General features: G+C 73.3%; 95 protein-coding genes, 1 other RNA gene and 2 pseudogenes (1 of these 98 only partly in view). 47 read left to right on the forward strand and 51 right to left on the reverse strand.

What is annotated here, in order from left to right:
* Window positions 1–244: 244 nt before the first annotated feature.
* Window positions 245–1,384 carry an RNA-guided endonuclease InsQ/TnpB family protein gene (locus tag SLAV_RS25745; RefSeq protein WP_051841354.1) on the forward strand — a complete coding sequence of 380 codons (1,140 nt, stop codon included), beginning with the start codon at window positions 245–247 and terminating at the stop codon, window positions 1,382–1,384.
* On the forward strand, window positions 1,381–2,007 hold the full coding sequence (locus SLAV_RS25750) for a DUF4352 domain-containing protein (RefSeq protein WP_037688489.1): 627 nt from the start codon (window positions 1,381–1,383) through the stop codon (window positions 2,005–2,007). Before SLAV_RS25745 ends, SLAV_RS25750 begins: the two co-directional genes overlap by 4 nt.
* Window positions 2,008–2,043: 36 nt before the next feature.
* On the opposite strand, the gene rnpB is transcribed toward SLAV_RS25750, so the two are convergent.
* An RNA gene (gene rnpB, locus SLAV_RS25755) (RNase P RNA component class A) lies at window positions 2,044–2,446 on the reverse strand.
* A 78-nt stretch (window positions 2,447–2,524) separates the two neighbouring features.
* Between rnpB and SLAV_RS25760 the strand changes: the two genes are divergently transcribed.
* On the forward strand, window positions 2,525–3,259 hold the full coding sequence (locus SLAV_RS25760; protein WP_030238557.1) for a MerR family transcriptional regulator: 735 nt from the start codon (window positions 2,525–2,527) through the stop codon (window positions 3,257–3,259).
* A pseudogene (locus SLAV_RS25765) lies at window positions 3,256–4,091 on the forward strand (hypothetical protein). The gene SLAV_RS25760 and the pseudogene SLAV_RS25765 overlap by 4 nt, the downstream one beginning before the upstream one ends.
* A gap of 7 nt (window positions 4,092–4,098) precedes the next feature.
* Here the strand turns inward: SLAV_RS25765 and SLAV_RS25770 are convergent.
* A complete protein-coding gene (locus SLAV_RS25770) occupies window positions 4,099–5,547 on the reverse strand; it encodes an RNB domain-containing ribonuclease (protein WP_037688492.1) in 1,449 nt (482 codons plus the stop codon).
* Window positions 5,548–5,649: 102 nt separating this feature from the next.
* Between SLAV_RS25770 and yaaA the strand changes: the two genes are divergently transcribed.
* Window positions 5,650–6,450 (forward strand): peroxide stress protein YaaA, encoded by an 801-nt coding sequence (yaaA, locus tag SLAV_RS25775; RefSeq protein ID WP_030238562.1) that lies wholly within the window; start codon window positions 5,650–5,652, stop codon window positions 6,448–6,450.
* Between the two features lie 100 nt (window positions 6,451–6,550).
* Here yaaA and SLAV_RS25780 read toward each other — a convergent pair whose 3' ends face one another.
* Together SLAV_RS25780 and SLAV_RS25785 are read right to left on the reverse strand one after the other, a co-directional pair.
* Window positions 6,551–7,303 carry a bifunctional DNA primase/polymerase gene (locus SLAV_RS25780; protein WP_030238565.1) on the reverse strand — a complete coding sequence of 251 codons (753 nt, stop codon included), beginning with the start codon at window positions 7,301–7,303 and terminating at the stop codon, window positions 6,551–6,553.
* A 133-nt stretch (window positions 7,304–7,436) separates the two neighbouring features.
* Entirely contained in the window at window positions 7,437–8,066 is a 630-nt protein-coding gene (locus SLAV_RS25785; protein ID WP_030238567.1) for a TetR/AcrR family transcriptional regulator, read from the reverse strand.
* Between the two features lie 145 nt (window positions 8,067–8,211).
* Between SLAV_RS25785 and ddaH the strand changes: the two genes are divergently transcribed.
* A complete protein-coding gene (gene ddaH, locus SLAV_RS25790; protein ID WP_030238570.1) occupies window positions 8,212–9,030 on the forward strand; it encodes a dimethylargininase in 819 nt (272 codons plus the stop codon).
* A 40-nt stretch (window positions 9,031–9,070) separates the two neighbouring features.
* Here ddaH and SLAV_RS25795 read toward each other — a convergent pair whose 3' ends face one another.
* Both SLAV_RS25795 and SLAV_RS25800 read right to left on the reverse strand, forming a co-directional pair.
* Window positions 9,071–10,084, reverse strand: coding sequence for a small ribosomal subunit Rsm22 family protein (locus SLAV_RS25795; RefSeq protein ID WP_030238573.1), 1,014 nt, complete (start codon window positions 10,082–10,084; stop codon window positions 9,071–9,073).
* 55 nt (window positions 10,085–10,139) lie between these two features.
* On the reverse strand, window positions 10,140–11,444 hold the full coding sequence (locus SLAV_RS25800; RefSeq protein WP_037688495.1) for a multidrug effflux MFS transporter: 1,305 nt from the start codon (window positions 11,442–11,444) through the stop codon (window positions 10,140–10,142).
* Between the two features lie 108 nt (window positions 11,445–11,552).
* Here SLAV_RS25800 and SLAV_RS25805 point away from each other — a divergent pair, with 108 nt between their 5' ends.
* Window positions 11,553–12,314, forward strand: coding sequence for an SDR family oxidoreductase (locus SLAV_RS25805; RefSeq protein WP_030238578.1), 762 nt, complete (start codon window positions 11,553–11,555; stop codon window positions 12,312–12,314).
* Window positions 12,315–12,388: 74 nt separating this feature from the next.
* On the opposite strand, the gene SLAV_RS25810 is transcribed toward SLAV_RS25805, so the two are convergent.
* Window positions 12,389–14,869, reverse strand: coding sequence for a dolichyl-phosphate beta-glucosyltransferase (locus SLAV_RS25810; protein ID WP_391385212.1), 2,481 nt, complete (start codon window positions 14,867–14,869; stop codon window positions 12,389–12,391).
* Between the two features lie 394 nt (window positions 14,870–15,263).
* Here SLAV_RS25810 and SLAV_RS25815 point away from each other — a divergent pair, with 394 nt between their 5' ends.
* The gene (locus tag SLAV_RS25815) at window positions 15,264–15,884 is read left to right on the forward strand and encodes a GNAT family N-acetyltransferase (RefSeq protein ID WP_234333844.1); all 621 of its coding nucleotides are present in this window, start codon (window positions 15,264–15,266) and stop codon (window positions 15,882–15,884) included.
* 61 nt (window positions 15,885–15,945) lie between these two features.
* On the opposite strand, the gene efeU is transcribed toward SLAV_RS25815, so the two are convergent.
* The 6 genes from efeU to SLAV_RS25845 all read right to left on the reverse strand — a co-directional run bounded on the left by efeU (window position 15,946) and on the right by SLAV_RS25845 (window position 22,495).
* Complete coding sequence (gene efeU / locus SLAV_RS25820; RefSeq protein ID WP_030238586.1) at window positions 15,946–16,791, reverse strand: iron uptake transporter permease EfeU; 846 nt, start codon at window positions 16,789–16,791, stop codon at window positions 15,946–15,948.
* A 22-nt stretch (window positions 16,792–16,813) separates the two neighbouring features.
* The gene (gene efeB / locus SLAV_RS25825) at window positions 16,814–18,076 is read right to left on the reverse strand and encodes an iron uptake transporter deferrochelatase/peroxidase subunit (RefSeq protein WP_030238588.1); all 1,263 of its coding nucleotides are present in this window, start codon (window positions 18,074–18,076) and stop codon (window positions 16,814–16,816) included.
* A gap of 33 nt (window positions 18,077–18,109) precedes the next feature.
* Window positions 18,110–19,249 (reverse strand): iron uptake system protein EfeO, encoded by a 1,140-nt coding sequence (gene efeO / locus SLAV_RS25830; RefSeq protein ID WP_030238591.1) that lies wholly within the window; start codon window positions 19,247–19,249, stop codon window positions 18,110–18,112.
* Between the two features lie 174 nt (window positions 19,250–19,423).
* Window positions 19,424–20,341 carry a heme ABC transporter ATP-binding protein gene (locus SLAV_RS25835; protein WP_078950602.1) on the reverse strand — a complete coding sequence of 306 codons (918 nt, stop codon included), beginning with the start codon at window positions 20,339–20,341 and terminating at the stop codon, window positions 19,424–19,426.
* Complete coding sequence (locus tag SLAV_RS25840; protein WP_051841355.1) at window positions 20,338–21,471, reverse strand: FecCD family ABC transporter permease; 1,134 nt, start codon at window positions 21,469–21,471, stop codon at window positions 20,338–20,340. Before SLAV_RS25840 ends, SLAV_RS25835 begins: the two co-directional genes overlap by 4 nt.
* A gap of 1 nt (window position 21,472) precedes the next feature.
* Window positions 21,473–22,495, reverse strand: a complete 1,023-nt coding sequence (locus SLAV_RS25845) for a heme/hemin ABC transporter substrate-binding protein (RefSeq protein WP_030238599.1) — start codon at window positions 22,493–22,495, stop codon at window positions 21,473–21,475.
* Between the two features lie 128 nt (window positions 22,496–22,623).
* On the opposite strand from SLAV_RS25845, the gene SLAV_RS25850 reads away from it, so the two are divergent.
* The 3 genes from SLAV_RS25850 to SLAV_RS25860 all read left to right on the forward strand — a co-directional run bounded on the left by SLAV_RS25850 (window position 22,624) and on the right by SLAV_RS25860 (window position 26,332).
* Window positions 22,624–24,078 carry an HtaA domain-containing protein gene (locus tag SLAV_RS25850; protein WP_100660962.1) on the forward strand — a complete coding sequence of 485 codons (1,455 nt, stop codon included), beginning with the start codon at window positions 22,624–22,626 and terminating at the stop codon, window positions 24,076–24,078.
* Between the two features lie 78 nt (window positions 24,079–24,156).
* Complete coding sequence (locus SLAV_RS25855) at window positions 24,157–25,644, forward strand: HtaA domain-containing protein (protein WP_030238604.1); 1,488 nt, start codon at window positions 24,157–24,159, stop codon at window positions 25,642–25,644.
* Window positions 25,645–25,663: 19 nt separating this feature from the next.
* On the forward strand, window positions 25,664–26,332 hold the full coding sequence (locus SLAV_RS25860; protein WP_037688498.1) for a PhzF family phenazine biosynthesis protein: 669 nt from the start codon (window positions 25,664–25,666) through the stop codon (window positions 26,330–26,332).
* Window positions 26,333–26,386: 54 nt separating this feature from the next.
* On the opposite strand, the gene SLAV_RS25865 is transcribed toward SLAV_RS25860, so the two are convergent.
* Together SLAV_RS25865 and map are read right to left on the reverse strand one after the other, a co-directional pair.
* Window positions 26,387–27,034 (reverse strand): biliverdin-producing heme oxygenase, encoded by a 648-nt coding sequence (locus tag SLAV_RS25865; protein WP_030238607.1) that lies wholly within the window; start codon window positions 27,032–27,034, stop codon window positions 26,387–26,389.
* A gap of 138 nt (window positions 27,035–27,172) precedes the next feature.
* A complete protein-coding gene (gene map, locus SLAV_RS25870) occupies window positions 27,173–28,030 on the reverse strand; it encodes a type I methionyl aminopeptidase (protein WP_030238608.1) in 858 nt (285 codons plus the stop codon).
* Window positions 28,031–28,089: 59 nt separating this feature from the next.
* On the opposite strand from map, the gene SLAV_RS25875 reads away from it, so the two are divergent.
* On the forward strand, window positions 28,090–28,326 hold the full coding sequence (locus SLAV_RS25875) for a hypothetical protein (protein ID WP_030238610.1): 237 nt from the start codon (window positions 28,090–28,092) through the stop codon (window positions 28,324–28,326).
* A 19-nt stretch (window positions 28,327–28,345) separates the two neighbouring features.
* On the opposite strand, the gene SLAV_RS25880 is transcribed toward SLAV_RS25875, so the two are convergent.
* Window positions 28,346–28,951: a hypothetical protein gene (locus SLAV_RS25880; RefSeq protein ID WP_030238611.1), complete on the reverse strand. Its 606-nt coding sequence runs from the start codon at window positions 28,949–28,951 to the stop codon at window positions 28,346–28,348.
* Window positions 28,952–29,044: 93 nt separating this feature from the next.
* On the opposite strand from SLAV_RS25880, the gene npdG reads away from it, so the two are divergent.
* The 3 genes from npdG to SLAV_RS25895 all read left to right on the forward strand — a co-directional run bounded on the left by npdG (window position 29,045) and on the right by SLAV_RS25895 (window position 31,241).
* Window positions 29,045–29,749 (forward strand): NADPH-dependent F420 reductase, encoded by a 705-nt coding sequence (gene npdG / locus SLAV_RS25885; RefSeq protein WP_030238613.1) that lies wholly within the window; start codon window positions 29,045–29,047, stop codon window positions 29,747–29,749.
* Between the two features lie 126 nt (window positions 29,750–29,875).
* Window positions 29,876–30,067, forward strand: a complete 192-nt coding sequence (locus SLAV_RS25890; RefSeq protein WP_030238615.1) for a hypothetical protein — start codon at window positions 29,876–29,878, stop codon at window positions 30,065–30,067.
* Window positions 30,068–30,125: 58 nt separating this feature from the next.
* Window positions 30,126–31,241: a MerR family transcriptional regulator gene (locus SLAV_RS25895; protein WP_030238618.1), complete on the forward strand. Its 1,116-nt coding sequence runs from the start codon at window positions 30,126–30,128 to the stop codon at window positions 31,239–31,241.
* A gap of 38 nt (window positions 31,242–31,279) precedes the next feature.
* Here the strand turns inward: SLAV_RS25895 and SLAV_RS25900 are convergent, their stop codons facing one another.
* Window positions 31,280–32,083 carry a site-2 protease family protein gene (locus SLAV_RS25900; protein ID WP_030238620.1) on the reverse strand — a complete coding sequence of 268 codons (804 nt, stop codon included), beginning with the start codon at window positions 32,081–32,083 and terminating at the stop codon, window positions 31,280–31,282.
* On the opposite strand from SLAV_RS25900, the gene SLAV_RS25905 reads away from it, so the two are divergent.
* Window positions 32,082–35,555 carry an AfsR/SARP family transcriptional regulator gene (locus SLAV_RS25905; RefSeq protein WP_208754737.1) on the forward strand — a complete coding sequence of 1,158 codons (3,474 nt, stop codon included), beginning with the start codon at window positions 32,082–32,084 and terminating at the stop codon, window positions 35,553–35,555. The two genes, SLAV_RS25900 and SLAV_RS25905, sit on opposite strands and share 2 nt — an antisense overlap.
* A 63-nt stretch (window positions 35,556–35,618) precedes the next feature.
* Here the strand turns inward: SLAV_RS25905 and SLAV_RS25910 are convergent, their stop codons facing one another.
* From SLAV_RS25910 to panB, 3 genes are all read right to left on the reverse strand, one after another.
* Window positions 35,619–36,470 (reverse strand): ABC transporter permease, encoded by an 852-nt coding sequence (locus SLAV_RS25910; RefSeq protein WP_030238626.1) that lies wholly within the window; start codon window positions 36,468–36,470, stop codon window positions 35,619–35,621.
* Window positions 36,467–37,486: an ATP-binding cassette domain-containing protein gene (locus tag SLAV_RS25915; RefSeq protein WP_388097634.1), complete on the reverse strand. Its 1,020-nt coding sequence runs from the start codon at window positions 37,484–37,486 to the stop codon at window positions 36,467–36,469. Before SLAV_RS25915 ends, SLAV_RS25910 begins: the two co-directional genes overlap by 4 nt.
* Before the next feature lie 151 nt (window positions 37,487–37,637).
* Window positions 37,638–38,498, reverse strand: a complete 861-nt coding sequence (gene panB, locus SLAV_RS25920; RefSeq protein ID WP_100660964.1) for a 3-methyl-2-oxobutanoate hydroxymethyltransferase — start codon at window positions 38,496–38,498, stop codon at window positions 37,638–37,640.
* Window positions 38,499–38,804: 306 nt separating this feature from the next.
* Here panB and SLAV_RS25925 point away from each other — a divergent pair, with 306 nt between their 5' ends.
* Entirely contained in the window at window positions 38,805–39,833 is a 1,029-nt protein-coding gene (locus SLAV_RS25925; protein ID WP_030238634.1) for an endonuclease/exonuclease/phosphatase family protein, read from the forward strand.
* Window positions 39,834–39,917: 84 nt separating this feature from the next.
* Here the strand turns inward: SLAV_RS25925 and SLAV_RS25930 are convergent, their stop codons facing one another.
* Window positions 39,918–41,672 carry an NAD+ synthase gene (locus tag SLAV_RS25930; RefSeq protein ID WP_030238637.1) on the reverse strand — a complete coding sequence of 585 codons (1,755 nt, stop codon included), beginning with the start codon at window positions 41,670–41,672 and terminating at the stop codon, window positions 39,918–39,920.
* A gap of 68 nt (window positions 41,673–41,740) precedes the next feature.
* Window positions 41,741–43,534: a DUF4352 domain-containing protein gene (locus tag SLAV_RS43215; RefSeq protein ID WP_100660965.1), complete on the reverse strand. Its 1,794-nt coding sequence runs from the start codon at window positions 43,532–43,534 to the stop codon at window positions 41,741–41,743.
* A gap of 253 nt (window positions 43,535–43,787) precedes the next feature.
* On the opposite strand from SLAV_RS43215, the gene SLAV_RS25940 reads away from it, so the two are divergent.
* Entirely contained in the window at window positions 43,788–44,525 is a 738-nt protein-coding gene (locus SLAV_RS25940; protein WP_078950604.1) for a DUF998 domain-containing protein, read from the forward strand.
* Window positions 44,522–45,418, forward strand: coding sequence for an alpha/beta fold hydrolase (locus SLAV_RS25945; protein WP_030238646.1), 897 nt, complete (start codon window positions 44,522–44,524; stop codon window positions 45,416–45,418). The genes SLAV_RS25940 and SLAV_RS25945 overlap by 4 nt, the downstream gene beginning before the upstream one ends.
* Before the next feature lie 16 nt (window positions 45,419–45,434).
* On the opposite strand, the gene SLAV_RS25950 is transcribed toward SLAV_RS25945, so the two are convergent.
* The 3 genes from SLAV_RS25950 to SLAV_RS25960 all read right to left on the reverse strand — a co-directional run bounded on the left by SLAV_RS25950 (window position 45,435) and on the right by SLAV_RS25960 (window position 47,216).
* Window positions 45,435–46,106 (reverse strand): DUF305 domain-containing protein, encoded by a 672-nt coding sequence (locus SLAV_RS25950; RefSeq protein ID WP_030238648.1) that lies wholly within the window; start codon window positions 46,104–46,106, stop codon window positions 45,435–45,437.
* The gene (locus SLAV_RS25955; RefSeq protein ID WP_030238651.1) at window positions 46,103–46,753 is read right to left on the reverse strand and encodes a thioredoxin-like domain-containing protein; all 651 of its coding nucleotides are present in this window, start codon (window positions 46,751–46,753) and stop codon (window positions 46,103–46,105) included. Before SLAV_RS25955 ends, SLAV_RS25950 begins: the two co-directional genes overlap by 4 nt.
* Before the next feature lie 70 nt (window positions 46,754–46,823).
* Complete coding sequence (locus SLAV_RS25960; protein ID WP_158740856.1) at window positions 46,824–47,216, reverse strand: hypothetical protein; 393 nt, start codon at window positions 47,214–47,216, stop codon at window positions 46,824–46,826.
* 176 nt (window positions 47,217–47,392) lie between these two features.
* On the opposite strand from SLAV_RS25960, the gene SLAV_RS25965 reads away from it, so the two are divergent.
* Entirely contained in the window at window positions 47,393–48,754 is a 1,362-nt protein-coding gene (locus SLAV_RS25965; RefSeq protein ID WP_030238655.1) for a gamma-glutamylpolyamine synthetase GlnA2, read from the forward strand.
* Between the two features lie 149 nt (window positions 48,755–48,903).
* Here SLAV_RS25965 and SLAV_RS43220 read toward each other — a convergent pair whose 3' ends face one another.
* On the reverse strand, window positions 48,904–50,988 hold the full coding sequence (locus SLAV_RS43220; RefSeq protein WP_030238657.1) for a PIG-L family deacetylase: 2,085 nt from the start codon (window positions 50,986–50,988) through the stop codon (window positions 48,904–48,906).
* A gap of 283 nt (window positions 50,989–51,271) precedes the next feature.
* Complete coding sequence (locus tag SLAV_RS25975; protein ID WP_051841356.1) at window positions 51,272–53,602, reverse strand: PIG-L family deacetylase; 2,331 nt, start codon at window positions 53,600–53,602, stop codon at window positions 51,272–51,274.
* A 208-nt stretch (window positions 53,603–53,810) separates the two neighbouring features.
* On the opposite strand from SLAV_RS25975, the gene SLAV_RS25980 reads away from it, so the two are divergent.
* Window positions 53,811–56,798 (forward strand): bifunctional [glutamine synthetase] adenylyltransferase/[glutamine synthetase]-adenylyl-L-tyrosine phosphorylase, encoded by a 2,988-nt coding sequence (locus SLAV_RS25980; RefSeq protein ID WP_030238664.1) that lies wholly within the window; start codon window positions 53,811–53,813, stop codon window positions 56,796–56,798.
* 13 nt (window positions 56,799–56,811) lie between these two features.
* On the opposite strand, the gene SLAV_RS25985 is transcribed toward SLAV_RS25980, so the two are convergent.
* Together SLAV_RS25985 and SLAV_RS25990 are read right to left on the reverse strand one after the other, a co-directional pair.
* Window positions 56,812–58,263, reverse strand: coding sequence for a hypothetical protein (locus SLAV_RS25985; protein ID WP_158740858.1), 1,452 nt, complete (start codon window positions 58,261–58,263; stop codon window positions 56,812–56,814).
* Window positions 58,264–58,304: 41 nt separating this feature from the next.
* On the reverse strand, window positions 58,305–58,904 hold the full coding sequence (locus tag SLAV_RS25990) for a TetR/AcrR family transcriptional regulator (protein WP_030238668.1): 600 nt from the start codon (window positions 58,902–58,904) through the stop codon (window positions 58,305–58,307).
* A 122-nt stretch (window positions 58,905–59,026) separates the two neighbouring features.
* On the opposite strand from SLAV_RS25990, the gene SLAV_RS25995 reads away from it, so the two are divergent.
* Together SLAV_RS25995 and SLAV_RS26000 are read left to right on the forward strand one after the other, a co-directional pair.
* Window positions 59,027–60,532 (forward strand): APC family permease, encoded by a 1,506-nt coding sequence (locus tag SLAV_RS25995; RefSeq protein ID WP_037688502.1) that lies wholly within the window; start codon window positions 59,027–59,029, stop codon window positions 60,530–60,532.
* The gene (locus tag SLAV_RS26000) at window positions 60,508–62,088 is read left to right on the forward strand and encodes an amidohydrolase (RefSeq protein WP_030238673.1); all 1,581 of its coding nucleotides are present in this window, start codon (window positions 60,508–60,510) and stop codon (window positions 62,086–62,088) included. Before SLAV_RS25995 ends, SLAV_RS26000 begins: the two co-directional genes overlap by 25 nt.
* A gap of 34 nt (window positions 62,089–62,122) precedes the next feature.
* On the opposite strand, the gene SLAV_RS26005 is transcribed toward SLAV_RS26000, so the two are convergent.
* The 3 genes from SLAV_RS26005 to SLAV_RS26015 all read right to left on the reverse strand — a co-directional run bounded on the left by SLAV_RS26005 (window position 62,123) and on the right by SLAV_RS26015 (window position 65,793).
* Entirely contained in the window at window positions 62,123–63,010 is an 888-nt protein-coding gene (locus SLAV_RS26005; RefSeq protein ID WP_051841358.1) for a phosphatase PAP2 family protein, read from the reverse strand.
* A 102-nt stretch (window positions 63,011–63,112) separates the two neighbouring features.
* On the reverse strand, window positions 63,113–64,144 hold the full coding sequence (locus tag SLAV_RS26010; protein ID WP_030238678.1) for a LacI family DNA-binding transcriptional regulator: 1,032 nt from the start codon (window positions 64,142–64,144) through the stop codon (window positions 63,113–63,115).
* Window positions 64,145–64,170: 26 nt separating this feature from the next.
* Window positions 64,171–65,793: a glycoside hydrolase family 13 protein gene (locus tag SLAV_RS26015; protein ID WP_030238680.1), complete on the reverse strand. Its 1,623-nt coding sequence runs from the start codon at window positions 65,791–65,793 to the stop codon at window positions 64,171–64,173.
* Between the two features lie 222 nt (window positions 65,794–66,015).
* On the opposite strand from SLAV_RS26015, the gene SLAV_RS26020 reads away from it, so the two are divergent.
* The 7 genes from SLAV_RS26020 (at window position 66,016) to pulA (ending at window position 80,324) form a co-directional block, all read left to right on the forward strand.
* Window positions 66,016–67,290: an extracellular solute-binding protein gene (locus tag SLAV_RS26020; protein ID WP_030238682.1), complete on the forward strand. Its 1,275-nt coding sequence runs from the start codon at window positions 66,016–66,018 to the stop codon at window positions 67,288–67,290.
* A gap of 8 nt (window positions 67,291–67,298) precedes the next feature.
* Window positions 67,299–68,339, forward strand: a complete 1,041-nt coding sequence (locus tag SLAV_RS26025) for a carbohydrate ABC transporter permease (RefSeq protein ID WP_030238685.1) — start codon at window positions 67,299–67,301, stop codon at window positions 68,337–68,339.
* Complete coding sequence (locus tag SLAV_RS26030; protein WP_030238688.1) at window positions 68,336–69,205, forward strand: sugar ABC transporter permease; 870 nt, start codon at window positions 68,336–68,338, stop codon at window positions 69,203–69,205. Before SLAV_RS26025 ends, SLAV_RS26030 begins: the two co-directional genes overlap by 4 nt.
* 77 nt (window positions 69,206–69,282) lie before the next feature.
* Window positions 69,283–70,893 (forward strand): glycoside hydrolase family 13 protein, encoded by a 1,611-nt coding sequence (locus SLAV_RS26035; RefSeq protein ID WP_030238690.1) that lies wholly within the window; start codon window positions 69,283–69,285, stop codon window positions 70,891–70,893.
* Window positions 70,881–71,900, forward strand: coding sequence for a LacI family DNA-binding transcriptional regulator (locus SLAV_RS26040; RefSeq protein WP_234333846.1), 1,020 nt, complete (start codon window positions 70,881–70,883; stop codon window positions 71,898–71,900). Before SLAV_RS26035 ends, SLAV_RS26040 begins: the two co-directional genes overlap by 13 nt.
* A gap of 1,318 nt (window positions 71,901–73,218) precedes the next feature.
* Window positions 73,219–74,937 carry a carbohydrate-binding module family 20 domain-containing protein gene (locus SLAV_RS26055; protein WP_030226395.1) on the forward strand — a complete coding sequence of 573 codons (1,719 nt, stop codon included), beginning with the start codon at window positions 73,219–73,221 and terminating at the stop codon, window positions 74,935–74,937.
* 44 nt (window positions 74,938–74,981) lie between these two features.
* Window positions 74,982–80,324 carry a pullulanase-type alpha-1,6-glucosidase gene (gene pulA / locus SLAV_RS26060; protein ID WP_100660967.1) on the forward strand — a complete coding sequence of 1,781 codons (5,343 nt, stop codon included), beginning with the start codon at window positions 74,982–74,984 and terminating at the stop codon, window positions 80,322–80,324.
* Window positions 80,325–80,388: 64 nt separating this feature from the next.
* Here pulA and SLAV_RS26065 read toward each other — a convergent pair whose 3' ends face one another.
* From SLAV_RS26065 to SLAV_RS26100, 8 genes are all read right to left on the reverse strand, one after another.
* A complete protein-coding gene (locus SLAV_RS26065) occupies window positions 80,389–81,000 on the reverse strand; it encodes a hypothetical protein (RefSeq protein ID WP_158740473.1) in 612 nt (203 codons plus the stop codon).
* A 144-nt stretch (window positions 81,001–81,144) separates the two neighbouring features.
* A complete protein-coding gene (locus SLAV_RS26070; protein ID WP_030226392.1) occupies window positions 81,145–81,669 on the reverse strand; it encodes a GNAT family N-acetyltransferase in 525 nt (174 codons plus the stop codon).
* Between the two features lie 30 nt (window positions 81,670–81,699).
* Window positions 81,700–82,407, reverse strand: coding sequence for a TetR/AcrR family transcriptional regulator (locus SLAV_RS26075; protein WP_030226390.1), 708 nt, complete (start codon window positions 82,405–82,407; stop codon window positions 81,700–81,702).
* A 49-nt stretch (window positions 82,408–82,456) separates the two neighbouring features.
* Window positions 82,457–83,512 (reverse strand): PDR/VanB family oxidoreductase, encoded by a 1,056-nt coding sequence (locus SLAV_RS26080; protein WP_030226389.1) that lies wholly within the window; start codon window positions 83,510–83,512, stop codon window positions 82,457–82,459.
* Window positions 83,509–84,405, reverse strand: a complete 897-nt coding sequence (locus SLAV_RS26085; protein WP_030226388.1) for a metal-dependent hydrolase — start codon at window positions 84,403–84,405, stop codon at window positions 83,509–83,511. Before SLAV_RS26085 ends, SLAV_RS26080 begins: the two co-directional genes overlap by 4 nt.
* Window positions 84,406–84,591: 186 nt before the next feature.
* Window positions 84,592–86,514 carry a hypothetical protein gene (locus SLAV_RS26090; RefSeq protein ID WP_234333411.1) on the reverse strand — a complete coding sequence of 641 codons (1,923 nt, stop codon included), beginning with the start codon at window positions 86,512–86,514 and terminating at the stop codon, window positions 84,592–84,594.
* 86 nt (window positions 86,515–86,600) lie between these two features.
* On the reverse strand, window positions 86,601–87,395 hold the full coding sequence (locus SLAV_RS26095; RefSeq protein ID WP_030226386.1) for a tyrosine-protein phosphatase: 795 nt from the start codon (window positions 87,393–87,395) through the stop codon (window positions 86,601–86,603).
* A gap of 138 nt (window positions 87,396–87,533) precedes the next feature.
* Window positions 87,534–88,151, reverse strand: coding sequence for a rhomboid-like protein (locus SLAV_RS26100; protein ID WP_234333410.1), 618 nt, complete (start codon window positions 88,149–88,151; stop codon window positions 87,534–87,536).
* Window positions 88,152–88,357: 206 nt separating this feature from the next.
* Here SLAV_RS26100 and SLAV_RS26105 point away from each other — a divergent pair, with 206 nt between their 5' ends.
* Window positions 88,358–89,086 (forward strand): hypothetical protein, encoded by a 729-nt coding sequence (locus SLAV_RS26105; RefSeq protein ID WP_037686331.1) that lies wholly within the window; start codon window positions 88,358–88,360, stop codon window positions 89,084–89,086.
* 78 nt (window positions 89,087–89,164) lie between these two features.
* Complete coding sequence (locus SLAV_RS26110; protein ID WP_078950122.1) at window positions 89,165–90,820, forward strand: PepSY-associated TM helix domain-containing protein; 1,656 nt, start codon at window positions 89,165–89,167, stop codon at window positions 90,818–90,820.
* A gap of 117 nt (window positions 90,821–90,937) precedes the next feature.
* On the opposite strand, the gene SLAV_RS26115 is transcribed toward SLAV_RS26110, so the two are convergent.
* The 3 genes from SLAV_RS26115 to glnII form a co-directional block, all read right to left on the reverse strand.
* Window positions 90,938–91,540 carry a winged helix-turn-helix domain-containing protein gene (locus SLAV_RS26115; protein WP_030226378.1) on the reverse strand — a complete coding sequence of 201 codons (603 nt, stop codon included), beginning with the start codon at window positions 91,538–91,540 and terminating at the stop codon, window positions 90,938–90,940.
* A gap of 357 nt (window positions 91,541–91,897) precedes the next feature.
* Window positions 91,898–92,824 carry a DUF6891 domain-containing protein gene (locus SLAV_RS26120; protein ID WP_030226377.1) on the reverse strand — a complete coding sequence of 309 codons (927 nt, stop codon included), beginning with the start codon at window positions 92,822–92,824 and terminating at the stop codon, window positions 91,898–91,900.
* Window positions 92,825–92,941: 117 nt separating this feature from the next.
* Window positions 92,942–93,961 carry a glutamine synthetase gene (gene glnII / locus SLAV_RS26125; protein ID WP_030226375.1) on the reverse strand — a complete coding sequence of 340 codons (1,020 nt, stop codon included), beginning with the start codon at window positions 93,959–93,961 and terminating at the stop codon, window positions 92,942–92,944.
* A gap of 199 nt (window positions 93,962–94,160) precedes the next feature.
* Here glnII and SLAV_RS26130 point away from each other — a divergent pair, with 199 nt between their 5' ends.
* Both SLAV_RS26130 and SLAV_RS26135 read left to right on the forward strand, forming a co-directional pair.
* Window positions 94,161–95,087 (forward strand): Gfo/Idh/MocA family protein, encoded by a 927-nt coding sequence (locus tag SLAV_RS26130; protein WP_030226374.1) that lies wholly within the window; start codon window positions 94,161–94,163, stop codon window positions 95,085–95,087.
* A gap of 46 nt (window positions 95,088–95,133) precedes the next feature.
* Window positions 95,134–95,868, forward strand: coding sequence for a YwqG family protein (locus SLAV_RS26135; RefSeq protein ID WP_030226371.1), 735 nt, complete (start codon window positions 95,134–95,136; stop codon window positions 95,866–95,868).
* Window positions 95,869–95,881: 13 nt separating this feature from the next.
* Here the strand turns inward: SLAV_RS26135 and SLAV_RS26140 are convergent, their stop codons facing one another.
* Together SLAV_RS26140 and SLAV_RS26150 are read right to left on the reverse strand one after the other, a co-directional pair.
* On the reverse strand, window positions 95,882–96,454 hold the full coding sequence (locus SLAV_RS26140) for a hypothetical protein (protein ID WP_234333409.1): 573 nt from the start codon (window positions 96,452–96,454) through the stop codon (window positions 95,882–95,884).
* Between the two features lie 1,170 nt (window positions 96,455–97,624).
* Window positions 97,625–97,996, reverse strand: a complete 372-nt coding sequence (locus SLAV_RS26150) for an ArsC/Spx/MgsR family protein (RefSeq protein ID WP_030233038.1) — start codon at window positions 97,994–97,996, stop codon at window positions 97,625–97,627.
* Window positions 97,997–98,114: 118 nt separating this feature from the next.
* Between SLAV_RS26150 and SLAV_RS26155 the strand changes: the two genes are divergently transcribed.
* On the forward strand, window positions 98,115–98,369 hold the full coding sequence (locus SLAV_RS26155; protein WP_030233041.1) for a hypothetical protein: 255 nt from the start codon (window positions 98,115–98,117) through the stop codon (window positions 98,367–98,369).
* Window positions 98,370–98,460: 91 nt separating this feature from the next.
* On the opposite strand, the gene SLAV_RS26160 is transcribed toward SLAV_RS26155, so the two are convergent.
* Both SLAV_RS26160 and SLAV_RS26165 read right to left on the reverse strand, forming a co-directional pair.
* A complete protein-coding gene (locus SLAV_RS26160) occupies window positions 98,461–99,351 on the reverse strand; it encodes a hypothetical protein (protein ID WP_030233044.1) in 891 nt (296 codons plus the stop codon).
* A 76-nt stretch (window positions 99,352–99,427) separates the two neighbouring features.
* On the reverse strand, window positions 99,428–100,534 hold the full coding sequence (locus tag SLAV_RS26165; protein WP_037687714.1) for a PP2C family protein-serine/threonine phosphatase: 1,107 nt from the start codon (window positions 100,532–100,534) through the stop codon (window positions 99,428–99,430).
* Window positions 100,535–100,610: 76 nt separating this feature from the next.
* Between SLAV_RS26165 and SLAV_RS26170 the strand changes: the two genes are divergently transcribed.
* The 3 genes from SLAV_RS26170 to SLAV_RS26180 all read left to right on the forward strand — a co-directional run bounded on the left by SLAV_RS26170 (window position 100,611) and on the right by SLAV_RS26180 (window position 103,787).
* Window positions 100,611–101,300 (forward strand): VIT1/CCC1 transporter family protein, encoded by a 690-nt coding sequence (locus tag SLAV_RS26170; RefSeq protein WP_030233049.1) that lies wholly within the window; start codon window positions 100,611–100,613, stop codon window positions 101,298–101,300.
* A 155-nt stretch (window positions 101,301–101,455) separates the two neighbouring features.
* On the forward strand, window positions 101,456–102,346 hold the full coding sequence (locus tag SLAV_RS26175) for a TIGR01777 family oxidoreductase (RefSeq protein WP_030233052.1): 891 nt from the start codon (window positions 101,456–101,458) through the stop codon (window positions 102,344–102,346).
* A 154-nt stretch (window positions 102,347–102,500) separates the two neighbouring features.
* Entirely contained in the window at window positions 102,501–103,787 is a 1,287-nt protein-coding gene (locus SLAV_RS26180; RefSeq protein ID WP_037687716.1) for an FAD-dependent oxidoreductase, read from the forward strand.
* A 50-nt stretch (window positions 103,788–103,837) separates the two neighbouring features.
* On the opposite strand, the gene SLAV_RS26185 is transcribed toward SLAV_RS26180, so the two are convergent.
* Window positions 103,838–105,280, reverse strand: a complete 1,443-nt coding sequence (locus SLAV_RS26185) for an NsdA family TPR-like regulatory protein (RefSeq protein ID WP_030233057.1) — start codon at window positions 105,278–105,280, stop codon at window positions 103,838–103,840.
* Window positions 105,281–105,452: 172 nt separating this feature from the next.
* Here SLAV_RS26185 and SLAV_RS26190 point away from each other — a divergent pair, with 172 nt between their 5' ends.
* The 5 genes from SLAV_RS26190 (at window position 105,453) to SLAV_RS26210 (ending at window position 108,824) form a co-directional block, all read left to right on the forward strand.
* A complete protein-coding gene (locus SLAV_RS26190) occupies window positions 105,453–105,740 on the forward strand; it encodes a hypothetical protein (protein ID WP_030233060.1) in 288 nt (95 codons plus the stop codon).
* 78 nt (window positions 105,741–105,818) lie between these two features.
* Window positions 105,819–106,616: a lipoyl(octanoyl) transferase LipB gene (lipB, locus tag SLAV_RS26195; protein WP_030233064.1), complete on the forward strand. Its 798-nt coding sequence runs from the start codon at window positions 105,819–105,821 to the stop codon at window positions 106,614–106,616.
* A 111-nt stretch (window positions 106,617–106,727) separates the two neighbouring features.
* Window positions 106,728–107,675 carry a lipoyl synthase gene (lipA, locus tag SLAV_RS26200; protein ID WP_030233070.1) on the forward strand — a complete coding sequence of 316 codons (948 nt, stop codon included), beginning with the start codon at window positions 106,728–106,730 and terminating at the stop codon, window positions 107,673–107,675.
* 242 nt (window positions 107,676–107,917) lie between these two features.
* Window positions 107,918–108,115 (forward strand): SCO2195 family GlnR-regulated protein, encoded by a 198-nt coding sequence (locus SLAV_RS26205; protein WP_030233071.1) that lies wholly within the window; start codon window positions 107,918–107,920, stop codon window positions 108,113–108,115.
* Between the two features lie 10 nt (window positions 108,116–108,125).
* A complete protein-coding gene (locus tag SLAV_RS26210; RefSeq protein WP_030233075.1) occupies window positions 108,126–108,824 on the forward strand; it encodes a DUF4191 domain-containing protein in 699 nt (232 codons plus the stop codon).
* A 156-nt stretch (window positions 108,825–108,980) separates the two neighbouring features.
* On the opposite strand, the gene SLAV_RS26215 is transcribed toward SLAV_RS26210, so the two are convergent.
* Window positions 108,981–109,448 (reverse strand): RDD family protein, encoded by a 468-nt coding sequence (locus tag SLAV_RS26215; RefSeq protein WP_030233077.1) that lies wholly within the window; start codon window positions 109,446–109,448, stop codon window positions 108,981–108,983.
* A gap of 187 nt (window positions 109,449–109,635) precedes the next feature.
* Here SLAV_RS26215 and glnA point away from each other — a divergent pair, with 187 nt between their 5' ends.
* Together glnA and SLAV_RS41115 are read left to right on the forward strand one after the other, a co-directional pair.
* A complete protein-coding gene (gene glnA, locus SLAV_RS26220) occupies window positions 109,636–111,045 on the forward strand; it encodes a type I glutamate--ammonia ligase (RefSeq protein ID WP_030233079.1) in 1,410 nt (469 codons plus the stop codon).
* A 177-nt stretch (window positions 111,046–111,222) separates the two neighbouring features.
* Window positions 111,223–111,489, forward strand: a complete 267-nt coding sequence (locus tag SLAV_RS41115; protein ID WP_030233081.1) for a hypothetical protein — start codon at window positions 111,223–111,225, stop codon at window positions 111,487–111,489.
* A gap of 41 nt (window positions 111,490–111,530) precedes the next feature.
* On the opposite strand, the gene SLAV_RS26230 is transcribed toward SLAV_RS41115, so the two are convergent.
* The gene (locus tag SLAV_RS26230) at window positions 111,531–112,184 is read right to left on the reverse strand and encodes a TetR/AcrR family transcriptional regulator (protein WP_030233084.1); all 654 of its coding nucleotides are present in this window, start codon (window positions 112,182–112,184) and stop codon (window positions 111,531–111,533) included.
* A gap of 86 nt (window positions 112,185–112,270) precedes the next feature.
* Between SLAV_RS26230 and SLAV_RS26235 the strand changes: the two genes are divergently transcribed.
* Entirely contained in the window at window positions 112,271–113,041 is a 771-nt protein-coding gene (locus tag SLAV_RS26235) for an SDR family NAD(P)-dependent oxidoreductase (protein WP_030233088.1), read from the forward strand.
* A gap of 16 nt (window positions 113,042–113,057) precedes the next feature.
* Here the strand turns inward: SLAV_RS26235 and SLAV_RS26240 are convergent, their stop codons facing one another.
* Window positions 113,058–113,576 carry a DUF4240 domain-containing protein gene (locus tag SLAV_RS26240; protein ID WP_030233090.1) on the reverse strand — a complete coding sequence of 173 codons (519 nt, stop codon included), beginning with the start codon at window positions 113,574–113,576 and terminating at the stop codon, window positions 113,058–113,060.
* A 127-nt stretch (window positions 113,577–113,703) separates the two neighbouring features.
* Between SLAV_RS26240 and SLAV_RS42585 the strand changes: the two are divergent.
* A pseudogene (locus tag SLAV_RS42585) lies at window positions 113,704–113,770 on the forward strand (serine/threonine-protein kinase); its annotated part runs 716 nt beyond the window's last position; the annotation flags it as partial.

Consider the following 113,770-nt stretch of genomic DNA (forward strand, 5'->3'; position numbering starts at 1 on the left):
CCCGTGCCGAGACGGCCGATGATCCGGTAGGGGCCGATCGTCGCCGGATCACCGGGATGGGCGGGGGCGACCCGCCCGCCGGGGCCATGGGTGCTCACCTGATTTCTCCCAGGAGACTCCGCCCTTCAGGGCGGGGAGGAATGGGTCCTTGGCTCGGAGTCGCGTAGCGGCGAAGTTCCCTGCGCGTCTGTTCTGAACTGTGCTCTCTTACGTTGTCAGTGGGGGCTGTTAGGTTCGGATCGTGATGATCGCAGCGGCAGCCGACGGCGCCGTGCATGCCCGGTACACGTACCGTCTGCGCGTGTCGTCCACCGCCCTGGCACGTCTGGAAGGCGAGTGGGCGCGGTGCCGGTGGGTGTGGAACGAGTGCGTGGCGATGTCCCGCAAGGTCCACGGCCTGAACAAGAACGCCAGACAGAAGACGACGTGTGGTCCGGCGCAGTTGGACAGGATGCTGACCGGGGCCCGGCGGGGCATGGCGTGGCTGCGTGAGGGCAGCTCGGTGCCGCAGCAGCAGGTCATCCGGGACTTCGCGAAGTCGCGTTCGAAGGCGCTGGGGGACATCAAGGCGAAGCTGCCGATGCGGCAGCGGGCCGGGATGCCCCGCGTCAAACGGAAGCGGGAGGCGGCGCCGTCGCTGAACTACACCCGGCGCGGCTTCCGCCTGCGGGACGGCCGCCTGCACCTGGCCGGCGGGATCGTGCTGAGTGTGGTGTGGTCTCGGGACCTCCCCACAGGCCCGTCGAGCGTGCGCGTGTACCGGGACGGCCTCGGCCACTGGTACGCCTCGTTCGTCGTCGCCACCGAGCACCAGCCGCTTCCCCCGGCCGGGGCCGTGATCGGTATTGACTGGGGTGTGAAGGAGACCGCGACCACCACGTCCGGAGCCCACGACCTGCCGCATGCCGAACACGGGAAGACAGCCGCGCAGCGCCTGGCCCGCTATCAGCGGATGATGGCCCGGCGGAAGACCCCGAAGAACCGTCCCGACACCGCCGGCTACCGCAAGGCCCGCCGGGCTGCGGCGAAGACGCACAAGAAGATCGCCCGGCAGCGGCAGGACACCGGCCGCAAGTGGGCCAAAGCCGTCGTCCGGGACTTCGACCACCTCGCCGTGGAGGACTTCCGGCCGCGCTTCCTCGCGAAGACGACCATGGCCCGCAAGGCGGCCGACGCCGCGATCGGCGCCACCAAGACGGCCCTGATCGAGATGGCCCACAAGCACGGCCGGACCGTGCACCTGGTCCACCCCGCGCACACCACCATGGACTGCGCACAGTGCGGAGCGAGAGCCAAGCACGCACTCCCCCTCTCCGAGAGAACGCGGCATGCCCGCTCACGGCTTCGAGTCCGCCGTCGGTCACCGAACAGGAAGTCACCATGAGCAACCCCTACCCCGGCCAGACGCCGCCCCCGCCCTACGGCTACCCGGTCCCGCCGCAGCCCCCGAAGAAGAACAACGTCGGCAAGATCATCGGGATCGGCTGCGGCGGACTGATCGGGCTGTCGCTGCTCCTCGCGGCCTGCGGGGCGATCATCGGAGGCAACGACGCGTTCAAGAAGGGTGCCAAGGACGGCGCGAAGTCGGTCTCGATGCCCGCTGTCTCGGCGCCCGCCGCGGCCCCGCCGGGATCCGCCCCCGCGGCGTCCGGGACGCCCGCGTCGAAGCCCGTGGCGAAGCAGGACGTGGAGCTGACCGCGACCCCGGCCGAGTTCAACGCCAGCGTGCTCGCCCAGGGCGACGACTACACCTCGGTGCAGGTGACCGTCGTCAACAACGGCGACAAGGAGGTCAGCGTCAACATCCTCTACTTCGAGGTCACGGCCGCGGACGGCACGCGCAAGACGGCCGAACTCGGGGCCGCCGGAGACCAGATCGACACGGTCACGCTCGCCAAGGGCGAGAAGGTCACCGGGGCCGTCACCGTCAAGGGGAAGATCACCGCGAAGACGGTCTACTTCAAGAACGGGCTGCTCGGGAAGAGCTACAGCACCTCGGTGAAGTAGCCGCGGCCCTGCCCCGGAAGCCGGGGAGGGGTACGGCAGACGAGCCGGCCTGTACGCCGGGTTCTGTCGCCCGGAGACCTCGCGGTCGCCGGGGAGACGGCCATCCATCTAGGACCGGCGTTGCCGCCGGTCTCGTGCGGTCTACCCGCGAACATCGGGCGGGCAGCCCTCAAGCGTTCGCGCAGACCCGTCCGGGGACGGATCCTCTTGACCTTGCTCCAGGTGGGGTTTACCTAGCCGCCTGAGTCACCTCAGGCGCTGGTGGTCTCTTACACCACCGTTTCACCCTTACCGGGGACCGAAGTCCCCGGCGGTCTGTTTTCTGTGGCACTGTCCCGCGGGTCACCCCGGGTGGGCGTTACCCACCACCCTGCCCTGTGGAGCCCGGACGTTCCTCGGCGGGATCCGGGGACCCCGACGCGGCCGCCCGGCCGACTCGTCTGTCGTGGCCACCATGTTACCGGCTGTGCCGTCACCGCTTGACCTTGACGCAACGGCAGGGTTTCTACTGGACCCCATGCGGATCGGAGAGATCGCCGCGCTCGTCGGGCTCACCACCCGGGCGATCCGGCACTACCACCATGTCGGGCTGCTCCCGGAACCGGAGCGGCGCCCCAACGGATACCGGACCTACACCGTGCGCGACGCCGTCCTGCTCGCACGGGTGCGCCGGCTCACCGAGCTCGGCCTCGGCCTCGACGAGGTGCGCGACGTGCTCGCCGACGACGCGGGGCGCGAGCTGGCCGAGGTGCTCGCCGAACTCGACGCCGACCTCGCCCGCCAGCAGGCCGAACTCGGCGCCCGCCGCCGCAGGCTCGCGGAGCTGCTCGCGGCCGGGCCCGCAGAGGGGGAGCCCGTCTCGCCCGGCCTCGCCGCACTGCTCGCACGGGCCCCGGTCACCACCTCCCCGTCCGCCGCCAAGGACCGCGAGCACCTCACCCTGCTCGACGCCACCGGAGCGGCCGGCGAGCAGATGTACGCCGCGCTCGCCCCGCTGGTCACCGACCCGGGCGTCCTCGCCCTCTACGAGCGGCTCGACGAGCTGGCCGGGGCCCCCGTCGACGACCCCCGCATCGGCCCCCTCGCCGACGCGCTCGTCGCGGCCGTCCCCGCCGGGCTGCTGGACGCGGTCCCGGCCGACGGGCCGGTCGCGCCCGGCTTCCAGGAGGCCCTGCTCGCCGAGTACGCGCCCGCCCAGGCGGAGGTCGTCCGCCGCGTGATGGCGGCGTTCGTGGAAGGGGGCCGCACGTGAGCGCCCTGCGCGCGGCCCGGATCGCGGCCGCCGCCGTGATCCCGGGCGAGCTGCTCCTCGCCGTCTGCCCGGCCGCCGGGGTGCGGCTCCCCGGCGGGCTCCCGCCCGCCGCCGAGCTGCTGGTGTGCGCCGTACTGCTGCTCCAGGCGTGGGTGCTGCGGTCGCTGTACGCGGCCGCCCGCGCGCGGGGCCTGACCCCCCGCGAGGCCCGCCGGGACGCGGTCCGCGCCGCGGTCCCCGAGTCCGTGCGCCGCCTGCTGCTGCACGAGCTGCGGGCCATCGCCTCCCTCGGCCGCTGGACGGTGCGCCGCACCCACGGGGTGCGCCCCGGGGACCTCGCCGCCGCGTACACCGGACCGCAGACGGCGATGATGTACGGACTGCTCTTCGTGTCGGTGATCGAGACCGTGGGGCTGGCCGTGCTGATCCCCTGGCCCGCCGTCCACCGGGTGCTGCTCGTCCTCGACGTGTACGGGGTGCTGCTGGTGCTCGCCCTGCACGCCGCCTGCGTGACCCGGCCGCACGGGTGCGGCCCGACGGGTCCCTGCGGATCCGCTACGGAGCCCTGTTCGACCTGGCCGTCCCGCCGGACGCGGTGGCCTCGGTACGGGTGGAGCGGCGCTACCCCGAGGGCCGGCTCGTCACCCTCTCCGAGGACGGGGTGCTCGACCTGATCGTGGGCAGCCAGACCACGGTGACCCTGGAGCTGAACCGGCCGCTGGAGTTCCGCAGGCCGCTCGGTGCCCGCGCGTCGGCCCGTACGATCCGCTTCCACGCGGACGACCCGCGGGCCCTGGTCGGCGCGCTGCGGCGGCTGCCCGCACCCCCGTGAAGGGCGCTCACCGCGCCGGGGTGAAGAGGATCTTGGCGGTGCCCGGGTCGGCCCGGGTGAGGCGGACGCGGATGCGGTCGCCGAGGGGCAGCTGTGCCGTCGGGGACTCGACGCGGCCCACCACCGCCGGGTCCTCCAGGTGGACGGTGCCCACCCGCGGCTCCTGCTCCTTGACGTCGATCACCGTCGCCTCGAAGGTCTCCCCGACCCGGTCCTTGAGCAGGGCCGCCTCCACCAGGTCCACGGACTCCCGCTCCACGGAGTTCGCCAGCCGGCCGCCCTCCGCCATCTCGTGCGGCAGCGCCTCCAGCGCCTCGACGGCCCACCCCGCCGGGTCGGTCCCGGCCGACGCGGCCAGGCACAGCTCGCCGGTGTACCGGTCGACCAGGCGGCGCAGCGGGGCGGTGCAGTGCGCGTACGGGGCCGCGACCGCGGAGTGCAGGGCCGGGTCCGGGGTCCGCCCGCCGGTGAACACCGTGTACCCGGCGCCGCGCAGCAGGGCCGTGCACTCCTGGAGGAAGGCGGCGTGCGCGGGCAGGTGCGGGTCGAGGGAGCGGACGAGCGCCGCGTACGGGACGTGGTGCGGCCAGTCGATCCGCAGGGCCTTCGCCGCCCGCCGCAGCCGGCCGACCGCGCCGTCGGGGGCGGCGGGGAGGGTGCGCAGGATGCCGGTGCCGGTGGCGAGCATCAGGTCGGCCGCGGCCATGCCGGTCATCAGGGAGATCTGCGCGTTCCAGCCGTCGGCGGGCAGCGGGGCGCGGTAGGACAGGGCGTACGAGCCGTCGGGCCGTTCGGTGACCTCCTGCTCGGGGACGTTCAGGGAGATCCCGCCGCGCTCCGTCTCCAGGGCCTCCCGCAGCGTTCCGACGACCTTCAGCAGGGCCAGGGCGGGTTCCGCGGTGCCGGAGTCGACGGCCTTCTGGACGCCCTCGTAGTCGAGCCGGGCCCGGCTGCGGACCAGGGCCCGGCGCACCCCGGTGGTCTCGACGCGGCCGTCGGCGTCCAGGTCGAGGCGCCACAGCAGGGCCGGGCGGGTCCGGCCGGGCAGCAGACTGGCCGCGTCCTCCGAGAGGACGGCCGGGTGCAGCGGGATCCGCTCGTCGGGGAAGTAGAGGGTGGTGACCCGGCGGTGGGCCTCGGCGTCGAGGGCGCCGCCCGGGGTGACGAAGGCGGCCACGTCCGCGATGGCGTAGTGCACGCGGTAGCCGCCGGCCGGCCGCAGGGCCAGGTGCATGGCCTGGTCGAGGTCGACCGAGCCCGGGGGGTCGATGGTGAACAGCGGCAGGTCGGTGGCGTCCTCGGACGGCAGCCGCGGGGCGGCGGCGGCCCGTTCGGCCTCGGCGAGCACCCCGTCCGGGAAGGCGGCGGGCACGCCCAGCCGCGTGCGCAGGTCGCGCAGCGCGGCCCGCAGGGCAGCACCCTCTGCGCCGGTCATGTGCAGGTGACGGCGTGGCATGGGTCGAGCGTAGGGCCGACGGGCCGGGGCGGCGCGGTGAGCGGTCTACCCTGGCTCGGGGGCCGCATCCCCTGCGCCGCGTCTTGTCGAAGGAGAACCACCGTGCTCGTGCTGCTGCCGCCCTCCGAGGGAAAGGCCGCCGGCGGCTCCGGCGCACCGCTGGAGCCGGGCTCCCTGTCGCTGCCGGGGCTCGCGGAGGCGCGCGCGGCCGTCCTGGAGGAGCTCGTCGGACTGTGCTGCGGGGACGAGCTCAAGGCGCGCGAGGTGCTGGGGCTGAGCGAGGGGCTGCGCGGCGAGGTGGCGAAGAATGCCGGGCTGCTCGACGCCCCGGCCCGGCCGGCCGGGGAGATCTACACCGGGGTGCTCTACGACGCGCTCGGCCTGGCCGCCCTGCCCGCGCCCGCCCGGGAGCTCGCGGAGCGGTCGCTGCTGGTGTTCTCCGGGCTGTGGGGCGCCGTGCGGGTGACCGACCGGATCCCCTCCTACCGCTGCTCGATGGGGGTCAAGCTGCCCGCGCTGGGCGCGCTGGGGGCGTACTGGCGCACCCCGATGGCCTCGGTGATGCCGGAGGCGGCGGGCGACGGGCTGGTGCTGGACCTGCGGTCCTCGGCCTACGGGGCGGCGTGGAAGCCGAAGGGGGAGACGGCGGGGCGCACGGCCACCGTACGGGTGCTGCACGCGCAGGTCGTGGACGGGGTGGAGAAGCGGTCGGTGGTGAGCCACTTCAACAAGGCCACCAAGGGGCGCCTGGTACGGGACCTGCTGCTGACCGGGGCCGTCCCCGCGTCCCCGGCGGAACTCGTCACCGCCCTGCGGGACCTGGGGTACACGGTCGAGGCGCAGGCTCCGGCGAAGCCGCTGAAGCCGTGGTCCCTCGACGTGGTCGTGAGCCAGATCCACTGAGCCCGGGGGCCGGGGGCCGGGGCCAGGCCGCCGGCCCGAGCCCGGCCCCGTCGGCCGGCCGGGCGTGCGGCGAACGGGGCCGGCGCCGGGCCGTCCGGGGTCAGCGCCCCAGGGGCCAGGCGACGGTGGCGGGGGTCTGGGCGGCGGTGCCCGCGTACTGGGCGCAGGCGTCCGTGAGGGTTTCCAGCAGCGTCAGGGGGTCCGGGAGCGGGTGGCGCATGTCGCGCAGCCAGCTCACCGAGAAGTCCCCGGGGAGGGTGGCCGGGGGGAGGAGGACGTAGCTGCCGCGGCAGTGCCAGCGCAGGCCGGGGTGTTCGTCCATCGTCTCGGGGTGGCAGTCCAGTTCGCAGGGCCACCATTCGTCCTCGTCCTCCGGCGTCCCGCGGGTCGCCGTGAAGAAGAGCATCCGGGCCTGGTCCCCCGTGCCGCCCGATTCGGCGACCGGTCCGACCTCGATGCCCGCGGCCAGCAGGCGTTCCAGCGCGTCACGTCCGGCTTCCAGCGGGACGTCGAGGACGTCGTGGACCATGCCGGTGGCGGTGATGAAGTTGGCCTGCGGCTGGTTGCGGGCCCAGCGTTCGATCTGCGCGCGGTCGGTGGTCGACTGGGTCTGCCAGGCGAAGGAGACCGGGTGCCGCGCGGGGGTGGGGCAGCCGATGCGGTCGCACGAACATCGGTAGCCGGCGGGATGCGCGGCCGGGGCGAGCGGCAGTCCGGCGGCGGCGACGGCCAGGAGGAGGGCCTCGCGGGCGGCTGCGGGGTCTTCGGGAGGGGCGGGTTTGCGGCGCCGGCGCAGCCACTGGGACATCCTGCTCTGCTCGCCGCGTTTGACGCGGCCGGACTCGGACCCCATCTATCCCCTCACCTCAACGTTGCCCCGGAAGACCGTCCCATGGTCCCACCATCCTGAGTCCCGGGTGACCGCACCCCCCGATCGGGGCCCTCCCATAACCATAGAATTCGGCCATATGTTCTCGGCCGCCGGGTCAGGCCCCGGCGGCGGCCGGGCGGGTGGTGACGTATCCCACCCCGCGCAGCACCACGTCCACCAGCGCGTCCGTGTGCGCGTGGGCGAGCGGCGCGGTCCGCATCAGCCACCGGTACGTCAGCGGTCCCACCAGCATCTCCACCATCAGGCGCAGGTCGGTGTCCGCAGGAAGCTGCCCCGCGTCCACGGCCGTGCGCAACCGCGCCTCGTAGAGGGCGAGCTGGGGTTCGAGGAGCTGTTCGGTGAAACGGGTCCCCAGGTCGGGGTCGGTCGCCCCGGCGGCGGTGAGGGCGCGGGTGGGGGCGTCGTACCGCTCGTCGAGGAACTGGTCCACCGTGATCCGCAGGACCGTCTTGAGGTCGGCCGCCAGGTCCCCGGTGTCGGGGAAGCCGGTCCAGCCGCCCTCCTCCACCGCCTCCCCGGACAGCGACAGCGAGGCGTCCAGCAGGACGGCGGCCTTCGAGGGCCACCAGCGGTAGATGGTCTGCTTGCCGACGCCCGCCCGGGCGGCGATGGCCTCGATGGTCAGCTTGTTGTAGCCGACCTCGCCCACCAGCGTGAGTGCGGCGTCGAGGATGGCGCGCCGCGAGCGCTCGCTGCGGCGGGTGGCGTCGGGGGACTTGCTCATGACGCCCAACGTATCAATGCGAGACGTCTCGTCTTTCATCCATTCCGTAAACCACCCAATCAGTTCACTGCGCGGTCCCCCTTGAGGAGAGACGATTCTTTCCACAGACGCACGCACGTGAGTCCGCAGTCGTGAGGAGCCTTCTTTGCGCAGAGACGCCACACCCCGGCGCTACCTGATGTGCCCACCCGCACACTTCAAGGTCACGTACTCCATCAACCCGTGGATGGACCCCACGAAACCGGTGGACCTGCCCCTCGCACACGCCCAGTGGGAAGACCTGAGGGACCGCTACCGCTCCCTCGGCCACACCGTCGAGATCCTCGAACCGCAGCCCGGCCTGCCCGACATGGTCTACGCCGCGAACGGCGCCCTCGTCGTCGACGGCCGGGTGCTCGGCGCCCGGTTCGCCTACCCCGAGCGCGCCGCCGAGGCGGAGATCCACCTCGACTGGTTCCGGGCGAACGGATTCACCGACGTCCACGAGCCGTCCCACGTCAACGAGGGCGAGGGCGACTTCGCCGTCACCGCCACGTACATCCTGGCGGGCCGCGGCTTCCGCTCCAGCCCGCTCTCGCACGACGAGGCCCAGGAGTTCTTCGGCCGCCCCGTCATCGGACTCGACCTGGTGGACCCGCGCTACTACCACCTGGACACCGCGCTCTGCGTCCTCGACGGCGACGAGATCATGTACCACCCGCCGGCGTTCTCCCCGGGCAGCCGGGCCGTCCTGCGGCGCCTCTTCCCGGACGCCCTGATCGTGGACTCCGAGGACGCGGCGGCCTTCGGCCTGAACTCGGTCTCCGACGGGCGCCACGTGCTGCTCCCGCAGGCCGCGACCGGGCTGCTCGCGCCGCTGCGCGAGCGCGGCTTCGAGCCGGTGCCGATGGACCTGGGCGAGCTGCTCAAGGGCGGCGGCAGCGTGAAGTGCTGCACCCAGGAGCTGAGGCCCCGGGAGCAGTGACCCCGGCGGCCCCGGCTCCACCGGCCGGGGCCCCGGCGGCCTACGCGTCGGCGGGCGGCGGCCACTCCTGGCCCCAGTCGGCGTCGCGCGCCGCCTTGTAGAGGTCGCCGTGGCGCTTGGTGACGGTGGCCCGGCTCAGGCCGGCCCCCTCGCCGCTCTGCGGGCCGCACAGCTCCAGCAGGACGAGCCCCTTCCTGATCTGCGGCCTCCGCGTGATCCGGAAGGGGACCGGCGCCACCGGGAAGCGGGTCGCGGCGACGTAGCTGAACTTCTCGTCCTCGTACGGGAGGGAGCCGCCCTTGATCTTGCGGTGCAGGGAGGAGCGGCTGACCCGCGCCGAGAAGTGGCACCAGTCCTGGCCCACCTCGATCGGGCAGGCCCCGTCGTGCGGGCAGGGCGCGGCGACCTTCAGCCCGGCCTCGATCAGCTGCTCGCGGGCCTCGCGGATGCGCAGGTAACCCTCGGGGGTGCCCGGCTCGATCAGCACCACGGCCCGCCCCGCGCGGGCCGCCTCGGCGACGACCGCCCGGCGGGCCTGCGGGGTGAGTTCGCCGAGCACGTACGACACCGTCACCAGGTCCGCGTCGGGCAGCGCGATGCCGCTGCCGATGACGGCCCGGCGCCACTCGGCACCGCGCAGCGCCTCGGAGGAGGAGCGGCCGGCCAGCTCCCGGCCGAGGGCGAGCGCGGGCTCCGCCCAGTCCAGCACCGCGGTGGTGCGGGGACCGTCCCAGGTGGCGTCGACCGCCCAGGCCGCGGCGCCCGTGCCGCCGCCGACGTCCACGTGCGAGCCCGGGACCCACTCGGGCGCGGCCTCGGCCAGCCCGTCCAGGGCGGCCCGTACGGCCTCGAAGGTGGCCGGCATCCGGTAGGCCGCGTACGCCGCCACGTCGGAGCGGTCGCGCAGGACGGGCGCGTCGGTGGGGGTGGTGCCCCGGTAGTTGGCGATCAGCCGCTCGACGGCGGCCGCGGCCTGCTTCGGCGGGAGCCCGTCGAGCAGCCCGGCGAGGGCGCTGCGGAGGGTCTCGGCGGTGGTGGGGGCGGAGGCGTTCACCAGCGAAGTTTACGGCGCCGGGCCGGGCGCCCGGTGACGCGGGCAGCGGCCGCCGTCACGCGGCCAGCGGCTCCCGCGGCCGCCAGGGGCGGCACATGCCGAGGAAGCAGCCCACCGCCAGCAGCGAGCAGCTCAGCTGGACCAGCGCCATCGGCACCGCCGTGTGCTCGCCCGCGATCCCGACCAGCGGGGAGGCGACCGCGCCGACGAGGAAGGAGGAGGTGCCCAGCAGCGCGGACGCCGAGCCGGCGGCGTGCGGGGTGCGCATCAGCGCCTGCGCGTTGGTGTTCGGCAGCACCAGGCCCATCGCCGACATCAGCACGAACAGCGCGGCGGCGACGGGCACCAGCCCGACCTCCCCGAACGCTCCCGTGGACATGAGCAGAAGCGCCACCGAGGCCACGGTGATGGTCGCGATCCCGGCACCCAGGGCCTTGTCCAGGCTGACCCGGCCGACCAGCAGCTTGCCGTTGATCTGGCCGACGACGATCAGCCCGACGGAGTTGAGGCCGAACAGCAGGCTGAAGGCCTGCGGGGAGGCCCCGTAGATCTCCTGTACCACGAAGGGCGAGGCGGATATGTAGGAGAAGAGCACCGCGAAGGCGAAGCCGCCCGTCAGGGTGTACCCGGCGAAGACCCGGTCGCCGAGCAGCCCGCGCATGGTCCGCAGCGCGGAACCCACGCCGCCGGTCTGGCGGCGCTCGGGCGGGAGCGTCTCCCCGAGGCTGCGCCAGACCACCACGGTGAGGGCGAGACCGACGACGGCGAGGACGACGAAGACCCCGCGCCAGTCGGCGAGCCGCAGCACCTGGCCGCCGATGAGCGGCGCGACGATCGGGGCGGCCCCGGATATGAGCATCAGGGTGGAGAAGAAGCGGGCCATCTCGACGCCGTCGTACAGGTCGCGCACGACGGCGCGGGCGATGACGACCCCGGCGGCGCCGGCCAGGCCCTGGACCAGGCGGAAGCCGATCAGCAGCTCGGCGGTCGGGGCGAGGGCGCAGACCGCGGTGGCGAGGACGTAGAGGACCATGCCCGCGAGCAGCGGCCGGCGGCGGCCCCACTTGTCGCTCATCGGGCCGATGACCAGCTGGCCCAGCGCCATCCCCGCGAGGCAGGCGGTGAGGGTGAGCTGGACGGTCGCGGCCGGGCTGTGCAGGGCGTCGGTCACCTCCGGCAGCGCCGGCAGGTACATGTCCATGGACAGCGGGGGGAGCGCGGTGAGCCCGCCCAGCACGAAGGTCACCAGCAGACCGGTGCGGCGCGCGGCCGCCAGGGGGACGGCCGCGGCGGGCGAGGGGGACGGGGATCCGGGCGTGCCGCCCTGCGCGGGGGCCGCCGACGGGCCTCTCTCCGACATGCCGAACTCCAGTCTTCTCATCCGATGTACGCACCCCTGACCGACCCATGCTCTCAGCTGTCGGAACGTCCCGAGCCGGACGTGCGGTGTGACGTACCCTGCGGCCCCATGAACCCACCGCTGAAGAAGATCGCCGTCGTGACGGGTGCCGGTACCGGGATCGGCCGCTCCGTCGCCCTCGCCCTGGCCGGGGCGGGCTGGTCGGTGGCCGTGGCCGGACGCCGGACCGGACCCCTGGAGGAGACGGCCGCGGCCGCCGGGCCGGACGCGGACGTCCTGCCCGTACGGGCGGACGTGAGCGATCCGGCCGACGTGGCCGCGCTCTTCGCCACCGTCCGCGAGCACTACGGGCGCCTCGACCTGCTCTTCAACAACGCCGGCACCTTCGGCCCGGCCGGGGTCGCGCTGGAGGACATCTCCTACGAGGCCTGGCGGCAGGTCGTCGACGTCAACCTCACCGGCTCCTTCCTCTGCGCCCAGGCCGCCTTCCGGGCGATGAAGGAGCAGGACCCGCAGGGCGGCCGGATCATCAACAACGGCTCCATCTCCGCCCACGTGCCCCGCCCGAACTCCGTCGCCTACACCGCGACCAAGCACGCCATGACGGGCCTGACCAAGTCCCTGTCCCTGGACGGGCGCCCGTACCGGATCGCCTGCGGCCAGATCGACATCGGCAACGCGGCCACCGAGATGACCGAGCGCATGCAGACCGGCATCCTCCAGGCGGACGGCCGGCTGGCCGTGGAACCGGTGATGGACGCCGCCGACGTGGCCCGCACGGTCCTGCACATGGCGGAGCTGCCGCTGGAGGCCAACGTCCAGTTCGCGACGGTGATGGCGACGGCGATGCCGTACATCGGCCGCGGCTGACGGCCGGGAACGGCGGCGGGGCCACGGCCGGTGACGGCCGTGACCCCGCGCCTCCCGCCCGCGCCCTTGCGGGATCAGACGGGGTCGACCTGCCAGATGAAGCAGTCGGCCGCCTTCTGCGGCTCCTTGCCGAGCAGCGAGGTGAGGGTGCCGCGCAGCTCGGGGGTGCGCTCCTGCGCCACGGGCAGGACGATCAGACCGGCCTTCCAGTGGGCGAGGTCCCCACGGGCCTCCTCGCGCATCTCCGGGGTGACGTCCGGCGGCGGGACGGTACCCCAGCGCATGTCGCGCAGCAGGTCGGACAGCATCCGGGGCTTGGCGCCGTAGATCCCGACGCGGTCGGGCCCGTCGGGCCCGTTGAAGTAGCCGCCGGCCAGCTTGAACCCGAAGCCGGTGTTGCTCTGCCAGCGCAGGGAGGCCGCGTACCGGGGGTCGGGCAGCGGCACCGGGACCAGGGACCGGCCGTCCTTGAGGTAGTCCTCGTACAGGCCCCGGGCGATGAAGGCCGGTACGGGTTCGCGCTCCTCGACGACCAGCGGCAGCGGCAGGATCGGCACCAGCGCGGCGGCCACGGCCAGGTACCCCACGAAGCGGTGCTCGCGGGCGCGGAAGCCCACGATCCGGTCGAGCGCGAGGGCCAGCAGGATGCCGAAGACGGGCGCGCACACCATGGCGACCCGGCTCTCGATGACCGATTCGAGCAGCGGCAGGTGCCGCAGGACCCGCCAGGGCGCGGGAACCGTGATGCCGAACTTGTCGATCTCCACCCGGGGTCCCAGGGAGAGCACGGCGGTGGCCAGCGCGGTGATGCCGAGGGCGCGCACCACGGGCCGCCGCCACAGCCACAGGGTGATGCCGGTGGCCAGGGCGAGCAGGGGCCAGCCGTAGAAGGCGTTCTGCTCGGTGGTGTTCAGCGAGAGCCTGCCCGCGGTCTCGGCGTTGCCGAACAGCGAGCGGGCCGAGTACTCGGTCAGGGCGCGCAGCGGGTTGCCGGCGCCGCCCTCGCCGTGGAGCACCGAGTGGTAGCTCTGCGGGCCGAAGAACTGCCAGTACAGGGGGAAGGCGACCAGCGGCAGGGAGACGGCCGCCGTGATCGCCAGGCCCTTGGCCAGCGGCCGCACCGCCGCGCGGGCGGTCTCGCGGTCGACGTACGCGTGGACGAGGGCGAAGATCAGCATGCCCATCGCGGCCAGCAGGAACGGCTCTTCGCCGAGGAAGATCTGGTAGGCGGAGAACAGCCCCAGCAGCACGCCGTCGCGGACGACGTTCCTGCCCTCGCACAGCCGCAGGGCCCGGTCGATGATGACCGGGATCATGAAGAGCACGACGAAGTTCGGGTGGGCGTTGGCGTGCGAGACCATCGGCGGCGCGAAGGCGGCCAGGGCCCCGCCCGCGGCGGCCGCCCACCGGCTCTCGGTGAACCGGCGGTGGATCAGCCAGTACCAGGACCAGGCGGTCGCGGCGATGCCGAGGGTGAACACCAGGGCCAGCGTGACGGTCGGGCCGAAGAGCAGGGTGACCGGGGTGAAGGGGACCGAAAGCCCGAGCATCACCGTGTTCCCCATCAGATTCACGCCGTCCGGCATGTTCTGGAAGTCGGTGAACAGTGGGTTCCGCAGGTGCGCGACGTTGTCGGCGGTGACCCCGAAGAACCATTCCCACTGGTTCTGGTCCTGGAGGGAATGGGCGAGGATCGATCCGTCCAGGTCCCCCCACCACCCCTTGTAGAGGTAGAGGGAGGCCAGCAGGTACAGCGCGGCCACGGCGATGCCGCCGGCGTTCAGGCGCATCAGTTCGCCGAGCGTGCGCAGGTAGTCCAGGAGCTGGACCTTGGAGCCGTCCTGGTGCGCCCAGCGGACCGGAACCTCGGCGACCGGCCACCCCTTGCGCCGGAAGTACTGGAGGATCTCCACGTCGATGGCCCAGCCGTCGAGCCTGGCGGCCCCGAAGGCCGCGCGGGCCTGATCCCCGTCGAACAGCTTGAACCCGCACTGGGTGTCGCGGATCCCGCGGACGGCGACCAGCCGGATGACCCGGTTGCCGACCCAGCCGAGCACCTCGCGCAGCGCGCTCTGCTGGCGTTCCACGGCGGAGTCGCGGTGGGCGCGCGAGCCGATGGCGGCGTCCAGGGTCGGGTCGTCGGCCAGGGCCTTCTCCAGCCGGGCCAGCTCCTCCATGGGGGTCGCCAGGTCCGCGTCCATGATGAGCACGCGCCGCCCCAGCGAGGCCGCGACGCCGAGCCGCAGCGCGCTGCCCTTGCCGCGGTTCTGCTCGGACTGCACCAGCCGGATCCGGTGTTCGTCGACACCGGCCTTCAGGGCGACGGCGGCGGTCCGGTCGGGGGAGCCGTCGTCGACGACGATGACCTCCCAGTCCTCCGTACCGGTGCCGACGTGGGAGTCCAGGTAGGACCGGACGACGTCCAGGGTGGGCCCGAGGCGGTCTTCCTCCCGGTAGGCGGGGATGACCACGGACAGGCCTACGGCCCCCGGTCCCTGGTCGGCGGGTTCGCCCGTGGCGGTGGCACCGCGGGACCTGAGTATGCCGTTCTGCACGTACAAGCCATTCGTCGAGTTGTCCGGTCCGGCCGGGAGACGCACCGCGAACGAACGGCCGGCCCGGCCTCGTCACCGCCGCGGAAGCGTCCGCGGGGGAGAGGCGGCGGGGAAAGACTCGGAGACCCGGTCCGAGAACACCTTGTGCGACGGCAGTTACGGACGGGCGAATCGAATTCGGCCATGTTTTTTCGCGGGGATAACGGTTCTACCCCGTGTGACCACGCATCGTTACCCCCCTCGGCGCGGCTCCAACTGCCTCTTTTTGTGGTCGAAAGGACAGAGGGCCCGGACCAATATAGATCAGCCTTCAACGGACGACCCACCGATCCGCCCGGAACGGCGGGCCGTTCTCGCGGGAAATGCGTAGGGAGATATTCCGGTTGGGACCCTCATGACGACTGAAAACAGGGACGCACGGGGTGGCGGGCCGCCCGGTTCCGTACTGCGGCTGGCCGCGTACCCGGAGGCGGAGCTGCCCGGGGAGCTGGCGCGGCAGGTGGCCGGGATCGAGGCCCGGGTGTGGCCCGGGAGCCGCTTCGGGCACGACCCGCTGCTGAGGCCGCGGGTGCTGGTGCTGCTCGACGGGGACGGGGTGGTCGGGGCTTCCCTGACCCTGCTGTACAAGGAGGTTCCGTGCGGCGGGCGGGTGCGGCGGGCCGCCGGGCTGAGCGGTGTGGTGACCCGGCCCGAGTGGTGCGGGCGGGGGCTCGGGGGCCGGCTGGTGGCCGGGGCGCGGGCGGTGCTGGAGGCCGATCCGGCCGTGGACCTGGCCCTGTTCAGCTGTGACCGGCCGCTCGCGGCGTTCTACGAGAGGGCCGGCTTCGAGCGGCTGCCCGGGACCGTCCTCGTCGGCGGGACCCCCGACGAGCCGCTGGCCACCGACGCGCCGGGCTTCGACAAGGAGGTGCTCGGCGCCTTCTTCGCCGCCGGGGCGGACGGGGGAGCGGACCGGGCCGCCCTGAGCGGGAGCAGGGTGGCGCTCCACCCGGGCACCGTCGACCGGCTCTGGTAGCGCCGGGAAACGCGGGACGCCCGGCCGGGGGCCGGGCGTCGGGCGGGGTGCCGGGCGGGGGTCAGCCGCGGGCGGGGGTCGGTTCCTTCGGGGCCGGGGCCGCCTTGGGGCGGGCCGGGAGGAGGAACAGCGCCAGGACGACGACCAGGTACAGGGACCACACCGCCAGCTGGTAAGCCGTCGGGTCCGGCTGGAAGTTGAAGACGCCCTTGAGCAGGACCCCGTACCAGCTGTCCGGCGGGATCGCCGAGCTGATGTCGAAGGCCTTGTCGTGCAGGCCGTCCAGGAAGCCGGCCTCCTGGAGGTCGTGGACGCCGTACGCGAGGACGCCCGCGGCCACGATCACCAGCATGCCGCCGGTCCACTTGAAGAACTTCGCCAGGTTGATCTTCAGCGCGCCCCGGTAGAACAGCCAGCCCAGGAAGATCGCCGTCGCGATGCCCAGCAGCACGCCGATCAGCGGGGCCGAGGAGCCCTCGCCGCTCGCGCGGACCGAGGCCCACACGAACAGCGCCGTCTCCAGGCCCTCGCGGCCCACCGCCAGGAAGGCGGTGGCCACCAGGGCGCCCGTGCCCATCGCGAGGGCGGCGTCCAGCTTGCCCTCCAGTTCGCCCTTCAGGTGCCGCGCGGTCTTCTTCATCCAGAAGACCATCCACGTGACCAGGCCCACCGAGATGATCGAGAGGCTGCCGCCCAGGAGCTCCTGGGCCTCGAAGGTGAGTTCCTGGGTGCCGAAGGTCAGCAGAGCGCCGAACGCCAGCGAGATCGTGCAGGCGATCCCGATGCCGAGCCACACCGGACGCAGCGCGCCCCGGTTCTCCGTCTTCACCAGGTAGGCGACCAGGATGCAGACGACCAGGCTGGCCTCAAGGCCTTCGCGCAGGCCGATCAGATAGTTGCCGAACACGGCGTTTCCTCTCCGGCGGGGACTACGCGAACAGCGTCCGGCCCCACCAGTCGTCCTTGTCGCGGACGCCCGGCGGGACGGCGAAGACGGCCGAACCCACGTGCTGGATGTATTCGTTGAGCGCGTCGTTCTTCGCCAGCTGCCGCTGGATCGGGATGAAGCCCTTGCGGACGTCGCGCTGGTAGGCGAGGAAGAACAGGCCCGCGTCGAGGCGGCCCAGTCCGTCCGTGCCGTCGGTGAAGGAGTAGCCGCGGCGCAGGATCGTCGCCCCGTCGTTGGAGTCCGGGTGCGCCAGGCGCACGTGCGCCTGCGGCTTCATCGCCTTCAGGAACGGCTCGTCGCGCTCCTTGGACTTGCCGACCGGCGCGCCCTCGCCCTTGTCGCGGCCGAAGACGTCCTCCTGCTCCTGCAGGGAGGTCCGGTCCCAGGTCTCGATGTGCATCCGGATGCGGCGGGCGACCAGGTACGAGCCACCGGTCAGCCAGGCGCTGCCGTCGTTCGCGCCGACCCACACGTGCTTGTCGAGGGCCGCGGTGTCGGTGCCCGAGACGTTACGGGTGCCGTCCTTGAAGCCCATCATGTTGCGCGGGGTCTGCGCGTCCGGGGTGGTCGAGGAGGTCTTGCCGAAGCCGAGCTGCGACCAGCGGACGGCGACCTTGCCGAAGCCGATGCGGGCGAGCTGGCGGATGGCGTGCACGGCGACCTGCGGGTCGTCCGCGCAGGCCTGGACGCACAGGTCGCCGCCGGAGCGGGCCTGGTCCAGGTTGTCGCCGGGGAAGGCCTCCAGGTCCACCAGGGCCTCCGGGCGCTTGCCCTCCAGGCCGAAGCGGTCCTTGGCGAACAGGCCCGGACCGAAGCCGATGGTCAGGGTGAGGCGGGAGGGCTTGAGGCCGAGGGCCTCGCCGGTGTCGGTCGGCGGGGCCTCGGGCAGGCCCTCGTACGCGTCGCCGACCGGCAGGCCGGCCGTCATCAGACGGGCCGCGGCGGTCCACTCCTTGAGGAGCCGGACCAGCTCGTCGCGGTTCTTGGTCTTCACGTCGAAGGCCGCGAAGTGCAGCCGGTCCTGGACGGCGCTGGCGATCCCGGACTGGTGCTCGCCGTGGAACGGCACCGCCGCCCCGGCGGAGGCCGCCGGAGCCATGTCCGAGCCGCCGCCCAGCGCGGCGACCGTGCCGCCGGCGGCGGCGGCGCCGATCGCGAGACCGGCTCCGCCCCAGCCGAGCACCGAACGCCGCGAGGGGGCACCCGCGCCGGTGGAGGACTCCTGCGACACCTGGTCGGTCATGCTGTTTCTCCCGCCTCTGCCTTGATCCCGGTACTACTTGGCGACCGCTGCGGCGAGCTTGGAGAGCGGCTCGGCGAGGGAGTTGACCCCGTCCGAGAGCTCCTTGCGCTCCGCGTCCCCGACCTTGTCGTAGGAGGTGAACTCGTAGCCGTTCTTGTCGGCGCGGTACTTGTCCAGCAGGGTGTTCAGGGCCGCGAACTGGGTGTCGAGCTGCTTGACGAGCTCGGCGTCGTTCTTCTGGGCGGTCGGCTTGAGCAGCTCGTACGCCTTCTCCGCGCCCTCGACGTTGCCCTTGAAGTCGATCAGGTCGGTGTGGGAGTAGCGCTCCTCCTCACCCGTCACCTTGCCGGTGGCGACCTCGTCGAGCAGTTCCTTGGCGCCGTTGGCCATCGAGGTCGGGGTGATCTCCGCCGTGCCGATCTTCTTGTGCCATTCGGTCACGTCGGTCATCAGGGTGTCGGCGAGCTTCTTCTCGTCGTCGCCGATCTTGTTGTCGGCCCACAGGGCCTTCTCCAGGCGGTGCCAGCCGGTCCACGTCTGACCGGCCTCCAGGCCGTCCTCGCGGACGTCGACCTTCGGGTCGATGTCACCGAAGGACTCGGCGACCGGCTCGGTGCGCTCCCAGCCCAGGCGCGAGGGCGCGTACGCCTTCTTCGCGGCCTCGACGTCGCCCGCCTTGACCGCGTCCACGAAGGTCTTGGTCGTGGGGAGGGAGGCCTCGGCCTGCTCGACGACGTACTTGCGGTACGAGGCGACCGCGGCGTCCAGCTCGGGGCTGCGCTTCTCGCCGCTGCCCTGGCCGGTGGCCTTGACCTTGGTGCGGATGCCGTCGCCCTTCATGCCGGGCTTGCAGGCGAACGCGTAGTCGCCCGCCTTGATCTCGGCGGTGATGGTGGCCTTGGTGCCGGGGCCGATGTTCTCGCGCTCGGCGACGATGCGGTCGTCCGGGAAGAGCACGTAGAGCTCGGTGACCTTGGAGCCCTTGTTCTCGACCTCGATGGAGACCTTGCCGGCCGGGAACTCGGTCTTGGAGACCTCGCAGCCGCTGTCCGTCGCGTTGACCTTGATGGCGCCCGAGCCGCTGTCGTCGCCCTTGTCCGCGCAGCCGGTGACGGCGGTGAGCGCGACGACGACGGCGGCCGCGGAGAGGACGGTGAGACGGGCGGGGCGCATGCGGGCTCCTGGCGGGGGTGGAGGCTGGGTGAGGCTCGGTGGGGCTTGGTGAGGCGGACCTAACTTAACCGAGGCTTACCTGACCGATGCCCGCTCGTCCAGTGATTCAGCTCTCACCTTCCGGCCCCGGACACGACCCCGTCACGGCCCCTCCATGACTGACTCAAGCGGAGGTCAAGCGCTGGTCAAGTCCCCGTCGGCGTTCCGCGGGCCGCAAGGGTTACCGGCCGGTTCTCCCTTGGCCTCCGCCCGTACGGGGACCACCAGCGGGGCCCCGGTGCGGGGGTGCGGGAAGACCTCCACCGGCTGCCGGTAGACCCGGCTCAGCAGCCCGTCCCCGAAGACCTCCGAGGGGGGTCCGGCGGCGGCGATCCGCCCGTCGTGCAGCACGGCGACCCGGTCCGCGTACGCGGCCGCCAGCCCGAGGTCGTGCAGGACGACGACCACCGCGTCCCCGGCCGCGGCCCGCTCCCGGCAGACCCGCAGCACCAGCTCCTGGTGGCGCAGGTCCAGGGCGGCCGTGGGCTCGTCGAGCAGCATCAGCGGAGCCCGCTGGGCCAGTACGCGGGCCAGCGCGACCCGGGCCCGTTCGCCGCCGGAGAGGGCCGAGAAGGGGCGTCCGGCGAAACCGGTCACCTCGGCGGCGGCCATCGCGGCGGCCACCGACTCCTCGTCGGCGTCGGCCAGGGCGGTGCCCGCCCAGGGGGCGCGGCCCATCCGGACCACGTCCGCCACCGGGAACGGGAAGGACAGCGCGGCCGACTGGGGCAGCACCGAGCGGCGCAGGGCCAGTTCGGGCGCCGTCCACCCGGACACCGGGCGCCCGTCGACGTACACGGTCCCGGAGTCCGCGGGCAGATCGGCGGCCAGCGCCCCCAACAGGGTCGACTTCCCGGCGCCGTTGGGGCCGACCAGGGCCAGCACCTCGCCCGCGTACGCGCTCAGCCCGATCCCGGCGAGCACCTCGCGCTCCCCGAGCCGCACGTGCAGGTCCTCCGCCCGGACCAGGACCTCGCCGGGGGCGGGGCGGGCGGGCACGGTGCGCGGGCGGCGGCCGAAGAGGGCGGCCCGGCCGCGGCGGAGGGCGCTCATGCCCAGCCTCCTTGCCTGCGCCGGGTGCGGCGCAGCAGCCAGAAGAAGAACGGACTGCCGATCAGGGCGGTGAGCACGCCGAGGGGCAGCTCGGCGGGCGCGGCGACGGTACGGGCGGCCAGGTCGCCGCCGGCCAGGACCACGGCGCCGGCGAGCGCGCTGCCGGGTACCAGGAAGCGGTGTCCGGGGCCGTTCGCCATCCGCAGCAGGTGCGGGACGAGCAGGCCCACGAAGGTGATGACCCCGGCCACGGCGACGGCGGCCGCCGTCAGCAGGGCCACGACCAGGATCAGGGCCAGGCGCAGCCGCTCCACGTCGATCCCCAGGTGACGGGCCGGGCGTTCGCCGAGCGCGAGGAGGTCGAGGCGGCGGGCGTACAGGGGGGCGGCGATCAGTCCGGCGAGGGCGCAGGGCAGGACGGCGAGCACCTTGGGCCAGGTGGCCTGGGCGAGGGAGCCGAGCTGCCAGAAGGTGATCTGGTTGACCTGGCCGCTGTCGGCGAAGAAGACGAACAGGCCGATCAGGGCGCCCGCGAAGGCGTTGACGGCGATGCCGGTGAGGATCAGGGTGACGACTTCGGTGCGGCCGCCGTTGCGCGAGAGCAGGTAGACGGCGCCGACCGTGAACAGGCCCGCGACGAAGGCGCAGGCGGTGACGGTCCAGTTCCCGAGGAAGCCGAGGCCCAGTCCGATCGCGGCGACCGCGCCCACGGCGGAGCCCGCCGAGATGCCGATCACGCCGGGTTCGGCGAGCGGATTGCCGAACACCCCCTGCATCAGGGCGCCCGCGCAGCCGAGACTGGCGCCGACGAGCACCGCGAGCACGACGCGGGGGAGGCGTACGTTCCACAGGACGCTCTCCCCGACCCGGTCGAGGGGGGCACCGCCGAGGCCCAGGCGGTGCTGGACGGAGGCGAGCACGTCGGCGGTGGGGATGCGGTACGCGCCGACTCCGGCGGAGACCAGGGCGAGCACCAGCAGCACGGTCACCAGCGCGGCGGCGAGCCACAGGGCCCGGCGGGGCCGGCCCGGCCCGGCGGCCCCGCCGGGGGCTCGCGGGGAGGGCGGGGGCGCGGTCCCGGTGTCCCGCGCGGCTGCGCCGCCGCGCGGGGGATCGCAGGGGAGGGTCACGTCAGGCGCCCTTGCCGTAGAGCTGGGCGACCAGGGAGGAGAGCACCTGGTCGGTGCGGGGGCCGTAGTTGAGGAGAACCCCGTCGTCGACGGTGAGCACGCGGCGGTCCATCCCGGCCGGCGTCTGGGCCACGCCCGGGATCTTGACCAGGCCGTCGACGCCGCCGACGGATTCGAGGCCCTTGGTCATGACGAGGATCGCGTCGGGCGCGGCGGCGGCCAGCGCCTCGCTGGTGAGCGGGGTGAAGTCCTTGCCGAGCCCGGACTCCTTGCCGGTGTCCACCGCGCCCGCCGCCTCCAGCAGCGAGGCCGCGCCGGAGTCGGAGCCGCCGAGCAGGTAGACGGACGCGGTGCCGCGCAGGTAGAGGAAGGCCACCCGGGGCTTCTTCGCCGTTCCGGCGGGAACGCCCTTGCGGGCGGCGGCGATCCGGTCGGCGGTGCGGCCGCTGAGCTGCGTGCCCGCCTCCCGCACGCCGAGCGCGGCGGCCACCGCGCCGATCCGCTTCGGCACGTCCTCCAGCGATGTGGCGGCAGCGAGCACCAGGACCGGGATGCCGGCGTCGCGGATCTGCCGGACCGCTTCGGCGGGTCCGGTGGTGGTCTCGGCGAGCACCAGTGTCGGACGCAGCGACAGGACGCTCTCGGCGGAGACGTCGTGACCGCGTGTCACCACGGGCAGGGACGCGGCCTGTTCGAAGGTGGCGGTGATGTCCCGGGCGACGACCTGCCCGCCCAGGCCGAGGGTCTGGACGATCTCGTTGAGGCTGCCGGTCAGCGGGATGATCCGGTCAGCGGAGGTGACGGTGACCTGCGTCCCGTCGGCCGAGGGGACCGTCACCGGCAGCGCGGGGCGCGCGGTGCCGGCCAGCGGTTCCACCCGGTCCGGGAGGACGGCGGCGCCGGGCCGGGCGGGGGAGGAGCCCGCGGGGGCGTCCGTTCCCGCGCAGCCGGTCACGGCCAGTGCCAGGGCCACGACGACGGCGGCGAGGCGGGGGAAGCGCGGTGGCGTGGCGGGCGTGGGCACGAAGGCACCGTCCTGATCGTGCGGGTGGGGGCGGGGAGCGAGGTCGCGTCGACATCGGGGTTCCCCGCTCGACCGGGATAGCTTAGGTTAGCCTAACCTCACTTGCTAGACCCTGGAGGGGGACGTCCATGTCCGCACGACCCACCCGCGCGTTCACCGCGGCCCTGCTGGCGGCCCTGCTGGCGGCCCTGCTGGCGGCCCTGCTCGGGGCCCTGCTCCCGGCCTCCGCCGCCCACGCGGCGAGCCGCACCGTGCAGGGGGGCCGACTCGACTGGGGCGTCAAATCCTCCTTCCAGAGTTATGTCACGGGGCCGGTCGCGAAAGGCGGTTTCAAGCTGAAGGGCGGAGCCGCGACCGTGGGCGGCAGCCTGTTCCGCTTCCACTCGGCGGCCGGCTCCTACGACCCCGACTCCGGTGAGTTCAACGCCTCCTTCTCCGGCGGGGTGAGCTTCCAGGGGCACCAGAAGCCCGACGGCGCGTACGAGCTCGACATGACCGTCAGCCGGCCGACCGTCCGGATTTCCGGCGGTACCGGCACCCTCTACCTCGACGTGTCCAGCAAGGCCAAGGACACCGGCGTGGTCACCGAGGAGTTCCAGGTGCCCTTCGCCACGCTCGCCCTCGGCGGCATCGGCATGAAGGGCGGCGGCTCCCCGATAGCCCTGGCCAACGTGCCCACGACCCTCACGGCCCAGGGCGCCAAGGCCTTCGCCGGCTACTACCAGGCCGGCGCCCCGCTCGACCCCGTATCGCTCTCCGCCGACGTCGTCACCGCCCCGCAGGGCGCCCCGCCCGCCCAGGCCCCGGCGTCCCCGCAGACACCGGGCGCGCCGTCCGAAGCCCCGCAGGGGCAGGGCGCGTTCGCCGACGCCGCCGTGGACTGGGGCGTGCGCCGCACCTTCCGCGAGTACGTGACCGGCTCGATCGGCCAGGGCAAGTGGACGCTCGCCGACGGCGCCCAGGACGGCGGCGCGCTGTTCCGCTTCCCGCGGGGCAAGGGGTCGTACGACGGCCAGAAGGGGTCCCTCGACGCGGCGTTCGCCGGTACGGTCCACTTCACGGGCGCCCATCTCGACCTCACGCTCGGCAAGGTCGGCGTCAAGGTCGAGAACGGCAAGGGCGTCCTGACCGCCGACGTGACCACCGGCGGGGAGACGAAGGGTGCCGTGGCGCTCGTCGCGTTCGACGCCAAGGGCCTGAAGACCGAGGGGAAGCTCGCCACCTTGACCGAAGCCCCGGCCACCCTCACCGAGGGCGGCGCCCAGGCCTTCAACTCCATGTACCGGCCGGGCACCGAGATGGACCCCGTCTCGCTGTCCGTCGCGCTCGACGCGGGCGCCACCCTGCCCGCCCTGCCCGACCTGGGCTCCACGGCCGCCCCCTCGCCCGCACCGCCGGCCGCTTCGGCCTCCGCCCCCGCCTCCCCGGGTCCGGCCGCCGCGGCCGAGCGGTCCTCGTCGGCCGGTGCCTACCTCGGCCTCGCCGCCGCCGCGGTCCTGGTCCTGGCCGGCGCCGGAACGTTCCTGGTGCTGCGCAGGCGCCGCGCGGCAGCGGCCGGCGCGGGGCCCGCCGACACCCCGTAATGCCCCTCCCAGCCCTCCCAGCCCTCCCAGCCCTCCCAGCCCTTCCTTTCCCTCCATGCCTCCAGGGAGTTCCCACCCATGTCGTCCCACCGCCGCCCCGCCTTCCTCGCGGCCGCCGTCCTCACCGCCGCCACCCTCACCGCCGCCGCCTTCGTCATACCCGCCACGGCGGCGGACGCCGTGCCGGCCGCCGGGGCGCCGGCCGCCGCCGCGCCGGTCAAGGTCATCGGCGGCACCCTCGACTGGGGCCTGCTCGCCGACTACCGCGCGTACGTGACGGGCATGGCCAAGGGCACCATCACCGTGGCCGACGGCGCCAAGACCAACGCGGACGGCAGCCTGCAGTTCGGCGAAGCCACCGGCGCCTACGACGAGGCCGCCGGGAACGTGCTGAAGGCCGCCTTCAAGGGCAGCGTCACCTTCTCCTCGCCCGCCCCGCCCGTCGGCCACGGCTTCGAGATCAAGCTCTCGGACTTCCGCATCGACACGGGCACCAAGAAGGTCACCGCCGACGTCACCAAGGGCGGCAGCACCACCCAGGACGTCCCGCTCGCGGACGTCGCCTTCGGCCGGCCGCCGATGGACAGGCTGGCGACCGTCCTCACCAAGGAGACGGCCGACGCGCTGGGTGCGACCCGGTACAACAAGCTGGACGGAGACCCGCTCACCGTCAAGGTCCAGTTCGAGAGCCCCAGCCCCGGCACCTCCCCCAGCACCTCTCCGAAGCCCTCCACCACCGGCGGCACGCCCCCCGCCGACGGGGTGCAGAAGCTCCTCGCGGGCCGGCTGCGCTGGGGCGTGAAGGAGAGCTTGCGCTCGTACGTGACCAGCGTGACCCCGGCGGCCGGGGCCGTGAAGGACGGCGAGAGCTTCTCCTTCGCCTTCGGCAAGGGCGAGCTGGACACCAAGAAGCACAAGCTGAGCGCCTCCTTCGAGGGCAGCCTGCGCTTCCGGCACGCCGACCACGGCATCGACATGACCTTCGCCAACGTGCGCGTCGACACCGAGGGCGACAAGGGCACCCTGGTCCTCGACGTCATCACCCCCGAGGGCGCGAAGACGAACGTCCCCTTCGCCACCCTCAGCCTGCCGAAGGCGGACTACACGACGCAGAACAAGGTGCTGGCCCTGAACGGCGTCCGCGCCGCCCTCACCGCCGAGGGCGCGGCCGCCTTCACGTACAAGGGCGAGCCCATGTACAAGACCGGCGTGCGCATCGACGACGTCAACCTGTCGGTGGGCCTGGACAAGGACGTCCCCCTTCCCTCCACCGGCGGCACCGGAACCACGGGCGGCTCGAACACCACCGGGGGGTCGGGCACCACGGGAGGCAGCACGGGCACCACGACCGGCGGCACCACCACCGGCGGCACGGTCGGCGGCTCCTCCGGCACCGGCGGTTCCACCGGAACCACCGGCTCCTCCGGCGGTTCCGTGGGCGGGAAGCTCGCCTCCACCGGGGCCGAGGTCCCGGCCGGCGCCCTCCTCGGTGCCTCCGGCGCGGTCATCGCCGCCGGCGCCGGTGCCGTGTACGTCGCGCGCCGCCGCCGAACGGCCGGTCACTGACCCGTGCTTGAATGCCCGCGTGAACGATCTGGATGTGATCAAGGTCTTCTGCGCGGGTGACGGCCGGTTCGGCAACCTGCTCGGAGTCGTGCGCGACGGCCGGACCTGCCCCGAGGACGCGGACCGGCAGGCCCTCGCGGCCGAACTGGGCTACAGCGAGACGGTGTTCGTCGACGACCCCGAGCGCGGGGTCGTCGACATCCGCACGCCCGGCACCCGCATGTCCTTCGCGGGCCACCCGCTGGTCGGCGTCGCCTGGCTGCTGGACATCGAGGAACTCCAGCCGCCCGCCGGCTCCGTATGGGCCCGCGACGACGGGGAGTTCACCTGGATCACGGCCCGCCCCGAATGGGTCACGGGCAAGCGCACCGAGCAGTACGCGGACCCCGCCGAGGTCGACGCGCTGCCCGCACCGCCGCCCGGCGAGGGCTGGCTGTACGCGTGGGCCTGGGAGGACGAGGCCGCCGGCCGCATCCGGGCCCGGGGCTTCCCGCGCCGCCCCGACGGGGCCATCACCGAGGACGAGGCCACCGGCTCGGCGGCGATCCTGCTGACGGCCCAGCTCAACCGCGCCCTGAACATCACCCAGGGCGCGGGCTCCCAGATCCTCACCGCGCCGGGCCCCGACGGCACCGTCGAGATCGGCGGCCGCGTCCGCTTCGCGGAGCCCCGGCGGCCCTCCGCCTGACGCGGTGCCCGGCGGGTGCGCCGGGCACCCGCCGGGCACCCGCCGGGGTGCGGGTCAGGCGCTCAGCCGGAACTGCTCGCCCAGCTCCCGGAAGACCGCGCCGTTGAAGTCGAAGGCGCGCTTGCACTCGTCGATGATCCGCTGCTTCTCCAGGTCGTCCGCGGCGATCGCGTCGAGCAGCTCGCGGTAGGTCCGCTTGAAGGCGGCCGGGTTCGCGATGTCCGCGAAGACGTAGAACCGCACGCCGTCGCCCTTGCGCTCGAAGCCCCAGGTGCGCTCCGCCTTGTCCCGGATGATCTGGCCGCCCGAGAGGTCGCCCAGGTAGCGGGTGTAGTGGTGGGCGACGTACCCGCCCGGCCAGGAGGCCGCGCACTCGGCCACGCGGGCCGCGTAGGCCAGGGTCGCGGGCAGCGCCACGACCGACTCGCGCCAGCCGGGGCCCAGCAGGTGCGCCAGGTCCCGCTCGATCTCGGCGACGCGCATCAGCTCGGGCCGGATGAAGGGCCCGGCCACCGGGTCCTCGCGGAGCGCTCCGGCCGCGTCCTCCAGCGCCCGGTACACGAACCACAGCTGCTCGGTGTAGCGGGTGTACGCGTCCACGCCGAGCCGACCGCCGAGCAGGTCGCTCATGAACGTCGAGGTCTCGGCTTCGGTGTGCTGCTCGTGCGAGGCGACACGGATGACCGTGGAGAAGGCGTCCAAGGCGGACCTCCGGAAAGAGGAATCGGGCGCGACGGCACGGTGCCGCCACGCCCGATCTTCCTACTTAGGTTTGCCTAAGTCAATGTGTTCCCGACGCCTTGTCGGTAAAAAACGGCCCGGCCTCGGACCGTCCCCGCGCTAGGGAAGGGTCAGGATCTCCGCCCCCGAGTCCGTCACCACGAGCGTGTGCTCGAACTGCGCGGTGCGCTTGCGGTCCTTCGTGACGACCGTCCAGCCGTCCTCCCACATGTCGTACTCGTGGGTGCCCAGCGTCAGCATCGGCTCGATCGTGAAGGTCATGCCGGGCTCGATGACGGTGGTCGCGTGCGGGCTGTCGTAGTGCGGGACGATCAGGCCGGAGTGGAACGACGAGTTGATCCCGTGCCCGGTGAAGTCGCGGACCACGCCGTACCCGAAGCGCTTCGCGTACGACTCGATGACCCGGCCGATGACGTTGATCTGGCGGCCCGGCTTGACCGCCTTGATCGCCCGGTTCAGGGCCTCGCGGGTGCGCTCCACCAGCAGCCGGGACTCCTCGTCCACCTCGCCGCACAGGTAGGTGGCGTTGTTGTCGCCGTGCACCCCGCCGATGTACGCGGTCACGTCGAGGTTCACGATGTCGCCGTCCTTCAGGACGGTCGAGTCGGGGATCCCGTGGCAGATGACCTCGTTGAGCGAGGAACACAGGGACTTCGGGAAGCCCCGGTACCCCAGCGTCGACGGGTAGGCGCCGTGGTCGCACATGAACTCGTGCGCGACCCGGTCCAGCTCGTCGGTGGTCACCCCCGGGGCGATGTGCTTGGCGGCCTCCTCCATCGCCCTGGCGGCGATCCGGCCGGCGATGCGCATCGCCTCGATGGTCTCGGCCGACTGCACCTCCGGTCCGGTGTACGGAGTGGGCATCGGCTTGCCCACGTACTCGGGCCGGCGGATGTTACCGGGAACGGAACGGACGGGAGAGAGCTCGCCTGGTACGAGCAGCGACTGGCCAGACATGCAAGCGAGTGTATCCAGCGGGTATGGGGCAGCATGGCGGACAGAGGAAGGAGCCGACGATGGCCCTGTTCAAGAAGCGCCAGGTGGGAAAGCCCGGCGAGTGGTACTACTGCCTGGTCCACAAGAAGGTCGAAGAGGGCCCGGAATGTCCGGCCAAGGACCGCTTCGGCCCGTACGCCACGCCCGAGGAGGCGACGCACGCCATGGAGACGGCGCAGGAGCGCAACCTCGAATGGCAGAACGACCCCAAGTGGAACGACAGGACCCGCGAAGAGGAAGAGGGCACGGCCCCCTAGCCGCGGCCCGTTCGTCCCCTCACCAGCGGCTGGGCGGCGGCGCGGTCAGCTGGTCGGCCAGCCGCGCCAGCCGGTCCCGCAGCCGCTGCGGGCCGCGCCGCACCGGCAGGCCGTTCTCCCCGGCCGCGGCGCTGACCAGGTGCTGCACCGTGTCCAGGTCCAGCTCCGCGGTGGCGGCGGGCACCGACAGCGCGTCGTGCGCCAGCGTGCCCAGATCCGGATCCCCGCCGTCCAGGGACAGTACGGTCGCCCCCGCCCGGCGGGCGTCGTGGACCCGCTCCAGCAGCCCGGCGCCCGGCCGCTCCGGCGCCACCACCAGCAGCGTGTGCCCGCGCCGGGCCGCCTCCAGCCGGCCCAGCCCCACCGACAGGTGCGGCGGCGCGTCCGGCCGCACGTGGTGGCGCACCAGCGTCGGCGCCAGCTCCGGCAGCCCCGACCAGGCGGCCTCGTCCACCAGGTGCGCCGCAAGGTGCCAGGGCTCGTACTGCTCGGTGCCCACGAGCAGCAGCGGCCCGCCCGACGGCACCACGGACCGCCGCAGCGAACCGGCGAACCGCCGCGCCTCGCCGGGCCAGTGCGTCCCGGCGAGCACCTCGCGCAGCAGCGCGACCCTCACGGCATCCATGGCGGCATCCTGCACCACCCGGGCGGACACGGGGGGCGTACGGGCACTTCCCACCCCTTCGGACCTGGGGTACTCGGCAGTACCCTCGCCCCCATGACTTCCTCAGACAGCACGCAGAAGCCGCCGGCCAAGGACCCCTGGGACCTGCCGGACGTCTCCGGCCTGGTCGTCGGCGTCCTCGGCGGCACCGGCGACCAGGGCCGCGGCCTCGCCTACCGCCTCGCGCGGGCCGGCCAGAAGGTGATCATCGGCTCCCGCGCCGCCGACCGCGCACGGGCCGCCGCCGACGAGCTCGGACTCGGCGTGGAGGGCGCCGACAACGCCGAGTGCGCCCGCCGCAGCGACATCGTGATCATCGCGGTGCCGTGGGAGGGCCACGCCAAGACCCTCGAAGCCCTCCGCGAGGACCTCGCGGGCAAGCTCGTCGTCGACTGCGTCAACCCGCTCGGCTTCGACAAGCAGGGCGCCTACGCCCTCCGGGTCGAGGAGGGCAGCGCCGCCCAGCAGGCCGCCGCCCTGCTCCCGGACTCCCGCGTCACCGCAGCCTTCCACCACCTCTCCGCGGTCCTCCTCCAGGACGCCTCGGTGGAGGAGATCGACACCGACGTCATGGTCCTCGGCGAGTCCCGCGCCGACACCGACATCGTCCAGGCCCTCGCGGCCCGCATCCCGGGCATGCGCGGCGTCTTCGCGGGCCGGCTGCGCAACGCCCACCAGGTCGAGGCCATGGTCGCCAACCTGATCTCCACCAACCGCCGCTACAAGGCCCACGCGGGCCTGCGCCTCACGGACGTCTGATCCCCGTACCCGTGGCCGCGGCCCCTGCCCCGTCGTCGTCCCGCCCCGCCGGAGCGGGACCCCGACGGGGATGGGGGACACTGGAGGGGTTCGACCCCCTTCCCTGTCGCCGAGGAGCTGTTCCGGATGCCCCGCCTTGCCGTGTTCGCCGTTGTCGTCTGCCTCCTCGCCGTGGCCGCGGCCGTGGTCGCCTTCATGGAGGGCAGCTTCCTCGGGATCGTCTGGGTGCTGCTGGCCGGGCTGACGTCCAACATGGCCTGGTACTACGTGCGCAAGGACAGGGCGGACAAGCAGCGCCGGGCACAGCAGGCCGCCTAGGCCCCCGCCGTCCGGCGGGCTTGACCCTCACGTGGCGTGATGCCGCATCGTCGGGGGCGTGGAAGAGCATCTGACCGTGGGACGTGTCGCCGAGCTGGCCGACGTGAGCGTCCGCACGCTTCATCACTACGACGAGATCGGCCTCGTGCCGTCGTCCGCGCGGACCGCGGCCGGATACCGGGCCTACTCGGCGGGCGACGTGGAGCGGCTGCGGGAGGTGCTCGCCTACCGGCGGCTGGGCTTCGGGCTGCGCGAGATCGCGGATCTCGTCGACGACCCGACCACCGACGCCGTCGCGCACCTGCACCGGCTGCGAGGCCTGCTGCGGGAACAGCGCGACCGCGCCGCCGCCATGGTGACCGCCATAGACGGGGAACTGGAGGCACGGGCGATGGGGATCCGGACGACGCCGGAGGAACAGCTCAAGGTGTTCGGCGCACAGCTGTACGAGACGATCGGGTCCGCGTACCCGGCGACGCGGCGCACCGAGCCGCGGATCGCCGAGAAGATCTGGGAAGCGCTCGGGGACGCCCGGACGGTCCTGAACGTCGGGGCCGGTACCGGCTCCTACGAACCCACCGACCGCGAGGTCACGGCGGTGGAACCGTCGGCGGTCATGCGGGCACAGCGTCCCGCGGGCGCGGCGCCGTGCGTGGCCGCCACCGCGGAGCGGCTCCCCTTCGCGGACCGGTCCTTCGACGCCGCCATGGCCGTCAGCACCGTCCACCACTGGCCGGACCCGGTCGCCGGGCTGCGCGAGATGAAGCGCGTCGCCGACCGCGTGGTGGTGTTCACATACGACGCCGGTTCGCCCGGCTGGCTGGAGCGGTTCTGGCTGACCCGCGACTACCTGCCCGAATTCGGCGACCTCCTCGCCGGCTGGCCCTCGCTCGCCGACATGACCCGCGCGATCGGCGGCCGCGCGGAGCCGGTCCTCATCCCGTGGGACTGCGCCGACGGCTTCTTCGAGGCCCACTGGCGCCGGCCCGAGGCGTACCTGGAGGAACACGTGCGCCGCGCCGTATCGGTGTGGACCAGAGTCGGGCCGGAGGCCGAGGAGCGGGCGGTGAACGGGCTCCGCGAGGACCTCGCCTCCGGCCGCTGGGCCGAGCGCAACCGCGACCTCGTCGCCCTCGACACCGCCGAGTTGGGCCTGCGCCTCATCGTGGCCTGACACCGGCGGGCCGTGGCGGGAGCCGCCACCGGCTCCCGCTACTGCGCGCCGTCGACCGTGCAGAGGCCGTTCGGGTCCTGCCAGAAGCGGTACAGGTCGTGGCCGCAGTACGTCTCCAGCTCCGAGACGCCCAGACCGCGCAGGATCCCGTCCACCGCGCCGAAGAAGAAGGCGTTCACCTCCGGGATCCACAGCAGCGCGAACACCCCGATCAGCGCGAAGGGCGCCAGCGGCGCCAGTTCGCGGCGGGCCCGGTGCGAGAGCCAGGGCTCGATCACCCCGTAGCCGTCCAGCCCCGGGACCGGCAGGAAGTTCAGGATCGCCGCCGAGACCTGGAGCAGCGCCAGGAACGCCAGCGCGAAGCGGAACGTGAACGGGACCCCGTCGAGGGCGTCCAGCCAGAACGGCGCCGTGCAGACGGCCGCGAACAGCACGTTCGTCAGCGGCCCCGCGGCCGAGACCAGGCTGTGGTTCCAGCGGCCCCGGATCCGGTCCCGCTCGATGTACACCGCCCCGCCGGGCAGGCCCAGCCCGCCCAGGATCACGAACACCACCGGCAGCACGATGCTGAGCATCGCGTGCGTGTACTTCAGGGGGTTCAGCGTCAGGTAGCCCTTCGCGCCGACCGTGATGTCCCCGCCGTGCAGGGCGGTGCGGGCGTGCGCGTACTCGTGCAGGCACAGCGAGACGACCCACGCCGACGTCACGAACAGGAACACCGCCAGCCCCGGGCTGGCGGCGTACCCGGTCCACACCGCCCAGCCGGTGACCGCCATGACGGCGGCGATGCCGAGGAATACGGAACTGATCTGCCGCTCGCCGCGGCTCCCCTGGTGACCCATGCGGCGAAACCTATCCCGGCGACCGGACGGCCCGGGCCGCGGGGCCGGGGACAATGGGCCGGTGCGCTACGCGATCCTCGGTACCACCCAGGCCTCCCACGACGACGGGACCACCGTCGCCGTCGGCGGCGCGCGCCTGCGGGCGCTCCTGACCGCGCTCGCCCTGCGCCCGGGGCGGGCGGTACCGGCCGCGCTGCTCGTCGGCGAGGTCTGGGACGCCGACCCCCCGGCCGAGCCGGTGCCCGCGCTCCAGGCGCTGGTGGGCCGGCTGCGGCGGACGCTGGGGCACGCCGCCGTGCGCTCGGGCCCCGGCGGCTACCTGCTGGACGCGCAGCGCGAGGACGTCGACGCCTTCCGCTTCGAACGGCTCGTCCGGGCCGCCGCCGAGGCCCCGGACCCGGCCGGGGCGGCGGCCCTGTACGACGAGGCCCTCGCACTGTGGCGGGGCCCGGCGCTGGCCTCGCTGCCCGAGGCGGCGGCGGAGGCCGCGCGCTGGGAAGCCGTACGGATGGACGCGCGCCGGGGCCGCCTCGGCGCGGCCCTGGCGCTGGGCGAGGCGGAGGCGGCCCTGCCGGAGCTGGCCGAACTGTGCGCCCGGCAGCCCCTGGACGAGCCGTTGCAGGTGCTGCGGATCAGGGCCCTGCGGGCGGTGGGCCGGCCCGCGCAGGCACTGGCCGCCTACGAGGCCGTCCGCCGGGACCTGTCGGCCCGCCTGGGCACCGACCCGGGCCCCCAGCTCCGCGCCCTCCACGCGGAACTCCTCACCCCAGCCCCCGCACCCCCCGCGGCAGGCACCCCGGCCTGGGACCACCCGGCCCCGGACCCCGCCCGCGCGCCGGACCAGGTCGCGCCCCCGACCGCGGGCGCTCCCGCCCCGGTCCGGGTGCCGCAGGCCGCAGCTCCGGCCGCGGCCGCCGAGACCACCGGGGCCCCGGCCCCCGTCGGGAACCTGCGGGTGCGGCTCACCTCCTTCGTCGGGCGGGAGGGGGACATCCGGGTGCTCGGGGAGGATCTCGGGCGGGCCCGGCTCGTCACGCTCCTCGGGCCCGGCGGGGCCGGCAAGACGCGGCTGTCGCAGGAGGCCGCCGAATGGCACGCCCCCCGCTCCGGGGCCTGGCCCGACGGGGTGTGGCTCGTCGAACTGGCGCCCGTGGACGACCCCGAGGACGTCGCCGAAGCCGCCCTCGCCGCGCTCGGTGCACGCGAGACGAAGCTGCGCGGCGCCGCCGCCGAGGAACTGCGCGCGCTCACCGACCGCACCGGGGACGCCCCGCTCGACCGGCTCGCCGAACACTGCTCCCGCCGCCGGCTCCTGCTGCTCCTGGACAACTGCGAGCACGTCGTCGGCGCCGCCGCCGAACTCGCGGAACGCCTGCTGACCCACTGCCCCGGCGTGCAGATCCTCGCCACCAGCCGCGAACCCCTCGGCGTGCCCGGCGAGTTCCTGCGCCCCGTCGAACCACTGCCCGACCCCGTCGCCCTCTCGCTCCTCGACGACCGCGGCGCCGCCGTACGGCCGGGGTTCAGCGTCGCCGAGGACCCGGAGGCCGCGGCCGAGATCTGCCGGCGCCTCGACGGCCTGCCGCTGGCCATCGAACTGGCCGCGGCCCGGCTGCGGCTGCTCACCCCGCGCCAGATCGCCGACCGGCTCGACGACCGCTTCCGCCTCCTCACCGGCGGAGCCCGCACCGTCCTGCCCCGCCAGCAGACCCTGCGCGCGGTCGTCGACTGGTCCTGGGACCTCCTCGACGCCTCCGAACGGGCCGTCCTCGCCCGCCTGTCGGTCTTCGCCGGCGGCTGCGACCTGGCCGCCGCCGAAGCCGTCTGCGTCGAGCCGCAGGACCCCCTCGACGTCGCCGACGTCCTCGGTTCCCTCGTCGACAAGTCCCTCGTCGTCGCCGAACCCGACGAGGGGGCCGGCGGAATGCGCTACCGCCTCCTGGAGACCGTCGCCGAGTACGCCACCGAACGCCTCGACGCGTCCGACGACGACCGCCCCGCCACCGAGCGCCGTCACCTCGTCCACTACCGCGAACTCGCCCGCGCCGCCGAGCCCCTGCTCCGCGGCCACGGCCAGCGCGCCGCCACCGAGCGGATCGGCACCGAGTACGAGAACATCCGTACCGCCCTGCGTTGCGCCGTCGCCGCCCGCGACGCCGACGAGGTGCTCTGCCTCGTCCACTCCCTGAGCTGGTACTGGCACATGCACGACCTGCGCGCCGAGTCCCGCCACTGGGCCGAGGCCGCCGCCGCCCTGGGCCCCGACCCCTTCACGGCGCCCGTGACCCCCGCCGAGCCCGTCTACGAGCAGCTCGTCGCCTCGCCCCCGCCCTACTCCGGCGAGCTGCTCGCCGAGGCCTGGCGGGCCCTGCACCTGTTGCGGCTGGCCTCCTGGGACCAGACCAGCGCGGGCTGGGACACCCCCGAGACCCGCGCCCAGGTCGACGGGGTACTCGCCGCCTACCGGCCCGGACTCCCGCAGACCTGCCGCACCCCCGGCTCCCTGTGGATCTACGCCGTCATGATCGCGGGAGACCCGGCGCTGCTCCAGCGCGTCATCGACGAGACCGTCGCCACCGCCCGCGCGCTCGGCTACCGCTGGGAACTGGCCACCGCCCTCCAGCTCCGCGCCAACATCCTCGCCAACCGCGCCGACTGGGCGGGCGACGCCACCCGCGACGCCGAGGAGAGCCTGGTCCTCTTCCGGGAACTCGGCGACGCCTGGGGCTGCGCCGAGGCGCTCTCCGCGCGGGCCGAGGCCCTGGAGAAGCGCGGCGCGTACGCCCCGGCCGGGCAGTGCTACCGGGAGGCGGTCGCCTACGCCGAACGCCTCGGCGCCAAGGCGCAGGTGACGGTCCTGCGGGTGCGGATGGCCGGCGTGCTCGCCGAGGGCGGCCGGACCGAGGAGGCCGAGGAGATCCTCGGCGGGATCCTCGCCACGGCGCAGACCTACGGCAACGAGGCCATGCCCGCCGCCCGGATGTTCCTCGCCGGCATCCTCGGCCGCACGGGCCGGATCCCCGAGGCGCGGGCACAGCTGCAGTTCCTGCGGGAGGAGTTCGCCTTCGGGGCCTTCGCCGTCTTCGACGGGTTCCTGCTCGGCACCATGGCCTGGCTCGACAACCAGGAGGGCCAGCACGAGGAGGCCCTCGTACGGCTACGCCGGGCCATGGAGACGGTGGTGGACCCGATGGCCCGCCTGATGGCCCCGCAGATGCCGGCCGTGTACCTGCTGACGGCCGCCCTCGCCCGGGCCGCGCTCGGCGGCCCCGCGGGCGCGTACGACGCCGCGCGGCTGACCGGGGCCTACCGGGCGCTGCTGCCGCCCGAGCACTTCAGCGTCTCCACCGAACGCGAGGACGCCGCCCGCGTCGAGGAGCTGGCGCGGGCGGAGCTGGGGGACGCCGGGTACGAGGCCGCGTACGCCGAAGGCGGCGGCCTCACCCTGGAGGAGGCCACCGCCCTCATCTGATCCCCCGCCGTCCCCCGTGGGGTCCGTCCGGGACGCGATCCGGACGGACCGGCCGGGACAGGATCAGGTCTTCTGACGGAACTTGCGGACCGCCAGCGGCATGGTCACGGCGGTGAGGCCCACCGACCAGGCCAGGGTGATCCACACGGAGTTCCCGAGGGGGGTCCCGTTGATCAGCCCGCGGGCCGCGTCGGCCAGGTTCGACAGCGGGTTGACGTCCGTGAAGCTCTGCAGCCAGCCCGGCATCGTCGTCGGCGGGGCGAAGATCGAGCTGCCGAACTGGAGCGGCATCAGCACCAGCATCGCCATGCCCTGCACGGCCTGCGCGGTCTTCATGGTGAGACCCAGCAGGATGAAGATCCACATCAGGGAGGCGCCGAAGACGGCCGACAGCCCGATGGCGAGGAACAGGTCCAGCACCGAGGACTTGATCGACAGGCCGAGCAGGAAGCCCATCCCGAGCAGGATCGAGATGGCGACCATCATCCGGCCGAGCTCGACCACGATCTTGGCGATGAGCACGGAGGAGCGGGCGATCGGCATGGACCGGAACCGGTCCATCACACCCTTCTTGAAGTCGTCGTTGACCCCGGTCCCGACGCCCATCGCGATGTTCATGCCCATCATCGCCATCAGGCCCGGGACCACGTAGTTGACGTACTCGCCCTGGTTGCCCTTGCCGGAGATCGCACCGCCGAAGACGAACACGAACAGCAGCGTGAAGATGATCGGCATGAACAGGACGTCGAACATCGACTCGGGGTCCTGCTTGATCTGCAGGGCGTTGCGGCGGGCCAGGGCGCCGATGTGCCGCAGGTTGGCCCGCAGCCCGATCCGGTCCTCGGCCGGGGGCCGCGGACCGGCGGCCGGGGAGGCCGCCGGGGTGCTGGGCTTCGTCGTGGTTACGGTGCTCATGCCGCGACCTCCTCGGTCTGCTCGGTGGGAACGGAGTCCTCGGCGGCGGGCTTCTGGCCGGTGATGGCCAGGAAGACCTCGTCGAGGCTGGGCAGGTAGGTGCCGATGTCGGAGATGGCGTACCCGCGGGCCGCCAGCAGCCCGACGACGGCCGTCAGCTGCTCGTCGGCCAGGATCGGCACCAGCAGCGTCCCCTCGTCCGGGACGGCCTGGGATCCGGCGACGCCGTCCAGCCCGGTCTCGGCGAGGGCGCGGGCCATGCCCGGCAGGTCGGCCGGGTCGGCCGGCCGGATGCGCAGGGTGCGGCCGCCGACGCGCGCCTTCAGCTCGTCGACCTTGCCGTTGGCGATGACCTTGCCGCGGTCGATGACCGTCAGCTCGCTCGCGAGCTGCTCGGCCTCCTCCATGTACTGGGTGGTGAGCAGCACGGTGGCGCCCTCGGCGACCAGCCGCTGCACCTCGTCCCACACCTCGTTGCGGGTACGGGGGTCCAGACCGGTGGTCGGCTCGTCCAGGTAGAGCACGGCCGGGTTGCCGATCAGCGAGGCGGCCAGGTCGAGACGCCGGCGCATGCCGCCGGAGTAGTTCATCACGGCCTTCTTCGCGGCCTCGGTCAGGGAGAACCGCTCCAGCATCTCGTCCGCCCGCTTCCGGGCGTCCTTGCGGGACAGGTCCAGCAGCCGGCCGATCATGTAGAGGTTCTCCCAGCCGGAGAGCTTCTCGTCGACCGAGGCGTACTGGCCGGTCAGGCCTATGGTGCGGCGCAGCTGCCGGGGCTGGCGGACCACGTCGTAGCCCGCGACCCGGGCGGTGCCGGAGTCCGGGACGATCAGGGTGGACAGGCAGCGGACCAGGGTGGTCTTGCCCGCCCCGTTGGGGCCGAGGACACCGAGGACGGTGCCTTCGCGCACGTCCAGGTCGACCCCGTCGAGGGCCTTGGTCTCGCCGTAGTGCTTGACCAGTCCCCGGACCTCCACGGCGTGGGGAGAGTTGTCGTTTCGCGTCATGTCCACCATGGGACCATCCGCCGCTGACAAAGCTCCGACAGCCGGCCGACAGCCGGCCGACGGGCCACCGACGGAAAGACGACGGGAAGGCGGCGGCCCGCCGACGTCGTGTCGGCGGGCCGTCGCCCACTCCCGGCGGGGCCGTGCGGCCCCGGCCCGATCAGTGGAAGGCGTGCTCCGGCTGGGGGAACGTTCCGCCGACCACGTCCTCGGCGAAGGCCTTCGCCGCGTCCGTCATCGTGCTCCGCAGGTTCGCGTACTGCTTCACGAACTTCGGCATCTTCCCGCCGGTCAGGCCCATCATGTCGGTCCACACCAGCACCTGCGCGTCGCACTCCGACCCGGCGCCGATGCCGACGGTCGGGATGTGCAGGGACCGGGTGACCTCGGCGGCGAGCTCGGCCGGGACCAATTCCAGGACCACCGCGAAGGCGCCCGCGTCCTGCGCGGCCTTGGCGTCGCGCAGCAGCTGGTGCGCGGCCTCGTCGCTGCGGCCCTGCACCCGGTAGCCCATGGCGTTCACGGACTGCGGGGTCAGGCCCAGGTGGGACATGACCGGGATGCCGGACTGCACGATCAGCTCGGTCTGCGCCAGCGACCGCTCGCCGCCCTCCAGCTTGACCGCGCCGACCCCGGCCTCCTTGACCAGCCGGGTCGCGCTGCGCAGCGCCTGCACGGCGCCTTCCTGGTAGGAGCCGAAGGGCAGGTCGCCGACGATCAGGGCCCGGCTGGTGCCCCGTACGACGGCCGCCGACAGCAGGGTCATCTCGTCCATCGTCACGGGGACGGTGGTCTCGTAGCCGAGGTGACAGTTGCCCATCGAGTCACCGACGAGCATCACCGGGATGCCGGCCTCGTCGAAGACGGACGCCGTCATGGCGTCGTAGGCGGTGAGCATGGGCCACTTCTCGCCGCGTTCCTTGGCGAGGGCGAGGTCGCGGACGGTGATGCGCCGGGTGCCCGCACCTCCGTACAGGGTGGGGGAGGCGGCTTCGCGGGCAGGCGAAACGGCGTGCGTCATTGCAACTGCTCCTTGTGTCATCTCGAGGCGCCCTCACGGCGTCCCCGGACTCACCCACCATGGTGGCACCCCCACCGCCGTGCGCGGAAGTGGCCGGGTTCCGACGCGCTGACCCGTACGTCACACTCCTGGCCCGCCTCCGGGCGCGCCCGAGCCAATGTGCGCGTTTCGTGACAAGCGGAACCCTTGCCGCACGGCCGTTCGTCCTCCCGGTCGTACGGCCGCGAGGACGGCACGGAAGGCCCCGTACATCGCCTAGGGTCAAGGGGCGGAGACGGAGCGCGAGCACGGCAGCGAGGACATGGCATGGCACAGGCGTACATGACGGAGACGGGGAACGGCGGCGCAGAGCCCGGGCCCTCCGGATCCGGTCTCCGACGCCGACTGGCCGAACTGCGCCACGACCGGGGCATCTGGCGGCGCGGGATCGTCACCGCGGCCCTCGCCGCGCTGGTCTCCCTCGTCATGATCTTCCACGCGGAGCTGCCGAACGACATCGGGAACCTCGGCAGCCTCACCGAGACCTTCCTGCCCTGGCTGGGCCTGTCCGTGCCGCTGCTGCTGGTCGCCGCCGTGGTCCGCAAGTCCGCCACCGCGCTGATCGCGATACTGCTGACCACGGCGGTGTGGGTGAACCTCTTCGGCGGGCTGATCACCGACAAGTCCGCCGGCGGCGGCAACCTGATGGTCGCCACCCACAACGTGGACGCCGACAACCCCGACCCGCGCGGCACCGCGGCCTCCGTCGCCAAGTCCGGGGCCGACGTGCTGGCCCTGACCGAGCTCGCAGGCGACGCCGTCCCGGTCTACGAGAAGGCCCTGGCGGACACGTACAAGTACCACGCGGTCGAGGGCACCGTCGGCGTGTGGAGCAAGTACCCGCTGACCTCCAGCAAGCCCGTCGACATCCGCCTCGGCTGGACCCGCGCCATGCGCACCACCGCCGCCACCCCCTTCGGCGAGATCGGGGTCTACGTGGCCCACCTGCCGTCGGTGCGCGTCAAGCTCAACGCCGGGTTCACGGCCAACCAGCGCGACAACAGCGCCGACGCGCTGGGCGCGGCCCTCGCCTCCGAGGGGCTGAAGAAGGTCGTCCTCCTCGGCGACCTCAACGGCACCATGAACGACCGCTCCCTGTCCGAGGTCACCTCCCAGATGCGCTCCACCCAGGGCGCAGCCGGCCACGGCTTCGGCTTCAGCTGGCCCGCGCAGTTCCCGATGGCCCGGATCGACCAGATCATGGTGCGCGGCATCAAGCCGGAGGCCTCCTGGACCCTGCCCCGCACCGGCAGCGACCACCTCCCGGTGGCGGCCCGGCTCACCGTCCGGCCGTAACGCCCCCGTCCACGCCGAAGGCCCCCGGACGCTCCCGCGAGGAGCGTCCGGGGCCTTCGGCGTGGCGTACGGCGGGCGGGGGAGCTACGCGTGCTCGCGCCAGCCGTTGGTGATGGGCAGGCGGCGGTCCTTGCCGAAGCCCTTCGCCGAGATCTTGGTGCCCGGCGGGTACTGGCGGCGCTTGTACTCCGCCGTGTCCACCATGCGCAGGGTCTTCGCGACCAGCTCGCGGTCGAAGCCGGCCGCGACGATCGCCTCCAGGCCCTGGTCGCGGTCCACGTACAGCTCCAGGATCGCGTCGAGCACCGGGTAGTCCGGCAGCGAGTCCGTGTCGACCTGTCCCGGGCGCAGCTCGGCGCTCGGCGGCTTCACGATCGAGTTCTCCGGGATCGGCGGGGTCTCGCCGCGTTCGGCGGCCGCCCGGTTGCGGTACTCGGCGAGCCGGAAGATGTCCGTCTTGTAGACGTCCTTGATCGGGCCGTAGGCGCCGACCGAGTCCCCGTAGAGGGTGGAGTAGCCGACGGCCAGCTCGGACTTGTTGCCCGGGGCCAGCACGATGTGGCCCTCCTGGTTGGAGACCGCCATCAGCATGGTGCCGCGCAGCCGGGACTGGAGGTTCTCCTCGGCGAGGCCGGTGAGGCCCAGCGAGCCCATGTACGCGTCGAACATCGGCTCGATCGGCACGGTCCGGAAGTTCAGGCCGGTCCGCTCGGCCAGGTCGGCCGCATCGCCCTTGGAATGGTCCGAGGAGTACTTCGAGGGCATCGAGATGCCGTACACGTTCTGCGCGCCGATCGCGTCGCAGGCGATGGCCGCGACGAGGGCCGAGTCGATGCCGCCGGAGAGGCCGATCAGGACGGAGCGGAAACCGTTCTTCTTCACGTACGCGCGCAGGCCCACGACGAGCGCGTCGTAGATCTCCTCGTCGTCATCCAGGCGGTCGGCGTAGCCGCCGGCCACCACCGCCTCGAACGGGGCCGCCGGTTCCTCGGAGAGGATCACGCGGTCGATCCGCAGGCCGTCGTCGACGACGCCCTCGGGGGCGTCGGGCCGGGCGGCCGGCAGGTCGAGGTCGACGAGGACGCAGCCCTCGGAGAACTGCGGGGCGCGGGCGATGACCTCGCCGTCGGCGTCCACGACGATCGAGTCGCCGTCGAAGACGAGCTCGTCCTGGCCGCCGATCATCGCCAGGTACGCCAGGGTGCAGCCGGCCTCCTGGGCGCGCTTGCGCACCAGTTCGAGGCGCAGGTCGTCCTTGTTGCGCTCGTACGGGGAGGCGTTGATCGAGACCAGCAGTCCGGCCCCGGCGGAGCGGGTGGCCGGCACCCGGCCGCCCTCCTGCCAGAGGTCCTCGCAGATGGCCAGCGCCACGTCGACGCCGTGCACCCGGATGACCGGCTGGGTGTCGCCCGGCACGAAGTAGCGGAACTCGTCGAAGACCCCGTAGTTGGGCAGGTGGTGCTTGGCGAAGCGCAGGACCACCTCGCCCCGGTGCAGCACGGCGGCGGCGTTCTCGGGGGAGCCGGCGGGCCGGCCCAGTCGGGGCGCGGCCTTCTCGGTGCGGTCGAGGTAGCCGACGACGACCGGCAGCTCGCCGAGGCCCTCCTCGGCGAGCCGCCGCGCGAGGTCGCGCAGCGCGGCGCGGGAGGCCTCGACGAAGGAGCCGCGCAGGGCGAGGTCCTCGACGGGGTACCCGGTCAGCACCATCTCCGGGAACGCCACCAGATGGGCGCCCTGCTCGGCGGAGTGCCGGGTCCAGTGGACGACCGAGTCGGCGTTCGCGGCGATGTTGCCGACGTGCGAGTCGATCTGATTCAGAGCGAGGCGTAGTTGAGGCACGGGGCCCAGTGTAATCGTCTTTCTGACGCGATGTCCTGGGCCCCCGTGCTTTCACGAGGTCGGATGCGTCACCCGACGGGCCCGGCGAACGTCGCGTCGGGCATCAGGAGGCCGGGGGAGAGCGTGGCGGAGACGCTGCGCGTGCCCTCGGGGACCTCGAAGGCGGCGGTGCCGGTGGCGGACTCGCCGGGCCGGATCGTGCCCTGGATCCGCTTGGGCAGCCGGCCGTCGAAGACGAGCTTGCCCTCGGCGCCCTTGTCGTCCGCGAGTTTGGGCATGGCGTAGATGACGTCGTGGGGCCGCTTCGAGGTGTTGGTGATGGTGAACGACACCTCCACCGCGTTGCCGACCGGCAGGTACTTGTTGGAGCTGGTGTACCGCTTCGGGGTGGAGAGGCTCACCTGGATCCCGTTCGGGTACGTGAACGTCTGGCCGAACGGGAGCGGCGTGCTGATGCCGGGGCCGGTGGACGGCATGTCGGGCGGCAGCGTGAAGCCGGACGGCGAGGGCAGGACGTCGGGGTCGTAGTCGGGGTCGTCGTACTCGGGGTCGTCGTACCAGTCCGTGCCCCGGTGCTGGTCGACGCGGTCCGGGAACTTGTCGACGACGGCCATGGTGAAGAGGAACCCGCCGGCGGTGGCAGCGAGACCCAGCAGGCCGAGGGCGATGCCGACGACGGACATCACCTTGCGCGGGGCGCCGCGGTTGGCGCGCACCAGACCGGCGATGGAGAGGCCGATGCCGGTGAGGGCGAGGGCGCCGCCGACCCAGAACACGAAGGGGATGAGGCCGATGCCGATGGCGAGGACGGAGAGGACGAGGCCCGCCACGGCCTGGCCGTTGGAGGGCGCGGGGGGTGCGAGGGGATAGCCGGGCGCCCCGTAGCCGGGGAATCCGGGCAGGCCCGGCCCTCCGTAGCCGGGCGCCCCGTAGCCGGGGTGGCCACCGGGGGGCGGCGGGGCCCAGGCGTTGGCCGGAGCCCCGTACGCCCCTGCGCCGGGCGCGGCCGGGGCGGGACCGACCGGCGCGAACCCCGCCGGGGCGGGAGCGGGCCCCGGGGCACCGGGCACCGGAGTCGCCCACGGATCCGCAGTCCCGGCGGGCCCGGCCGGGGGCGCGGCGTGACCGAACCCCTGCGCCGCGGCGGCGGGCGCCCCGAACACGGGGGCCGCCCCGGGGGCGGCGGGGGCCTGCTCCGGGGAGGGCCGGGTGGCCTCGGGGGCGGAGGGGGCCTTTTCCAGGGAGGGCTTGGCGGCCTCGGCGGAGGGGGCCTTCTCCAGGGAGGGCGCGGGGGTTGCCGCGGAGGGGGTGTCCTCCGGGGAGGGCCTGCCGGCCTCGGGGGCGGGCGCCACCTTGTCCAGGGAGGGCTTCGGGGCCTCGGCGGCGGCCGGGGTTTCCTCCGGAGACTGCGCGGGGGTCCCTGCGGCGGCGGGGGCCTGGTACGGAGAGGGCCTGCCGGCCTCGGGGGCGGGCGCCACCTTGTCCAGGGAGGGCTTCGGGGCCTCGGCGGCGGCCGGGGTTTCCTCCGGAGACTGCGCGGGGGTCCCTGCGGCGGCGGGGGCCTGGTACGGAGAGGGCCTGCCGGCCTCGGGGGCGGGCCGCGCCTTCTGCAGGGACGGCTTGGCGGTCTCCGGGGTGGCCGGGGCCTTGTCCAGGGACGGCTTCGGGGCCGCAGGGGCGGCCGGGGGCGCCTCGGGGGTCTGCGCGGTGGCCGGGGGTTCCGCCCGGGGCGCCTCGGGGGCCGGGGTTTCCTCTGGAGCTGTCGGAGGCGTCGGGGGCTTCGGCAGGGACGGGCCCGGCGGGGGTATCGGGGTTCCCTCGGGCTCGGTCGGGCTGTCGGGCGGGTTCGGGGGCGTGCTCATGCCTGGCGGAGTCCCTCGGAAGTGCGGTGTACGGCGTACAGGGGCCTGCGCCAGCCTGCCACGCGCCCCGCCCGCCTCCAACCGGATACCCCGTCCGGCCCCGGCACCCGGGGGAATTCGACCGAACTGCCGCGAGCGGGCCCGGCCCCCGGGGAACGCTCCCGTACCCCGGCACGTTTTCCGGGCGGGGAGTCCGGCGGTCCCGCGGGGAGCCCCCGCGTCCACCCCGGATCTGCTGAGGACCACTCACACCATGCGCAAGAACGCCGCCGAAGGCGCAGGAAGCACCGGCCGAGGCAAGGGCACCGGCAAGGGCAGTGCCCGGGCCGTCGCCGCCCTCATCGGGCTCGGCGCCGCCGCCTACACCGCCTGGGTGCTCGAAGTCGTCCTCTCCACCGGCGTCAACCCCATCGAGACGTACGTCAGCGAGCTCGCCGCCCAGGACCAGCCGCTCGGCGGCCTCTTCCGGGCCACCGACTTCACCGCCGGGCTGCTCGCCTTCCTCGGCGGCCTGCTCGCCCTGGCGCGCCTGCCGCGCCACCCCGAATCCCGCCGCCCCTGGGCCGTCGCCGGGTGGGCGGGCATCACCCTCTTCGGCGCCGCCACCGCCGCCGACGCCTGGCTGCCGCTGAGCTGCCAGCCGACCGTCGACCCCGTGTGCGCCGCCCGCGAGACCGCGGGCCTCGTCCCGGCCACCCACCAGGCGCACGCCGTCAGCAGCAGCCTCGCCATGACCGGCGCCCTCGTCGGGATAGTGGCCCTCACCGTCGCCGCCCGCCGCTACGGCCGCCTCGCGCCGCTCGCCCGCTTCGGCCCCGCCCTCGTCGCCCTGGAACTCCTCGCGACCGTCTGGACCCTGACCGCCATCGCCCTGTTCACCGCCGGGCACGGCACGTGGGCGCTCGGGGCCGGCCAGCGGCTCCAGGTGCTGCTGGTGGCGATCTGGCTCGGGGTGCTGGCCCGTTCCGTGCACCGTGAGGGCCGCACGTGACCGGGCCGGCCACCGGCACCTTCGTCCGGGTCGACGGGGTCCCCCTGCACGTGGTCGTCGAGGGCCGCGGCCCCGTCGTGGTACTCAGCGCCGGGCTCGCCCTGGCCTGGTTCGACTGGGACCCCGTCGCCGCGCCGCTCGCCGCCCGGGGCCGCACCGTGGTCCGCTTCGACCGCCCCGGACACGGGCTCAGCGCCCCCGCGCCCGGCCCGGCGGGAGCCGCCGACGAGGCGCACCGGATCGCCGCCCTGCTGGACGTGCTCGGTCTGACCGGCCCCGTCACCGTCGCCGGGCACTCCCTCGCCGGGTTCCACGCCGAGGCCTTCGCCCGTCTGCACCCCGGCCGCACCGCCGCGCTGGTCCTCGTCGACTCCAGCGTGGAGGAGGCCCCCCGTACGAGGCTGCCCGCCGCCTGGCGCACCGGCGCCGCCCGCGCCCTCGGCCGGGCCGTCACCGCGGCCGGGATCCCGGCCGCGCTGGGCCCCGCGGCCCGGCGCGGCGTCGTACGGGCCGGCCGGACGGGCGGGGCCGCGGACCCGGCCGCGCGGGACCTCGTACGCCGTTGCTACCGCACCGGCCGCGTCTGGCGCGGCGCGCTGCTGGAGAACGCCCGCTACCCCGACACCGCCGCCGAGCTGCTCGCCCTGCGCGCGGAGCACCCGCTGGCCGCGCCCGCCACCGTCCTGGCCGGCCACGACGGCGGCACCGGGCGCGCGGCCCTGCGCTGGCTGGCCCGCCAGGCGGACCTCGCCGACCGGATCGGCGCCCGCTTCGAGGTGGCGCAGCCGTCCGGCCACCTCGTCATGCTGGACCGCCCGGACCACGTGACCCGGGCGATCCTGCACGCGGCGGACCCGGCGGACCCGGCGGACGGGACGGACCCGGCGGGCTGATCCGTGCGGTCGCCCTTCACCCGCGCGGGGCCGCCCCGCGCTGCTTGAGCATGTCCGCCATCAGGGTGAGTTCCGACTGCTGCGCCTCGACCATGCCCTGGGCCAGCGCCCGCTCCGCCGGCGTCCGGCACTGCGCCGCGCAGCCCTGGGCCATCGCGACGCCCCCCTTGTGGTGGTCGGTCATCAGCTGGAGGTACAGCACCTCCGCGTCCCGCCCGTTCACCGTGCCGAGCCGGTCCAGCTCCTCCTTGGTCGCCATGCCGGGCATCAGCGCCCCCGGCTTGGCCGCGTGCCCCATGTGCGCCGCGTGCTCGCCGCCCCCCTCGGAGGCGGACATCCACGACATCGGCGGCTCGTCGGCCAGCACCTTCGGCAGCCCCCACAGGTCCAGCCAGCCCAGCAGCATGCCGCGCTGGTTGGCCTGGGTGTTGGCGATGTCGTAGGCGAGGCTGCGCACCGGCTCGTCCTGGGTGCGGTCGCGGACGATGAAGGACATCTCCACCGCCTGCTGGTGGTGCACCGCCATGTCCCGGGCGAAGCCGGCGTCCGGGGAATAGAGCGCCGGCGCGGAGGCGGAGGGGGCGGCCGAACCGCCCGCGCCGCCGTTCGCGGTGGCGACCGTGGCCCCCACCGCGAACAGCACCGCGAGGACCACGGCCGCGCCCGCGGCCCAGTACGTACGGGTCACTTGTCGGCCAGACCGTTGGTGCAGGCGGCGCCCGGCTCGGGCGTCTGCGGGCCCTGCACGTACTTGGTGAAGAACTGCGCCACGCGGGGATCGTCGGCCTTGTCCACCGTCAGCTGCTTGCCCCACGCGCTCAGCATGATCGTCCCGGCCTGCTCCTTGTCCGGGCTCATCAGCGTGTACGGGGTCTTGCCCACCTTCCCGGCGAGCGCCTCGACGTCGCCCGGGGCGGCCTTCTCGTTGTACGTCACCCACACCGCGCCGTGCTCCAGCGAGTGCACCGCGTTGACCTCGGGGATCGGGTTCTTGTAGACGTCGCCGTTGCAGTTCATCCAGCGGGGGTTGTGGTCGCCGCCGACCGGCGGGTTCATCTCGTACTTGACCGGGGTCTCGACGTGGTTGCGGCCGAGCTTCTTGACGTCCCACTCGCGCTCGCCGCTCACCGGCGCCTTGCGGGCGGCGGCCGTGTCCTTGTCCTTCTGCTTCTGCTCGATCAGCAGCCACGAACCGAAGCCGACGAGTCCGGCGACGATCACCGTGGAGATGCCGATGGCGAGGAACTTGTTGCGCCGGTCCCGTGCCTTCTCGGCGCGCCGCATCTCGGCTATGCGCTGCTGGCGGGAGTTGTTGTCTGACGTCCTGCTGGCCATGTGCCCTGGTTCCTTCTGCTGAGGGGGGTGTCGTGGTGGAGCCGTGGATGCGTTCGGGGCGCCGCGGCGCTCACGTCCGCAGCACTTGCAGGGCGTACCGGCCGGGTGCGCGCGCCAGGGTCCCGTCCGGCCGTACCGGCCCGGCCGCGGCGGCCGGGCGGACGGCGGCCGCCACCCGGTCCTGCGGCAGCGCCACGGCGGGCGGCGGGGCGGGCAGCACGGCCGGGGTCACGTGGGCCAGCGGGGAGCAGCCCGGCAGGTCGTACGGGGACACGCAGGCGGCGTGCGCGACGTGCGCGGAATGCGCCCCGGAGCCGCCCGGGTGCGGCGCGTGCGCGGCGGCGGGCCGCGCGCACAGGAAGGCGACGCAGGCGGCCACGCCGAAGGAGATCAGCAGCAGGAGGGCGGCGCGGCGCACGGGTCGCCCGTGGCTCCCGCTCCGCGTGTGCTCCCAGCCCCCCATGGGCGCAGATGGTAATGCTCATGACGGCCCGGTGGTCAGAGCGGGGGTGTCATCGGCTTTCGGGGGTGCGTAATGTGGCGGAAACCACCAATGGCGATACTGGGCGGGCCCGACCGTGCGCCCCCGGTCCCTCGGGTCGGTGGTGCACGGATCGTCTGAACTGCGAGGATGAAGGCATGGACAAGCAGCAGGAATTCGTCCTCCGGACGCTGGAGGAGCGGGACATCCGCTTCGTGCGCCTGTGGTTCACCGACGTGCTCGGCTTCCTCAAGTCCGTCGCGGTCGCCCCGGCCGAGCTGGAGCAGGCCTTCGACGAGGGCATCGGCTTCGACGGCTCGGCCATCGAGGGCTTCGCCCGGGTCTACGAGTCCGACATGATCGCCAAGCCGGACCCGAGCACCTTCCAGATACTGCCGTGGCGCGCCGAGGCCCCCGGGACCGCCCGGATGTTCTGCGACATCCTGATGCCGGACGGCTCCCCGTCCTTCGCGGACCCGCGCTACGTCCTCAAGCGCATCCTGGCCAAGACCTCCGACCTGGGCTTCACCTTCTACACCCACCCGGAGATCGAGTTCTTCCTGCTGAAGGACAAGCCGCTGGACGGCTCCCGCCCGGTGCCGGCGGACAACTCCGGCTACTTCGACCACACTCCGCAGAACGTCGGCATGGACTTCCGCCGCCAGGCGATCACCATGCTCGAATCCATGGGCATCTCGGTGGAGTTCAGCCACCACGAGGGGGCCCCGGGCCAGCAGGAGATCGACCTCCGCTACGCCGACGCCCTCTCGACGGCCGACAACATCATGACGTTCCGCCTGGTCATGAAGCAGGTCGCCCTGGAACAGGGGGTCCAGGCCACCTTCATGCCCAAGCCCTTCTCGGAGTACCCGGGCTCGGGCATGCACACCCACCTGTCCCTCTTCGAGGGCGACCGCAACGCCTTCTACGAGTCGGGCGCCGAGTACCAGCTCTCCAAGGTCGGCCGCTCCTTCATCGCGGGCCTCCTCAGGCACGCCGCGGAGACGGCGGCGGTCACCAACCAGTGGGTCAACTCCTACAAGCGCATCTGGGGCGGCTCCTCCCGCACGGCCGGCTCCGGCGGCGAGGCCCCTTCGTACATCTGCTGGGGCCACAACAACCGCTCGGCGCTGATCCGAGTCCCGATGTACAAGCCGGGCAAGACGGGTTCCTCCCGGGTCGAGGTCCGCTCGATCGACTCGGGCGCCAACCCGTACCTCACCTACGCGGTCCTCCTCGCGGCGGGCCTCAAGGGCATCGAGGAGGGCTACGAACTCCCGGCGGGCGCCGACGACGACGTCTGGGCCCTCTCCGACGCCGAACGCCGCGCCATGGGCATCGAACCCCTCCCGCAGAACCTCGGCGAGGCCATCTCCCTGATGGAACGCAGCGAACTGGTCGCCGAAACCCTCGGCGAACACGTCTTCGACTTCTTCCTCCGCAACAAGAAGCAGGAGTGGGAGGAGTACCGGAGCGAGGTCACGGCCTTCGAACTCCGCAAGAACCTGCCCGTTCTGTAGGGCCCCGTTTCACCCCCCTCCGGGCCGCCGGTCGTCGACCGGCGGCCCGGAGGTGTGTCCGGGGTGGGTGGGTCAGGGTGTGGTGCAGGTGAAGGTGACCTGGTCGCTGCGGGCCGTCAGGTCGGCGGAGGGGCCTGCCCGCCGGGAGGTCAGGACGGTGCGGCCGGGGCGACGGCCGGATGCCAGGTGGCGGGGGGCGCGGCCGGCCGGGTCGTCGCGGTGTGGAGCAGGGCGTCCAGGCCCAGGACGGCGGTCGTGGTGGTGCCCGCGGGGCCGAGGACCGCCGCGGGGGCGCCCGCGTACAGCATCCGGGACTCGGTCCAGGCGGGCGGCCCGCCGAGGGCCGCGGTGGCGACCGCACCGGTGTCGGCGCGGCCCGTCAGCACGCGGCCCGCGGCGGCGACCGCCCCGTAGCCGGCCCGGCCCCCGGACTCCCCGAGGCCGGTGACCTGCGGGGCGCCCGGACCCGCCGTGACCAGGGCGGTGCGCACCACCCCGGAGTCGGGGCGGCGGAAGTAGAGGCGGACGCCCGCGCCGTCGCGGGCCGCCGACAGGGGCACGGTGGTGGCGGGCAGGGCGGTGGGATGGGGCCCGGTGAGCGGGGCTCCGGGGGAGGGCTGGGTCCAGGCGATGACCGACTTGGTGGTGGTGGCGTAGACGTGGCGCCGCCCGGCCGCGTCGGTGAGGGTCACGGGGTCGCTCTGCAGGTCTTCCCCGCCCAGCTGCTCCCAGTCGCCGAAGGCCCCCGACGGCTGCTGGACCCGGGCGCGCAGGGTGCGGCGGGTGTCGCGGAGGTAGACGGTGAGCAGGCCCCGGGCGTCGGCGACGGCCGCGGGGGCGCTGATGGCGGAGGTGCCGGGTTCGTCGCCCGGCTCGGGGGTGCCGAGGGACTGCCAGGGGCCGAAGGGGCCGTCGGGCGCGGACTGGACGGCGTAGACGACCTCGCGCCGGTAGTCGGCCGGCCGGGGTCCGAGGGTGGTGCGGGTGGCGAGGACGGCGACGCGGCCGTCGGGGAGGCGGGCGGTGCCGGCGCCGGGGTCGATGCCGGTGCCCGGCAGCAGCGCGGGTCCGGTCCAGGTCCCGGCCGGGTCCCGGGACCAGAGCGCCATCCGCCCGTCGAGCGCGGCGAAGGCCCACAGGCGGCCCGGGGTGCCCTCGACGAGCCAGGAGGTGGTGTCGGCGCGGGCGTAGCGCAGGGACTGGGCCCAGTTGCGGCCGGTGGGGCTGCCCGCCACCTTGCGGTCGCCGCAGCCGGAGGGGCTGCCGCAGTAGTCGGTGCGGTCCTGCCAGGCGTACGTCTTCAGGAAGCCGATCTTGGTTTCGGCGGTCTGCGGGTCCAGCGCGTGGGGGAGGGTGCCGTTGTGGTAGCCGAGGTAGTTCTGGACGGTAAAGCGCGGCCGGTCCGTGACCCGCTCGGCGTAGGCGGCGGTGCCCGCCTGCACGAAGCGGGCGCCGTACATGTGGTCCTGGTGGTCGGTGAACTTGCCGGTGTCCGCGTACCGGTTCGGCGTCGGGTCCTGCATGCGTATCGTCGTCGGCCGGTACCGCTCCAGGATCCCGGCTATCGACTCGACGACCTGGTCCTTGGTGTACGCGAACGACTGCCGCACCGGGGTGCCGGTGGTGAGCTGGGCGCCGAGCGCCGGTATCCGGCCGTTCCACAGGCCGCGCAGGCTGTCGGGGTTGTCGCCGGCCGGGCTGCGGGCCTCGCGCAGCTGCAGCCAGACGAGGTGGACGCGGGGCCGGGCGGTGAGGACGTCGAGTTCCGCCTGTCCGCCGCCCGCGGTGGGTATGACCGTACGGGTCCACGCGCTCGTGCGGTCGCCGGTGGCCATCTGGGCGTAGGCCGAGCGGATGCCGTTCTGCCGGGCCTCCGCGTAGCGCGCGCGGTCGGCGGGCTGCTCGGGGTCCCTGGCCTCCCCGCCGTGCGCCTCGTTGCGGCCGTCGGCCTCGCCGGAGGTGAGGTAGACGGTGGTGAGGGGGAGGCCGGCGGCGAGGGACCTGCTGAGGTCGGGGTTCATGAAGAACAGGTCGTCGTCGGGGTGCGCGACGATCTGGACCACCGTGCCGGAGGTGGTGCTTGCGGGGAGGGCCGGGCCCCGGCCGGGCCGGTCGGTCTGGGTGGCCTCGGCCGAGGTCTGCCGGCCGGTGGCGATGGAGAGCGCGCCGGAGGCGCCCACGGTGAGCATGGGCACCACGGCCGCGAGGAGGAAGCGGCGGCGGGATACGGGCATCGGTCACGCCTTGAGGTCGTTCCGGACGGGCAGGAAGAACCGCTGTGCAGTCAGTGAGAGGCCAAATCGGGGGAGTTGGTTCACCGATTTCGCCGATGACGCGTGCTTTCCGGAAATGACCGGTTGTGATGGTGCCCGGTGGGGCGCGGGCGTGCACAAGTGACCGGATGGTGGACCTGGTTGGCGGGCCCGGAACGCAAACAACACCCCGAGGAGGGGTGTTGAGGGCGGTATGTGGCTTGAGTGCGTTTATGGGACGTTACGAGAGCCTGCGGGTGTTTCGCTACGGGGCCGTGCTGCGCGGGCCCACCGGCTGCCACGGCGCCAGGTACGCGTCGGCCTCGTCCGCCGACGAGGTCACGTAGAGGCGCGCGTCGAGCCCGACCACCGCCAGGCTGACCATGTTCTTCCCGGTCATCGTGCTGGACGGCGCGCCGGCGAACATCAGCGGCGAGCGCTGCCAGGGCTGCCCGATGCCCACGTCCGAGCCGAGCCGCCCGCCCGCCGTGCGGCCCGCCAGCACGTGTCCGCTCGCCGTCACCGAACCGAAGCCCTGGAGCCCGCCGAGGTCGGTGAGGTTGTTGACCTTCAGGCCGCCTTCGCCCGTCATCAGGGCGGTGCGGACGTTGCCGGAGCCGGGCTTGCGGAACCACAGCCGCACCCCGCCCTCGCGGGCCTCGGCCGTCAGCGGGAGCGTGGTCTCGGGCAGCCCGGTGTGGGTGGCCGGGCCCAGCGGTGCGCCCGGTTCCGGCTGCGCCCAGCCGATCACCGTCTTGGTGGTGGCGGCGAACACCATCCGGCGCCCGGCCCCGTCGGTCGCGGTGGCCGGGGTGCCGTGCAGGTCGCTCCCGCCGTGGTTCTCCCAGGGGCCCCAGCTCCCGTCGGCCCGCTGGGCGCGGCCCCGCAGGCCGGAGGCGCCGTCGCGGACGTAGACGGCCGCCAGTCCGCTGCCGTCGACGGACACGGCCGGGGCGCTGATGTCGGAGGTCCAGGTGTCGTCGGCGGCCTCGGGGGTGCCGAGGGACTGCCACTCCCCGAACTCCTCGGAGCCGGGGTCGCGTTGGACGGCGTAGACCACCTCGCGGCGGTAGTCGGCGGGCCGGGCGCCGAAGGTGGTGCGGGTGCCGAAGGCGGCTATCCGGCCGTCCGGCAGGGTGACCGTGGAGATCCCCTGGTCCATGCCGGTGCCCGGGAGCAGGCGGGGGCCGCTCCAGCTGCCGATCAGGCCGGCGCGGTGCCAGACGGCGACCTGGCCGTCGAGCACCTTGAACGCCCACAGGCCGTGGTCCCGGTCGGAGGTCAGCCAGGAGGTGCTGGTGTCGCGGGCGTAGTTGATGGAGTCCGTCCAGCGGTTGCCGGAGGGGTGGTCGGCGACCTTGAGGTCACCGCACCCGGCCTCGCTGCCGCAGTGGTTCTGCCGGTCGAGCCAGGCGTAGGTGTCCAGGATGTCCAGCTTCTCCTTGGCCTCGCCGGGGTCCAGGGCGAGGGGGAGGGAGCTGTTGAAGTAGCCGACGTAGTTCTGCACGGCGAAGTGCGGGCGGTCCTTGACCTCCCGGGCGTAGGCCTCGGCGGCCATCTGCACGAACCGGGCGCCGTAGAAGTGGTCCTGGTGGTCGGTGTACCGCTTGGTGTCCGGGAAGCGGCCGGGGGTCGGGTCCTGCATCCGGATCGTCGTCGGGCGGTAGGTCTCCAGGACGCCCTCGATCGTGCGGACGACCTGCTCCTTGGTGTACGTGAACCGCTGCTTGACCGGGGTGCCGGAGGCGAGCATCGACTCCAGGTGCGGGACCCGGCCGTCCCACAGGCCGTGGAGGCTGTCGGGGGCGTCGCCGTAGACGTTGCCCGCCTCGCGCATCTGCAGCCAGACGAGGCTGACCTCGGGCTTGGCCTCCAGGACGTCGACCTCGGCGTGCCCGCCGCCCTTGGTGGCCACGACGGTGCGCTTCCAGGGGCTGCTGCGGTCGCCGGTGGCCATCTTGGCGTAGGCGGCGCGGATGCCGTTCTGCCGGGCCTCGGCGTAGGCGGGCTTGTTGGGCGCGGTGGTGGCCTGCTTGGCGGCGCCGGCGTTGATGCCGTCGGCCTCGCCGGAGGTGAGGTAGACGGAGGTCACGGGGTGGCCGGCGGCTATGGAGTATCGCAGGTCCGGGTTCATGAAGTACAGGTCGTCGTCGGGGTGCGCGACGATCTGCAGTACCCGCCCGGGGTCGGGGGTGCCGGCCGCGGTGGCGGTGGTCAGCCGGGAGTCGGCGCCGGTGGGCGCGTCGAGCGCGGCGTAGGCCTCGTTGCCGCGGAGCACGAGCATCCCGGCGGCCGTGGCGGCCGCGCAGGCGGCGACGGCCTTGACGATCCGGGCCCGGTGCAGCGCGGGGTGCGCGGGCCGGTGGTGGGCGGGCCGGCCGGAGGGGTACGCGGCCGGGGCCGGACCGGTGGCCTGGCGGGGAACCCGGGGGCCGCCGGAACCGCCGCGGGGTCCGTTCGCGTCGTCCACGGCGTCGGTCGCCTCCGGCTCGGGCCGCGGTGTCGCCCCGCTGGAGGCCGGCTGGTGCGCGGCGGGCCGGCGCGGGGGCGGGACGGAGGGCGGCGTCGGGGCGGAGAACGGACGTCCTTCGGACATGGGGCTCCTCGCAACCGGTCGGACGGGGACCGGGCCCCTGACGCATAGATCTAAAAGTAACCAGAAAATCTGATAATCCGCCTCATGATATTCGCCACGACACGCCGGTGAGTCGAACGCCTGCTCCGGCTAGGCTCGCCCCAGGCCGGCCACCACCACCGGCAGCGCCGGCGGACCACCGGCGGCGACGCACTCGGGAGGCGGCGGGATGACAGTCCCGGGACGCAGGAGCAGCACCTTCATCCGACTGCTGCGCAGCGGGTTCACCGACCCGTCCGCCGCGGCCCGGCTCCTCGACGCCGACGCGCTGGCCGCCGTACGCGCCGACCCGGTGCTCCTCGACGCCCTCGGCGCCACCGCCGACCCCGACCTCGCCCTCCTCGGCCTCGTCCGGCTCGCCGAGGCCCAGCCGGCCGAGGAGCTGCCCCTGCTCCTCGACACCCTGGTCAGCGCCAAACCCCTGCGCGACCGCCTCCTCGGCGTCCTCGGCGCCTCCGAGGCCCTCGGAGACCACCTCGCCCGCCACCCCCGCGACTGGCAGGCCCTGGTCACCTACGAGGCCGCCGACCTGCACCCCGGCCTCGCCGAGTTCGAGCAGGGCCTCGCCGACGCCCACGACCCCGTCGCGCTGCGCGTCGCCTACCGCCGCTGCCTCCTGTCCATCGCCGCCCGCGACGTCTGCGGCACCACCGACGTCGCCCAGGCCGCCGCCGAACTCGCCGACCTCGCCACCGCCACCCTCCGCGCCGCCCTGCGCATCGCCACGGCCGCCGCCCCCGAGGACGCGCGCCAGTGCCGGCTCGCCGTCATCGCCATGGGCAAGTGCGGCGGCAACGAACTCAACTACGTCTCCGACGTGGACGTGATCTTCGTCGGTGAAGCCGCCAACGGCACCGACGAGGGCAAGGGCGTCCAGGCCGCCACCCGCCTCGCCTCCCACCTGATGCGGATCTGCTCCGAGACCACCGTCGAGGGCACCATCTGGCCCGTCGACGCCAACCTCCGCCCCGAGGGCCGCAACGGCCCCCTGGTCCGCACCCTCTCCTCCCACCTCGCCTACTACCAGCGCTGGGCCAAGACCTGGGAGTTCCAGGCCCTGCTCAAGGCCCGCGCGGTCGCCGGCGACGAGGGTCTCGGCGCCGAGTACATCGCGGCCATAACCCCCCTGGTCTGGCAGGCCGCCGAACGCGAGAACTTCGTCGCCGACGTCCAGAAGATGCGCCGCCGCGTCGTCGACAACATCCCGGCCGCCCAGATCGAGCGCGAGCTCAAACTCGGCCCCGGCGGCCTGCGCGACGTCGAGTTCGCCGTCCAGCTGCTCCAGCTCGTCCACGGCCGCAGCGACGCCACCCTGCACTCCGGCACCACCCTCGACGCCCTGCACGCCCTGGCCGCCGGGGGCTACGTCGGCCGCGCCGACGCCGCCCAGCTCAACGACGCGTACCGGTTCCTGCGCTCCATGGAGCACCGCATCCAGCTCTACCGGCTGCGCCGCACCCACCTCGTCCCCGAGGACGAGGCCGACCTGCGCCGCCTCGGCCGCTCCCTCGGCCTGCGCACCGAACCCGTCGCCGAACTCAACAAGGCCTGGCGCCGGCACGCCTCCGCCGTCCGCCGCCTCCACGAGAAGCTCTTCTACCGGCCCCTGCTCGACGCCGTTGCCCAGCTCGCCCCCGGCGAGACCAGGCTCTCCCCCCGCGCCGCCGGCCAGCGCCTCGAAGCCCTCGGCTACGCCGACCCGGCCTCCGCCCTGCGCCACCTCGAAGCCCTCGCCTCCGGCGTCAGCCGCAAGGCCGCGATCCAGCGCACCCTGCTGCCCGTCATGCTCGGCTGGTTCGCCGACTCCGCCGACCCGGACGCCGGGCTGCTCAACTTCCGCAAGGTCTCCGACGCCCTCGGCAAGACCCCCTGGTACCTGCGCCTGCTGCGCGACGAGGGCGCCGCCGCCGAGAACCTCGCCCGCGTCCTGTCCGCCGGACGCCTCGCCCCCGACCTCCTCATGCGCGCCCCCGAGGCCGTCGCCCTGCTCGGCGACGCCGGAGGCCTGGAACCGCGGACCCACGAGGCCCTCGCACAGGAGGTGCTCGCCGCCGTCGGCCGCGCCGAGAGCGGCGAGGCCGCCGTCACCGCCGCCCGCGGGGTCCGCCGCCGCGAACTCTTCCGCACCACCGCCGCCGACATCATCGCCTCCTACGGCACCGAGGACAGCCCCGCCGAAGAGGACCCCGGAGCCCTCGTCGACCGGGTCGGCGACGCCGTCTCCGACCTCACCGCCGCCACCGTCGCCGGCGCCCTGCGCGCCGCCGTCCGCGACCACTGGGGCGAGACCCTCCCCACCCGCTTCGCCGTCATCGGCGTCGGCCGCTTCGGCGGACACGAACTCGGCTACGGCTCCGACGCCGACGTCCTGTTCGTCCACGAACCCCGCGAGGGCGTCGATGAACAGGAAGCCGCCAAGGCCGCCCAGACCGTCATCGCCGAGATGCGCCGCCTCCTACAGCTCCCCACCGCCGACCCGCCGCTGCTCATCGACGCCGACCTGCGCCCCGAGGGCCGCTCGGGACCCCTCGTGCGCACCCTGTCCTCGTACGCGGCCTACTACCGCCGCTGGTCCCTGACCTGGGAGAGCCAGGCCCTGCTGCGCGCCGAGCCGGTCGCCGGCGACGACGACCTCGGCCGCCGCTTCATCGAGCTCATCGACCCCCTGCGCTATCCCGTCGAGGGACTCGGCGAGGACGCCGTGCGCGAGATCCGCCGGCTCAAGGCCCGGATGGAATCGGAACGGCTGCCGCGCGGCGCCGACCCGACCCTGCACACCAAACTCGGCCGCGGCGGCCTCAGCGACGTCGAGTGGACCGTCCAGCTGATCCAGATGCGGCACGCCTGGGCCGAACCCGGCCTGCGCACCACCCGCACCCGCCAGGCCCTGGCCGCCGCCCACGCCGCCGGGCTGATCCCGACCGAGGAGGCACAGGTCCTCGACGAGGCCTGGGTACTCGCCACCCGGGTCCGCAACGCCGTCATGCTGGTCCGCGGCCGGGCCGGGGACACCTTCCCCGCCGACGCCCGCGAACTGGCGGCCGTCGGCCGCTACCTCGGCTACCCGGAGGGCAGGGTCGGCGAGATGCTCGACGACTACCGCCGCACCACGCGGCGCGCCCGCGCGGTGGTGGACGAGCTGTTCTACGGGTCTTAGGGGGGGGCGGGGCCTACGGGGCGGGGGAGCGGCCCGGGTCCAGCAGGGTGGCGAAGGGGATCTCCGTGACCGCGGAGTCGTATTGGTCGACGCCGTACCTCTCCGAGGACTCGGCGTCGGCCGACACGTGACCCTTGGAATCGCGCGGGGAAATCAGAACGGCGATGCCACTGTTCGGTGCGCCGAACGACCGGTACGTATTGATGTACCGGGGCCTGCGCGTCACGTTGATGATGTTGTTGTTGTGGCGCACCCTCGCGTGGTACAGGACGTAGTCGAGGCATTTGACGGCGGCGCAGTCGAAGAACCTGTCCGTCTTCTGTTTCCAGGAGAAGACCGGATATCTGAGTTCGTCGTCGACCTTTCCGCGGTCCCCCCTCATGAAGGTGACCGACACGGTGGCCATGACGAGGTCGTACGGTGCGTCCGTGGGGATCTGGACCACTCGCTCCGTGCTGTAGTCGGCTCCCGGCGCGACCCAGGAATCCACCGGGACGACCGGACCGCTGTTGATCACCTGGTACCCGGTGGGCTGCACGTGGAGCTCCACGTCCGCCCGGCCCTCCGTATCGGCACGCCATTTCTTCTGCTCCACCACGGTCTTCTTCCCGTCGAAGACGGATTCCCGGCCGTATACCAGGTAGGCACTATTGAGGACGTAGGCCGGAACGGCCCCGTCGTTCGCCACGTGGAGCTTCACCGGAAGGTAGATGACGGGGCGTTCGGGATCCCGCTTCGGCGTTCCGAACGTCGCCTGCACCTTGAAGTGGAAGAGCGCGGCGTGCGGCTGGTAAACGGCCGAATAGGCGAAGTTGGCGGAGGCCAGCACGGCCGTCGCCGCCACGCCCGCCGTGAAGCTCCGGGGATAGGGGATCCCCTTCCAGGCCCGTGCCCGCCAGACCGTCCACGCGGCCCACACCGACCAGAGCGACAGCGCGAGGAACACCGGCAGGTACGGCGTCCACTCCCGCTCCTGGAACCAGACGGCCATCAGCAGGGCCTCCGTCCCCACCGCGATGAGCACGCCCAGCAGTACCAGGGCACCCGAGTACCGCAGCGTCCGTTTTCCCCAGAAGTCGAACACCGCGGCGGCCGCGACCGCCTGCACCGCTCCGGCGAGCACGAGGAGCATCCCGGTCAGGCGCCCCGAGAAGGTCAGTGCCCCCAGCGCGTCCACCATGCCGATGTCGGCGAGCAGGAGGGCGGACACGAGCAGCCCGGCCACCAGCAGCGCGATCGTGGCGCGCCGCCGCAGCGTGCGGTCCGGCCACAGGGTGCCGTCCGCCCCGCGCCAGGTGACCGAGGCCCGGTCCGCCAGGTCCGTGTCGGGCGGCAGCCCCGCGCGGCGCAGCTGTCTGCGCAGGTCGCGCAGGGACCAGGCGCTGCCCGCCGGTGCCCCGTCGACGGTGACCGCACGCAGGCCGCGCTCGTCCGGCGCCTGCACGACCACCCTGCGCCCGCTCATGCCCCCAGGCTCGCGGTCCCGCCCCGGGGGCGCACCCGGGGTTACTCCACCCGCAAGGTCGCGGCGTGCGCCAGCAGGGCCGTCAGGGCCAGGTCGAAGGCGGCGTCCGCGCGGTGGGGGCCGCCCGCCGTCAGGGCGGCGGCCAGCAGGGGGGTCCGCGGGGACGGCTCCCACATGGCCTCGGGGGCCGCCAGGTCCAGTGCGGAGCCCAGGATCAGGTTCTCCAGGCCCGTCAGCAGCGGCATCACCCGCTCCTCGGGGAACCCGGCCGCCCGCAGCAGCGCCACGGCCCGCTCGTACTGCGCGAGCACCTTCGGGGCCCGCACCGGCGTGGTCATCAGCAGCGGGATCGCCCGCGGATAGGCGGCGAAGGCGGCCCGGTACGAGCGGGCCCACCGCTCCAGGGCCCGGTCCCACGGCTCCAGCTCCAGTGCCGCGTCGTCGATCGCGGCGCACACCCGCTCCCGTACCAGCTCCACCACCCCGGCCCGGCCGTCCACGTGGTGATACAGCGAAGCCGTCTGCACCCCCAGCGCGCGTGCCACCTGCGGGACGCTGAACTCGCCCTGTTCCGCGAGCAGTCGGAGTGCGGCAGCAGCGATCCGCTCCCGGTCGAGCAGGGGGGTGCGCGGCCGTGCCATCGGTTCTCTCCCACCGTGAGGTCTTCCCGTACGCCGAAAACGGAGGCTACATTGCCGCGAACCGAAAGCCTTTAGGTTTCCGGTTCCCCCGCCGCCTGCCGTTCGCAGAAGGGTGCCCCCGCATGCCCGAAACGCCAGAGCCACCGGCCGCCCCCGCCCTCCGCGGCGCCGCGCTCGGTACCGCCGACATCTCCTTCTTCGTCGTCTCGGCCGCCGCCCCCCTCACCGTCATGGCCGGCGTCGCCCCCGTCGCCATCCTCCTCGGCGGCATCGGCGCCCCCGCCGGCTACCTCCTCGCCGGCCTCACCCTCGCCGTCTTCGCCGTCGGCTTCACCACCATGAGCCGCCACGTCACCAGCGGCGGCGCCTTCTACGCCTACATCGCCCGCGGCCTCGGCAAGCGCGTCGGCATCGGCGCCGCCCTGCTCGCCCTCGTCGGCTACAACGGCATGGAGATCGGCGTCTACGGCCTCCTCGGCACCACCACCGCCGACACCGTCCACGCCCTCGCCGGAGCCGACGTCCCCTGGCTGCCCGTCTCCCTCGCCGGCCTGCTCCTCGTCTGGTACGGCGGCTTCCGCTCCATCGACTTCGGCGCCAAGCTCCTCGGCGTCCTCCTCGTCGCCGAGACCGGGATACTCGTCCTCCTCGCGGCGGGCGTCCTCCTCAAGGGCGGCGCCCACGGCCTCTCCCTCGGCTCCTTCGCCCCCGGTGCCGTCCTCGTCCCCGGCACCGCCGCCGTCCTGGCCTTCGCCTTCGCCGCCTTCACCGGCTTCGAGTCCACCGTCATCTACCGCCGCGAGGCCCGCGACCCCGACCGCACCGTCCCCCGCGCCACCTACATCGCCGTCGCCTTCCTCGGCCTCTTCTACGCCTTCGTCGTCTGGACCGTCATCCAGGCCTACGGCGCCGAGGAGGTCGTGGGCGCCGCCACCCAGGACCCCGGCGGCCTCTTCTTCACCGCCATCACCACCTACGTCGGCCCGTGGGCGGCCGACCTGATGCACCTCTTCATCGTCACCAGCGTCATCGCCTCCCTCCTCGCCTTCCACAACGCCATCAACCGCTACGTGCTCTCCCTCGCCGAGGAAGGCGTCCTGCCCGCCGCCCTCGGCCGCGTCCACCCCCGCCACCGCTCCCCGTACCTCGCCGGAGCCGCCCAGACCCTCCTCGGCGCCGTCGTCGTCCTCGGATTCGCCCTCGCCGGGGCCGACCCGTACCAGCAGCTCCTGCTGTGGGTGAACACCCCGGGCATGATCGGACTCATGGCGCTGATGCTGCTGGCCGCCCTCGCCGTCCCCGTCTACTTCCGCCGCACCGTCCACTCCGAGGGCCGCTGGCGGACCGTGGTCGCGCCCGTCACCGCCGCCGTCCTGCTGGCCGTCGCGCTCTGCCTCGTCATCTCCCGGGTCGGCCTCTTCACCATGGCCTCCACCACCGTCAACACCGTCCTGGTGGCCCTCGTCCCCGCCGTCTTCCTCGCCGGGACCGCCCTCGCCGGGCGCCTGCGCACCCGCCGCCCCGACGTCTACGCCCGCTTCGCCGAAGACCCCGTCCAAGACACCGCCCAGGACCCTGCCGAAGACCCCGAAGGAGCCCAGCCGTGCCCGCAGCCGACACCGTCCTGACCGGAGCCCGCGTCCGCACCCTCGACCCCGCCCGCCCCGAGGCCGGAGCGGTCGCCCTCGCCGGCGGACTCGTCGTCGCCGTCGGCCACGAGAGCGACGTACGCGACTGGCGCGGCCCCGGCACCCGGGTGATCGACCTCGGCGGCGCCACCCTCACCCCCGGCCTCACCGACGCCCACAGCCACCCCGTCTGGGGCATCGAGATGTCCACCGGTGCCGACCTCACCGCCGTCCGCGACCTCGACCAGCTCCGCGCCGCCCTGCGCGCCGCCCCGCGCACCGGCGGCTGGGTCCTCGGCTGGGGCCTCGACCACAACGCCTTCGGCGGCCGGCCCGTCCACCGGGACCTGATCGAGGACTCCCTCGGCGGAGCCCCCGCCTTCCTGCGCCTCTACGACGGCCACTCCGCCCTCGCCAGTGGCCCGGCCCTCGCGGCCGCCGGCATCACCGGCGCCCGCGCCTTCGCCCAGCGCTCCGAGATCGTCTGCGACGCCGACGGAGCACCCACCGGACACCTCGTCGAGCACGCCGCGATGGCCCTGGTCGGAGCCCTCGCCCCCACACCCCCGCCCGCCGAGCGCCGCGCCCGCCTCGTGGAACTGCTCTCCGCGATGGCCGCCACCGGCCTCACCGGCGCCCACGTCATGGACCTCGGCGACGGGGACGTACCGGCCCTGCTCTCCACCGTCGAGTACGAGGGCCACCTCCCGCTGAGGCTGCGCCTGGCCCCCTGGTGCATGCCCGGCGCGGACGAGGACACCCTCGCGGAACTGATCGGGCTCCAGGGACAGCGCGGACGCCACTGGCAGGTCGGCGGGGTCAAGCTCTTCATGGACGGCAGCGTCGAGGGCGGCACCGCCTGGCTCCAGCACGCCGACTGCCACGGCCAGGGCACCGAGGCCTTCTGGCCCGACCCCGAGGCCTACTCCCGGGCCGTACGGCTCCTCGACGCGGCCGGGGTGCGCACCGCCACCCACGCCATCGGCGACGCGGCCGTCCGCCACGTCCTGGACACGGTCGCCTCCCTGGGACCCCGGGCGCGCATGCGGCACCGGATCGAGCACATCGAGACGGTCCCCGACGACCAGCTGGCGCGGTTCGCCGAGATCGGCGTGATCGCCTCCATGCAGCCCCCGCACACCGCCTACACCCGGGCCGACCACACCGACGAATGGTCCAAGCGGCTCGGTGACGCACGCGCCGGACGGGCCTGGCGCTGCCGGGACCTGCGCGACGCGGGAGCCGTCCTGGCCCTCGGCTCGGACTGGCCCATCGCCCACCACGACGCCCGCCAGGTCCTCGCGACGGCCCTGCGCCCCCGCGGCGCGGCTTCCGGCGGGCGGGCCCTGACCGGGCTGATGGCCCTGGAGGGGATGACCTCGCACGCGGCCCTCGCGGCGGGCGAGGAGGCGGTGGCGGGCCGGATCGCGCCCGGCCTGCGCGCGGACCTGACGGCCTTCACCGTCGACCCGGTCACGGCGGGCCCGGACGAGCTGGCGCAGGCCCCGGTCCGGCTGACCGTGTCGGGCGGCCGGATCACCCACGGCGAGCCCTAGCGCGGTGATCCGGAGCGGAGCGGACGGACCGGACCTAGCGGCGGAAGCGGTTCAGCAGCGCCGCCGAGGCGGGGTGCGGGTCGGTGTGCACCGGCTGCCGCGGCAGCCGGTGCGGCAGCGAGCCGTACCAGATCCGCGTGACGGCGAACCCGAAGGCCAGGCAGGTCATCCCGCCGACGGCGTCCAGCCAGAAGTGGTTGGCGGTGGCCACGATGACGACGAGGGTGGCGGCCGGGTACAGCAGGCCCAGGATCCGGGCCCACGGCGCGGACGCGACCGCGAAGATCGTCAGCCCGCACCAGAGCGACCACCCTATGTGCATGGACGGCATCGCGGCGTACTGGTTGGACATGTGCTTGAGGTTCCCCGAGGCCATCGAACCCCAGGTGTGGTGGACCAGCACGGTGTCCACGAACTGCTGCCCGTTCATCAGCCGGGGCGGCGCGAGCGGGTAGAAGTAGTAGCCGACCAGGGCGACGCCCGTGGTGGCGAACAGCACGAGCCGGGTGGCCGCGTAACGCCCGGGATGGAAGCGGTAGATCCACACCAGCACGCCGATGGTCACGACGAAGTGGAGCGTGGCGTAGTAGTAGTTCATCCCCACGATCAGCCACGTCACGGAGTTGACCGCGTGGTTGATCGACTGCTCGACGGCGATCCCCAGACCGTGCTCGACGCTCCAGATCCAGTCGGCGTTCGCGAGGGCGGCTGCCTTCTGCTCCGGTACGGCGTTGCGGATCAGCGAGTAGGTCCAGTAGCTGACCGCGATCAGCAGGACCTCGAACCAGATGCGCGGCCGCCGCGGCAGGCGCAGCCGTGCGAGCAGGGTGCGCTCGGACTCCCGGCGGACCTCGCCCTCGCTCACGATGGGCGACGAGACGTCCGTCCGGGTTTCCAGTGTCTTCACGCTCGCTTCACCCATGGGGAGAGAGTCTGCCAGATGCGTTCTCGCCTCCGATCATCCCTCCGGACGGTCTTCGGCGCCCGTGCTCAGCCCTGCGGAGTACCCGCGGACCCGGGGCCCCTAGGGCCTTCGGCGCTGCCCCGGCCCGGAGGCCGTGGAACCGCGGACCACCAGTTCCGGCAGAAAGACGAACTCGCTGTGCGGGGCCGGCGTACCGCCGATCTCCTCCAGCAGCGTGCGCACGGCGGCCTGCCCCATGGCCAGCACCGGCTGGCGGATCGTGGTCAGCGGCGGATCCGTGAACGCTATGAGGGGGGAGTCGTCGAAGCCGACCACCGACACGTCCCGCGGGACCGCGAGGCCCTGCTGCCGGGCGGCCCGGATCGCCCCGAGGGCCATCATGTCGCTGGCGCAGACGACGGCCGTGCAGCCCCGCGCGATGAGCGCGGACGCGGCGGCCTGCCCGCCCTCCAGTGTGTACAGGGAATGCTGGATCAGCTCCTCGACCTCGGCCTCGTCGAGCCCGAGCCGCTCGCGCATGCCGATCCGGAAGCCCTCGATCTTGCGCAGCACCGGCACGAACCGCTTGGGCCCGACGGCCAGGCCGATCCGGGTGTGCCCGAGCGCGGTCAGGTGGGTCACGGCGAGCTGCATCGCGGCCCGGTCGTCGGGGGAGACGAAGGGCGCCCGCACCTTGTCGGAGAAGCCGTTGATGAGGACGTAGGGGACGCCCTGGCCGCGGAGTTGGTCGTAGCGGCCCATGTCGGCGGTGGTGTCGGCGTGCAGACCGGAGACGAAGATGATGCCGGAGACCCCGCGGTCCACCAGCATCTCGGTCAGTTCGTCCTCGGTGGACCCGCCGGGCGTCTGCGTGGCCAGCACCGGCGTGTACCCCTGCCGGGTCAGCGCCTGTCCGATGACCTGGGCGAGCGCCGGGAAGATGGGGTTGTCCAGCTCGGGGGTTATCAGCCCGACCAGACCCGCGCTGCGCTGGCGCAGCCGGACGGGCCGCTCGTAGCCGAGCACGTCGAGCGCGGCAAGCACGGACTCGCGGGTGCCTGCGGCCACACCGGGCTTGCCGTTGAGCACGCGGCTGACTGTGGCTTCGCTGACCCCCGCCTGGGCTGCGATGTCGGCTAGCCGTGCGGTCACGGGATTGGACTGTACCGGTCCCCGGCTCACAACGCCCACCACGTGCAGGAATCCGTCGGGAGCACAACGGTGCGGCCGTCCGTCTCCACCGGTGAGCTGGACAGGACGGGCCGGCCGGGGGAGGGGATCTCCAGGGAGCCCGCGCGGGTGTTGAGGGTGCAGGCGAAGCCGGGGCGGGTGAAGAGGAGGACGCCCTCGGGGGAAGGGAGCCAGGTCAGGGGGCCCGCGTCCGGGGAGCCGAGGCCGGGCAGGGCCCGGCGCAGCTCCAGCGCGGCCCGGTACAGCTCCAGCGTGGAGTGCGGGTCGCCGGTCTGCGCGGCCACGCTCAGTTCCGCCCAGTCGGCCGGCTGCGGGAGCCAGCTGCCGCCCGGCCCGAAGTCGTACGGGGGCTGGGGCCCGGACCAGGGCAGCGGGATCCGGCAGCCGTCGCGCAGGCCCTCCTGCCCGGCCGAGCGGTGGAAGGCCGGGTCCCGGCGGACCTCGTCGGGCAGGTCGGTCACCTCGGGCAGGCCCAGCTCCTCGCCCTGGTAGACGTACGCCGACCCGGGCAGGGCCAGCATCAGCAGCGCCGCCGCCCGCGCCCGCGCCAGGCCCCGGGCGCCGCCGCCGTAGCGGGTCACGTGCCGCACCACGTCGTGGTTGGACAGCACCCAGGTCGTCGTCGCCCCGACCGAGGCGGTGGCGGCGAGGGACTCGTCGATGACGACGCGCATCCGCTCCGGGTCCCAGGGGCAGTTGAGGAAGCGGAAGTTGAAGGCCTGGTGCAGCTCGTCGGGGCGGACGTAGAGGGCGAGCCGCTCCGAGGTGGGCGCCCAGGCCTCGGCGACGCCGATCCGCTCGCCCCCGTAGGAGTCGAGCAGGCGCCGCCAGGAGCGGTGGATGGTGTGGACGCCGTCCTGGTCGAAGAAGGGGAGGGGCTCGGTGCCGATCAGGGTGGCCTGCGCGCCGCGGCCGATGTCGGGCAGCCCCGGGGCCTTGACCATGCCGTGGGCGACGTCGACGCGGAAGCCGTCCACCCCCAGGTCCAGCCAGAACCGCAGGACGGAGGCGAACTCCGCCGCCACCTCGGGATGCTCCCAGTCGAGGTCGGGCTGCTGGGGGGCGAACAGGTGCAGGTACCAGGAGCCGTCCGGGACGCGGGTCCAGGCGGGGCCCCCGAAGACGGACTCCCAGTCGTTGGGCGGCAGCGCGCCGTCGGCGCCCCGGCCGGGACGGAAGAGGTAGCGGGCGCGGGCGCCCGGCTCGTCGGCGAGGGCGTCGCGGAACCAGGGATGGCGCTCGGAGGTGTGGTTCGGGACCACGTCGACGATGACCCGCAGGCCCAGCTCGTGCGCGGCCCGTACGAGGTCGTCGGCGTCGGCGAGGTCCCCGAAGAGGGGGTCGACGGCCCGGTAGTCGGCGACGTCGTAGCCGCCGTCCGCCTGCGGGGAGACGTAGAAGGGGGTCAGCCACAGGGCGTCGACGCCGAGCCGGGCCAGGTGCGGCAGCCGCTCGCGCACCCCGCGCAGGTCCCCGACGCCGTCCCCGTCGCTGTCGGCGAAGGAGCGCACGTACACCTGGTAGATGACGGCATCGCGCCACCAGCCGCGGCTAGCGGTCGGGTTGCTGGAAGAGCTTGCAAGCGGGAGGGCCGTCAACTCATGGGTCATATCGGGGTCAACGCGGGTACACGCCCCCTGGTTGCGGGCCCGTGGACTCGAAGAACGTTCGAACGGACAGCAAGCTGCGGCAACCGTAGGGACACACGGATGTAACGATCAGCTCGTCTTGCAGAAATTTGCCGCAAGGTCTTTCGGTCAGCTTTCAGGCTTGTTACGTTCTCGGCAACTCGGGACCGCGAGGGCGCGGCCGGGATCATCGAAGGAGTTCATATGCGGCGTGGCATAGCGGCCACCGCGCTGGTCGCGACCCTGGCGCTCGCGGCGACGGCTTGCGGCGGTGACACCAAGGGCGACGGTGGCGAGACGAAGGCCGGCGGCGAGCTCTCCGGCACCGTCACCTGGTGGGACACCTCGAACGACGCCGAGAAGGCGAGCTTCCAGAAGATCGCCGAAGCCTTCACGGCGAAGCACCCCAAGGTGACCGTCAAGTACGTCAACGTGCCCTACGGCGACGCCCAGAACAAGGTCAAGAACGCCTTCAGCAGCGGCTCCGAAGCCCCTGACGTGATCCGCGCCGACGTCGGCTGGGTCGCCGACTTCGCCTCGCTCGGCTACCTCGACGAGGTCCCGGCCGACACCGCGAAGAAGGTCGACGCCGAGTTCCTGCCGCAGGCCGCCGCCAGCGGCAAGTACGAGGGCAAGACCTACGCCGTCCCGCAGGTCATCGACACCCTCGGCCTCTTCTACAACAAGAAGATGCTCGCCGACGCCGGCGTCCAGCCCCCCAAGACCCTGGAGGAGCTGAAGACCGCCGCCGCCGCGATCAAGGCCAAGAGCGGCAAGACCGGCCTCTACCTGCGCGGCGACGACTCCTACTGGTTCCTGCCCTTCATCTACGGCGAGGGCGGCGACCTGGTCGACGCCAAGTCCAAGACGGTCACCGTCGACAACGCCGCGGGCGTCAAGGCCTTCAAGGCCGCCCGCGACCTGGTCTCCTCGGGCGCGGCGGTCACCAACGCCACCGACGGCTGGACCAACATGCAGACCGCCTTCAAGTCCGGGGAGGTCGCCATGATGATCAACGGCCCCTGGGCCGTCGCCGACAGCTACGCCGGAGACCAGTTCAAGGACAAGGCCAACCTCGGCGTCGCCCCCGTCCCCGCGGGCTCCGCCAAGGCCGGCGCCCCGCAGGGCGGCCACGACCTCGCCGTCTACGCCGGCTCCAAGAACACCGCCGCCGCGCACGCCTTCGTCGAGTACATGACCTCGCAGGAGGTGCAGGTGCAGTCCGCCAAGGACCTGAGCCTGCTGCCGACGCGCACCGCCGCCTACGAGCAGCCCGACGTCAAGGCCAGCGAGATGGTCCAGTTCTTCAAGCCCGCCGTGGACAAGGCCGTCGAGCGCGCCTGGATCCCGGAGAACGGCTCCCTCTTCGAGCCGCTGAAGGTCGAGTACACCAAGGCGGTCACCGGGGCCTCCAGCCCCGAGGACGCGGCCAAGGCGGCCGGCGTCGAGTTCCGCAAGATCCTCAAGGGCTGGAAGTAACGAGGACGATGGCTGCCGACACCAGCCAGTCGGTGGCGAAGGCCGCGGGCGAGGACGCCGGGAAGAACTCCGGCGCCGCCCGCGGCCCCCGCCGCGCGACTGCCAACGGAAATCCCCGGCCCGGCCGCGGCCTCGGCCGCGCCCTCGCCACGCACTGGTATGCCTGGGCCATGGTCGCCCCGGTGGTGCTCGTCCTCGGCGTGATCATCGGGTGGCCGCTCGTCCGCGGCGTCTACCTGTCGCTCACCGACGCCAACGAGCGCAACGTCTCCCGCACCATCGGCGTCCGCCACATCGAGGCGACGTACGAGTTCGTCGGGCTCGACAACTACACGGCCGTGCTCGGCGACCCGGTCTTCTGGCAGCGGCTGGTGTGGACGGTGCTGTGGACCGTCGCCTGCGTCTCCATCACCTTCGTCCTGGGCCTCGCCCTGGCCACCATGCTCAACCGGCAGTTCCGCGGCCGGGCCGCCTACCGGATGGCCCTCATCCTGCCCTGGGCCGTCCCCGGCTTCGTGTCCGTCTTCGCCTGGCGGTTCCTCTTCAACCGCGACAACGGCATCCTCAACAAGGTCCTCGACGGCGGCGGCATCTCCGCCGTGCCGTGGCTCGACGACCCCACCTGGGCCAAGTTCTCCGTCATCGCCGTCAACGTCTGGCTCGGCATCCCCTTCATGATGGTCGCCCTGCTCGGCGGCCTGCAGTCGATCCCCGGCGAGCTCTACGAGGCCGCCGAGATGGACGGCGCCCGGCCCTGGCAGCGGTTCCGGCACATCACGCTGCCCGGACTGCGCGCCGTCAGCATGACCGTGATCCTGCTCTCCACCATCTGGACCTTCAACATGTTCCCGGTGATCTTCCTGCTGACGCGGGGCGGCCCCGGCGACTCCACCGAGATCCTGGTGACCCAGGCCTTCCGCGAGGCCTTCATCGCGAGCCCCCGCGACTTCGCCGGCTCCGCGACCTGGGGCGTCCTCATCCTCGCCCTGCTCATGATCTTCGCGCTGGTCTACCGGCGCTCGCTGCGCAAGCAGGGAGAGGTGTGGTGACCGTGACCACCCCCGACAAGACCGCCCGCGCCCCCCGCGCCCGCGGCAGCCGCTCCCCGCTCGCCTCCGTCGGCCTGCACGCCACGCTCCTCGTCGCGTCCGTCGTCGCCGTGTTCCCGGTGCTGTGGATCCTGCTGACCTCGCTCAAGCCCGCGAAGTACGCGATCACCACGGACTTCGTGAAGGAACCCAACCTCGGCAACTACCGCTACCTGCTGGAGGACAGCCACTTCCTCGCCTGGTTCGGCAACTCCGTCCTGGTCGCCGGCGTCACCACCGTCCTCGGCGTGTTCATCGCCGCCACCACCGGGTACGCCGTCAGCCGCTTCAAGTTCCCCGGCATGAAGCCCCTGATGTGGACCCTGCTCATCACGCAGATGTTCCCGATGGCCATCCTCATCGTCCCGCTCTACAACCTCATGGGCGACCTCGGGCTGCTCAACCAGCCCCTCGGCCTGATCATCACGTACCTCACCATCGCCGTGCCGTTCTGCGCGTGGATGATGAAGGGCTTCTTCGACACCATCCCCGTCGAGATCGACGAATCCGGCCGGGTCGACGGACTCAACCCCTTCGGCACCTTCTGGCGCCTGATCCTGCCGCTCGCCAAGCCGGGCCTCGCCGTCACCGGCTTCTACGCCTTCATCACCGCCTGGGGCGAGGTCGCGTACGCCTCCGCCTTCATGGTCGGCGAGGAGAACCTCACCCTCGCGGGCGGGCTGCAGACCTTCGTCACCCAGTACACCTCCAACTGGGGTGCCATGAGCGCGGCCTCCGTGCTCATCGCCATCCCGGCGGCGATCTTCTTCCTCTTCGCCCAGCGCCACCTCGTCGCCGGGATGACCGCGGGCGCGACCAAGGGCTGACCACGGGCTGACCACCCGCGCCCGCCCCCGCATCACCGGCCCGATCTCCTCACCGGCCCGATCTCTTCAAGGACGACATGACCCAGCACCTCGCCGAAACGCTCTCCACCTCCAGCGGCACCCTGCCCGGCTGGTGGAGAGAAGCGGTGATCTACCAGGTCTATCCGCGCAGCTTCGCCGACTCCAACGGGGACGGCATGGGGGACCTCGAAGGCATCCGCAGCCGACTGCCCTACCTCAAGGAGCTCGGCGTCGACGCCGTCTGGCTGAGCCCCTTCTACGCCTCCCCGCAGGCCGACGCCGGCTACGACGTCGCCGACTACCGGGCCATCGACCCCATGTTCGGCAACCTGCACGACGCCGACGCCGTGATCCGCGAGGCCCACGCGCTCGGGCTGCGCATCATCGTCGACCTCGTCCCCAACCACTGCTCCGACCAGCACGAATGGTTCAAGCAGGCACTCCGCGAAGGCCCCGGCAGCCCGCTGCGCGAACGCTTCCACTTCCGCCCCGGACAGGGCGAGAACGGCGAGCTCCCGCCCAACGACTGGGAATCCCTCTTCGGCGGCCCCTCCTGGACCCGCGTCCCCGACGGCGAGTGGTACCTGCACCTCTTCGCCTCCGAGCAGCCCGACTTCAACTGGGAACACCCCGCCGTCCAGGACGAGTTCCGCTCCATCCTGCGGTTCTGGCTCGACCTCGGCACCGACGGCTTCCGCATCGACGTCGCCCACGGCCTCGTCAAGGCCCCCGGCCTGCCCGACCTCGGCCGCAGCGAACAGCTCAAGCTCCTCGGCAACCAGGTCCTGCCCTTCTTCGACCAGGACGGCGTCCACGAGATCTACCGCTCCTGGCGGACCGTCCTCGACGAATACGCCGGGGACCGCATCGGCGTCGCCGAAGCCTGGACCCCCAGCGCCGAACGCACCGCGCTCTACCTGCGCCCCGACGAGCTCCACCAGGCCTTCAACTTCCACTACCTGAACACCGGCTGGGACGCGGACGCGCTGCGCGCCGCCATCGACGACTCCCTCGACGCCATGCGACCCGTCGGCGCCCCCACGACGTGGGTGCTCTCCAACCACGACGTCGTGCGGCACGTGACCCGCTACGGCGGCGGCGACCAGGGCCTCGCCCGCGCACGGGCGGCCGCGCTGCTGATGCTGGCCCTGCCCGGGTCCGCGTACGTCTACCAGGGCGAGGAGCTCGGCCTGCCCGAGGTCACCGATCTGCCCGACGAGGTCCGCCAGGACCCCTCCTTCTTCAAGGAGAACGGCCAGGAGGGCCTGCGCGACGGCTGCCGCGTACCGATCCCGTGGTCGGGGACCGAGGCGCCGTACGGCTTCGGCGAGGGCGGCAGCTGGCTGCCCCAGCCCGCCGCGTGGGCGGGGCTGAGCGTCGAGGCGCAGACCGGCGACCCGGAGTCGACGCTGGAGCTCTACCGGACGGCGCTGCGCATCCGCCGCGAGCGGCCGGAACTCGGCGCGGGCGACGCCGTGGAGTGGCTGCCCGCCCCCGCCGGGGTGCTCGCCTTCCGGCGCGGCGGCTTCGTCTGCACCGTCAACACCACGGGCGAGCCCGTACGGATGCCCGCGCCCGGGACGGTGCTGCTCGCCAGCACGGCCCCGGCCGGGGACCCGGACCCGGACCTGCTCCCGGCCGACAGCGCGGTGTGGTGGCTGGGGTGACCTCCCCGCTCCGGCTGACGGACATCGCCGCGCAGGCCCAGGTCAGCGAGGCGACGGTCAGCCGTGTGCTCAACGGCAAGGCGGGCGTGGCGGCCGGCACCCGGCACCGGGTGCTGGCCGCGCTCGACCTGCTCGGCTACGAGCGGCCCGTACGGCTGAAGCGGCGCAGCAACGGGCTGGTGGGCCTGCTCATCCCCGAGCTGACCAACCCGATCTTCCCGGCGTTCGCCCAGGTCATAGAGCAGGCGCTGGCCGGGCACGGCTACACGCCGGTGCTCTGCACGCAGACCCCGGGCGGGGCCACCGAGGACGAGCTGGTGGAACAGCTGGAGGAACGCGGGGTCACCGGCATCGTGTTCCTGTCCGGCCTGCACGCCGACGCGTCGGCCGACCCGGCGCGCTACCAGCGGCTGGCGGCGCGCGGGGTCCCGTTCGTGCTGGTCAACGGCTTCAACGAGGCGATCAGCGCCCCCTTCGTCTCCCCGGACGACCGGGCGGCGGCCGACATGGCGGTACGGCACCTGGAGGAGCTGGGCCACCGCCGCATCGGCCTCGCGATCGGGCCGACGCGCTACGTCCCCTCCGCCCGCAAGGAGCAGGGCTTCCTCGCGGCGCTGCCGGGGGCGGCGGCCGAGGGGCTGGTCCAGCGCACCCTGTTCACGGTCGAGGGCGGCCACGCGGCGGGCGGCGCCCTGCTGGACCGGGGCTGTACGGGGGTGGTCTGCGCGAGCGACATGATGGCCCTCGGCGTCATCCGCGCGGCCCGCGAGCGGGGGCTGCGGGTCCCGCAGGACGTCTCGGTGGTCGGCTTCGACGACTCCCCGCTCATCGCCTTCACGGACCCGCCCCTGACCACGGTCCGCCAGCCGGTCCGCGCGATGGCCACGGCGGCGGTCGGCGCCCTCCTGGAGGCGGTGGCCGGCACCCCGGTCCAGCGCACGGAGTACGTCTTCCAGCCGGAACTGGTCGTACGGGGGTCGACGGGGCCGGGGCCGGAGGGGGGCTGAGGGGGGCTGGGGGGGGGCTTCCGGCGCGGGCCCGCCATCGCCCCCTCGACCCCCTGGGACCGGTCGGCGCCTGCCCACCCGCCCCCGGGTGCGGGGCGGGGTGAGGGGCGGCGGGGTCGAGGGGCGGCGGGACTTGACCTGGTCCGTGTCAGGGAGGGTTTGGGGGTTTCCCGTCAGTCTCATCGTCCTTCCGCGTCGGGCCGGGCTGTCAAGGGCGCTCCTTCGTCGCGTCGCTTCGCGATGGCCTTCGGCCACCCTTGACAGCCCGTCCCGCCACGGAATGCCAAAGACTGCCGGGAAACCCCCAAAAGAACGGTCCACGGGTTCATGAGCGAGGGACGGGCATCGCAGCGATGCGAGACCCGTCTCCGCCCGGTCCCGGATTCCGGCCCCGAATGGGCATCGGTCCGAGGCCAGGGCCGGCCCAGACCACCCGACAGGACGACCAGAGCGTCCAGCGGGCCCCAGGCGCGTCAGATCGCTACGCGCTTCACTCGGCATAGCGTCCGGCGGCCGTCTGGGGCTGGACATAAGCCGCCCACGGCCGGGAGCCTCTGTCCCTCACGCGGGCGCGGGTCGTTTGTCCTTTTTGGGGTGCTGGATGGGCCCCGAAGGGGCTCTGGTCGCGCCTCTCGGACTCTGAGGACGACTTTGTCGTCCGCAGAGTCCGACAAGAGCCCTCCAGGGAACAGGAAAGGCCCCAGGCGGCCGTCAGCCGCCCGACAAGCGGGCCAATTGCTCGCCCTGGGCGGCTTATGTCCAGCCACAGGCGGACGGCAGACGCTATGCCGAGTGAAGCGCGTAGCGATCCGATGCGCAGGGCGCGGGCAGGGAGCGGTTGGTCGATCTGGTCGCCGTTTGGGGTGGTCTGGCGGCCCCCGGCCCGGAATCTGATGGAAGTGGGGCCGCATCTCGGGTCCACCCAGGCGGGGAGGGGCCGGGCATCCCTGAGGCGCCCCCATCCGCTCGGTTTCCTCCCGGCCGTTTCCCTGGGGGCTTCCCGACAGTCTTTGGCATTCCGGGGCGGGACGGTCGGTCAAGGGTGGCCGAAGGCCATCGCGAAGCGACGCGACGAAGGAGCGCCCTTGAGGGACCGGCCCGACACGGAAGGACAGTGGACTGGCGGGACGCCCCCAGCCCTTCCCTGATCCGGGCCAAGGGTGCGCCGCCGCCCCCCGACCCCGCCCCCCCCCGACCCCGCCCAGCCCTCACCCCGAGCCGGAAACAAATCTGCAATCTCTTGCGCAAGCTCTTGCAACACGACTGGGTGGCCCCTACGGTCAGCGGCAATCCCCCACCTCTCCGCCAGGAGGCCCCCATGTCCCGCACCGCAAGAGGCCGCAGAGGCCGCAGAGTTCCCACGGTCGGCAGAAGTCTTGCCGCCGTCGTCGCCCTTGTCGGCGCCACGCTCGCCGTTCAGGCGCCGCAGGCGCAGGCGGTGCCGCCCGGCGGGAAGGATGTGACCGCCGTGCTGTTCGAGTGGCGGTTCGACTCCGTCGCCGCCGCCTGTACCAGTACCCTCGGGCCCGCCGGGTACGGGTACGTCCAGGTGTCGCCGCCGCAGGAGCACATCCAGGGGCCCCAGTGGTGGACCTCGTACCAGCCCGTCAGCTACCGGATCGCCGGACGGCTCGGGGACCGGGCCGCCTTCCAGCGGATGGTCGGCGCCTGCCACGCCGCCGGCGTGAAGGTGGTCGCGGACTCCGTCATCAACCACATGGCCGCCAACGACGGCGTGGGCACGGGCGGTTCCCCGTATACGAAGTACGACTACCCCGGCCTCTACTCCGGCGCCGACATGGACGACTGCCGGGCGGCGATCTCCGACTACCGGGACCGCGCCAACGTCCAGAACTGCGAGCTGGTCCAGCTCGCGGACCTCGACACCGGCGAGGAGTACGTGCGCGGACGGATCGCCGGGTACCTCAACGACCTGCTCTCCCTGGGCGTGGACGGCTTCCGGATCGACGCGGCCAAGCACATGCCCGCCGCCGACCTCGCCGCCATCAAGTCCCGGCTGACCGATCCGGGCGCCTACTGGAAGCAGGAGGCGATATACGGGGCCGGGGAGGCCGTCCAGCCCACCGAGTACCTGGGCAACGGGGACGTCCAGGAGTTCCGCTACGCCCGCGACCTCAAGCGGGTGTTCCAGAGCGAGAACCTCGCCTACCTGAAGAACTTCGGGGAGGCCTGGGGCTACATGCCGGGCGGGCGGGCCGGGGTCTTCGTCGACAACCACGACACCGAGCGCGGCGGCGACACCCTCAACTACAAGGACGGGTCCGCCTACACCCTGGCCAACGTCTTCATGCTGGCCTGGCCCTACGGCTCGCCCGACGTGCACTCCGGGTACGAGTGGACCGACAGGGACGCCGGGCCCCCCAACGGCGGCACCGTGAACTCCTGTTATGCCGACGGCTGGAAGTGCCAGCACGCCTGGCGGGAGATCTCCTCCATGGTCGGCTTCAGGAACGCCGCCCGCGGGCAGGCCGTCACCGACTGGTGGGACGACGGGGGCGACCGGATCGCCTTCGGGCGCGGCACCAAGGCCTACGTGGCGATCAACCACGAGACCTCCCCCCTCACCCGCACCTTCCAGACCTCCCTCCCGGCCGGCTCCTACTGCGACGTGCAGAGCGGCCGCCCGGTGAGCGTGGACTCCGGCGGCCGGTTCACCGCCACCCTCGGCGCGGGCACCGCCCTCGCCCTGCACGTGGACGCCCGTACCTGCGCGGCCGCCCCGGCCGCCGGCGCCTCGTTCGCCGTCAACGCCACCACCGTGCCCGGCCAGGACGTCTACGTCACCGGCGACCGCCCCGAGCTCGGCAGCTGGAACACCGGCGCCGCCCTCAAGCTCTCCTCCGCCGCCTACCCGGTCTGGAAGCTCGACGCGTCCCTCCCCGCCGGGACCTCCTTCGCCTACAAGTACGTCCGCAAGGACGCCGCCGGGAACGTCACCTGGGAGAGCGGCGCCAACCGCGCCGCCACCGTCCCGGCCAACGGCACGGTCACCCTGACCGACACCTGGCGCAACTGACCCGCCACCCGACCCGCCCCGCCCCGTACCCGAGGAGACCCGCCTTGATACGCCCCGCCGCAGGAGCGCTCGCCGCCGCGCTGGCCGTGACGCTCCTGCCCGCCCTCCCCGCGACGGCGGTCGCCGCCGACCGGGCGCCGGCCCCGCCCCCGGACGCGAAACTGGCCGCCGAGCCGGCCCGGCACGACCTCACCCGCGAGCAGTTCTACTTCGTGCTCCCGGACCGCTTCGCGAACGGCGACCCGCGCAACGACCGGGGCGGTCTGACCGGCAGCCGTTCGCAGACCGGCCTGGACCCCACGGACAAGGGCTTCTACCAGGGCGGGGACCTCAAGGGGCTGACCGACCGGCTCGACTACATCAAGGGGCTCGGCACCACCGCGATCTGGATGGCGCCGATCTTCAAGAACCAGCCCGTCCAGGGCACCGGGAAGGACGAGTCGGCCGGCTACCACGGCTACTGGATCACCGACTTCACGCAGGTCGACCCGCACTTCGGCACCAACGCCGATCTGACGCGGCTCATCGACACGGCGCACCGCAAGGGGATGAAGGTCTTCTTCGACGTCATCACCAACCACACCGCCGACGTCGTCGACTACCGGGAGGGCTCCCACGACTACCTGTCGAAGGGGGCCTTCCCCTACCTGACCAAGGACGGGGTGCCCTTCGACGACAACGACTACGGAAAGGGCTTTCCCAAGACCGGTCCCGCCTCCTTCCCCCGCACCCCCTTCGTGCCCGACGCGAAGAAGAACCTCAAGGTGCCCGGCTGGCTCAACGACCCGGCGATGTACCACAACCGGGGCGACTCCACCTTCGCCGGGGAGTCCTCCGAGCAGGGCGACTTCTCCGGCCTCGACGACCTGTGGACCGAACGCCCCGAGGTCGTCGAGGGGATGGAGAAGATCTACGAGAAGTGGGTGAAGGACTTCGCCGTCGACGGCTTCCGCATCGACACCGTCAAACACGTCGACACCCCCTTCTGGACGAAGTGGGCCACCGCCCTCGACGCGTACGCGGCCCGGCACGGCCGGAAGAACTTCTTCATGTTCGGCGAGGTCTACTCCGCCGACCCCGCCGTCACCTCCCCCTACGTGACCCGGGGGCGCCTCGACGCCACCCTCGACTTCCCGCTCCAGGACGCCATCCGCGCCTACGCCTCCCAGGGCGCGGACGCCGGCCGGCTGGGCTCCGTACTGGCCGCCGACTACCGGTACACGACGGACAAGGCCAACGCCTACGAGCAGGTCACCTTCCTCGGCAACCACGACATGGGCCGCTTCGGCACCTTCCTGGAGCAGGACCGGCCGGGCGCGCCGGAGCAGGAGCTGCTGGACCGCTACCGGCTCGCCAACGAGCTGATGTTCCTCTCCCGGGGCAACCCGGTGGTCTACTCCGGCGACGAGCAGGGCTTCACCGGCTCCGGCGGAGACAAGGACGCCCGCCAGCCGCTGTTCGCCACCCGGATCGCCGACTACCTGGACGACGACCAGCTCGGAACGGCGCGCACGCACGCGAGCGACGCCTACGATCCGGGACACCCGCTCTACCGGCAGATCAGTGCTCTCTCGAAGCTGACGAAGGACCACCCGGCCCTGCGCGACGGCATCCAGAGCGAACGTCTCGCCGATGGTTCCGTCTACGCCTTCGCCCGCACCGACCCCCGCACCCGCACCGAGTACCTCGTCGCCGCCAACAACGGCGCCCAGGCCCGGACCGTCGAGCTCGACGCCCCGGCCGGTGCCGAGTACCGCACCCTGTACGGCGGCGCCACCGCCGTGATTCGCTCCTCGGCCGCCGGGAAGCTCACCGTCACCGTGCCCGCCCTCGGCTCGGTGGTCCTCCAGGGCACCGCCCCCCTCGCACCCCCCGCCACCAAGCCCGCCCTGACCCTCAAGGCCCCGGCCGCCGGCGCCGCCGGCACCGTCGAACTGTCCGCCGACGTCACCGGCGGCGGCCTGAACCGGGTCGTGTTCGCCGCCCAGACCGGCACCGGCCCCTGGCAGGTCCTCGGCTCCGCCGACCACGCCCCGTACAAGGTCACGCAGCAGGTCATGGCCCCGGCGGGTACCGCCCTGCGCTACAAGGCCGTCGTCGTCGACGCCTCCGGCCGCACCGCGAGCGCCCTCGCCGGATCCGTCTCCGGCCAGGTCCCGCCCGTCCCGGTCCCCACCGCCACCCAGCGCGACTACGCCGTCGTCCACTACAACCGCCCCGACGGCGACTACACGAACTGGCGGCTGTACGCGTGGGGCGACCTCGCCGACGGCGAGGCCACGACCTGGCCGGAAGGCCACGCCTTCACCGGCCGCGACGCCTACGGCGCCTTCGCGTACGTCCGGCTCAAGCCCGGCGCCTCCTCCGTCGGCTACCTCGTCATCGACAAGGACGGCACCAAGGACGTCGCCGCCGACCGGACGGTCGACCTGACCAGGACCGGGGAGATCTGGCTCGAACAGGGCAAGGAGGCCGTCCGCACCGACCGCCCCGCCTACCCGCCGCAGGACCGGACCAAGGCCGTCCTGCACTACCAGCGCCCCGACGGCGCGTACGACGGCTGGGGCCTGCACGTGTGGACCGGCGCCGCCACCCCCACCGACTGGTCCAAGCCGCTGCTCCCGACCCACACCGACTCCTACGGCGCGGTCTACGAGGTCCCCCTCGCCCCCGGCGCCACCAGCCTGAGCTACATCCTCCACAAGGGCGACGAGAAGGACCTCCCCACCGACCAGTCCCTCGACCTCAAGGCCACCGGCCACGAGGTGTGGATGCTCGGCGGCCGCGCCCCCTACCTGCTCCCGCAGCCCGCCGGATCGGCCGCCGCCCTCGACCTCACCAAGGCCGAAGCCGTCTGGATCGACCGTGACACCCTCGCCTGGAACGCCCCCGCGGCCGCCGCCTCCACCCAGCTCCTCGCCTCCCCGGAGGGCCGCATCACCACGGACGGCGGCGTCCTCCACGAGGGCGGCGCCGCGTGGCTGCGGCTGGAGCGGGCCGCCCTCACCCCCGCCCAGAAGCAGAAGTTCCCGCACCTGGCCTCGTACAGCGCCTTCACCGTCGACCCCCGCGACCGCGGCCGGGTCCGCGACGCCCTGCGCGGCCAGCTCGTCGCGAGCGCCCGCGCCGCGAACGGAGCCGTCCTCGCCGCCACCGGCGTCCAGCTCGCCGGCGTGCTCGACGACCTCTACAGCACCGGTGCCCCCCTCGGCCCCGTCTTCAAGGACGGCCGCCCCACCCTCTCCGTCTGGGCCCCCACCGCCCGGCAGGTCTCCCTCGAACTCGACGGCCGCACCGTCCCCATGCGCCGCGACGACACCACCGGCGTCTGGTCGGTGCGCGGCGAACGCTCCTGGACCGGCAAGCCCTACCGCTACGCCGTCACCGTCTGGGCGCCCAGCACCCGACAGATCGTGCGCAACCTGGTCACCGACCCCTACTCCACCGCCCTGACCACCGACTCCACGTACAGCCTGGCCGTCGACCTGGCCGACCCCAAGCTCGCCCCGCCCGGCTGGCGCGACCTGCGCAAGCCCGCCCCGGTGCCCTTCGGCAACGCGCAGATCCAGGAACTCCACATCCGCGACTTCTCCGTCGCGGACGCCACCAGCAAGCACCCCGGCCAGTACCTGGCCTTCACCGACACCGACTCCGCCGGCATGCGCCACCTGCGCGAACTGGCCGCCTCCGGCACCTCGTACGTCCACCTGCTCCCGGCGTTCGACTTCGCCAGCGTCCCCGAGGACCCCAAGAACCGCACCGCACCCGCCTGCGACCTCAAGGTCTACGCCCCCGACTCCGAGTCCCAGCAGGCCTGCGTGGCCGCCGCCGCCACGAAGGACGGCTTCAACTGGGGCTACGACCCGCTGCACTACACCGTCCCCGAGGGCTCGTACGCCAGCGACCCCAACGGCACCGCCCGCACCGTCGAGTTCCGCAGGATGGTCCAGGCCCTGGGCGGGGCGGGGCTGCGCACCGTGATGGACGTGGTCTACAACCACACCGTCGCCTCCGGGCAGTCCACCACGTCCGTCCTCGACCGCATCGTGCCCGGCTACTACCAGCGCCTCCTCGCCGACGGCAGCGTCGCCACCTCCACCTGCTGCTCCAACACCGCCCCCGAGAACGCCATGATGGGCCGCCTCGTCGTCGACTCCGTCGTCACCTGGGCCAAGGAGTACAAGGTCGACGGCTTCCGCTTCGACCTGATGGGCCACCACCCGAAGGCGAACATCCTCGCCGTCCGCAAGGCCCTCGACGAGCTCACCCCCGCCAAGGACGGGGTCGACGGCAAGAAGATCGTCCTCTACGGGGAGGGCTGGAACTTCGGGGAGGTCGCCGACGACGCCCGCTTCGTCCAGGCCACGCAGAAGAACATGGCCGGCACCGGCATCGCCACCTTCTCCGACCGCGCCCGCGACGCCGTGCGCGGCGGCGGCCCCTTCGACGAGGACCCGCGCGTCCAGGGCTTCGCCTCCGGACTGTTCACCGCCCCCAACGGGTCCCCGGCCAACGGCACCCCGGCCGAGCAGCGCGCCCGCCTCCTGCACGACCAGGACCTGATCAAGGTCGGGCTCTCCGGGAACCTGGCCCCGTACGTCTTCACCGACTCCACCGGCCGCCGCGTCAAGGGCTCCGACGTGGACTACAACGGCGCCCCCGCCGGCTACGCGGCCGCCCCCGGCGACGCGATGGCCTACGCGGACGCCCACGACAACGAATCCCTGTACGACGCCCTGGCCTACAAGCTCCCCGCGGGGACCTCCACCGCCGACCGGGCCCGCGCCCAGGTCCTCGCCCTGGCCACGGCCGCCCTCTCCCAGGGCCCGGCCCTCTCCCAGGCCGGCAGCGACCTGCTCCGCTCGAAGTCCCTGGACCGCAACTCCTTCGACAGCGGGGACTGGTTCAACGCCATCCACTGGGACTGCCGCACCGGCAACGGCTTCGGCCGCGGCCTGCCGCCCGCCGCCGACAACCGCGCCAAGTGGCCCTACGCGAAACCCCTGCTCACCGGCGCCGTCCCCGGCTGCGCCGACATCGACGGGGCCTCGGCCGCCTACCGCGACCTGCTGCGCGTACGCACGACGGAACCCGCCTTCGCCCTGACCACGGCCGCCGCCGTCCAGGAGCGGCTGGGCTTCCCGCTGTCGGGCCCCGAGGAGACCCCGGGCGTGGTCACCATGACCCTCGGCGACCTCGTCGTGGTCTTCAACGCCACCCCGGACGCGCAGACCCAGCGCGTCCCGGCCCTCGCCGGCACCCGCTACGCGCTGCACCCGATCCAGGCGGCGGGCTCGGACCCGGTGGTGAAGCGGTCCGGCTACGACGCGGGGACGGGATCGTTCACCGCCCCGGCGCGGACGGTCGCCGTCTTCAAGAGGTCCTGACCGCCGGGCGGGACGGGACGGTGCCGGCCGCGGTCCGGCACCGTCCCGCCCGCCCCCCTCGGGATCAGACCCAGATGCGGACGGCCTCCATGCGCCGCGACTGGCCGGTGGTGCCCACGTAGACCGGGTTCCCGCCGGCCGCGTTCAGCCAGCCGTAGTCCGCCACGTGCGCCTGCGCGGCCACGCTGCCGTTGCCGACCTGGAGGCCCAGCGCCTCCATGCGCCGCGACTGGCCCGTGGTGCCGACCGTCACCGCCTTGCCGTCGGCGGCGCACGCCCAGCCCTGCCAGCCGATGTCCGCCAGGTGGGCGTTGGCACAGACCCCGCCCGTGCCACTGGTCGCGATCACCGCCGCCTCCATCCGGCGGCTCTGCCCGGTGGTCCCGGCGACCGCGCCGTCGCACACGGCGCCCTGCCAGCCGATCCCCTCGACGTGGGCGGCGTAACAGACCGTCCGGGCGGCCGGGGCCAGCGACTTCTGCCGGGCGGCCGCCGCCTGCACGTCCGCGATCACCGACGCGGGAGCCTCGACGGCCCGCGCCGGAGCCGCGGCCGAAGGAGCCGGGGCGGGCGCGGACGGCTGTGCCTGCGCGGTGGCCACCCCCGTGGCCCCCAGCACCCCCGCCAGCGTGACGCCCAGTAGGACCCCGGCGGCCCTGCTCATGGAATTCCTCATGGTGTTCCCCTCCTGGTACCGACTGGTCGCCACCATCTCTACCGGGGCCCCGGAGCCCGCCGACACCGGTTGCGGGCCCTGCGGCCGAGAGGGGACGGAGCATGGCGCACGCCGGACGGTTGCGCGCGCGGGACCGGCTGTGCCTCAGACGTCGAGCCGGAGCTCCAGCAGGACCACCCCGTACACCCGTCCGTCCTTGCCCTGCTTCGTGGGGAACTCACCGACGACCCGGTAGCCCGCGTCCCGGTAGTACGCCAGCAGCCGCGGGTTGCTGGACACGCAGTCCAGGCGCGCCCGCTCCCGCCCGGTCCGGGCGATCCGCCGCTCCGCGTGATCGAGGATCCGCAGCCCGGTCCCCGGGGGAGCGGCCTCCCGCTCCACCATCAGCCGGTGCACGTAGCCCGCCACGGGCGGCTGGACCCCCCAGGCCTCCTCGTCGGACCACCACAGCTCGTACGCACCCACGACCCGGCCGTCGGCGTCCTCGGCGAGCCACACCTCGCCGTCGCGCATCACGGCACGGAAGTGCGCGGTGTCCTTGTCACCCGGCTTCCACTGGTCGATCCCCTGCTTGCGCATCCACCGGGCGGCCTGGTCGTACAGCTTCACCAGCGTGCCGGCGTCCTTCTCCCCGGCCTGCCGGAACAAGATCCCGTCGTCAATGATCACGCGGGCATTATCGCCTCCGGGGCCCGGCCCTCACCCTCCCGCGGGAGGCCCCGGCACCAGCCCGGCCAGCCGCCCCACCAGCTCCCCGAAGGGCCCGTCGGACGGCTCGTCGGCCAGGATCCGTACGAGGATGCCCGCCATCTCCGCGTCGTACGCGGCGCTCACGGCGGCCAGCGCCGCGAAGTCGTGCACCAGCTGCAGCTCCAGCTCGGCCCGCGGGATCCGGCGGCCGTCCAGCCAGATCAGCGCCGTCGACTCGGCCAGCGACACCCAGGAGCGCACCACGAGCTCCAGCCGCGCGGGCGGCGCCGCGATACCGAGGTGGCTGACGATCTGCTCGTACGCCGCCTGCCGCACCTCGTCGATCATCGCGTTCGTACGGCTGCTGCCGACCGCGGGACCCCCGCGCATCAGCGCCGAGAAACCGGGCCCGTGGTCGTCGACGAACGCGAAGAACCGGCCCATCACCCGCAGCAGCCGCGCCCCCAGCGGGCCCTCGTGGGGCTCGCGGAACCGGTCGGCCAGCTCGTCGGCGGCCCGCCGCAGCGCGGCCTCGTACAGGCTCAGCTTGCCGGGGAAGTAGTGGTAGACGAGCGGCCGCGATATCCCGGCGGCCGCCGCGATCTCGTCGATCGACACATCGTCGGGGGACCGGTTGCTGAACAGCTCCAGGGCGACCCCGATCAGCTGCTGCCGCCGCTCCTCGACACCCATCCTGCGTCGCACCCCGGTTGTCATGCCGACACCCTACTTCTCCCCGCGGGCGGGGAGCCCCCGGTGCCCGTCGCTACAGGTCCAGGGCCAGCCGCCCGCCCGCCGCCCGCGAGACGCACAGCAGCATCGAGTCCGCGCGCTCCGCGTCGGTGAGCAGTTCGTCGCGGTGCTCCACCTCGCCCTCCAGGACCCGGTGTTGGCAGGTGCCGCAGAAGCCCTGCTCACAGGAGTACGGGGTGGCGGGCAGGACCCGGCGCACCGCCGTCAGGGCGGATTCGCCGGCCGCGACCTCGACGGTGGCGCCCGAGCGGCGCAGTTCGACGGTGAAGGGCCGCGCCGGGCCGGCCGCCGCGGGGGCGAACCGCTCCAGGTGCACCGCCGAGGGGTCGGCGGCGGCCTCCGTGACGGCCCGCATCAGGGGTTCGGGGCCGCAGCAGTAGACCAGGGTGCCCGGTGCGGTCCGGGCGAGCGCGCCCAGGTCGGGCAGGCCCGTCTCGTCCTGCGGTGCGATCGTGACCCGGTCCCCGTAGGCGGCGAGTTCGGGCAGGAACGGCATCGAGGCGCGCGAACGCCCTCCGTAGAGCAGGGTCCAGTCGGCGCCCGCCGCGGTGGCCGCGCGGAGCATGGGCAGGATCGGGGTGATCCCGATGCCGCCCGCGACGAACGCGTAGGACGGGGCGGGCAGCAGCGTGAACCGGTTGCGCGGGGGCCGCAGTTCCAGCACCGTCCCCTCCACCAGCGCGGCGTGCGCCTCGCGCGAGCCCCCGCGGCCGTCCTCGACGAGCCGGACCGCGACGGTGTACCGCCCGGCGTCGGCCGGATCCCCGCACAGCGAGTACTGGCGCACGAGCCCCGAGGGCAGGACGAGGTCGACGTGGGCGCCCGGGGTCCACGGCGGCAGCCCGTCCGTCGCCGAGGCCGCCTCCAGCACCAGCCGCACCACCCCGTCGGCCGGTTCGCCGCGGTCGGTGACGCGGGCCCGCAGCAGCCGGCGCGGGGAGTGGCCCGACACCGGGGTCTCCAGGGCGGGGAGCGGCCACAGCGGGGAGCGGCCTATCCGGGCGCGCAGCGCCCGCCGGGTCAGTACGACGGCACCCGCCAGCGCCGTCACGGCGAGGGTCCGCTTCACGGCCGCACCCCGCCGTTCGCGCCGGGGGAGGCGGCCAGGTAGGCCACGGCCTGGGCCGTGGAGCCCTCCTGCGAGGGGTGGTAGGTGCGGGAGAGGTAGGTGGGGATCGACTTCACCATCGCTCCCGCGGAGGGCAGCACCCCCTGCTGTCCGGCCCGGAAGAACTGGCCGAGGGATGCCTTCGCGGCGGGCAGCGAGGGGTCGTTCTCCATGAAGAAGCGGGCGCCGCGCTGCCAGAGGAAGACCAGGGCGGTGAAGGCGGTGGCCCAGGTCCGGGCCCGGCGGCGGTAGTTGCCGTCCACGTGCATGAAGAGGTCGAAGGCCACCGAACGGTGCTCGACCTCCTCCGCGCCGTGCCAGCGCAGCAGGTCCAGCATCATCGGGTCCGCGCCCCGGCGGTCGAGTTCCTCGGCGTTGAGGACCCAGTCGCCGAGGAAGGCCGTGTAGTGCTCGATCGCGGCGATCATCGCGACCCGCTCCATCAGCCACCACCGGCGGGCCCTGCCGGGCGGCAGGGTCCGGTCGCCGAGCAGCTTCTCGAACAGCCAGTCCACCTGGGCGGTGTACGGGGTGGGGTCCAGGCCGAGGCGCCTCAGGTGCGGGAGCACGTCGTCGTGCGCGGTGGCGTGCATGGCCTCCTGCCCGATGAAACCGATGACGTCCGCGCGCAGCCGCTCGTCCCTGATGTACGGGAGCACCTGCTTGTAGACGTGCACGAACCAGCGTTCACCGGCGGGCAGCAGCAGGTGCAGCACGTTGATGGTGTGCCCGGCGAAGGGGTCGCCGGGCAGCCAGTGCAGCGGGGTGTCCTCCCAGGAGAAGGACACGTTCCGCGCGTGGAGGTCCGTGTGTTCCGTCGTCACGGGGGCGGGCGCGAGCGGCCTATTAGACATGGCGTCAATGTACTGATGGGTACGTGAGAGGGAAACCCCTCGGAAGCCGCGAATCAGAGCAACCGCCGGCGACGAGCGCCGGACGCCCAGGGGCGCGGGGAACCGTGCGCCCAGCCACAGCCGGCCCGCGGCCGACGGACAGCCCCGCCCCCCGGCCCTGGAACCCCCGCCCCCCGGCCCTGGAACCTAGCGAAGCACCCCGGCCTTCGTGCCGTCCGTCAGCTTCCCCGACAGGTCCACCTGCGCGCCCTCCTGCGCCTTCACGGCCAGCCGGTTGCCGTTCGCCGACCCGCTCACCCCGCCACCGGACACCGACAGCGAGGCGAACTGCGCGCTGCCCGCCGCCAGGACGTACCACTGGCCCGCGCGCGACTTCCACAGCACCCCGGCCAGCACCCGCGGCTCCCGCGGCCCGCACGCCGCCGAGCCCTCCGCCTTGGCCGCCTGGGCCGCGAGCGGCGCGCCCGGCGCCAGGAACTGCGCCTGCACCCGGTCGGCCGTGCCCTGCCAGGTCTCCGCCCGGGTGCACAGCCAGGCGGCCGCCCCATCGCCCTCCGGCAGCGGCTGCTTCGCGTACGTCCAGGAGTTGACGGTGCGCACCCCGTGCGAGCGCACCGAGGGCAGCAGGCACGCGATCCGCGACCAGTCGCCCAGCTCCGCGGCCTCCGTGACGTCGCGCGCCGCACCCGGGGCGCCCGAGGTCAGCCGGGCCGGGGTCAGCTCGCCCAGGTCCGTCACCAGCCGGGTCGCCCCGTCCCCGGTCAGCGACAGCGCGTTCCAGCTCGTACAGCTCCCGCCCGGCGCGGGACCGAGCACCGGCGGGGTGACCCCCTCCGGGGTGAGCTTCAGCGCCGTCGGGGCCTCGGCGGGCTTCAGGAGGTCGCGCACGGCGGCCCCGGTGACCCAGGGGGCCGTCAGGTAGCGGACGTTGTTGTCGACCCGGCTGAGCACCAGACCCGTCGCCGTGTCCGCCGACGCCCCGTCGGTCCGGGCGAAGTCCAGGGCCGCGCCCGCCGTCCCGGAGCGCGGCTCGGCGTAGCGGACCACGCGCAGCCCGTCGTACAGCAGGACCACCACCGCCTGGTCGACGACGCCCGCGAACAGCAGCTGCGGCGGGCCCATCGGCGGCCCCGACGGGGTGCCCGGGGTGGCCGAGACCACCACCGCCTTGCCCGGCCGGGCCCACACCGCCAGTGCCCGGCGCAGCAGCTCCGTGTCGTCGGCGCGGTTGCCGCGCGCGGGCCAGGCGGAGTAGTCCGTACGGGAGGACGTGCGCCACACCGTGGGCGCGACCCGCACCAGCCGCCCCGGGTCCAGGGCCTGTTCCGCCGCCGCGTTGAGCGCGTACGGCGGGGCGGCGGGCCCGTCGGAGCCCCAGCCGCCGCCCGGCAGCGCGAGCAGCGCCCCGCACACCACGAGGGCGGCCGCGCCGGCCAGCGAGGCCCGCGCGAACCGCCGCCGGCGCAGCAGGTCGGTGGGCCGGGCCTGGAGCACGCAGGGGTCGAACTCGGGGGAGGCGAACAGGGCGTCGTGCGCCGGATCCCCGGACTCCGCGACGGCCGCCGCCGGATCGGCGACCCCGGCCTCGGCGAGCACCCGGAGCACCTCCGCCTCCGCGAGCCCCTCCAGCGCCCGCAGCACGCAGGCCGCACGCCCCGGGCCGTTGAGCGTGGCCAGCCACTGGTCCAGGGCCAGCTCCTCGGCGCCGCCGGCGCGCGGGAAGAGGCGCAGCCCCCATACGCGGGGGAGCGGCGAGGGCAGCTGCCCGCGCAGCGGGAGCGCCCGGAACGTCAGCGGGATCCCCGCCTCCAGGGCGGAGCGCAGCACGCGCAGCCGTACGTACGCGTACCCCGACTCGGCGCCGCCCGGCCCGCCCCGCGGGGCCGGGACGCCGCCCCGCACCTCGCCGGATCCGGCGCCGCGCCGCCCGCGCGGCAGGGCCCGCTGGGTCAGGGCGTGGGCGGTGAGCACCCGGCGGTTGCGGCCGAGGGAGGGCGGCAGCACCAGATAGGCGAGCCGCACCAGCCGTGGGTAGTGCTCGACGATGGCGGCCTCGGCCTGCTCGACGTCGGGAGGCAGGGGGCGGGTGGCGGTATCCGGCGCAGTCACGTTCAGCAGAACGAGCGAATCGTCGGATGGTCACCCGCCCCCAGCTCACACGTTCGGACGAACCGGGGCGGCCGCGGGGTGACCCGTCAGACGATCAGCCCGGCGCGCAGCGCCTCGACCGTCTCGTCCGGGACGCCCAGGCCCTCGCGCACGTACTTCTCCATCGAGCCGTACCGGACGCGCACCTCGTCCAGCCCCGCCTCCAGGTAGGAGGGGAACACCCCGATCAGGGCCAGGGCGATGTCCGGGTCCCCGCCCGCCGCCGTGAATCCTTCGATCATCGGGGCGAAGGCCTGCTTCACCGCCGGGTTCACCGACAGGTATTCGGCCATCAGGGTGTCCTCGTCGGCGCCGAGGAGCGCGAGGAGCACCGTCGCGCCCCAGCCCGTGCGGTCCTTGCCGGCCGTGCAGTGGAACAGCAGGGGACCGGCCTGCGGGTCGGCGGCCTCCGTGAGCAGCGTGCGGTACGCGGCGTGCGCGGAGGAGGTGGAGACGAACGAGCGGTACACCGAGCCGAACAGGGCCTGCGCCCTGCCGCCGCCCAGGTGCTCCTCGGCGACCGCCGGGTCGGAGAGGAGGTCCTTGAGCTGGGTGGCGGCGGGCATCCGGCCCTCGTTCATCTTGTCGGCGAGCACGTCGCGCACCAGCAGCCGGGCCCCTTCCGGTATCCGGTCGGGGTGGTCGGCGCGCTCGGCGTCGCTGCGGAGGTCGATGACCGTGCGCAGCCCGAGGGCGGCCACCACCGGGTCGGCGACGGGGTCGAGCCGGTCGAGGGCGCCCGAACGCAGCACCAGCCCCGGGCGGACGCTGCGGCCGCCGGCGAGCGGGGTGCCACCGAGGTCGCGGAGGTTGGCGACGGTGGTGGAGGGGGTGGCGGTCATCGTGGCGGCTCCAGCGGTGTGCGGGGGTACGGGTCGTGCGGTCCTCGGCCCGCGTCGGGCGGCGATGGCCGGGGAGGTGGATCGGGAAGGGCTGACTCGTGTCAGCCGATGCGGCTCACGGCCATCGCCGCACACGGCTCACGTTAGGGCGATTTTCCGACGATGCGATCCGGAAAGACAATCGGCGGCCACCGAGACCCCGATCCCGATGCCCAGGGCCACCAGGTGCCCCGCGTCGGTGAAGGTCCGCTCCCGCCGCAGCACCGGCCGCGCGGCGAGCGCCAGCAGGCCGGCCCGCGCCGCGTTGCGCACGGTCCCGTGCGGCAGGGCCGAGGTCAGTGCGCCGAGCACGGCATTGAGCCCGTAGCTCGCGCCCACGTCCAGGGCGCGGCGGGTCTCGTGGTCGGCGGTGCGCCGCAGGGCCCCGTAGACGAGGAGGGTGGCGGTGGTGTGGCCGAAGAGGAACACGGCGGCCGTCCACCAGGCGCCGTACGCGTACTCCGCGTAGCCCAGTACCGCGAGCAGCAGCAGGGCGTAGGGCAGCGGCATCGGCTCCTCGACCACGCAGGCGCTGGTCAGCAGGGTCTCCCAGCGGCCCGCGTCGAGGTTGTCGACGTTCGTCGAGCAGGCGCGCAGCACCCGCTCGCGCTCCTGCGGGCCCAGGCGTTCCAGGGCGTGCGAACCGAGCTGTACCCCGCCCGTGTAGAGCGCGCCCAGCGGCGATGACCATGACCGTGGCAGTGGCAGTGGCTTCACCCGACCATGATCGGATACGGCCCCGTTGCGCGGCCCACCGGGCCCCGTGGGAGCATGACCGGGACATGTCTCCCTCCCGATCCGGCGCCCCCCTGCGCGCCACGCGGGCCGCGATGTTCGCGGCGGTGTGCGTCGCATTGGGTGCTTTGGGGCATTCGTCCATGTCTGCGGGGGGCATCCCGTCCGGATGGCTTCTGGGTGCCTTCGTGGTGACCGCCCTGCTCGCCTGGCCGGCCACCGGGCGGCGCTGCGGGCCGGTCGGGATCAGCGCCGCGCTGCTCGGCGTCCAGGGGGCGCTGCACCTCGCGTTCTCCGCGGGCGACGCGGCATCGCGGATGCGGATGCGGATGCCGATGGCCGTGACGGGGCCGGAGCCGATGCCGGGGCACCACCACATGCCCGGCATGGGAACGCACGCCTCCACCGCCGCGGCCGACCTGGCCGGGGGCGTTGCGGACGGCCTTGCGACGGCCGCCCCGGCGACCGGCGGCCAGGCCGCCGGCGCGATGGCCGGCATGGCCGACATGGCGGGGATGGCGGACATGGCGGGGATGGCGGGCCACGGCGCCGCCGGGACGGCCGGTCTGGCGCACCTGGCCGCGATGGCCGGTCACGGCGGCCTCGGGATGATCGCCGCGCACGTGCTCGCCGGACTCTTCTGCGCCGCCTGGCTGGCCCGGGGCGAGGCCGCCGTCTTTCGGCTGGCCGGGGCCCTCGGCGCGGCCGCGCTGCACGCCGCCCGGCCGCTCGCCCGCGCGCTCGCGCTGGTCCGGACCCGGGTGGCCCTCGTACCGGCGCCGCCCGCGCACTGTCCCCCGTACGAACGGCCGCGCCGTCTGCGCGGAGCCGTCCACGCCCACACCGCGGTCCGCCGGGGCCCGCCCGGGTGGCGAAGCACCCCCACCACGGCCCCCGGTCGTCCTGCCCGCGCCTGACCGGCGCACCCTCCTTCGGCGAGGGGGGCGAGACCCGGGGCCTCCCACCCATGTCTTCGCCAACCCCTTAGGACCGCCATGTCCCTCGACGAGCTCCAGGGCACCCCAGCCCGGGACCCCGAAGCCCCGACCGAACCCCCGGCCACCGCCAAGGCCGGTGCCGCGGCCACCGCCAAGGCTGACGCGCCGACCGAATCCCGGGCCGCCGCCAAGGCTGACGCGCCGACCGAATCCCCGGCCGACGCCACGTCCGGATCCCCGGCCGACGCCAAGACTGACGCCGCGGCCGAAGCCGAAGCCGATGCCGAAGCCGTGGCCGACGCCTCGGGCCCGGTGGTGCGCCGTGCGGGCGCCGGCGGTTGGGCCGCGCTGCGGCCGCTGCTCCTGCGCATGCACTTCTACGCGGGCCTGCTCATAGCCCCGCTGCTGTTCCTCGCCGCCACCACCGGCCTGCTGTACGCCGGTTCCTGGCAGGCCGAGAAGATCCTCTACTCCCACGAGCTGACGGTGCCCCACGTCGGCGAGGCCGCCGTACCGCTCAGCACCCAGGTCAAGGCCGCCCGCGGTGCCGTTCCCGAGGGCAAGGTGCTCGGGGTCTGGCCCGCGCCCGAGGCCGACGCGACCACCCGGGTGATCATGGAGCGCCCGGGGCTGGACGAGGGCGAGACCCTCACGGTCTTCGTCGACCCGTACACCGCCGAGGTGCGCGGACAGCTCACCACCGCCGGTGACGCGCTTCCGCTGCGCGCCTGGCTGAGCGAGTTCCACGCCAGCCTGCAGCTCGGCGAGTTCGGCCGTAACTACAGCGAGCTCGCCGCGAGCTGGCTGTGGGTGGTCGCCCTCGGCGGACTCGCGCTGTGGATCGGCCGCCGCCGCTCCCGCAGGGCCGACCTCGTCCTGCCCGACCGCAAGGCCACCGGCCGCCGCAAGACCCTGTCCTGGCACGGCACCGTCGGACTGTGGGCCGCCATCGGCCTCGTGGGCCTTTCCGCCACCGGCCTGACCTGGTCGAAGTACGCGGGCGAGAACATCGGGCAGCTCCAGGACCGGCTCGGCGGGGCCACCCCCTCCGTGGCCGCCACCCTCGCCGGGGGCGCCGCGGGCGGCTCCGACGAGCACGCCGGACACGTCATGACCGAGGGCATGGAGATGCCCCCGCCGCCGCCCACCGCCGACATCGGCATCGACCGCGCGGTGGCCGCCGCCCGGGCCGCCGGAGTCACCGAGAGCCTGCGCGTGACCCTGCCGGCCAAGGGCAAGGGATACATCGTCAAGGAGAACGACAAGACCCTGCCGGTGCACCTGGACTCGGTCGCGGTGGACCCCGCCGACGGCCGGATCATGGACGAGCTGCGCTTCGCCGACTACCCGCTGCTCGCCCAGCTGACCCGCTTCGGCATCGACCTCCACATGGGCCTCACCTTCGGGATCGCCAACCAGATCGCCCTGGCCGCGCTCGCCGTCGCGGTGATGTTCCTCGTGGTGTGGGGCTACCGGATGTGGTGGATGCGCCGGCCCACCAAGGAGCGCAGGCTCTCCGCGGGCCGCGCGCAGCCGCGCGGTGCCTGGCGGAAGCTGCCGGTGACCACGTTGCTGCCGTTCGCCTGCGTGACGGCGGCCGTCGGCTGGTTCGTCCCGCTGCTCGGGATCAGCCTGGTGGCGTTCCTCGCCGTGGACGTGGTCCTCGGGTTCGTGGCGGCGCGCCGCCGCCCGGCCGCGGCCCCGCAGGGCTGACCGCCCCGCAGGGCTGACCGCCCCGCCGGGCTGACGGCCCGGCAACGCCCGGTGGGCCCGTACTCCCCCTCGCGAGTACGGGCCCACCGTCGTGTCGGGCCGTGGCCGCCGCGCCGGTCAGGGCGCGTACTTGTAGCCCACCCGGCGCACGGTCTGGATCGCGCCGCGGTGGGCGGCGCCCAGCTTGCGGCGCAGCCGGGCGATGTGGACGTCGACCGTCCGGCCGTCGCCGACGTGGCCGTAGCCCCAGACGGTGGTCACCAGCTGGTCCCGGCTGTGCACCCGGTGCGGGTGCGCGACCAGGTGGGCCAGCAGCTCGAACTCCAGGTACGTCAGGTCCAGCACCTCGCCGTCCACCTCGGCGGTGCGCTGCGCCGGGTCGATGCGCACGAGCGCGTCACCGGCGGGCGCCGAGGACGCGGACCCGGGGGATCCGGCCGGAGCGGCCGGGGCGGGAACGGACTGCGGGGCGAAGGCGATCGGGTGCTGGTCGGCCGGTACGAGGACCAGGTAGCCGACCATCGGGGGCTGGCCCGGCAGCGCCGGCAGGGTGTGCTGGGGCGCGGGCAGCCAGGTGGCGCCCGGCGGGAGCAGGTCCACGACCCGGGCCACCTCGTCCCGGTCCACCGAGCGCAGCCGGTGGCGCGGACTGGGAGGGAAGGCCGGGGGGACGGAGGTCGCAGCGGAAGCGGCAGAAGAGAGGGAGCGGGTGTTCGCCATGAGTGGTCAGCTCTTTCACGCGGAGTAGTCGGCAGGAGACGTACGCAAGTCGTCGTCGTTGTCGTACCGCGCAGACCGAAGGCCTCGGGGAAGGTCTGCTGGAAGGTCCCGGGAGGCTTTAGAGGGCCGGCGCGTTCTTCGCGCGGCAACACACCCGGTCGAAATCGTGATCCTGACGGGACGGCCAGAACGGCTCCAGGTCGCTGCGACCTGTTGTCGAGGAGTGCGGGTGGCTGGCCATGGACGTCATTCAAGCAGATGTACGGGGCCCAGGGCAGGCCCCGTCTCACCTCGTGGAGCGGAATCTCATATTCAGCAATCAAGGTTTCGTCAGGACGTCATATTCCCGACATACCGTCAGCCCGTCAGTCGCTTCCGCCAGTCCAGTCCGGTCACCCGTATCGCATCGTGGGCGGATCCGTCCCACGCCCACGTCAGCCCCACCGCGTCCAGGGCGGCGGTCACCTCGTGCCCCACGGCGGCGGTCCGCGCCTCGTCGGCCGCGTCGTCACCCGTCGCGAAGCCGCCGTAGAGGAGGTACAGGTCCCCGCCGTCGGCCGCGCCCTGCGTGCACTGGGTGTGGAAGAAGACGAACCCGCGTGCGTCCGGCCGGCCCTCGCCCCGGATCTCCGCCAGCCCGCAGCCGCGACAGCAGGTGAAGTCCTCCCGCGCGGTGATCCCGGCGTCGTCCAGCGCGGCGAAGGCCCGGGCGATGCGCTCCGGGTCCGTCTCGCCCGCCCAGTCGGCCTGTTCGGCGACCCGCTCCCGCCAGAGCCGGACCACCAGCTGTCCGGCCTGCTCCCGGGAGACCGGCCGGACGTCACCGTCGACCAAGTGCTCCTCGGCCCGCTCGGTGAGGGCGGCCCGGTCGGCGTAGCCCGCGCGCAACCAGCTCCGTACGGCCTCCTCCAGCTCCCGCTCCACCTCGGGCGGCAGTGGCGGCGCCGGCTCGTCGGCGGGGAAGTCGAGCCGCTCCCAGGCCGGACCGTGGTCCCAGCCGTCCTCCCGGCGGGCCCAGCGGGCCATCAGCTCCACGACCTCGTCCGCCGACGCGACGTACGCCTGGAAGTGCAGCTCGGGGGCGCCCGAGCGGTGCTCCACCTGGTAGTCGTCCCCGCCGTCGTACCAGACCTGGAAGTAGACGTCCGGATCGCTCGGGATCCGTTCGAGGACGAGGAACCGGTCCCCGGCCCCGCCGAGGCGCCCCACCAGCTCGGACAGCAGACGCAGGGCGGGGCGCTCGTGGGAAGGGCCGGGCTCGGTCTGGACTCTGATCGCCAACATGGGGGACACCGTGCCAGACGGCACCGACATCGACATCGACATCGGTGCCGGTGCCGGTGGCGGTGCCGGTGGCGGTGCCGGTGGCGGCGGGAGCGTGGTCGGGGGGAGCGGCCGGTCCTAGACCAGGCCGTCCTTCTCCAGGCCGGTGCAGCAGGTGTCCGTGATCAGGCGGGTCACCACGTACGGGTCCACGTTGGCGTTCGGGCGGCGGTCCTCGATGTAGCCCTTGCCGTCCTTCTCCACCTGCCACGGGATGCGCACCGATGCGCCGCGGTCGGAGACGCCGTAGCTGAACTCGTTCCACGGGGCCGTCTCGTGCAGACCCGTCAGGCGCTCGTCGATGCCCGCGCCGTAGTTCTTGACGTGGTCCAGCGGCTTGCTGCCCTCGCCCAGCGCCTCGCACGCGGAGATGATCGCGCGGTAGTCCTCGCGCATCGCCTTCGTCGAGAAGTTGGTGTGGGCGCCCGCCCCGTTCCAGTCGCCCTTGACCGGCTTCGGGTTGAGCGTCGCCGACACGTTGAAGTCCTCGGCGGTGCGGTACAGCAGCCAGCGCGCGATCCACAGCTGGTCGGAGACCTCCAGCGGGCCGACCGGGCCGACCTGGAACTCCCACTGGCCGGGCATGACCTCGGCGTTGATGCCGGAGATGCTCAGGCCCGCGGCCAGGCAGTGGTCCAGGTGCTTCTCGACGATGTCCCGGCCGAAGATCTCGTCCGAGCCGACGCCGCAGTAGTAGCCGCCCTGTGCCGCCGGGAAGCCGTTGACGGGGAAGCCGAGCGGGCGGGCCCCGTCGAAGAAGGTGTACTCCTGCTCGATGCCGAAGACCGGCGCCTGCGCGGCGAACTTCTCGGCGACGGGGCGCAGCAGCGCCCGCATGTTCGACTCGTGCGGGGTCATGTCGATGTTCAGCACCTCGCACAGGACGAGGACGTGGGCACCGCCGCGGATCGGGTCCGGGCAGGAGAACACCGGCTGGAGCACGCGGTCGGAGGCGTGGCCCTCGGCCTGGTTGGTGCTCGACCCGTCGAAGCCCCAGATCGGCAGGGCCTCGCCGTCCGCCAGGATCCTGGTCTTGGAGCGAAGCTTCGCCGTCGGCTCGGTGCCGTCGATCCAGATGTACTCAGCCTTGTAGCTCACGGGCCCCATCCTGACTCTGAGGTGCTGCGGATCGCCATGGTGTTGACGGCAGCGTCCCCCGTGGCGATTTCTCATCCGTTGCCCGTGTGTGAACCCCGTGTTACCGGGGTTTACCCCCCAGGTGGGGAGGGTTGTGCGGGTCGGCAGCCGTACGTCCGTCCGAGTCCGGCAGACTGAGCGGGTGAGCATTTCATACGATGTGAACCCTGCCGGTGAGCGGCCCGAGGACGTTTCCGGCCGACCCCGCCCCCGGGTCGGCCTGCTGGGCACCGGCCCCTGGGCCCACCGCACCCACGCCCCCGCCCTCGCCGCCCACGCGGACTCCGAGTTCGCCGGGGTGTGGGGCCGCCGCCCCGAGGCGGCGGCCGAGCTGGCGCGGGAGTACGGCGTGAAGGTGTACGAAGACCCCGACGCGCTGTTCGCGGACTGTGACGTCGTGGCCTTCGCCCTGCCCCCGGACGTCCAGGCCCCGCTCGCCGTCCGCGCGGCCGCCGCCGGCTGCCACCTGCTGCTCGACAAGCCCGTCGCCACCACCGTCGAGGAAGCCCGCGCCGTGGCCGCGGCCGCCACCCGGCACGGCGTCGCCTCCGTCGTCTTCCTCACCCTCCGCTTCGCCGAACCCACCGCCGGATGGGTCACCGAACAGGCGGGCCGGACCGGCTGGTTCACCGCCTCCGCGCACTGGCTCGGCGCGGTCTTCCCGCCCGACGGCGCGCCCAGCGCCTACGCCGACTCGCCCTGGCGCAAGGCCAAGGGCGGCCTGTGGGACGTCGGCCCGCACGCGCTGTCCGTACTGATCCCGGTCCTGGGCGAGGTCACCTCCGTCACCGCCGCCCGGGGCCCCTCCGACCTGGTCCAGCTGTCCCTGCGGCACGCCTCGGGCGCCGCCAGCACCGCCGTCCTCAGCCTGGGCGCGCCGCGCGCCGCCGCCGGGGTGGGGCTGGAACTGCGCGGGGCCGAGGGCGTCTTCGCCCTGCCCGACTGGAGCGACGTACCCGGCGCCTACGGCCGTGCCCTCGACGCCCTCCTCACCGCGGCCCGCACCGGCACCCCGGACCCCCGCGACGCGCGGTTCGGCGCCCGCCTGACGGAGATCCTGGCGGAGGCGGAGGACCAGCTGCGCTGAGCCGCCCGTGCCGGGGCTGTCGGCGGGGTGCCGTAGCGTCGCAAGCGTGACCTCCGAGCCGACGGGCCGCGCCGCGGGCCCCTACGACGCCGCCTTCCTGCCGCGACTGCGCATGACCTTCCGGGCCACGCGCGAGCCGGTCACGGAACCGGTGTCGAAGTTCGGCGGCCAGCCGGTCTGGCTGGCCGCACCGGCCTGGCCGGTGCACCCGCGTTCGGGCGAGCCCCTCGTGTTCATCGGCCAGTTCCGGGTGCCGGGGGAGGAGGTGCGCCTCGCGTACCTGTTCCTGCACGAGGAGGGCGTGGTCATGGGCGGCGACACCCCGGAGGACGGCGAGGCCGTCGTCCTGGTCCAGCCGGGCGGGCGAAGACCGGCCTTCGCGTCGATCGGCTCCCCCGGCACGCAGGGGCGGACCCTGTGGCGGTGGGGCCCGGACTACACGGAGGTTCCCGTCGAATGGCTGACGGAGCTGAGTCCCCTGCCGCCGGAACTCGACGAGGCGGCGAACCGGGCGGCCGCCTTCTCCCGGTACCTGCGGGGCGACGGCCCGGACGTCGAATACCCCGAGGAGGACTGGCCCCGGGACTTCCTCGGGGGCGAGGCCGTCTACCCCAACAACCACGCCTCCGGCATCGACTCCTCCTGGCGGTTCCTCTGCCAGTTCGAGGACCGGGGCGAGGGGGAGGAGGACCCGTTCTTCCTCAACTTCGGCTACGGAAGCGGCTTCCTCTTCCTCAGCCCCGACCATCTCGAAGGCCGCTTCCTGTGGGACTGCGGCTGACGCCGCCCGGCCGCTACTTGATCAGGGCGTTGGCCACGATGATGGCCAGGCCGATCGTGGTGTCCCCCAGGCCCATGAGCAGGGCCGACCGGAGCCGGTAGCCGACCCGGACCGCCACGAAGGCGCCCCAGGCGAAGAGCAGCGCGGTGTTCATGCCGAGCCCGATGGCCGTGACCCCGTACGACTCCCAGTGCGCGAGCCCGGTGAACAGCAGCAGGAGCACGGTGGGGAGGGTGGCCGCGATCATGGGCCACTCGTTCCACAGGACCCGGGAGAGCACCCGCCAGCGGCGCCAGAGGGAGCCGGTCTGGTGGGTGCTCATGTGGTGCGAGTACCCGTGCGCGAGCGCACCGGTGGCGGCGGTGACCAGCACCCAGCTGGCGTCGTAGAAGGGGGTGACCTCCCCGCCCTTCTGGTCCAGCGCGGCCAGCAGCGCACTGGCGAGCACCGTCCCGTACACCCCGCCGAACATCCAGTCGGCCCCCCGCCGGGGCGGCGGCACCGGAAGCCCGCCGGCGCCGTGCGGCGCGACGGGCGACGCGGCGCCGGAGGGCGCGGCGGCGGACGGCTGCTGCTGCTCGTTCACGGGTGATCCCTTGGTTTCGCGGTTCAGCGTTCGGTGCTGTTTGTTCCTTTTGGGTACTAATGCCAGCCTACGGGGGATGGGGGCTGGGCGGGGTCGGGGGGCGGCGGCGCACCCTTGGCCCGGATCAGGGAAGGGCTGGGGGCGTCCCGCCAGTCCACTGTCCTTCCGTGTCGGGCCGGTCCCTCAAGGGCGCTCCTTCGTCGCGTCGCTTCGCGATGGCCTTCGGCCACCCTTGACCGACCGTCCCGCCCCGGAATGCCAAAGACTGTCGGGAAGCCCCCAGGGAAACGGCCGGGAGGAAACCGAGCGGATGGGGGCGCCTCAGGGATGCCCGGCCCCTCCCCGCCTGGGTGGACCCGAGATGCGGCCCCACTTCCATCAGATTCCGGGCCGGGGGCCGCCAGACCACCCCAAACGGCGACCAGATCGACCAACCGCTCCCTGCCCGCGCCCTGCGCATCGGATCGCTACGCGCTTCACTCGGCATAGCGTCTGCCGTCCGCCTGTGGCTGGACATAAGCCGCCCAGGGCGAGCAATTGGCCCGCTTGTCGGGCGGCTGACGGCCGCCTGGGGCCTTTCCTGTTCCCTGGAGGGCTCTTGTCGGACTCTGCGGACGACAAAGTCGTCCTCAGAGTCCGAGAGGCGCGACCAGAGCCCCTTCGGGGCCCATCCAGCACCCCAAAAAGGACAAACGACCCGCGCCCGCGTGAGGGACAGAGACTCCCGGCCGTGGGCGGCTTATGTCCAGCCCCAGACGGCCGCCGGACGCCATGCCGAGAGAAGCGCGTAGCGATCCGACGCGCCCTGGGGCCCGCAGGACGCCCTGGTCGTCCTGTCGGGTGGTCTGGGCCGGCCCTGGCCTCGGACCGATGCCCATTCGGGGCCGGAAATGCGGGACCGGGCGGAGACGGGTCTCGCATCACTGAGCCACCCGCCCCTCCCTCACTTCCCCCGTGACCGTTCTTTTGGGGGTTTCCCGGCAGTCTTTGGCATTCCGTGGCGGGACGGGCTGTCAAGGGTGGCCGAAGGCCATCGCGAAGCGACGCGACGAAGGAGCGCCCTTGACAGCCCGGCCCGACACGGAAGGACAGTGGACTGGCGGGAAACCCCCAAACCCTCCCTGACACGGACCGAGTCGAGTCCCGCCATCCCCGACCCCGCCCCCGCCGTCACCCCCTACGCGACAGCGCCTCCCGGACCGCCTCGTCCGTGCGGGCGATCAGGGCCGTGCCGTCCTCGGCGGTGATGATCGGGCGCTGGATGAGCTTCGGGTGGGCCGCCAGGTGGGAGATCCAGGCCTGCCGGGCCGGTTCCGTCGCCTCGCGCGGCAGGTCCCGTACGCCGGTCTCCTTCGCGAGGGGGTCGGAGGTGCGCGTGATGTCCCACGGCTCCAGCCCGAGGCGCCCCAGCACCTCGCGGATCTCGGCCTCGGACGGTACGTCCTCCAGGTAGCGGCGCACGGTGTACTCGGCGCCCTCCGCGTCCAGCAGGGTCAGTGCGCCGCGGCACTTCGAGCAGGCGGGATTGATCCAGATCTCCATGCGCACCAGCGTAGTCAGACTCCGTCTGGCCAGGGGCTTTTGTCAGTGCCCCCCAGTAAAATCGAGGGAGCAAGACAGGAAGCCGACAGGAAGCCAACTACTGTTTGGGAGGCTGTAGATGGCCGCTGCCGCGATCATTGTGATGCCCAAGAAGAAGCCGCTGCCGGCGGGCCTGCCCCGCGAGTGGTACGAGAGCCACAACCGCCGCCTGAAGGCGATGCGGCTGGCGATTTCCCTGCTCGACACGGGGACGTACGACGCCAAGCGCGCCACCAACCGCAAGATACGGACGATGGCGGTGCGGGTGGGTATCCACCGGCCGTCCAACCTCACCTGCCGGATGGTCCGGGCCTTCATCACCGCCCACAGCTGAGGGGCCGGCCGGCCGGGCCGTCGGGGCGGAGGGCCCCGGCGGCCCGGCCGGAGCCGGCCGCTCGCCTCTCGTCGTCTCTCGTCGTCTCTCGTCACTTCTCGTCGAAGGTGATGTCCTCGACGGGGCGGGTCATCTTCAGGGTCTGTCCTGCGGCGTCGATCTCGACGATGTGGTGCAGGCCGGTGAGCGGTTCCGGCTGCCCCTGGAGGTAGAACCTGTCCGCGGCCCCGCCGAGGAAGGCGCGGAAGCAGGAGAGGGCGGGGGCGGCCGGGGCGAGGTCCAGGTAGTCCTTCAGTCGGCGGAACAGCTTCGGGAGGATCACCGCCCCGTTGTCGGCGGTGAGGGAGGACATGCCGGTGACCTCGGCCCCCTCGGTCGTCAGGTCCCGGGACCACACGCCCTTCTTGGGGATGGAGTTCCTCGCGGCCTGCGCCGCGAGGGTGAGGGAGGCGCGCAGGGGCTCGGGGAAGCCGGTGTAGAAGGTCGGGTAGGCGAGGCCGAGGCTGACCAGGTGGTGGTTGGCAGTCTTCTTCAGCTGCCTCTCGTCGACCTCGATCTCGTAGCCGTTGAAGGCGGGCGGGATCCTGCGGCCGACCAGGGCCACGCACCGGCCGAAGATGTCGGCGCCGCTGGTGAGGATGAAGCCGGGCACCGTCTCGGGGGTGGTGCTGGAGATGGTTTCGTCGGGGTCGCGGACGATCTGGGTGAAGCCGAGCCAGGTCAGCAGCTCGTCGGCGGCCTGGTGCGCCAGGTCCAGGGGCTGGTGCTGCACACCCCCCGAGTCCTCGCTGCCGTAGTGGGTCTCCAGTGCGTCGATGGCCTCCAGCCGGATGGAGGCGCGGCCGTCGGCCTTGGGCAGGACCGGGTGGTTCCCCGGTACGCGCTTCCAGTCGGACACGTCGTCCGGGGTGAAGGGGATCGTGTCGCCGTCCGGCTTGGAGCCCATGGCGCGGAAGGTTCCCTTGATGAGCAACATGGACATGGCGACTCCCACGGACGTCGGGACGGGTCGCTACCGAACGTAGCGGTCGACTACGCACAGTGCATGTCCGGTGAATCTAGGGACCCGGCGGACCGCCGGGCAACCGCCTTTCGGGCGACAGCATGAGCAGGGCCACGTCGTCGCCCGGGCCGCCCCGGGTGAAGGCCTCCAGGTCCTGCCACACCGCCGGGACCAGGCCCGCGGGGTCGGCGGCCAGCACCGGCAGGCGGGTGGCCAGCGGGTAGAAGTACCCGGCCGCGTCGCGGGCCTCGGTGACCCCGTCCGTGTGCGCGAGGAGCCGGTCGCCGGGCAGCAGGGGGAGTTCGGTCACCGGCGGCAGGGTCGGCCCGGTCAGCCCCAGGCCCAGCGGAGGTCCTGGCTCCGCCTTCACCTCCGAGACCTCGAACTCCCTGAGGAGCAGCACCGGGGGATGCCCGCAGGACACGATGCGCACGAGGTCCAGTCCGGGCGGGAACTCCAGCAGCACCGCCGTGGCGAACAGCTCCGGGTGCGGGGTGGAGTCCGACGCGGCGTCCGCGGTCAGCCGCCGGTCCAGCCGGGCCGCCACCCCGGTCAGCTCCGGATCGTCCAGCACCGCCTCCCGGAAGGCGCCGAGCAGCGCGACGACCGTCCCGACCGCCGTCAGCCCGTGCCCCTGCACGTCGGCCACCACTGCCCGGACCCCGTACGGCCCCACCCGTACGTCGTACAGGTCGCCGCCGACCAGCGTGCCGCGCTGGGCCGCCCGGTAGAGCGCGGCGCAGCGCACGGTGCCGACCTGCTCGGGAACCGGTGGCAGCACCGCCATCTGGGCGGCCTCGGCGACCGTGCGGACGGTCACCAGCTGGGCGTCCCGGCGCCGGCGCACCAGGGCGATGACCACGCTGAGCAGCCCGACGGTGGCCACGGTCGCCAGGTCCGAGCTGTGGGCGTGTCCGACGCCGAGCTGGGGCACCCCGAGGAGGATCAGCACCACGGCGGCGAAGACGGCGGTGCCGACGGCCCCGTAGGAGAAGGCGGCGACGGCGGGCAGGGCGGCCAGGAAGTAGCCCAGTTCGGCGGTTCCGGGCGTCAGCCACTGGATGAAGCACAGCACCAGCAGGGCCACCACGGGCGCCCACCGGGCCCAGCGCGGTGGCGGCGTTCCGTGCAGGCTGCCCAGGTCCTCCCGTCCGCGTCTCACCCCTCCACCCTGGTACCGGCGCCGGGGGCGCGCACGCCGGGTGGCCCCGGCGGGCGCGGGCCGCGACAGTGGTCCCGTGACGGATACGCAGAGTGCCGCCATCAGCACCCGGCTGAACTGGCTGCGGGCCGGGGTGCTGGGAGCCAACGACGGGATCATCTCGACGGCCGGCCTGGTGGTGGGCGTGGCCGGCGCGACGACCTCGCGCACGGCGATCCTGACGGCGGGGGTGGCGGGCCTGCTCGCCGGGGCGCTGTCGATGGCGGCGGGGGAGTACGTGTCGGTGAGCTCGCAGCGGGACTCCGAGCGGGCGGCGCTGGAGGTGGAGCGGCGGGAGCTGGCGGAGGAGCCGGAGGCGGAGCTCGACGAACTCACCGGGCTGCTGATGGACCGGGGCCTGGACCGCGCGGTGGCCCGGGAGGCGGCGCAGCAGCTGACGGAGCGGGACGCGCTGCGGGCGCACGCGCGGGTGGAGCTCGGCATCGAGCCGGACGAGCTGGCGAACCCGTGGCACGCGGCGTTCGCGAGCCTGGTGGCCTTTACGGTGGGGGCGGTGCTGCCGCTGCTGGCGATCGTCCTGCCGGGGCCCTCCGGGCGGGTGCCGGTCACGGTGACGGCGGTGCTGGCGGCGCTCACGCTGTGCGGGGTGGTCAGTGCGCGGCTGGGCGGGGCGCCGGTGCCGCGGGCGGTCCTGCGGAACGTCCTGGGCGGTGCGCTCGCCATGGCCGTCACCTACGCGGTGGGCACCTGGCTCGGCACGACCTGATCCCCCCGGGACCCCGCCGCCTCAATCGCCGGCGGGGCCGACAAACCCTGGGGCTCCGCCCCGGACCCCGCGCCTCGAACGCCGGCGGGGCCGGGTTTGCCTGCGGCAGGTCGTGCCCCGCCCCCGCCCGGTCAGGGCACCGGCAGACTGGCGGTATGCGTATCGCTCTCACCGGATCCTCCGGACTCATCGGCAAGGCCCTCGTGCGCTCCCTGCACGCCGACGGCCACGACACCGTCCGCTTCGTGCGCCGTGCGCCCGCCGGCCCCGGTGAGGCGCGCTGGGACCCCCGCGCCGGGTACGTCGACCCCGCCGGGCTCGAAGGGGTCGACGCCGTCGTGCACCTGGCCGGGGCCGGGGTCGGGGACCACCGCTGGACGGCCGCGTACAAGAAGGAGATCCGCGACAGCCGGGTCCTCGGTACGGCCGCGATCGCCCGGGCGGTGGCCGCTCTCGACAGTCCGCCCGCCGTCCTGGTCTGCGGCTCCGCCATCGGCTACTACGGCGACACCGGCGACCGCCCCGTCGACGAGGGCGCCCCCGCCGGGACCGGCTTCCTGCCCTCCGTCTGCGTGGACTGGGAGGCCGCCGCCGCCCCCGCCCGCGCCGCCGGGATCCGGACGGTGTTCGCCCGCACCGGGCTGGTGGTCGCGGCCGGCGGCGGGGCCTGGGGCAAGCTGTTCCCCCTCTTCCGGGCCGGCGTCGGCGGCCGGCTCGGCAACGGCCGTCAGTACTGGTCGTACATCTCCCTGGACGACGAGATCGCCGCGCTGCGGCACATCGTCGACACCCCCGCCCTCTCCGGCCCCGTGAACCTCACCGCCCCCCACCCCCTGACCAACCGTGAGGTCACCGCCGCCATGGGCCGGATCCTGCACCGCCCGACGGTGTGCGCCGTGCCCGCGCCCGTGATGCGCCTCGCGCTCGGGGAGTTCGCCGGGGACGTGCTGGGCAGTCAGCGCGTGCTGCCCGCGCGGCTGTTGGAGTCGGGGTTCGCCTTCCGGCACCCGGGGATCGAGGAGTCGATCAGGGCAGCGCTGGCGTAGGCGCACCGCACGACCATGTGCGACCGTTCGTGACCCGGATGCGACCGTCATGCGACCGGAGTTGTGCGCAATACCCCGCCGGACTCGGGTTCTCCTGGAGCCCGTTGGGGGAAGGAGGACCCCACACAGCCGCGCCGACCTCGGGGAGGGGCACGTGCTCAGCAGCGCACACCACGTCGCACACCACGCCGCACACCATGCGGACGTCGTCATCGTAGGAGCCGGAGTCTCAGGACTCGCGGCCGCACACCACCTGATCGCGGCGGGGGTCACGGTCAGCGTCCTGGAGAGCGCCGACGATCCCGGCGGCCGGATGGCCACCGCCTCGGCGGACGGCTTCCGGCTCGACCGGGTCGGCCAGCTCCTCAACACCTCGTACACCGAACCGGCCCGCACCCCCGGCCTGGAGGGGCTCGTCCTGCGCCCCTTCGCCCCCGGGGTCCTGGTGCACGGCGCCGACGGCCGCCAGCAGCGGGCGGCGGCCCTGACCCCCGCCCGCGCACTGGCCAGCGGCTCCCTCGACCAGGCCCGGCTCAGCGCCGCCCTCGGCCGGCTCGCCGCCCTGCCCGTGGAACGGCTGCTCGCCCGGCCCGAGCGCACCGCGCTCGCCGCCCTCGGCTCCCGCGGCCTGCCCCCGCGCACCGTGAACGCAGTCCTGCGGCCGCTGCTCGCCGCGCTGCTGCGCGACCCGGCGCTCACCACCTCCAGCCGGGTCGCCGACCTGGCCCTGCGCACCTTCGCCCGCGGCCGGCTCGCCGTTCCGGAGGGCGGCGCGGCCGCCCTGCCCGACCTGCTGGCCGCCGCCCTGCCGCCCGGCACCGTACGCACCGGGGTCCGGGTGCGGTCGGTGGCGACCAACCTCGTCACCACCGAGGAGCACGGCGACTTCGGCTGTCGTTCCGTCCTCCTGGCCACCGGAGCACGGGCCGCCGCGGACCTGCTGCCCGGACTGCGGGTGCCCGCCTTCCACGAGGTCACCGTCATCCACCACGCGACCCCCGCCCCCCTGCCCTGGGACGGCTCGCTGCTCCTGGACGCCGACCCCAAGTGGCCGCTCGCCCACACCACCGTGATGAGCGCGGTCGACCCCTCCCGGGCCCCGGCCGGCCGGAGCCTGGTCACCACCACCGTGCACGGCCCGCCGCCACCCGCCCGGACGGTCGCCTCCCGGCTGGCCCGGCTCTACGACACCTCCACCCGGGACTGGGAGCTCCTGGCCGTTCACCACACCCCGGAGGCCGTCCCGGCCATGCCCCCGCCGTACGACCTGCGGCGCCCGGTCCGGGTGCTGGCCGGGCTCTACGTGTGCGGTGACCACCGCGACTCCAACACCGTCGACGGCGCCCTGCACTCCGCCCGGCGCGCCGCCACCGCCCTGCTCCGCGACTTCGGCATCCCGCTCCCGGTCCGCCCCGAACCGGCGGTCCCGGCGGCGGCCTGAACGGAGGCCGGGCGGGCCGCTCAGGCCCGCCCGGCCTCCGGTCCGCGGGGTCAGGACAGCGCCGCCACCCGGTCCCGGTAGTTCCGCACCGCCGAGGCGTCCCGGTACGGTTCGAGCCGCCGCTCGAAGTCCCGTACGTACTCCACCGCGCGCACCGAACGCATCTCACCGGCCTGCTGCGCCGCCTCCGCCCCCAGCGCGCACGCCTGGTCCAGCTCGCCCAGCCCCAGCCGTGCCGTCGCCAGCACCACCCGGCAGAACAGCCGCGAGCGCGCGAACCCGGGCGCCCGCAGCTGGAGCGAGCGCTCCGCGTGCTGCGCCGAGGCGCGGTACTGCTGCAGGTCCCGGTGGCAGTGCCCGAACTCGTCCGCGAGCTGCGCCTCGTCGAAGGCCCGCGCCCAGTGCGGTACGTCGTCGCCCGGCCGGCCCGCGCCCAGCGCCCGCTCGGCCCGCACCAGCGAGGCCGTGGCCGCCCGCACCTCGCCGAGGACGGCGTGCCCGCGCGCCTCGGCCGCGTGCAGCAGGGCCTGCACGACCGGCGCCGGGCCCGACCCCACGCCCTGCTGGGCGACCCTTGCCAGCTGTACCGCCTCCCGCCCGTGCCCGAGGTAGACGGCCTGCCGGCTCATGGTCACCAGCACGTAGGCCCCGTACGGCCGGTCCCCGGCGGCCTGGGCCAGGCGCAGCGCCTGCACGAAGTAGCGCTGGGCCAGTCCGTGCGCGGCGATGTCGTACGAGGTCCAGCCCGCGAGCCGGGTCAGGTCGGCGGCGGCCGCGAACAGCCGCCGCCCGGTGGTCTCGCCGTAGGTGCCGCGCAGCATCGGCTCGGCCTCGTGCTCCAGGTACCGCACGAGGGCCTGCCGGGCGTGGCCGCCGCCGTAGGCGTGGTCCAGGGTCCGGAACAGTTCGCCCACCGACCGCAGCGCGGCGATGTCCCCGCCGGTCACGCGCTGGCCGGGGCCGCGGTCGATCTGCCGCTGGCGGGGGACGGAGGGGCGGCCGCCCTGGGCCGGGACCCGGCCCGCGGCGGGGTCGGGGCCCCGTCCCACCCGTTCGTCGGCGCGGCCGATGAGCCAGTCGCGGCTGGGCACCACGAGTCCGGCCGGGGTGAAGGCGATCTTGCGGAGCTCGGCGTGCGAGCCGGAGTCCTTGCGCCAGAGCCCGCTCGCGATGTCGACGGCCTCCTCGGGGGTGGCCGCGAACTCCAGCCCCGCGTACACGGGCGCGCAGGCGTCCAGTCCCAGGTCCTGCGCCGACAGCCGGCGCCCCAGGCGCCGGGTGAAGACCTCGGCGATCAGCGCCGGTGTGGTGCCGCGGGGCTGCTGGCCGCGCAGCCAGCGGGTCACGGAGGTCTTGTCGTAGCGAAGGTCCAGACCGTGCTCCAGGCCCAGCTGGTCGACGCGGCGGGCAAGCCCGGCGTTGGAGAACCCGGCTTCCGCGATCAGCGCCGCGAGCTGCCGGTTGGGGACTCGCTGGGCAGGTCGTTCCGTCATCGGCTCCACGGTTTCCTGACGTGACGGACCGGAGTCCCGGCCCCTGAACGGCGTGAATGTAGCGGCCAAGTCCGCTCTTGCCGCCCTCTCTGTCCCACATTCATCCGATCGTGTGCCGAATGAGGAGGGGCCTTTACGGGTCGGCCCCCGCGGCCCGCGTACGCTGCGCCCCATGACCCGCCGGCCCCACGGGGCACATGCCCCCGACACGTACGCGGATTCCACCGCCCCGCTCCCCGCCCCCGAACTCACCGAGGCGGAGTGCCGCCGGTGCGGTACGTACATCGCGGGACTGGACGGCCGGTACGCGTGCGGGGTGTGCGGCTGGGTCAACGACCACTCCGAGGGCCACCGCCGGCTGCCGAGGGCGGACGAGGACCCGGACCGGCCGCCCGCCGGGCGCAGGCGCCCCCGGCAGCTGCCGGGACCGCCGCCCGAGGCCGGGGACCCGGGGGCCTGAAGGAGCGCGCGCGGGTCGCCGTACTCTTGGCCTGGTGCGATCGCGTGCACACAGCAGGTTCAACGAGGAGGCGCTGCGGTGACTGAGCTTCGGTTTGTCCATCTGGGCTTCGGGCCGGAATCCGTCGAGTACACCGAGGCCTGGGACGAGCAGCGGCGCGTCCACGCCGCCCGCTTCGCGGACGAGGTCGAGGACACCTGCCTGCTCGTGGAGCACCTGCCGGTGTACACGGCCGGCCGGCGCACCGACCCGAGCGAGCGGCCGCTGGACGGCACCCCGGTCATCGACGTGGACCGCGGCGGCAAGATCACCTGGCACGGTCCGGGCCAGCTGGTCGGCTACCCGATCATGAAGCTGCCCCGCCCGGTCGACGTGGTCGCGCACGTGCGCCGCCTGGAGGACGCCCTGATCCGCACCGCCGCCGAGTTCGGCCTGGAGACCACGCGGGTGGAAGGCCGTTCGGGCGTCTGGGTGCTCGGCGACCCCGTGGAGGAGCGCCCCGCGATAGCCGGGCTCTCCCTCGACTTCGACCCCCGGATCGGCGACGACGAGTTCGACGCCCGCCTCAACGGCCCCGAGTACGCCCCGTCCAACGCCGGACAGCGCCGCGAGGACCGCAAGCTCGCCGCCATCGGCATCCGCGTCGCCAAGGGCGTCACGATGCACGGCTTCTCCCTGAACGTGAACCCGGACGCCACCTGGTTCGACCGGATCATCCCCTGCGGGATCCGGGACGCCGGTGTGACCTCGCTCTCCTACGAGCTGGGCCGCGAGATCACCATCGCCGAGGTGCTGCCGGTCGTCGAACGGCACCTGAAGGACGTGCTGGAGCAGGCCGAGCTGAAGCCGCGCGAGATCGAGCCTGCCGCCGGCTGACCTCAGGGGGGAATGCGTCCGGCCGGCACCCGGTTGGCCGACGTAAGAGCGTACGAAATTACGGGCGTACCCTGGTGGGCGCCGAAGAATCGAAGTCACAGGGAGCCGGTCGTGTCCGCAGTCGCACCCGACGGACGCAAGATGCTGCGCCTGGAGGTCCGTAACAGCCAGACCCCCATCGAGCGCAAGCCCGAGTGGATCAAGACCCGGGCGAAGATGGGTCCCGAGTACACGAAGATGCAGGCCCTGGTGAAGGGCGAAGGACTGCACACGGTGTGCCAGGAAGCCGGCTGTCCGAACATCTACGAGTGCTGGGAGGACCGCGAGGCCACCTTCCTCATCGGTGGCGACCAGTGCACCCGGCGCTGTGACTTCTGCCAGATCGACACGGGCAAGCCCGAGGCCCTGGACCGGGACGAGCCGCGCCGCGTCGGCGAGTCCGTCGTCACGATGGACCTGAACTACGCCACCATCACCGGCGTCGCCCGCGACGACCTGGCGGACGGCGGTGCCTGGCTCTACGCGGAGACCGTGCGCCAGATCCACCAGCAGACGGCGGGCCGCGAGGGCGGCCACACCAAGGTCGAGCTGCTGGCCCCCGACTTCAACGCGGTCCCGGAGCTGCTGGAGGAGGTCTTCGCCTCCCGCCCCGAGGTCTTCGCGCACAACGTGGAGACGGTGCCGCGGATCTTCAAGCGGATCCGCCCCGGCTTCCGCTACGAGCGCTCGCTCGACGTGATCCGGCAGGCCCGCGCCTACGGCCTCGTCACCAAGTCCAACCTGATCCTGGGCATGGGCGAGGAGCGCGAGGAGGTCTCGGAGGCGCTGAAGGAGCTGCACGAGGCCGGCTGCGAGCTCATCACCATCACCCAGTACCTGCGCCCCTCGCCCCGGCACCACCCCGTGGAGCGCTGGGTGAAGCCGGCCGAGTTCGTCGAGCTGGCGAAGGAGGCCGAGGAGATCGGTTTCTCCGGCGTGATGTCCGGCCCGCTGGTCCGGTCCTCCTACCGTGCGGGCCGCCTGTACGGCCAGGCGATGGAGAAGCGCGCGGCGGTCTGAAAACTGACCCCGTGTGCGTGTGAGGTCACGCACAATTACTTACCAACGGGTAACACCGCAGTGACGCGGCCCCTAGGCTCTTTTCGGAGAAGCCTGGGGGCCGCGTCCGCGTTTGCAACGTGTCGATCACATTTGACCGACCGGTCATGCCCTGGTAACACCAGTCAGTGACGCTGGATCCACGCACCGCACACACCGCCCGCCACCCCATCGACGTGAGCACCGAGAGAGGGTCCGACATCATGCAGGCCGCGCCAGTACGCGCCATTGCCATCCCTTCCTTCACCGAGGCCTTCCGCGGCATCGAGTCGCTGCTCATGAGCGGGGCCCGCCGCAACGCCTGGACGGCCGTCCTGGAGGACCGCCGCAGGGCCAAGGACAGGGTCGAAACCGAACACGTACTTGAGGCCGCGGCGACCCGGACCCCGCAGGCCACGTAAACTTCGCTTTATGGCGAGGAAGTCAAACGCAGAGACTGCTGCGAACCCCGGGCGACTGAAGCAGATCGCCCTGACGTACAAGATGACGCGCAAGGCCGACCCGAAGGTCGGTCTGATCGTCGCGGGCGTGGGAATCGTCACCTTCGGTGTCTTCCTTGCGATCGGCTTCCTGATCGGCCACCCGGTCTACCTGGGCATCCTGGGCTTCCTGGTGGCGTTCCTCGCGATGGCGATCGTCTTCGGGCGACGGGCCGAGCGGGCTGCCTTCGGGCAGATGGAGGGCCAGCCGGGCGCCGCCGCGGCCGTACTGGACAACGTGGGCCGTGGCTGGACCACGACCCCGGCCGTCGCGATGAACCGTAACCAGGACATCGTCCACCGGGCGGTCGGCAAGGCGGGCGTGGTCCTGATCGCCGAGGGCAACCCGAACCGGGTGAAGACCCTGCTCGCGGCCGAGAAGAAGAAGCTGGCCCGGATCATGCCCGACATCCCGGTCCACGACTTCATCGTCGGCACCGGCGAGGGCGAGGTGCCGCTCAAGAAGGTCCGCACGACGCTGCTGAAGCTGCCGCGCGTCCTGACCGGCCCGCAGATCACCCAGGTCAACGACAAGCTCCGGGCCATGGGCGACCTCATGAGCAACATGCCCGTGCCGAAGGGTCCGATGCCCAAGGGCATGCGGATGCCGCGCGGCGGAAAGATGCGCTGACCCGCACCGACCCGCTCGTCGTACTTTTCGTATACATCACACAGGGGCGCCCCCGAAGCCGTCAGGCCGGGGGCGCCCCTGTGTCGTGTGCGTGCCGTGTACGCCGTGCCGTGCGGCCCCGCGTGTCCCGTACGCGGTGCCGTGCGGCCCGGACCGTCAGATCCGGACCTGGACCGCGCCGGCCAGCCGGTCGTGGAGTCCGCGCCCGTCCCGGTCCCAGACCAGCGCCGGGATGACGAGGGCCAGGAGCAGGGTGCGGACCACCACGCGGACGATGCCGAGGCGCCCGCCGTCCTGCGCGATGACCCGGAGGCCGAGGATCCGCTTGCCGGGGGTGAATCCCACGGTGCCCACGGTCAGGATCGACAGGGCCACGAAGATCCCCAGCGTCCAGTTGCCCGTGGCGTGCGTGTTCCCGTGCGTGATCAGTCCGTATGCGATGAGCAGGCAGCCGAGCCAGTCGATCGCGACTGCGCCCAGCCGGCGCCCGAAGCGGGCCACGGAGCCGGGCCCGGACCGGGGCAGGCCCAGTCGCTCGCCCGGATGGCCGAAGTCGACGCCCATCTCCTCGGCGGTCGCGCGGGGGCCGGAGAGCCAGGATCCAATTGCTTGCCTGTTGTCCACTCCACCACGGTACCGGTGGCGTTCGACGGGCCCTGGACGGGACCCTGGTTAACTTGTGCGAAACAAATGGGTCATGCTTGGGAAATCCCGTCTGCTTATGGTCGGGTCAGCGTGCGGCACCGCACTGACGCACCACGAGCTATAAAAGCCCGTCCCTGCCCCGGGGACCGGGAGTAGGAGGAGTTGGATGTTCCAGAACGCCGACGAAGTGAAGCAGTACATCGAGGAGAACGACGTCAAGTTCGTTGACGTCCGCTTCTGCGACCTGCCCGGTGTGATGCAGCACTTCACCATCCCGGCGCGAGCGTTCGACCCGGCGGAGGAGCTCGCCTTCGACGGATCCTCGATCCGCGGCTTCCAGGCGATCCACGAGTCCGACATGGCTCTGCGGGCCGACATCACCACCGCGCGCCTGGACCCGTTCCGCAAGGACAAGACGCTCAACATCAACTTCTTCATCCACGACCCGATCACGGGTGAGGCGTACAGCCGCGACCCGCGCAACATCGCCAAGAAGGCCGAGGCCTACCTCGCCTCCACCGGCATCGCCGACACCGCGTTCTTCGGCCCCGAGGCCGAGTTCTACGTGTTCGACAGCGTGCGCTTCGCGACCTCCGCCAACGAGGGCTTCTACCACATCGACTCCGAGGCCGGTGCCTGGAACACGGGCTCCGAGGAGAACAACCGTGGTTACAAGGTCCGCTACAAGGGTGGTTACTTCCCCGTAGCCCCGGTCGACCACTTCGCCGACCTGCGCGCCGAGATCTCCCTCGAACTGGACGCCCAGGGCCTCCAGGTCGAGCGCCAGCACCACGAGGTCGGCACCGGTGGCCAGGCCGAGATCAACTACAAGTTCAACACGCTGCTCGCCGCGGCCGACGACCTGATGCTCTTCAAGTACATCGTGAAGAACGTCGCCTGGCGCAACGGCAAGACCGCGACCTTCATGCCGAAGCCGATCTTCGGTGACAACGGCTCGGGCATGCACGTGCACCAGTCGCTGTGGGCGAACGGCGAGCCGCTGTTCTACGACGAGGCCGGCTACGCGGGCCTGTCGGACACCGCGCGCTACTACATCGGCGGCATCCTCAAGCACGCCCCGTCGCTGCTCGCCTTCACCAACCCGACGGTGAACTCGTACCACCGCCTGGTGCCGGGCTTCGAGGCGCCGGTCAACATGGTGTACTCGCAGCGCAACCGCTCCGCCGCCATGCGCATCCCGATCACGGGCTCGAACCCGAAGGCCAAGCGCGTCGAGTTCCGCGCCCCGGACCCGTCCTCGAACCCGTACCTCGCCTTCGCGGCGCTGCTGCTCGCGGGCCTCGACGGTGTCAAGAACAAGATCGAGCCGATGGAGCCGATCGACAAGGACCTCTACGAGCTCTCGCCCGACGAGCACGCGAGCGTCCCGCAGGTCCCGACCAGCCTTGAGGACGTTCTCAAGGCCCTGGAGGCGGACCACGAGTACCTCCTGGCCGGCGGTGTCTTCACCCCCGACCTGATCGAGACCTGGATCGACTACAAGCGCACGCACGAGATCGCCCCGATCGCGCAGCGCCCGCACCCGCACGAGTTCGAGCTCTACTTCGACCTCTAAGCCGGGACACCGCCGGGATCTTTTCGAATCCCGGGATCGTGCCTGATGGAAGGCCCCCCGCCGCTCTCCCGGAGAGCGGCGGGGGGCCTTCTGCTTTTGACAGCCCGAGCGGCCGGGGCGACGGTGGAACGGTACCTAAAAGCCCGATAAGCGAGACATGTTCGGAGGTGCATGGAAATGCGCCGTAGGATCATCGGAGTCGTCGTCGCCGGGGCCGCGGGCCTGACCCTCGGTCTGCTGCCGCTCACCAGTGCGTCCGCCCACGACCACAGTGGTGGCTGGGACTCGCGCGGCAGCCACGCCCGCTGGAACCACAACGACTGGGGCAACGGGAACTGGAACGACGACGACTGCGGCGGGAACGGTCACTGGAACGACAACGACTGGGGCAGCCGGTACGACTCCGGCTGGAACCACGACGGTGACTGGGGAGGCTGGCGCTGACCTGCTGCCGGATCTGCCTCGATGCCCCTGCCCCGCGAACCTCAGCGGAGCAGGGGCATCGCGCTGGTGAGCTCCGTCAGGCAGCGCACCGCCAGGTCGGCGGGGGAGCCGGGGCCCGACACGGGGGCGTCCGAGGTGGACCAGACTTCCAGGGCGACGCGGATTGCGTCCGTCGAGGCCGCGGCGAGCAGGCGTACCGACATCGCGTCCGCCCCCGGGCCGGCCAGCCGGGCCACCACCGGGACCAGGCGCTCCTCCGACTCCTGGTTCACGCGGTACCAGACGGCCCGCAGGGCCTCGTCGGTGGCCGCGGCCCGCAGCAGGCCGCGGGTGACCTCCAGGCCCTCCTCCACCGCCTGGGAGTCGCTCAGCGCGCGGCGCACCGCGCGCTCCAGGGACTGCGCGAGGGGGGTGCCGGGGTCCTCCTCGGCGAGCAGTGCGCGCCAGGCGTCACCGCCGCCCGCGAGCAGCGGGGCCACGGCCTCCTGCTTGTTGCGGAAGTAGCGGTAGAACGTACGCAGTGCCACGCCGGCGCGGTGGGCGATGTCCTCGGCGGTGGTGCCGTCGGGACCGTGTTCGGCGAAGAGCTCGCAGGCGGCGCGGGCGATGTCGAGCTGGGTGGCGGCCTTGCGGCGCTCGGTCAGCGACGGGGTTCCGGGGCCGCTCTGGGGGGAGTACGGACGGGGAGATCTCACGGGTGAAGCGTACCGTTCGGCATGTCGGCAATTGCATTTTGTGACAGGGTGGCAAAACGTGCCATTCGATCGGTACGCTCACCCCCATGAACCGTTACGAAGGACGTCGCGTCCTCATCACCGGCGGCGGATCCGGCATCGGCCAGGCCACCGTCCACCGCATTCTCGCCGAGGGCGGCCGCGTCCACGCCGTGGACGTCAGCGAAGCCGGCCTCAAGGCCACCGCCGAGCGGGCCGCCGCCGACGGCCGTGACGACCGGCTGACCACCGCGGTCCTGGACATATCCGACGAGGCCGCGGTCCGGGCGGGCGTGGCCGCCGCGGTCGACGTCCTCACCGGCATCGACGTCCTGGTCAACGCGGCGGGCATCCTGCGTTCCTCGCACACCCACCAGACCACGCTCGACTTCTGGAACAAGATCATCGCCGTCAACCTGACCGGCACCTTCCTGATGATCCGCGAGGCGCTCCCCGCGCTGCTCGCGGGCGAGCAGCCCGTCGTCGTGAACTTCAGCTCCACCTCGGCGACCTTCGCCCACCCCTACATGTCCGCCTACGCGGCCAGCAAGGGCGGCATCCAGTCCATGACCCACGCGCTGGCCGCCGAGTACAGCAAGCAGGGCCTGCGCTTCGTCTCCGTGGCCCCCGGCTCCATCGAGTCCGGCATGACCACCGGCACCGGGCCGGGCCTGCCCGAGGACACCGACTGGAGCCTGTTCACCAAGCTCGCCCCCGCCCTCGGCCAGGGCTTCGCCGGCCCGGAGGCCGTCGCCGGAGTCGTCGCCATGCTCGGGTCCGAGGACGGCTCCTTCATCACCGGCACCGAGATCCGGATCGACGGCGGCACGCACTACTAGGCCGTGCCGGGCCGCCTCAGGCCCTGAAGCGGTCCCACAGCCGGGGGAAGCGCTCCGCCAGCACGGCTTCGTCCTCGAAGTCCAGCGGAGCGCCCTCCGGCTCGGCCGCCTGGAGCGCGATCCCCAGGTCCGGCGCCACCGAGCCCGTCAGCTGCTCGTACGCCTCGTCGGCCGCGTACCCGAGCTCCTCGCCGTCCCCGTCGATCTCCTCGTCGAACTCGACCAGCAGCTCCGCCAGCTGGTCCGGCTCGTGCAGCGCCCCCTCGAAGACCTCCCGGCCCTGCCCGATCAGCCAGCACCGGAAGTAGTCGAACGCGTCGTCGCTCGCCCCGTCGAGCAGCACCCACGCCGCGCCCCACAGGTCCCAGGTGTACGCCCGGTTGTAGCGGGACTCGAAGTGCCGCGCGAAGTCCAGCACGGAGTCGGGATCGAGCTGCGCGAGCCGCTCCACGAGCAGTTCGGCGTGCTCCTCGGGGTCGCCCTCGGCGGCCTCGCGGGTACGGTCGACGATCTCCCAGAACTCCGTCTCGTCCATCACCGCTCCAGCATCACGGCTCCACCCCCGCGCCGCCACCGCTCATACGGCCAAAGGCCGGTGCCCGCCCCCCGGGCGGCCGCATACTCGGAGCGAAGGGCGGGCGCGACGGCGAGAGGGGCGCGGTATGCGGGGGGAACTGATCGAGGGGCGCTACCGGCTGGAGGAACAACTGGGCGAAGGCGGCATGGGCG

Source organism: Streptomyces lavendulae subsp. lavendulae, assembly GCF_002803845.1.
Classification (GTDB): domain Bacteria; phylum Actinomycetota; class Actinomycetes; order Streptomycetales; family Streptomycetaceae; genus Streptomyces; species Streptomyces lavendulae.

What these genes read in the sequence shown, in the direction of transcription:
- SLAV_RS25745 (WP_051841354.1), top strand. Translation starts at nt 245, where the DNA reads ATGATCGCAGCGGCAGCCGACGGCGCCGTGCATGCCCGGTACACGTAC.
- SLAV_RS25750 (WP_037688489.1), top strand. Translation starts at nt 1,381, where the DNA reads ATGAGCAACCCCTACCCCGGCCAGACGCCGCCCCCGCCCTACGGCTAC.
- SLAV_RS25760 (WP_030238557.1), top strand. Translation starts at nt 2,525, where the DNA reads ATGCGGATCGGAGAGATCGCCGCGCTCGTCGGGCTCACCACCCGGGCG.
- SLAV_RS25770 (WP_037688492.1), bottom strand. Translation starts at nt 5,547, where the DNA reads ATGCCACGCCGTCACCTGCACATGACCGGCGCAGAGGGTGCTGCCCTG.
- SLAV_RS25780 (WP_030238565.1), bottom strand. Translation starts at nt 7,303, where the DNA reads ATGGGGTCCGAGTCCGGCCGCGTCAAACGCGGCGAGCAGAGCAGGATG.
- SLAV_RS25785 (WP_030238567.1), bottom strand. Translation starts at nt 8,066, where the DNA reads ATGAGCAAGTCCCCCGACGCCACCCGCCGCAGCGAGCGCTCGCGGCGC.
- SLAV_RS25800 (WP_037688495.1), bottom strand. Translation starts at nt 11,444, where the DNA reads ATGTCGGAGAGAGGCCCGTCGGCGGCCCCCGCGCAGGGCGGCACGCCC.
- SLAV_RS25805 (WP_030238578.1), top strand. Translation starts at nt 11,553, where the DNA reads ATGAACCCACCGCTGAAGAAGATCGCCGTCGTGACGGGTGCCGGTACC.
- SLAV_RS25815 (WP_234333844.1), top strand. Translation starts at nt 15,264, where the DNA reads ATGACGACTGAAAACAGGGACGCACGGGGTGGCGGGCCGCCCGGTTCC.
- efeB (WP_030238588.1), bottom strand. Translation starts at nt 18,076, where the DNA reads ATGACCGACCAGGTGTCGCAGGAGTCCTCCACCGGCGCGGGTGCCCCC.
- efeO (WP_030238591.1), bottom strand. Translation starts at nt 19,249, where the DNA reads ATGCGCCCCGCCCGTCTCACCGTCCTCTCCGCGGCCGCCGTCGTCGTC.
- SLAV_RS25835 (WP_078950602.1), bottom strand. Translation starts at nt 20,341, where the DNA reads ATGAGCGCCCTCCGCCGCGGCCGGGCCGCCCTCTTCGGCCGCCGCCCG.
- SLAV_RS25850 (WP_100660962.1), top strand. Translation starts at nt 22,624, where the DNA reads ATGTCCGCACGACCCACCCGCGCGTTCACCGCGGCCCTGCTGGCGGCC.
- SLAV_RS25855 (WP_030238604.1), top strand. Translation starts at nt 24,157, where the DNA reads ATGTCGTCCCACCGCCGCCCCGCCTTCCTCGCGGCCGCCGTCCTCACC.
- map (WP_030238608.1), bottom strand. Translation starts at nt 28,030, where the DNA reads ATGTCTGGCCAGTCGCTGCTCGTACCAGGCGAGCTCTCTCCCGTCCGT.
- SLAV_RS25875 (WP_030238610.1), top strand. Translation starts at nt 28,090, where the DNA reads ATGGCCCTGTTCAAGAAGCGCCAGGTGGGAAAGCCCGGCGAGTGGTAC.
- SLAV_RS25880 (WP_030238611.1), bottom strand. Translation starts at nt 28,951, where the DNA reads ATGGATGCCGTGAGGGTCGCGCTGCTGCGCGAGGTGCTCGCCGGGACG.
- npdG (WP_030238613.1), top strand. Translation starts at nt 29,045, where the DNA reads ATGACTTCCTCAGACAGCACGCAGAAGCCGCCGGCCAAGGACCCCTGG.
- SLAV_RS25890 (WP_030238615.1), top strand. Translation starts at nt 29,876, where the DNA reads ATGCCCCGCCTTGCCGTGTTCGCCGTTGTCGTCTGCCTCCTCGCCGTG.
- SLAV_RS25905 (WP_208754737.1), top strand. Translation starts at nt 32,082, where the DNA reads ATGCGGCGAAACCTATCCCGGCGACCGGACGGCCCGGGCCGCGGGGCC.
- SLAV_RS25900 (WP_030238620.1), bottom strand. Translation starts at nt 32,083, where the DNA reads ATGGGTCACCAGGGGAGCCGCGGCGAGCGGCAGATCAGTTCCGTATTC.
- SLAV_RS25910 (WP_030238626.1), bottom strand. Translation starts at nt 36,470, where the DNA reads ATGAGCACCGTAACCACGACGAAGCCCAGCACCCCGGCGGCCTCCCCG.
- SLAV_RS25915 (WP_388097634.1), bottom strand. Translation starts at nt 37,486, where the DNA reads ATGGTGGACATGACGCGAAACGACAACTCTCCCCACGCCGTGGAGGTC.
- panB (WP_100660964.1), bottom strand. Translation starts at nt 38,498, where the DNA reads ATGACGCACGCCGTTTCGCCTGCCCGCGAAGCCGCCTCCCCCACCCTG.
- SLAV_RS25925 (WP_030238634.1), top strand. Translation starts at nt 38,805, where the DNA reads ATGGCACAGGCGTACATGACGGAGACGGGGAACGGCGGCGCAGAGCCC.
- SLAV_RS43215 (WP_100660965.1), bottom strand. Translation starts at nt 43,534, where the DNA reads ATGAGCACGCCCCCGAACCCGCCCGACAGCCCGACCGAGCCCGAGGGA.
- SLAV_RS25940 (WP_078950604.1), top strand. Translation starts at nt 43,788, where the DNA reads ATGCGCAAGAACGCCGCCGAAGGCGCAGGAAGCACCGGCCGAGGCAAG.
- SLAV_RS25955 (WP_030238651.1), bottom strand. Translation starts at nt 46,753, where the DNA reads ATGGCCAGCAGGACGTCAGACAACAACTCCCGCCAGCAGCGCATAGCC.
- SLAV_RS25960 (WP_158740856.1), bottom strand. Translation starts at nt 47,216, where the DNA reads ATGGGGGGCTGGGAGCACACGCGGAGCGGGAGCCACGGGCGACCCGTG.
- SLAV_RS25965 (WP_030238655.1), top strand. Translation starts at nt 47,393, where the DNA reads ATGGACAAGCAGCAGGAATTCGTCCTCCGGACGCTGGAGGAGCGGGAC.
- SLAV_RS43220 (WP_030238657.1), bottom strand. Translation starts at nt 50,988, where the DNA reads ATGCCCGTATCCCGCCGCCGCTTCCTCCTCGCGGCCGTGGTGCCCATG.
- SLAV_RS25975 (WP_051841356.1), bottom strand. Translation starts at nt 53,602, where the DNA reads ATGTCCGAAGGACGTCCGTTCTCCGCCCCGACGCCGCCCTCCGTCCCG.
- SLAV_RS25980 (WP_030238664.1), top strand. Translation starts at nt 53,811, where the DNA reads ATGACAGTCCCGGGACGCAGGAGCAGCACCTTCATCCGACTGCTGCGC.
- SLAV_RS25985 (WP_158740858.1), bottom strand. Translation starts at nt 58,263, where the DNA reads ATGAGCGGGCGCAGGGTGGTCGTGCAGGCGCCGGACGAGCGCGGCCTG.
- SLAV_RS25990 (WP_030238668.1), bottom strand. Translation starts at nt 58,904, where the DNA reads ATGGCACGGCCGCGCACCCCCCTGCTCGACCGGGAGCGGATCGCTGCT.
- SLAV_RS25995 (WP_037688502.1), top strand. Translation starts at nt 59,027, where the DNA reads ATGCCCGAAACGCCAGAGCCACCGGCCGCCCCCGCCCTCCGCGGCGCC.
- SLAV_RS26005 (WP_051841358.1), bottom strand. Translation starts at nt 63,010, where the DNA reads ATGGGTGAAGCGAGCGTGAAGACACTGGAAACCCGGACGGACGTCTCG.
- SLAV_RS26015 (WP_030238680.1), bottom strand. Translation starts at nt 65,793, where the DNA reads ATGACCCATGAGTTGACGGCCCTCCCGCTTGCAAGCTCTTCCAGCAAC.
- SLAV_RS26020 (WP_030238682.1), top strand. Translation starts at nt 66,016, where the DNA reads ATGCGGCGTGGCATAGCGGCCACCGCGCTGGTCGCGACCCTGGCGCTC.
- SLAV_RS26025 (WP_030238685.1), top strand. Translation starts at nt 67,299, where the DNA reads ATGGCTGCCGACACCAGCCAGTCGGTGGCGAAGGCCGCGGGCGAGGAC.
- SLAV_RS26035 (WP_030238690.1), top strand. Translation starts at nt 69,283, where the DNA reads ATGACCCAGCACCTCGCCGAAACGCTCTCCACCTCCAGCGGCACCCTG.
- SLAV_RS26055 (WP_030226395.1), top strand. Translation starts at nt 73,219, where the DNA reads ATGTCCCGCACCGCAAGAGGCCGCAGAGGCCGCAGAGTTCCCACGGTC.
- SLAV_RS26065 (WP_158740473.1), bottom strand. Translation starts at nt 81,000, where the DNA reads ATGAGGAATTCCATGAGCAGGGCCGCCGGGGTCCTACTGGGCGTCACG.
- SLAV_RS26075 (WP_030226390.1), bottom strand. Translation starts at nt 82,407, where the DNA reads ATGACAACCGGGGTGCGACGCAGGATGGGTGTCGAGGAGCGGCGGCAG.
- SLAV_RS26085 (WP_030226388.1), bottom strand. Translation starts at nt 84,405, where the DNA reads ATGTCTAATAGGCCGCTCGCGCCCGCCCCCGTGACGACGGAACACACG.
- SLAV_RS26095 (WP_030226386.1), bottom strand. Translation starts at nt 87,395, where the DNA reads ATGACCGCCACCCCCTCCACCACCGTCGCCAACCTCCGCGACCTCGGT.
- SLAV_RS26110 (WP_078950122.1), top strand. Translation starts at nt 89,165, where the DNA reads ATGTCCCTCGACGAGCTCCAGGGCACCCCAGCCCGGGACCCCGAAGCC.
- SLAV_RS26115 (WP_030226378.1), bottom strand. Translation starts at nt 91,540, where the DNA reads ATGGCGAACACCCGCTCCCTCTCTTCTGCCGCTTCCGCTGCGACCTCC.
- SLAV_RS26120 (WP_030226377.1), bottom strand. Translation starts at nt 92,824, where the DNA reads ATGTTGGCGATCAGAGTCCAGACCGAGCCCGGCCCTTCCCACGAGCGC.
- SLAV_RS26150 (WP_030233038.1), bottom strand. Translation starts at nt 97,996, where the DNA reads ATGGAGATCTGGATCAATCCCGCCTGCTCGAAGTGCCGCGGCGCACTG.
- SLAV_RS26155 (WP_030233041.1), top strand. Translation starts at nt 98,115, where the DNA reads ATGGCCGCTGCCGCGATCATTGTGATGCCCAAGAAGAAGCCGCTGCCG.
- SLAV_RS26160 (WP_030233044.1), bottom strand. Translation starts at nt 99,351, where the DNA reads ATGTCCATGTTGCTCATCAAGGGAACCTTCCGCGCCATGGGCTCCAAG.
- SLAV_RS26175 (WP_030233052.1), top strand. Translation starts at nt 101,456, where the DNA reads ATGCGTATCGCTCTCACCGGATCCTCCGGACTCATCGGCAAGGCCCTC.
- SLAV_RS26185 (WP_030233057.1), bottom strand. Translation starts at nt 105,280, where the DNA reads ATGACGGAACGACCTGCCCAGCGAGTCCCCAACCGGCAGCTCGCGGCG.
- SLAV_RS26190 (WP_030233060.1), top strand. Translation starts at nt 105,453, where the DNA reads ATGACCCGCCGGCCCCACGGGGCACATGCCCCCGACACGTACGCGGAT.
- SLAV_RS26205 (WP_030233071.1), top strand. Translation starts at nt 107,918, where the DNA reads ATGCAGGCCGCGCCAGTACGCGCCATTGCCATCCCTTCCTTCACCGAG.
- SLAV_RS26210 (WP_030233075.1), top strand. Translation starts at nt 108,126, where the DNA reads ATGGCGAGGAAGTCAAACGCAGAGACTGCTGCGAACCCCGGGCGACTG.
- glnA (WP_030233079.1), top strand. Translation starts at nt 109,636, where the DNA reads ATGTTCCAGAACGCCGACGAAGTGAAGCAGTACATCGAGGAGAACGAC.
- SLAV_RS41115 (WP_030233081.1), top strand. Translation starts at nt 111,223, where the DNA reads ATGCGCCGTAGGATCATCGGAGTCGTCGTCGCCGGGGCCGCGGGCCTG.
- SLAV_RS26235 (WP_030233088.1), top strand. Translation starts at nt 112,271, where the DNA reads ATGAACCGTTACGAAGGACGTCGCGTCCTCATCACCGGCGGCGGATCC.
- SLAV_RS26240 (WP_030233090.1), bottom strand. Translation starts at nt 113,576, where the DNA reads ATGGACGAGACGGAGTTCTGGGAGATCGTCGACCGTACCCGCGAGGCC.